General features: G+C 71.8%; 80 protein-coding genes and 2 pseudogenes. 52 read left to right on the top strand and 30 right to left on the bottom strand.

The window, feature by feature from the left end; all coding sequences use genetic code 11:
* Together CA984_RS02270 and CA984_RS02265 are read right to left on the bottom strand one after the other, a co-directional pair.
* A partial coding sequence (locus CA984_RS02270) for a metallophosphoesterase family protein (RefSeq protein WP_086567404.1) occupies positions 1-818 on the bottom strand: 818 nt, incomplete at its 3' end.
* 316 nt (positions 819-1134) lie between these two features.
* On the bottom strand, positions 1135-2154 hold the full coding sequence (locus CA984_RS02265) for a LacI family DNA-binding transcriptional regulator (protein WP_278248974.1): 1020 nt from the start codon (positions 2152-2154) through the stop codon (positions 1135-1137).
* 64 nt (positions 2155-2218) lie between these two features.
* Between CA984_RS02265 and CA984_RS02260 the strand changes: the two genes are divergently transcribed.
* Positions 2219-3535 (top strand): MFS transporter, encoded by a 1317-nt coding sequence (locus CA984_RS02260; RefSeq protein WP_086567399.1) that lies wholly within the window; start codon positions 2219-2221, stop codon positions 3533-3535.
* On the opposite strand, the gene hypF is transcribed toward CA984_RS02260, so the two are convergent.
* The gene (gene hypF, locus CA984_RS02255) at positions 3428-5743 is read right to left on the bottom strand and encodes a carbamoyltransferase HypF (protein WP_086567396.1); all 2316 of its coding nucleotides are present in this window, start codon (positions 5741-5743) and stop codon (positions 3428-3430) included. The two genes, CA984_RS02260 and hypF, sit on opposite strands and share 108 nt — an antisense overlap.
* Positions 5744-5911: 168 nt before the next feature.
* On the opposite strand from hypF, the gene CA984_RS02250 reads away from it, so the two are divergent.
* The 19 genes from CA984_RS02250 to plsX all read left to right on the top strand — a co-directional run bounded on the left by CA984_RS02250 (position 5912) and on the right by plsX (position 21567).
* Entirely contained in the window at positions 5912-6556 is a 645-nt protein-coding gene (locus CA984_RS02250; RefSeq protein ID WP_086567394.1) for a D-sedoheptulose-7-phosphate isomerase, read from the top strand.
* Positions 6553-6786 (top strand): HypC/HybG/HupF family hydrogenase formation chaperone, encoded by a 234-nt coding sequence (locus CA984_RS02245; protein ID WP_086567392.1) that lies wholly within the window; start codon positions 6553-6555, stop codon positions 6784-6786. The genes CA984_RS02250 and CA984_RS02245 overlap by 4 nt, the downstream gene beginning before the upstream one ends.
* A complete protein-coding gene (locus CA984_RS02240) occupies positions 6773-7450 on the top strand; it encodes a D-sedoheptulose-7-phosphate isomerase (protein ID WP_086567390.1) in 678 nt (225 codons plus the stop codon). The genes CA984_RS02245 and CA984_RS02240 overlap by 14 nt, the downstream gene beginning before the upstream one ends.
* 156 nt (positions 7451-7606) lie before the next feature.
* Positions 7607-8683: an NADH-quinone oxidoreductase subunit B family protein gene (locus tag CA984_RS02235; RefSeq protein WP_086567388.1), complete on the top strand. Its 1077-nt coding sequence runs from the start codon at positions 7607-7609 to the stop codon at positions 8681-8683.
* Positions 8684-8690: 7 nt separating this feature from the next.
* The gene (locus CA984_RS02230; protein ID WP_086567386.1) at positions 8691-10499 is read left to right on the top strand and encodes a nickel-dependent hydrogenase large subunit; all 1809 of its coding nucleotides are present in this window, start codon (positions 8691-8693) and stop codon (positions 10497-10499) included.
* Positions 10500-10566: 67 nt separating this feature from the next.
* A complete protein-coding gene (locus CA984_RS02225) occupies positions 10567-11127 on the top strand; it encodes a NifU family protein (RefSeq protein WP_086567384.1) in 561 nt (186 codons plus the stop codon).
* Positions 11124-11789: a DUF5947 family protein gene (locus CA984_RS02220; RefSeq protein ID WP_086567381.1), complete on the top strand. Its 666-nt coding sequence runs from the start codon at positions 11124-11126 to the stop codon at positions 11787-11789. The genes CA984_RS02225 and CA984_RS02220 overlap by 4 nt, the downstream gene beginning before the upstream one ends.
* Positions 11779-12414: a DUF6084 family protein gene (locus CA984_RS02215; protein ID WP_086567378.1), complete on the top strand. Its 636-nt coding sequence runs from the start codon at positions 11779-11781 to the stop codon at positions 12412-12414. Before CA984_RS02220 ends, CA984_RS02215 begins: the two co-directional genes overlap by 11 nt.
* Before the next feature lie 2 nt (positions 12415-12416).
* Complete coding sequence (locus CA984_RS02210) at positions 12417-13757, top strand: hypothetical protein (RefSeq protein ID WP_242675689.1); 1341 nt, start codon at positions 12417-12419, stop codon at positions 13755-13757.
* Positions 13754-14257, top strand: coding sequence for a hydrogenase maturation protease (locus tag CA984_RS02205; RefSeq protein ID WP_086567373.1), 504 nt, complete (start codon positions 13754-13756; stop codon positions 14255-14257). The genes CA984_RS02210 and CA984_RS02205 overlap by 4 nt, the downstream gene beginning before the upstream one ends.
* A complete protein-coding gene (locus CA984_RS49155) occupies positions 14251-14355 on the top strand; it encodes a DUF6893 family small protein (protein WP_386496864.1) in 105 nt (34 codons plus the stop codon). The genes CA984_RS02205 and CA984_RS49155 overlap by 7 nt, the downstream gene beginning before the upstream one ends.
* A 92-nt stretch (positions 14356-14447) precedes the next feature.
* Positions 14448-14840 (top strand): hydrogenase maturation nickel metallochaperone HypA/HybF, encoded by a 393-nt coding sequence (locus CA984_RS02200; RefSeq protein ID WP_086567370.1) that lies wholly within the window; start codon positions 14448-14450, stop codon positions 14838-14840.
* Positions 14815-15066 (top strand): HypC/HybG/HupF family hydrogenase formation chaperone, encoded by a 252-nt coding sequence (locus CA984_RS02195; RefSeq protein ID WP_341351694.1) that lies wholly within the window; start codon positions 14815-14817, stop codon positions 15064-15066. Before CA984_RS02200 ends, CA984_RS02195 begins: the two co-directional genes overlap by 26 nt.
* Positions 15067-15072: 6 nt before the next feature.
* Positions 15073-16200 carry a hydrogenase formation protein HypD gene (hypD, locus tag CA984_RS02190; RefSeq protein ID WP_086567363.1) on the top strand — a complete coding sequence of 376 codons (1128 nt, stop codon included), beginning with the start codon at positions 15073-15075 and terminating at the stop codon, positions 16198-16200.
* Positions 16197-17459, top strand: coding sequence for a hydrogenase expression/formation protein HypE (gene hypE, locus CA984_RS02185; protein WP_086567361.1), 1263 nt, complete (start codon positions 16197-16199; stop codon positions 17457-17459). Before hypD ends, hypE begins: the two co-directional genes overlap by 4 nt.
* 28 nt (positions 17460-17487) lie before the next feature.
* On the top strand, positions 17488-17898 hold the full coding sequence (locus CA984_RS02180) for a hypothetical protein (RefSeq protein ID WP_086567358.1): 411 nt from the start codon (positions 17488-17490) through the stop codon (positions 17896-17898).
* A 287-nt stretch (positions 17899-18185) separates the two neighbouring features.
* The gene (gene crtI / locus CA984_RS02175; RefSeq protein ID WP_086567436.1) at positions 18186-19655 is read left to right on the top strand and encodes a phytoene desaturase family protein; all 1470 of its coding nucleotides are present in this window, start codon (positions 18186-18188) and stop codon (positions 19653-19655) included.
* The gene (locus CA984_RS02170; protein ID WP_086567354.1) at positions 19652-20551 is read left to right on the top strand and encodes a phytoene/squalene synthase family protein; all 900 of its coding nucleotides are present in this window, start codon (positions 19652-19654) and stop codon (positions 20549-20551) included. Before crtI ends, CA984_RS02170 begins: the two co-directional genes overlap by 4 nt.
* Positions 20552-20595: 44 nt before the next feature.
* Positions 20596-21567: a phosphate acyltransferase PlsX gene (plsX, locus tag CA984_RS02165; protein ID WP_086567352.1), complete on the top strand. Its 972-nt coding sequence runs from the start codon at positions 20596-20598 to the stop codon at positions 21565-21567.
* Between the two features lie 175 nt (positions 21568-21742).
* Here the strand turns inward: plsX and CA984_RS02160 are convergent, their stop codons facing one another.
* Positions 21743-22405, bottom strand: a complete 663-nt coding sequence (locus CA984_RS02160) for a spheroidene monooxygenase (RefSeq protein WP_242675687.1) — start codon at positions 22403-22405, stop codon at positions 21743-21745.
* Positions 22406-22445: 40 nt separating this feature from the next.
* On the opposite strand from CA984_RS02160, the gene CA984_RS02155 reads away from it, so the two are divergent.
* Positions 22446-23069, top strand: a complete 624-nt coding sequence (locus CA984_RS02155) for a glycerol-3-phosphate acyltransferase (protein ID WP_086567348.1) — start codon at positions 22446-22448, stop codon at positions 23067-23069.
* Here CA984_RS02155 and CA984_RS02150 read toward each other — a convergent pair.
* From CA984_RS02150 to CA984_RS02135, 4 genes are all read right to left on the bottom strand, one after another.
* Positions 22993-24237, bottom strand: a complete 1245-nt coding sequence (locus CA984_RS02150; RefSeq protein WP_242675686.1) for a glycosyltransferase family 2 protein — start codon at positions 24235-24237, stop codon at positions 22993-22995. The genes CA984_RS02155 and CA984_RS02150 overlap by 77 nt on opposite strands.
* A gap of 164 nt (positions 24238-24401) precedes the next feature.
* Positions 24402-25832 (bottom strand): phytoene desaturase family protein, encoded by a 1431-nt coding sequence (locus CA984_RS02145; protein ID WP_165781070.1) that lies wholly within the window; start codon positions 25830-25832, stop codon positions 24402-24404.
* Positions 25820-26581: a carotenoid biosynthesis protein gene (locus CA984_RS02140; RefSeq protein ID WP_242675685.1), complete on the bottom strand. Its 762-nt coding sequence runs from the start codon at positions 26579-26581 to the stop codon at positions 25820-25822. The genes CA984_RS02145 and CA984_RS02140 overlap by 13 nt, the downstream gene beginning before the upstream one ends.
* A 211-nt stretch (positions 26582-26792) precedes the next feature.
* Positions 26793-27320 carry a shikimate kinase gene (locus CA984_RS02135; protein WP_086567343.1) on the bottom strand — a complete coding sequence of 176 codons (528 nt, stop codon included), beginning with the start codon at positions 27318-27320 and terminating at the stop codon, positions 26793-26795.
* A 262-nt stretch (positions 27321-27582) separates the two neighbouring features.
* Between CA984_RS02135 and CA984_RS02130 the strand changes: the two genes are divergently transcribed.
* From CA984_RS02130 to CA984_RS02105, 6 genes are all read left to right on the top strand, one after another.
* Positions 27583-28215, top strand: a complete 633-nt coding sequence (locus CA984_RS02130; protein ID WP_242675684.1) for a TetR/AcrR family transcriptional regulator — start codon at positions 27583-27585, stop codon at positions 28213-28215.
* 64 nt (positions 28216-28279) lie between these two features.
* Positions 28280-28879 carry a DUF1707 SHOCT-like domain-containing protein gene (locus CA984_RS02125; RefSeq protein ID WP_086567341.1) on the top strand — a complete coding sequence of 200 codons (600 nt, stop codon included), beginning with the start codon at positions 28280-28282 and terminating at the stop codon, positions 28877-28879.
* Positions 28880-29235: 356 nt separating this feature from the next.
* Positions 29236-30528: an MFS transporter gene (locus CA984_RS02120; RefSeq protein ID WP_242675683.1), complete on the top strand. Its 1293-nt coding sequence runs from the start codon at positions 29236-29238 to the stop codon at positions 30526-30528.
* A 24-nt stretch (positions 30529-30552) separates the two neighbouring features.
* The gene (locus CA984_RS02115) at positions 30553-30780 is read left to right on the top strand and encodes a response regulator transcription factor (RefSeq protein WP_086567338.1); all 228 of its coding nucleotides are present in this window, start codon (positions 30553-30555) and stop codon (positions 30778-30780) included.
* A 340-nt stretch (positions 30781-31120) separates the two neighbouring features.
* Positions 31121-32242 carry an aromatic ring-hydroxylating oxygenase subunit alpha gene (locus tag CA984_RS02110; protein WP_086567335.1) on the top strand — a complete coding sequence of 374 codons (1122 nt, stop codon included), beginning with the start codon at positions 31121-31123 and terminating at the stop codon, positions 32240-32242.
* 189 nt (positions 32243-32431) lie between these two features.
* On the top strand, positions 32432-34720 hold the full coding sequence (locus tag CA984_RS02105; protein ID WP_086567333.1) for an FdhF/YdeP family oxidoreductase: 2289 nt from the start codon (positions 32432-32434) through the stop codon (positions 34718-34720).
* On the opposite strand, the gene CA984_RS02100 is transcribed toward CA984_RS02105, so the two are convergent.
* Positions 34692-35483 carry an IclR family transcriptional regulator gene (locus CA984_RS02100; RefSeq protein ID WP_207620672.1) on the bottom strand — a complete coding sequence of 264 codons (792 nt, stop codon included), beginning with the start codon at positions 35481-35483 and terminating at the stop codon, positions 34692-34694. The genes CA984_RS02105 and CA984_RS02100 overlap by 29 nt on opposite strands.
* Before the next feature lie 134 nt (positions 35484-35617).
* Between CA984_RS02100 and betA the strand changes: the two genes are divergently transcribed.
* From betA to CA984_RS02050, 10 genes and pseudogenes are all read left to right on the top strand, one after another.
* On the top strand, positions 35618-37258 hold the full coding sequence (betA, locus tag CA984_RS02095) for a choline dehydrogenase (RefSeq protein ID WP_086567330.1): 1641 nt from the start codon (positions 35618-35620) through the stop codon (positions 37256-37258).
* 215 nt (positions 37259-37473) lie between these two features.
* Positions 37474-39900, top strand: a complete 2427-nt coding sequence (locus CA984_RS02090) for a GcvT family protein (protein WP_086567327.1) — start codon at positions 37474-37476, stop codon at positions 39898-39900.
* 44 nt (positions 39901-39944) lie between these two features.
* Complete coding sequence (locus CA984_RS02085) at positions 39945-41171, top strand: sarcosine oxidase subunit beta family protein (protein ID WP_086567324.1); 1227 nt, start codon at positions 39945-39947, stop codon at positions 41169-41171.
* Between the two features lie 32 nt (positions 41172-41203).
* On the top strand, positions 41204-41482 hold the full coding sequence (locus CA984_RS47000) for a sarcosine oxidase subunit delta (protein WP_012890518.1): 279 nt from the start codon (positions 41204-41206) through the stop codon (positions 41480-41482).
* Complete coding sequence (locus CA984_RS02080; protein WP_207620670.1) at positions 41479-44268, top strand: 2Fe-2S iron-sulfur cluster-binding protein; 2790 nt, start codon at positions 41479-41481, stop codon at positions 44266-44268. The genes CA984_RS47000 and CA984_RS02080 overlap by 4 nt, the downstream gene beginning before the upstream one ends.
* A gap of 153 nt (positions 44269-44421) precedes the next feature.
* Complete coding sequence (locus CA984_RS02075) at positions 44422-44994, top strand: sarcosine oxidase subunit gamma (RefSeq protein ID WP_086567321.1); 573 nt, start codon at positions 44422-44424, stop codon at positions 44992-44994.
* A 519-nt stretch (positions 44995-45513) separates the two neighbouring features.
* Positions 45514-47577 carry a family 43 glycosylhydrolase gene (locus CA984_RS02070; protein WP_207620668.1) on the top strand — a complete coding sequence of 688 codons (2064 nt, stop codon included), beginning with the start codon at positions 45514-45516 and terminating at the stop codon, positions 47575-47577.
* A 15-nt stretch (positions 47578-47592) separates the two neighbouring features.
* Positions 47593-50025 (top strand): non-reducing end alpha-L-arabinofuranosidase family hydrolase, encoded by a 2433-nt coding sequence (locus CA984_RS02065; protein ID WP_207620666.1) that lies wholly within the window; start codon positions 47593-47595, stop codon positions 50023-50025.
* 205 nt (positions 50026-50230) lie between these two features.
* Positions 50231-51990, top strand: a pseudogene (locus tag CA984_RS02060) (family 43 glycosylhydrolase).
* A 264-nt stretch (positions 51991-52254) separates the two neighbouring features.
* The gene (locus CA984_RS02050; protein WP_086567314.1) at positions 52255-54993 is read left to right on the top strand and encodes a beta-L-arabinofuranosidase domain-containing protein; all 2739 of its coding nucleotides are present in this window, start codon (positions 52255-52257) and stop codon (positions 54991-54993) included.
* 296 nt (positions 54994-55289) lie between these two features.
* On the opposite strand, the gene CA984_RS02045 is transcribed toward CA984_RS02050, so the two are convergent.
* The 5 genes from CA984_RS02045 to sigJ form a co-directional block, all read right to left on the bottom strand.
* Entirely contained in the window at positions 55290-56525 is a 1236-nt protein-coding gene (locus CA984_RS02045) for a PP2C family protein-serine/threonine phosphatase (protein ID WP_207620664.1), read from the bottom strand.
* A gap of 182 nt (positions 56526-56707) precedes the next feature.
* On the bottom strand, positions 56708-57163 hold the full coding sequence (locus CA984_RS02040) for an STAS domain-containing protein (RefSeq protein WP_165781068.1): 456 nt from the start codon (positions 57161-57163) through the stop codon (positions 56708-56710).
* 285 nt (positions 57164-57448) lie between these two features.
* Positions 57449-57769, bottom strand: coding sequence for an STAS domain-containing protein (locus CA984_RS02035; RefSeq protein ID WP_086567306.1), 321 nt, complete (start codon positions 57767-57769; stop codon positions 57449-57451).
* Positions 57770-57996: 227 nt separating this feature from the next.
* On the bottom strand, positions 57997-59235 hold the full coding sequence (locus CA984_RS02030) for a cytochrome P450 (RefSeq protein WP_086567304.1): 1239 nt from the start codon (positions 59233-59235) through the stop codon (positions 57997-57999).
* Positions 59236-59371: 136 nt separating this feature from the next.
* Positions 59372-60310 carry an RNA polymerase sigma factor SigJ gene (sigJ, locus tag CA984_RS02025; RefSeq protein ID WP_086567301.1) on the bottom strand — a complete coding sequence of 313 codons (939 nt, stop codon included), beginning with the start codon at positions 60308-60310 and terminating at the stop codon, positions 59372-59374.
* 101 nt (positions 60311-60411) lie between these two features.
* On the opposite strand from sigJ, the gene CA984_RS02020 reads away from it, so the two are divergent.
* The 5 genes from CA984_RS02020 (at position 60412) to CA984_RS02005 (ending at position 64101) form a co-directional block, all read left to right on the top strand.
* Positions 60412-60774 carry a hypothetical protein gene (locus tag CA984_RS02020; protein ID WP_086567298.1) on the top strand — a complete coding sequence of 121 codons (363 nt, stop codon included), beginning with the start codon at positions 60412-60414 and terminating at the stop codon, positions 60772-60774.
* A 420-nt stretch (positions 60775-61194) separates the two neighbouring features.
* Positions 61195-61761: a DUF1062 domain-containing protein gene (locus tag CA984_RS02015; RefSeq protein ID WP_207620662.1), complete on the top strand. Its 567-nt coding sequence runs from the start codon at positions 61195-61197 to the stop codon at positions 61759-61761.
* A 20-nt stretch (positions 61762-61781) separates the two neighbouring features.
* A complete protein-coding gene (locus CA984_RS47635; protein WP_108724519.1) occupies positions 61782-62189 on the top strand; it encodes a Tn3 family transposase in 408 nt (135 codons plus the stop codon).
* Entirely contained in the window at positions 62186-63124 is a 939-nt protein-coding gene (locus CA984_RS02010; RefSeq protein ID WP_207620660.1) for an aminoglycoside phosphotransferase family protein, read from the top strand. Before CA984_RS47635 ends, CA984_RS02010 begins: the two co-directional genes overlap by 4 nt.
* Positions 63125-63216: 92 nt before the next feature.
* Positions 63217-64101: a phosphotransferase enzyme family protein gene (locus tag CA984_RS02005; RefSeq protein WP_086567294.1), complete on the top strand. Its 885-nt coding sequence runs from the start codon at positions 63217-63219 to the stop codon at positions 64099-64101.
* A 114-nt stretch (positions 64102-64215) separates the two neighbouring features.
* Here CA984_RS02005 and CA984_RS49150 read toward each other — a convergent pair.
* The 8 genes and pseudogenes from CA984_RS49150 to CA984_RS01970 form a co-directional block, all read right to left on the bottom strand.
* Positions 64216-64305 (bottom strand): annotated as a pseudogene (locus CA984_RS49150) (phosphotransferase); the annotation flags it as partial.
* A gap of 85 nt (positions 64306-64390) precedes the next feature.
* Positions 64391-65068, bottom strand: a complete 678-nt coding sequence (locus CA984_RS02000) for a DUF3618 domain-containing protein (protein ID WP_086567291.1) — start codon at positions 65066-65068, stop codon at positions 64391-64393.
* A complete protein-coding gene (locus CA984_RS01995) occupies positions 65044-65445 on the bottom strand; it encodes a phage holin family protein (protein ID WP_086567416.1) in 402 nt (133 codons plus the stop codon). Before CA984_RS01995 ends, CA984_RS02000 begins: the two co-directional genes overlap by 25 nt.
* Positions 65442-66179 carry a hypothetical protein gene (locus tag CA984_RS01990; RefSeq protein ID WP_133061511.1) on the bottom strand — a complete coding sequence of 246 codons (738 nt, stop codon included), beginning with the start codon at positions 66177-66179 and terminating at the stop codon, positions 65442-65444. Before CA984_RS01990 ends, CA984_RS01995 begins: the two co-directional genes overlap by 4 nt.
* Positions 66180-66852: 673 nt before the next feature.
* Positions 66853-68079 (bottom strand): exonuclease domain-containing protein, encoded by a 1227-nt coding sequence (locus CA984_RS01985; RefSeq protein ID WP_086567287.1) that lies wholly within the window; start codon positions 68077-68079, stop codon positions 66853-66855.
* Positions 68080-68294: 215 nt separating this feature from the next.
* Positions 68295-68489, bottom strand: coding sequence for a DUF5302 domain-containing protein (locus CA984_RS01980; RefSeq protein ID WP_012890522.1), 195 nt, complete (start codon positions 68487-68489; stop codon positions 68295-68297).
* 439 nt (positions 68490-68928) lie between these two features.
* On the bottom strand, positions 68929-70101 hold the full coding sequence (locus CA984_RS01975) for a Gfo/Idh/MocA family protein (RefSeq protein ID WP_086567284.1): 1173 nt from the start codon (positions 70099-70101) through the stop codon (positions 68929-68931).
* A 242-nt stretch (positions 70102-70343) separates the two neighbouring features.
* Positions 70344-70526, bottom strand: a complete 183-nt coding sequence (locus tag CA984_RS01970) for a hypothetical protein (RefSeq protein WP_086567282.1) — start codon at positions 70524-70526, stop codon at positions 70344-70346.
* A 90-nt stretch (positions 70527-70616) separates the two neighbouring features.
* Between CA984_RS01970 and CA984_RS01965 the strand changes: the two genes are divergently transcribed.
* Together CA984_RS01965 and CA984_RS01960 are read left to right on the top strand one after the other, a co-directional pair.
* Positions 70617-71054 carry a MarR family winged helix-turn-helix transcriptional regulator gene (locus tag CA984_RS01965; RefSeq protein WP_086567413.1) on the top strand — a complete coding sequence of 146 codons (438 nt, stop codon included), beginning with the start codon at positions 70617-70619 and terminating at the stop codon, positions 71052-71054.
* 27 nt (positions 71055-71081) lie between these two features.
* A complete protein-coding gene (locus CA984_RS01960; protein WP_086567280.1) occupies positions 71082-71306 on the top strand; it encodes an HGxxPAAW family protein in 225 nt (74 codons plus the stop codon).
* Here the strand turns inward: CA984_RS01960 and CA984_RS01955 are convergent, their stop codons facing one another.
* From CA984_RS01955 to CA984_RS01945, 3 genes are all read right to left on the bottom strand, one after another.
* Positions 71307-71651: an anti-sigma factor antagonist gene (locus CA984_RS01955; protein WP_086567278.1), complete on the bottom strand. Its 345-nt coding sequence runs from the start codon at positions 71649-71651 to the stop codon at positions 71307-71309.
* 80 nt (positions 71652-71731) lie between these two features.
* Positions 71732-72403 carry a response regulator gene (locus CA984_RS01950; RefSeq protein WP_086567276.1) on the bottom strand — a complete coding sequence of 224 codons (672 nt, stop codon included), beginning with the start codon at positions 72401-72403 and terminating at the stop codon, positions 71732-71734.
* Complete coding sequence (locus tag CA984_RS01945) at positions 72400-73983, bottom strand: sensor histidine kinase (protein ID WP_086567273.1); 1584 nt, start codon at positions 73981-73983, stop codon at positions 72400-72402. Before CA984_RS01945 ends, CA984_RS01950 begins: the two co-directional genes overlap by 4 nt.
* Before the next feature lie 138 nt (positions 73984-74121).
* On the opposite strand from CA984_RS01945, the gene CA984_RS01940 reads away from it, so the two are divergent.
* Both CA984_RS01940 and CA984_RS01935 read left to right on the top strand, forming a co-directional pair.
* The gene (locus CA984_RS01940) at positions 74122-75420 is read left to right on the top strand and encodes a cation:dicarboxylate symporter family transporter (RefSeq protein ID WP_242675678.1); all 1299 of its coding nucleotides are present in this window, start codon (positions 74122-74124) and stop codon (positions 75418-75420) included.
* 187 nt (positions 75421-75607) lie between these two features.
* Positions 75608-75976 carry a DUF2203 domain-containing protein gene (locus tag CA984_RS01935; RefSeq protein WP_086567267.1) on the top strand — a complete coding sequence of 123 codons (369 nt, stop codon included), beginning with the start codon at positions 75608-75610 and terminating at the stop codon, positions 75974-75976.
* A 3-nt stretch (positions 75977-75979) separates the two neighbouring features.
* Here the strand turns inward: CA984_RS01935 and CA984_RS01930 are convergent, their stop codons facing one another.
* Positions 75980-76390: an organic hydroperoxide resistance protein gene (locus CA984_RS01930; RefSeq protein WP_086567265.1), complete on the bottom strand. Its 411-nt coding sequence runs from the start codon at positions 76388-76390 to the stop codon at positions 75980-75982.
* Positions 76391-76474: 84 nt separating this feature from the next.
* Here CA984_RS01930 and CA984_RS01925 point away from each other — a divergent pair, with 84 nt between their 5' ends.
* Both CA984_RS01925 and CA984_RS01920 read left to right on the top strand, forming a co-directional pair.
* Entirely contained in the window at positions 76475-76900 is a 426-nt protein-coding gene (locus tag CA984_RS01925) for a MarR family winged helix-turn-helix transcriptional regulator (protein WP_086567411.1), read from the top strand.
* Complete coding sequence (locus tag CA984_RS01920) at positions 76897-77244, top strand: MmcQ/YjbR family DNA-binding protein (RefSeq protein ID WP_086567263.1); 348 nt, start codon at positions 76897-76899, stop codon at positions 77242-77244. Before CA984_RS01925 ends, CA984_RS01920 begins: the two co-directional genes overlap by 4 nt.
* Positions 77245-77333: 89 nt before the next feature.
* Here CA984_RS01920 and CA984_RS01915 read toward each other — a convergent pair whose 3' ends face one another.
* Together CA984_RS01915 and CA984_RS01910 are read right to left on the bottom strand one after the other, a co-directional pair.
* Positions 77334-78275 carry a serine hydrolase gene (locus CA984_RS01915; protein WP_086567261.1) on the bottom strand — a complete coding sequence of 314 codons (942 nt, stop codon included), beginning with the start codon at positions 78273-78275 and terminating at the stop codon, positions 77334-77336.
* Between the two features lie 61 nt (positions 78276-78336).
* On the bottom strand, positions 78337-78891 hold the full coding sequence (locus tag CA984_RS01910) for a carboxymuconolactone decarboxylase family protein (protein WP_086567259.1): 555 nt from the start codon (positions 78889-78891) through the stop codon (positions 78337-78339).
* Positions 78892-79009: 118 nt separating this feature from the next.
* Between CA984_RS01910 and CA984_RS01905 the strand changes: the two genes are divergently transcribed.
* Both CA984_RS01905 and CA984_RS01900 read left to right on the top strand, forming a co-directional pair.
* Positions 79010-80188, top strand: coding sequence for an LLM class flavin-dependent oxidoreductase (locus CA984_RS01905; protein ID WP_086567256.1), 1179 nt, complete (start codon positions 79010-79012; stop codon positions 80186-80188).
* On the top strand, positions 80185-81510 hold the full coding sequence (locus CA984_RS01900) for an NtaA/DmoA family FMN-dependent monooxygenase (protein WP_086567254.1): 1326 nt from the start codon (positions 80185-80187) through the stop codon (positions 81508-81510). The genes CA984_RS01905 and CA984_RS01900 overlap by 4 nt, the downstream gene beginning before the upstream one ends.
* A 142-nt stretch (positions 81511-81652) precedes the next feature.
* Here CA984_RS01900 and CA984_RS01895 read toward each other — a convergent pair whose 3' ends face one another.
* Together CA984_RS01895 and CA984_RS01890 are read right to left on the bottom strand one after the other, a co-directional pair.
* Complete coding sequence (locus CA984_RS01895) at positions 81653-82813, bottom strand: cation:proton antiporter (RefSeq protein ID WP_086567251.1); 1161 nt, start codon at positions 82811-82813, stop codon at positions 81653-81655.
* An 8-nt stretch (positions 82814-82821) separates the two neighbouring features.
* Positions 82822-83328 (bottom strand): cation:proton antiporter regulatory subunit, encoded by a 507-nt coding sequence (locus CA984_RS01890; protein ID WP_479725525.1) that lies wholly within the window; start codon positions 83326-83328, stop codon positions 82822-82824.
* A 303-nt stretch (positions 83329-83631) separates the two neighbouring features.
* Between CA984_RS01890 and CA984_RS01885 the strand changes: the two genes are divergently transcribed.
* Together CA984_RS01885 and CA984_RS01880 are read left to right on the top strand one after the other, a co-directional pair.
* Positions 83632-84513: a DUF4132 domain-containing protein gene (locus CA984_RS01885; RefSeq protein ID WP_086567406.1), complete on the top strand. Its 882-nt coding sequence runs from the start codon at positions 83632-83634 to the stop codon at positions 84511-84513.
* Positions 84510-88403 (top strand): DNA-binding protein (locus tag CA984_RS01880; RefSeq protein WP_207620657.1); only part of this gene is annotated, 3894 nt, incomplete at its 3' end. The genes CA984_RS01885 and CA984_RS01880, both read left to right, overlap by 4 nt.

Below are 88403 nucleotides of genomic sequence, written 5' to 3'. Positions count from 1 at the left end.
GGTAGGATCTGGCGCGGACGGCCGGGCGGGGTGGCACGGGGCTGCCATTCGCGGGGGTAGCCCAGCGAGACCTCCTCGAAGCGCACGCCGTCGTGCCAGGTGGTGCGGGGGATGTGCAGGTGACCGTAGACGACCGCCTGGGCGTCGAAGCGCACGTGCCAGTCGGCGGTCTGCTCGGTGCCGCACCAGATCGCGAACTCCTGGTGCCGCATGACCAGGGTCGGCTGGCGGACCAGCGGGTAGTGGTTGACGAGCACGGTGGGCATACCCGGGGTGCGGGCGGCCAGGCGGCGTTCGGTCTCGGCGACCCTGGCGGAGCACCAGGCGGGGCGGGAGGGGTGGGGGTCGGGATGCAGGAACATCTCGTCGGTGCAGACCACGCCCTTCTCGTAGGCGAGGGCGAGCGCCTCCTCCGCCGACGCGACGCCGGGCACGCGGAAGGTGTAGTCGTACAGCACGAACAGCGGGGCGACGGTGACCGGCCCGCCGGGTCCGTCCCATACCGGGTAGGGATCCTCGGGGGTCACCACCCCGAGGTCGCCGCAGACCTTCACCAGGTGGCGGTAGCGTTCCTCGCCGCGTAACCGGACCGGATCGCTGGGGTGGGTCCACAGCTCGTGGTTGCCCGGCACCCACACCACCTTGGCGAAGCGCCCGGCGAGCAGGCGCAGCGCCCACTCGACGTCGGCCACCTTCTCGGAGACGTCTCCCGCCACCAGCAGCCAGTCGGAGGCGGAGGCGGGCCGCAACTCCTCGACGATGCGCCGGTTCTCCCGGTAGCCGATGTGCAGATCACTGATGGCCAGCAGCGACGTCATGCGCGGACCGCCCGCGGCGATCCGGTGGCCGCCCCGGCCGGTGGGGCCTTCGGGCCGTGTACGGCGGGCATCCCGGGACGAGGGGACGGGATCCCGGACGGCGTGGCCCCTACTGCCGGGGGCAGACGGACCGCCCGGACGTCGTTCCGTGGTGATGCGGGCAGTCGCCGGATCCAGGAACGGGCTGCCGTCAAGGTCGTTCTCCTTCGATCAGGCCAGAGGGGATGCCGCCGTGCCGTCCCGGCTTCGGGGGGCGGGGCCAGTTTCTTGCCATGGGGGGACGTTTGTCCAGGATCTGATGGATCGATGGCGGTACTCACGCCTGCCGGGTGGAGTCACGCAGGATCAGCCGCCAGTCGACCGGCTCATCGCCCGCGTCCTCGCCGAGGGCCAGCCGGGCGCATCGGGCGCCCTGGTCGCGCAGGGACTGTGCGATGGTCGTCAGGCCGGCGGCGGCGGCCGCGTCGGTGTCGTCCCAGCCGGTGACGGCGAGGTCGCCGGGCACGGCCAGGCCCAGGCGGCCGGCCGCCCGCATCAGGCCCAGCGCGAGCTCGTCGCTCATCGCGGCGACGGCGTCCGGGACGTGCGGGCCGGTGAGCAGTCCGGCGGCGAGGCGTTCGGCCTCGCGGGCGGTGTTCCTGGAGCACACGGCCACGCGTACCTGCGACCACCGGCCGCCGCTCTCCGTCCACGCGTCGCGGAATCCCCGCAGGCGCTGGCGGGTCACCCGGAAGCTCGCCCCGGCCGGATCCAGTGCCCGGTGCACGCCGGTGGCCCGAGCGCGATCGAGGGGGAAGCTGAGCACCATCGGCCGGCGGGCACCGGCGAAGGCCGCCGCAGCCACCGCGCGGGCCGCCGCGCGGTCGTCGACCGCCACGAACGACAGGTCGTCGCGGCGCGGGCCGCCGTGCACGACGGAGGGAAGGCCGGTGGCGGCGACCGCGTCCACCACGGGGTCGTCATCGGAGGTGGTCCACACCACGAAGCCGTCCACGGCCGCCTCGGCCACCCGGCCGACGTCCCCCGCGGAGCCGGTGACGGGCACGATCGTGAGCCCCAGGCCGTGGTCGGCGCACACTTCGGCGATCCCGGCCAGGAAGCGGGCGGCCTGGGGGTCCTCGAAGGCGTAGGTCAGGTGCTCGCCGAGGATCACTCCGAGGCTGCCGGCGCGGCCGCGCCGCAGCGAGCGCGCCCCCGGATGGGGGCCGGGATATCCCAGCCGCTCGGCGGCCTCGCGGACCCTGGCCCGTGTCTGCTCCGAGACGCGCTCCGGCTGGGCGTAGGTATAGGAGACGGTCATCACCGACACCTCTGCCGCCCGGGCGACCTCCGCCATCGTCGGACGCCGGCGCGACGTAGCTCTTGTCATCCCTCACCTTAGCCTGTGTATCGTTACACATATGTCTCTCCAGCCGGGTGGAACGCGGGTCAGGACGGCGTACTGCGGCTTCGCCGTCTTCGGAGCCTTCTGGGGGGTGTGGGGCGCGTCCGTCCCCGCGATCCGGGAACAGGCCGGTCTCACCGACGGGGAGCTGGGCACGGCGCTGCTGTTCGTCGGCGCCGGGGCGCTGCCGGCGATGCTGACCGCCGGACGGGCCGTCGACCGGTGGGGCCACCGCCTGACCGCGTTCCTGCTCGTCCTGCTCGGCGCCGTCGGCGTCACGGTGGCCGTCGCCGCCCGGGACCTTCCGAGCCTGTCCGCCGGCCTGGCGCTGCTCGGTGCGGCGTCGGGCGCCGCGGACGTGGCTGTCAACGCCGCCGCGGGCTCGGCCGAGCGCGCCGTCGGCCGGCCGGTCATCACCAGGGCGCACGGCTTCTTCTCCGCCGCCGTGGTGGTGTCCAGCCTCGCCACCGGCCTGCTCGGCGGCGTCGCGGCGCCCGTCGTGGTGCCGTTCGCGCTGGTCGCGGCAGCCGCCGCGGGAGCGGGCCTGCTCATCGCCGCCGACGCCCGCGGCCATTCGGCACCCTTCGGCCGGCGCGGCGCGGCGCCGGGTCACGGTCCCCGCGGCCGGTCGGTCCTGCGGGCGTACCTGCCGCTCCTGCTGGTCGCCGGAGTGCTGGGCGCGCTCGCCTTCGCCGTGGAGAACGCCCACCAGAGCTGGAGCGCGGTCTACATGGCCGACACGCTGCGCGCCGATCCCATGCTCGCCGCCGCGGGGCCCGCGGTCTTCGCCGCGGTCGTCGCGCTCACCCGGTTCACCGCCGGCTCCCTGGGATCCGGCCACGCCATGGCCGTCCTGATCCTCGGCGCTGCCACGGCGGCCGGTGGGACGGTCCTGCTCGCCTCCGCCTCGTCCGCCCCGCCGGCGCTGGCCGGGCTCGCCCTGGCCGCCGCCGGCACCGCCGTGCTGTTCCCGACCCTGCTCGGCGTGGTCACCGCCGACGTCCCGGACTCCGTCCGAGGCGCCGCCACCTCGGTCGTGACCACGGTGTCCTACCTGGGCTTCCTCGCCGGGCCGGTGTACGTGGGGTACTGGGCCCAGGCCGCCGGGCTGCCGGGCGCCATGCTGGCCGTGTCCGTGCTCGCGGGAGCGCTGGCCCTGCTGACCTGGCCGGCCCTCCGCGCCGCCCTCCCGTCCACGCGCCCCTCTCCGGGGGGACGGGCGTCCTCAGAGGAGATCGCGCGCGGCGGCCACGGCGGCCTGGCCGAAACTGACGCCCCCGTCGTTGGGCGGGACGCGATGGTGGGTCAGCACCCGGAAGTCCCGGAGCCGTAGCGCCTGGACGAGCCTGCCGAGCAGTAACCGGTTCTGGAAGACGCCGCCGGACAGGGCGACCGTGCCGATGCCGGTGGACGAGCGGAGCCGCGCGCAGCTCGCGGCGGTGGCGGCGGCGAGCCCGTTGTGGAAGCGGGCGGAGACGACCGCGGGGCCGGTCCCGTCGCGCAGGTCCTCGACGACGGCCCGGACGAGGTCGCCGGTCCGGATCGTCAGCAGCTCGCCCTCGCCGCCCTCGTCGCCGCCGAGCCGGACCGGATAGGCGGACTCCTCGGCGGGATCGGCCCGCTGTTCGAGCGCGATCGCGGCCTGCCCCTCGTAGGTGACGGTGTCGCGGAGTCCGAGGATCGCCGCGACGGCGTCGAACAGCCGCCCGGCGCTGGAGGTGAGGGGGGAGTTCACGCCGGATCTGGCCACGGCCACCACGTCGTCCCAGTCCCGGTGGCGGGAGCGCACCCGGAGATCGCCGGGCGGCGTGCCGCCGTAGGCCGCGTCCAGATGCGCGGCGGCCATCCGCCAGGGCTGCCGGATCGCCGCCGTGCCGCCGGGCAGCGGCACCGGGGTCAGGCATCCGGCCCGGGTGAAGCCGGTGAGGTCGGCCACGAGGAGCTCGCCGCCCCACAGGGTGCCGTCGGCGCCGTAGCCGAGGCCGTCGAAGGCCACTCCGATGACGGGGCCGGCCTCCTGGTTGTCGGCCAGGCAGGAGGCGATGTGCGCGTGGTGGTGCTGGACCCCGACCAGGTCGACTCCGTCCAGGTCGCAGGCGTATTTGGTGGACAGGTACTCCGGGTGCAGGTCGTGCGCGACGACGCGGGGCGTGATGCCGAACAGCCGCCGGAAGTGGTCGATCCCCTCGCTGAAGGAGCGCAGCGTCTCGTAGTTCTCCAGGTCGCCGATGTGGTGGGAGACGAAGGCGCGCCCTCCCTCGGCGAGGCAGAAGGTGTTCTTCAGCTCCGCGCCGCACGCCAGCACCGCCCGCCGTACGGGACGGGGGAGCAGGAGGGGCTCGGGGGCGTATCCCCGCGATCTCCGCAGCGGGAGCGCGCGTCCCTCTGCCGCGAGGACCACCGAGTCGTCGGTGCGGACGTGGATCGGGCGGTCGTGGGTGAGGAAGCGGTCGGCGACGCCGGCGAGCCGGGTGAACGCGTCGCGGTCCCGGTAGGCGATGGGCTCGTCGGAGAGGTTCCCGCTGGTCAGGACGTACGGCCGGGCGATCTCGCGGGCGAGCAGGTGGTGCATGGGCGTGTAGGGCAGCATGACGCCGAGGCGGCGGTCGTCCGGTGCCACGGCCTCGGCCAGCGGAGCGCCGGGGCGGCGGGGCAGCAGCACGATCGGCCGCCGGGGGCCGGTGAGCAGCCGCTCGGCCACGGGGTCCAGCTCGCACAGCGTGCGCGCGGCGTCGAGGTCGGCGACCATGACGGCGAACGGCCTGTCCTCGCGGTGCTTGCGCGTACGCAGGGTTCGCACGGCGGCCTCGTCGGTGGCGTCGGCCGCCAGGTGGTAGCCGCCGAGGCCCTTGACGGCCAGCACGCCGCCCGACCGCACCACCTCGGCCGCGAGCCCGATCGGATCGCGACCGGCGCCGGGGTGGTGGGTACGGCCGTCGGCACCGAGCAGCCGCAGCGCCGGACCGCAGGCCGGGCAGCAGATCGGCTGGGCGTGGAACCTGCGGTCGTGCGGATCGAGGTACTCGGCCCTGCACTCCTCGCACATGGCGAACCCGGCCATCGTCGTGGCCGGCCGGTCGTAGGGGACGTCCCGGATGACGGTGAACCTCGGCCCGCAGTTGGTGCAGTTGATGAAGGGGTGGCGGTAACGGCGGTCGGCGGGGTCGGACAGCTCGGCCAGGCAGTCCGCGCACGTCGCGACATCGGGCGAGATCAGCGCCGCCCGCGCGTCCCCCTCCCTGCTGCCGGCGATGACGAAACCGCGGTCACCCAGGGCGGGCACGGCGGTGACGGTGACGCGGTGGATCACCGCCAGCGGCGGCGCGTGACCCCGTAGCTCCTCCTGGAAGCGGGTGAGGCTCTCCCGGGTCCCCTCGGCCTCGATGAACACGCCCTCGCTGTCGTTGCCCACCCACCCCGACAGGGCCAGCCGCCGGGCCAGGGAGTGGACGTGGGGACGGAAACCCACCCCCTGCACGATCCCTTCGACCCGGATGCTGACCCGTGTCCGGGGCTCGGCCCGCGCCGCTCCGGTGCTCATGCGGCCATCCTGCCCGCGCCCCCGGCCGTCGGCGGCGGGCGCGCGCGGTCCCGGGGGAGAAGGTTGCGCCCATGATCAGACCTTTACTCCGGTTTGTAGCGGCGAAGGTGTCGAGTATATGAACACTCCCCGTAATCTGACGACTACCGTAAATAACGGAGCGTCCACATGTCAGTGACATCGACCATGCAAGTAGCCGTCAGCGAGGCCTTCGCCCGGCGTGACCGCGCCGCCCGCGCCCTCGCGGAGGACTCCGGGCGCATCGCGCGGGCATGCCAGGACATGGCGGTCCGGTTCCGCCACGGCGGAAAGCTGATCGTCTTCGGCAACGGCGGCGGCGGCACGGACGCGGCCCACATCGCGGTCGAGTTCATGCACCCGGTCATCGTGGGCAAGAGGGCCCTTCCGGCGATCGCGCTGAGCAACGACGCCGCGACGGTCAGCGGGGTGGGCAACCGCGACGGCCTCGCCGAGACCTTCGCCCACCAGGTCCACCGCTGGGCGGACCCTGCCGACATGGCGCTGGGGATCTCCCGCGACGGCCGCTGCGAGAACGTCCTGCGGGGCCTGGAGATGGCCAAGACCCTGGGCCTGTTCACCTTCGCCCTGGCGGGCGGCGACGGAGGCCCCCTCGCGCGGAGCCCGGCGGCCGACCACGTGCTGACCGTCGCCTCGGACGATCCCGCCGTGGTCAAGGAGATCCACGTCACCGCCTACCACGTGCTGTGGGAGCTGGTGCATGTCTTCTACGAGCAGCCCGGCCCGCCCGGTGACGCGACGCCCGGAGGGACGAGCGGGGAGGCGGCCCGATGAGCGGGCCCGCGGACTGCCCGGCCGGCGTGTGCGTCACCTGCTCGGACCAGGCCGTGCCGATGACGGTGCTCCGGCTGGTCGAGCCGGACCTGGCGATGGCCGGCGCCGGGGACGTCGCCGAGGAGGTGAGCGTGGCACTGGTCGACGCGGCGGTGGGCGACACCGTCCTCGTGCACGCCAAGGAGGCCATCGCCGTGATCGCGAAGGGAGGCGGCGATGGGCAGGCTTGAGGGACCGCCGGCCGAGGGGGTGCGGGAGCTGTACCCCTTCCTCTACGAGGGCCGGGCCGACCTTGAGGCGGTGCTGGCGGAGGCGTGCCGCTCCACCGAGGAGAAGGCCGCCGAGATCGTACGGCTGCGCTGGCAGGTGGCCGAGGCGTCCGCCGACGCGCTCATGGAGTGCGCGGGGGAGATGGCCCTGCGGTTCGCCTCGGGCGGGCGGCTGTTCGCCTTCGGCAACGGTGGCAGCAGCACCGACGCCCAGGAGGTGGCGACCGCCTTCCTCCATCCGCCCTGCGGCCTGTCCCTGCCCGCCCTGTCCCTGACCAGCGACGTCGCCGTGGTCACCGCGCTCTCCAACGACGTGGGGTTCGACGTCGTCTTCGCGCGTCAGCTCGCGGCGCTGGGACGGCACGGTGACATCGCCGTCGGCCTGTCGACGAGCGGGGGCTCCGCCAACGTCGTGCGCGCCTTCGAGGAGGCGACGCGCAGGGGCATGCTCACCATCGGCCTGGCCGGGGACGAGGGAGGCAGGCTGGCCGAACTCGACCTGCTCGACTACCTGTTCGTCATCCCGTCGTCGTCGGTGCACCGGATCCAGGAGGCCCAGACGACGGTCTACCACGTGCTGTGGGAGCTCACCCAGCACGCGCTCGGAGCGGTGCCCGCCCCGTAGGCCGCGGAGCCGGGCGACCGGCCGCGGCCCTCCCCCGGAGACCAGGAGACCAGGAGACCAGGAGACCCCGGAGAAGGGACGCGTCATGACCCGTACCGCACATGCCCCCCGCACCGATCACGACCTATCGCCATCGACGAGGAGCGGGGAGGCGGCATGACAGCGCCGACGGAGTCCGCGGGCAGCAGGCCGCAGGAGCAGGAGGAGCCGGTCGTCCACATTCTCTGGATCAACGCGGGGCTGAGCTGCGACGGGGACTCCGTCGCGCTGACCGCGGCGACGCAGCCGAGCATCGAGGAGATCGTGCTGGGGGCGCTGCCGGGGCTGCCCAAGGTGGCGGTGCACTGGCCGCTGATCGACTTCGAGTCCGGGCCGATGCAGGGCGCGGACGTGTTCATCGAGTGGTTCTTCAAGGCCGACCGGGGGGAGCTGGACCCGTTCGTGCTGGTGGTGGAGGGCTCGATCCCGAACGAGTCGATCAAGCAGGAGGGCTACTGGTGCGGGTTCGGCAACAACCCGGCGACCGGTCAGCCGATGACCACCAGCGAGTGGCTGGATCGCCTGGCGCCCAAGGCGACGGCGGTGCTGGCGGCCGGCACGTGCGCGACCTACGGCGGGATCCACGCGATGGCGGGCAACCCGACCGGGGCGATGGGGGTGGCCGACTACCTGGGCTGGGACTGGCGCTCGAAGGCGGGGCTGCCGATCGTGAACGTGCCGGGCTGCCCGATCCAGCCGGACAACCTGTCGGAGACGATCCTGTACCTGCTGTACCAGGTGGCCGGGCAGGCGCCGATGATCCCGCTGGACGAGGCGTTGCGGCCGACGTGGCTGTTCGGGCAGACGGTGCACGAGGGCTGTGACCGGGCCGGCTACTACGAGCAGGGGCAGTTCGCGACCGAGTACGGCTCGCCGAAGTGCCTGGTGAAGATCGGCTGCTGGGGCCCGGTGGTCAAGTGCAACGTGCCCAAGCGGGGCTGGATGAACGGGATCGGCGGCTGTCCGAACGTGGGCGGCATCTGCATCGCGTGCACGATGCCCGGATTCCCGGACAAGTTCATGCCGTTCATGGACGAGCCGCCGGGGGCGCGGGTGTCCTCGACCGTCAGCGGCGCCTACGGCAGCGTGATCCGCACCCTGCGCAGCATCACCCTCAAAACGGTTGATAAAGAGCCGAAGTGGCGCAAGAAGGGCCGCGAGCTGCTCACCGGTTACAAGGCGTCCTGGAGCTGAGCTGAAAATGAAGACCTCACCGAGACCGGGGCAGAGCGGCCCGCAGGACCAGCCACGCGAGCTGGTCGAGATGTCGTGGGACCCCATCACGCGCATCGTGGGAAGCCTGGGCATCTACTGCAAGGTCGACTTCAAGAACCGGGAGGTGGCCGAGTGCTACAGCACCTCGTCGATCTTCCGCGGCTACAGCATCTTCATGAAGGGCAAGGACCCGCGCGACGCGCACTTCATCACCAGCCGGATCTGCGGGATCTGCGGTGACAACCACGCCACCTGCTCGGTCTACGCCCAGAACATGGCCTACGGCGCCCGCCCGCCTGCCCTGGGGGAGTGGATCCTCAACTGCGGCGAGGCCGCCGAGTACATGTTCGACCACAACATCTACCAGGAGAACCTGGTCGGGGTCGACTACTGCGAGAAGATGGTGCGCGAGACCAACCCCGGCGTGCTGGCCAGGGCCGAGCGGACCGAGGCCCCGCACGCGGCCGACCACGGCTACAAGACCATCGCCGACATCATGCGCTCCCTCAACCCGCTCGAAGGCGAGTTCTACCGCGAGGCGCTGGCGGTGAGCCGTACCACCAGGGAGATGTTCTGCCTGATGGAGGGGCGGCACGTGCACCCCTCCACCCTCTACCCCGGCGGGGTGGGCACGGTCGCGACGGTGCAGCTCTTCACCGACTACCTCAGCCGGCTGATGCGCTACGTGGAGTTCATGAAGCGGGTCGTGCCCATGCACGACGACCTGTTCGACTTCTTCTACGACGCGCTGCCCGGCTACGAGGAGGTCGGCCGCAGGCGCGTGCTGCTGGGCTGCTGGGGCAGCTTCCAGGACCCGGAGCACTGCGACTTCACCTACGAGAACATGGCCTCCTGGGGCAAGCGGATGTTCGTCAGCCCAGGGGTGATCGTCGACGGCAGGCTCGTCACCGACGACCTGGTCGACATCAACCTCGGCATCCGGATCCTGCTGGGCAGCTCCTACTACGACGACTGGCAGGGGCAGGAGCCGTTCGTCACCCATGACCCGCTGGGCAACCCGGTCGACATGCGCCACCCGTGGAACCAGCACACCATCCCGCGCCCGCAGAAGCGCGACTTCACCGACAAGTACAGCTGGGTGATGTCGCCGCGCTGGTTCGACGGCAAGGACATGTTGGCGCTGGACACCGGCGGCGGCCCGATCGCGCGCCTGTGGTCGACCGCGCTGTCGGGGAAGGTCGACATCGGCTACGTCAGGGCGACCGGGCACAGCGTGCAGATCAACCTGCCGAAGACGGCCACCAAGCCGGAGAAGACGTTCGAGTGGAAGATCCCCGAGCGTAACGGCGAGCTGATGTCCAACGCGCTGGAACGCAACCGGGCCCGCACCTACTTCCAGGCCTACGCGGCGGCGTGCGCGCTGCACTTCGCCGAACAGGGCCTGGCCGAGGTGCGCGCGGGACGGACCCAGACCTGGACGCCGTTCACGGTGCCGGAGGAGGCGATCAGCTGCGGGTTCACCGAGGCGGTGCGGGGCGTGCTGTCGCACCACATGGTGATCAGGAACGGCAAGATCGCCAACTACCATCCGTACCCGCCCACGCCCTGGAACGCCAGCGTCCGCGACGTCAACGGGGTGCCGGGGCCGTACGAGGACGCGGTGCAGAACACCCCGATCTTCGAGGAGAACCCCCCGGAGAACTTCAAGGGCATCGACATCATGCGCGCCGTGCGCAGCTTCGACCCCTGCCTGCCGTGCGGGGTCCACATGTATCTCGGTGACGGCAAGGAACTACGCAAGCTGCACACCCCCCATGCCGCCGGCACCCTGTGATCAATCGGCCGCCGGGGAGCCGTCCGCTCCCCGGCGGGAGGACGTGAGGAAAGGTGGCGCGGGCGCGATGCCGCAAGCCCATGACGTTCAGGCGGCCGGAGGCCGCGTCGAGGCGCTGATCGCCGAACTCGCCACGCTCAGCGACCCCGTGACACGTGCCAAGGCCGAGGAGCTCGTCCGCGTGCTGGTCGAGCTGTACGGCGCCGGCCTGGAACGCGTCGTCGAGATCGTCACCGACGCAGAAGCGGCGGAGGTGCTCCACCGCCTGGCCACCGACGAGCTCGTCTCGGGCCTGCTCGTGCTGCACGACCTGCATCCCCTGAGCACGGCCGAGCGCGTCCGCGCCGCCCTCGACGCCGTCCGGCCCCACCTCGGGCCGCACGAGGGCGGCGTCGAGCTGCTCGGCGTGGACGAGGCCGGGGTCGTACGGCTGCGCCTGCGGGGCACCTTCCCGGGCTGCCCCTCCTCGCAGCTCGCCGTCACCTCCGCCGTCGAACGCGCCGTCCTCCAGGCCGCGCCGGAGGTGGCCGGGGTGGACATCGAGAGGCCGGCCGGCGACCGGGCGCCGCTGCTGCAGATCCAGCGCCGCCCGCCCGGCCCGTGCCCGGTGCCGGAGAAGGTCCCGTGACGGCCGCCACCGGGCTGCGCCGGTTCCGCGAGCCCCGCGAGGCCGGCGTGGCGCGGTGCGAGATGTGCGCGGAGCCGGCCGGCGAGGAGCACGGCCACGTGGTCAACATCGAAAGCCGGGCGCTGCTCTGCGCCTGCCGTGCCTGCCACCTGCTGTTCACCCATGACGCGGGCACCAAGAGGCGCTACCGCGCGGTGCCGGAGCGCTACCTCTACGCCCCCTCGTTCAAGCTGGCCGCGGCCGACTGGGAGGAGCTGCAGATCCCGGTCCGCACGGCGTTCTTCTTCCGCAACTCCGCGCTCGACCAGGTCGTCGCCTTCTACCCGAGTCCCGCGGGGGCGACCGAGTCCCTTCTCCCCCCGGAGACCTGGGAGCGCGTCATGGCGGACAACCCGATGCCGGCCGACATCCGGCCGGACGTCGAGGCGCTCCTGGTGGACCGCCGCCCGGAGGGCGGCTCGGTGTGTCATCTGGTGCCGATCACCGCCTGCTACGAGCTCGTCGGCCTGGTACGGCTGCACTGGAAGGGCTTCGACGGCGGCCGGGAGGCGTGGGAGGCCATCGACGGCTTCTTCGCCGAGCTGCGCCGGCGCAGCCACGCCGTACCGTCCGCGGAGCCCGCAGGGCTCGCAGGACCCGGAGGAGAAGACGATGCTCGATGAGCTCCAGTTCGCCTGCCTGGGCGCGCGGGCGGAACCATATGCGGCCTTCCCGACGCTGGTCTTCCGGCTGCGGGTCACCGAGCCGTCCTCCGACGGGGTGCACGCCATCGCGCTGCGGTGCCAGATCCGGGTGGAGCCGCACCTCAGACGGTACCTGCCGGCCGAGGTGGAACTGCTCGACGATCTCTTCGGCTCCCCCTCCCGGTGGGGCGACACGCTCAAGCCCCTGCAGTTCGCCAACGTCTCGATCACGGTCCCCGCGTTCAGGGGGACCACCGAGATCGACCTGCCCGTGCCCTGCAGCTACGACCTGGAGGTGGCCGCGGGCAAATACTTCGCCGCCCTCGACGAGGGCGAGGTCCCGCTGCTCATGCTCTTCAGCGGCACCGTGTTCGCCAGGGCGGACAACGGTTTCACCGTGGGACAGGTGCCCTGGCACTGCGAGGCGCGCCACCGGCTGCCGGTGGCCGTCTGGCAGGAGCTGATGAACCGCTACTTCCCGGAGACCGGATGGCTGCGGCTGCGCCGCGACACCCTGCGGGCCCTGCACCGCTTCAAGGCCGAACGCGCCCTGGCGACATGGGACGAGGCCGTGGAACTACTACTCAAGGAGACGCTGGGTTGAGCGTGCCGATGGAGATCGCCCGGAGGGTGGCCGACGCGGTGCTGTACGAGGGCTACCTGCTCTACCCCTACCGAGCCTCGGCGGCCAAGAACCGGCTGCGCTGGCAGTTCGGTGTGCTCGTGCCCCCCGGATTCACCGCCACCGCCGAGCCCTCCGCCAGCGTGACCGAATGTCTCCTCGAACGGGCCGACGACGCCGTGGTGCGCCTGCGCCTGCGATTCCTGCACGTCAGGACCCGAAGCGTGGAGCAGGCCGAGGACGGCGGTTACCGGCCGGTGGCCGAGCTGACGAGCGGCGAGCGGACCTACCTCACCTTCGAGGAGGCGACCGAACGCGAGGTGGAGGCCGTACTGCCCATCTCCGCCCTCCTGGACGCCGAGCAGACGGTCGAGGTGCGCGTCCCCGGAGACCGCTCGGCCGAGCTGATCCTCGCGCCGACCGGCGAGCGGGAGGGCCGCGTCGTCTCCGAGCACCTGCCGCTGCACGCCGCGCTCAGAGCCGGGGCCGAACGGTTGCCGGGGCCGTACGGCCTCGTCAGGCTGCGCGTCCGGGTGGAGAACACCGCCGGCTGGGCCGGGCCGGAAGCGGCGCGCGAGCAGGCGCTGCGGCGCTCGCTGATCTCGGCGCACCTGCTCATCGGGGTGACCGGAGGCGCCTTCGTCTCCCTGCTCGACCCGCCGGAGTGGGCCCGGCCGATGGCGCAGGGCTGCCGCAACGAGCACACCTGGCCGGTGCTCGTCGGCGAGCCCGGACACCGCGACGTGGTGCTGTCGTCGCCGATCATCCTGTACGACTATCCGGACATCGCCCCGGAGAGCCCGGGTGACCTGTTCGACTCGACCGAGATCGACGAGATACTCCACCTGCGCACGCTCACCCTCACCGACGAGGAGACGCGGCAGGCGCGGGCGACCGATCCCCGGGCGGCGCAGCTCATCGACATGGTCGGTGACATGCCGCCCGAACTGGTGGAGCGGCTGCACGGGGTGATCCGCTACCTCGACGCGCCCGCGCGGGAGGCCGGCACGCCCTGGTGGGACCCGGCGGCCGACTCCCGCGTGTCCCCGGAGACCGACAGCGTGACCGTCTCCGGCGTGGAGATCGCCAAGGGCAGCCGGGTCCGGCTGGTCCCCGGCAGGCGCCGCGCCGACGCCCACGACATGTTCCTGGCCGGCAGGACCGCCCGGGTGGAGGCCGTTCTCCTCGACCTCGACGGGGCGCGGCATCTGGCCGTCACCCTGGACGACGACCTGGGCGCCGACCTGCACCGCTCCCACGGGCGTTTCCTCTACTTCGCCCCGGACGAGGTCGAGCCGCTCGGCGACGGGGAGGCCACCGCATGAGGATTCTCCTCGCGGGGGTCGGGAACGTCTTCCTCGGCGACGACGGTTTCGGCGTCACGGTGGCCAGGCGCCTGGCGGAGACGGACCTCCCCGACGGGGTCGGGGTCACCGACTTCGGCATCCGCGGCGTCCACCTCGCCTACGAGCTCACCGGCGGCGGCTACGACGCCGCGATCCTGATCGACGCCGCCTCGCGCGACGGCCCCCCCGGCACGCTGTACGTGCTGGAGCCGTCGCCGGGCGAGTGCCCGGGGTCCTTCGTCGACGCCCACGCCATGACGCCCGAATCGGTGCTGTCACTGGCGGGCACACTCGGCGGCGTGACCGGACGGGTCCTGCTCGTCGGCTGCGAACCCGCCGACCTCTCACCCGGCATGGAGCTGAGCCCCCAGGTGGCGGACGCCGTCGGCAGGGCGGTGGAACTGGTCCTGGAGCTGGTCGGGCAACAGATCGCGATGGCGTGCGCCAGCGCGGGTCATCAGGAGGAACGGACATGCTGAAACGTCTGGTCGCCGGAGCGCTCCTCGTCGGGGTGGCGGTGATCGTCTACCAGTCGATCCCCGACATCAAGCGCTACCTGCGGATCAGGAAGATGTGACGGCCCGGAGGCCGGACATCTCGTCGCGGGCCGTGGCGCGCGTCCCGGTGGAAGCCAAGGAGGAAACCCAGTGGAAGAGGTGAAGTTCAGCCATGCATGAATTCGGGATCGCGGAGGCGATCCTCGACGCGGTGGAGAGACGCGCGGACGGCCGGCGGGTGGAACGGGCGCGCGTACACGCGGGAGCCCTGCTCCGCATCACCGAACCCGTGATCAACCAGGCGTTCGCCATGGTCGCCGACGGATCGCTGGCCGAGGGCGCGCGGGTGGACCTGGTCATCGTCCCCGTGCAGCTCATCTGCCGGTCCTGCGGGCAGACGGCCGCGTCCGTCGACCCCTTCGCCACCTGCCCCGAATGCGGCGGCACCGATATCGACACCGAGGGCGGCGACGATCTCGTCCTCGAATCCATCCAGATGGCGGAGGCCGCTCATGTGCCTGGGAATTCCCGGCGAGATCGTGGAAATCCTGTCAGACCGTCCTGACCTGGCCATGGTCGACGTCAGCGGCGTACAGCGCGCGATCAACATCGGCCTGCTGGAGGAGGAGTCCCTCGCACCCGGCGACTGGATCCTCATCCATGTCGGGTTCGCGCTGTCGAAGATCGACGAGGTGGAGGCCAGGGCCGCGCTCGACTTCCTCGAAAGCATCGGCGAGGCGTACGAGGACGAGATCGCGGCCCTCCGAGAATCCATGATCGAACAAGGGTGAGATCCGATGCGCTTCGTCGATGAGTACCGGGACGCGGGGAAGGCCCGGACGCTGGCCGCGCAGATCGCCGCGCTGTGCGAGCCCGGCCGCGCCTACAAGTTCATGGAGGTGTGCGGCGGGCACACCCACACGATCTACAAGCACGGGCTGGAGGACTACCTGCCCGAGGCCGTCACGCTCGTGCACGGCCCGGGCTGCCCCGTCTGCGTCATCCCCATGGGGCGGGTGGACGATGCCGTCCACATCGCCGAGCAGCCCGACGTGATCATGACGTCGTTCGGCGACATGATGCGCGTGCCCGGGGGCAACGGCTCCTTCCTCGACGCCAAAGCGCGGGGCGCCGACATCCGGATGGTCTACTCCCCGCTGGACGCCCTGAAGATCGCGCGGGAGAATCCCGCCAGACGCGTGGTGTTCATGGCGATCGGGTTCGAGACCACCGCCCCCTCGACGGCGATGACCGTCCTGCGCGCGGCCGCCGAGGGGATCGGGAACTTCTCGGTCTTCTGCAACCACGTGACGATCATCCCCGCGATCAAGGCCATCCTGGACTCTCCCGACCTGCGCCTGGACGGCTTCGTCGGGCCGGGCCACGTCTCGGCCGTCATCGGCTGCCGGCCGTACGGGTTCATCGCGCGTGACTACGGCAAGCCCCTGGTGGTGGCCGGGTTCGAGCCGCTCGACGTGCTGCACACGGTCTACCGGATCCTGCTGCAGCTGGCCGGGGGCCGGGCCGAGGTGGAGAACCAGTACGCCCGGGTGGTGCCGTGGGAGGGCAACCCGAAGGCGCTCGGCGTCATCAACCAGGTGATGGAGCCGCGGCCGTACTTCGAATGGCGGGGGCTGGGGTTCATCTCCCACTCGGCGCTCAGGATGGGGGAGCGGTACGCCGCCTTCGACGCCGAACGGATCTTCCAGATCCCCGGCGGGCGGGTGGCCGATCCCAAGGCGTGCCAGTGCGGCGAGGTGCTCAAGGGCGTGCTCAAGCCGTGGGAGTGCAAGGTGTTCGGCACCGCCTGCACGCCGGAGACCCCGATCGGCACCTGCATGGTGTCGTCGGAGGGCGCGTGCGCGGCCTACTACAACTTCGGCCGGTTCTCCCGCGAACGGGTCAAGGAGGCGACCCACCGGTGAACGACGAGGAGGACTCCTCCCTCCGGGAGGGGACCACGACACGCGAGTCCCTCCGGGAGGGGACCACGACACGCGAGACCGGCCCCGGGACGCGGGATCCGGGAGTGACCGCGCTCCCTGGCCGGGAGGGAACGGATTCCGGGGTGACCGCGCTTCCTGGCCGGACGGAGCGCGGCCCCCGGGGGAGCGCGGCGCCGGGGCGCGAGCAGGAGGTGCTGGAGCGGATCGAGCGGGTGCGCCGCCGCAAGGCCCGGGTCCGGGAGGACCGGATCACCCTCGCGCACGGCGCCGGCGGCAAGGCCACGCACACCCTGATCGAAGCGGTGTTCCTGGAGGCCTTCCGCAACCCGCTGCTGGAGCCGCTGGAGGACGGCGCGGTCGTCGACGGGCTGGCCTTCACCACCGACTCCTACGTGGTGACGCCGCTGTTCTTCCCGGGCGGGGACATCGGCGACCTGGCCGTCAACGGCACGGTCAACGACCTGGCGATGTGCGGGGCGCGGCCCAGATACCTGTCGGCCGCCTTCATCGTCGAGGAGGGATTCCCCGTCGCCGACCTGCGACGCATCACCGCCTCGATGGCGGCGGCGGCCCGGGCGGCGGAGGTGTGGATCGTCACCGGCGACACCAAGGTCGTGGAGAACGGCAAGGCCGACGGCTGCTACATCACCACCTCGGGCGTCGGGACGGTGGAACGGCCGATCCGGCTGAGCGCCGCCGCCGCCCGGCCCGGCGACGTGGTCATCGTGTCCGGCCCGATCGGCGAGCACGGCGTCACCGTCATGCTCGCCCGGGGCGAGCTCGACATCCAGGCCGACCTCGCCTCCGACACCGCGCCGCTCAACACGCTGACCGGCCGGTTGCTGGACGCCTGCGGCGACGGGCAGGTGCGGTGCCTGCGCGACGCCACCCGCGGCGGGGTGGCGACGGTCGTCAACGAGATCGCCGTGGCCTCCAAGGTCGCGGTCGTGCTCGAAGAGGACGCGATCCCGGTATGCCCGGCCGTACGCGGGGCATGTGAACTACTGGGGATCGATCCGCTCTACGTGGCCTGTGAGGGACGGATGGTCGCGGTGGTGGCCCAGCGGTCCGCCGAGGCCGCGCTGGCCGCCCTGCGCTCCCATCCGCTCGGGTCCGAGGCGGCCGTCATCGGGCGGATCGGCGACGACCCGCCCGGGCTGGTCCTGCTGAAGACCTCCTTCGGCGGCACCCGCATCGTCGACCTGCTGGTCGGCGACCCCCTGCCGAGAATCTGCTGAGAACCCGAAAACCCATGGGGGGCTGGACATGAACGAGCCACGTGAGCCAGAGGACGCGGGCCGGTTCGAGGGAGACGAGCACGGCTACTCTCCCGACGTGAGGCACGCGAGCGAAGAGGTGGTGCAGGCCGGCAACCGGGCCTGGGGACCTCCGCCGGAGGACAAGGGGCCGGGGCGCGAGGTGTCCGAGGAGGAGCGGGAGGGCATCTCCGCCACCGACACCGAGCCCGAGGGGCCCCTCGGCGTCGGCGCCAGCACGTCCCGGCGGCCCGAGGACATCGCGGCCCGGGAGCAGGAGGAGGGCCGCGGGACGGCCGGCGTCGACGAGAGGACCGGCCGCCCTTACGGCACCTCCGGTGCGGAGGACGCCACCGGCGTCGGGTCCCAGGAGACCGTCGACGAGGAGAGCCCGCACCTCCCGCCGGGGGACACCGCCTGAGCCCGCCGCGCGGGCCGACCCGGCCGTGAACCTGTTCCGTGCGGCCGCGAATCGGTTCCCGCGGCCGCGGGCCGACCCGCCTGTGAACCGGCTCCGTGCGCCGTGGGCCGGCTCCATACGACCGTGAGCCGGCCCGCCCGTGGCGGGAACGCCGGTGAGCCCCGCCCTTCCCCGCCTTTACGTCTTCTTGTTCGACGAGTTGATTTACCGGCAGGCAGGGCCGGGGATGGACCGCGCGGAAGATGTCGATCATCGACATGCGTGGTTCTGGCGGCGAGGAGGGGCTCATGAGCCCGATCGTGGTGATCGGTGCCGGGCTCGGCGGTCTGGCCGCGGCGGTCCGGCTCGCCGCCGCCGGGCGGGACGTCACACTCGTGGAGGCACGCGAGACGCCGGGCGGCTGCTGCGGGACGGCGAGCGTGGGGGACTACCGCTTCGACACCGGGCCGTCGGTGCTGACGATGCCGGACGTGCTGGCCGACGTCTTCGCCGCCGCCGGGGAGGACATGGAGAGCCTGCTTCCGCTGCGGCGCCTGGACCCGTACTACCGGCTGCGCTACCACGACGGCTCCCACCTGGACATCGTGCCCGGTGAGGAGGCCATGACCGAGCAGGTGCGCCGGCTGTGCGGCGCCGCGGAGGCGGACAGGTACCGGCGCTTCCGGGCCAGGCTCGGTGAGCTGTTCGCCTGCGAGTGGCCCTCCTTCGTCGACCGCGACATGACACGGCTGCGGAGCCTGGCCCAGCCGGGCGTCCTGGCCAGGCTGGCCGCCCTGGGAGGTTTCCGGCGGCTCGACCGCCTCGTGAAGGGGCACCTCACCGACGCGCGGCTGATCAAGGCGCACACCTTCCAGGCACTGTACGTGGGCCTCTCCCCCCAGCGGGCGCTCGGCATCTACGCGGTGATCGCCCACATGGACACGGTCGGCGGGGTCTTCTTCCCCCGCCACGGCGGCATGCACGCCATCCCGAGGGCCATGGCCGCCGTGGCGGAGAAGGCGGGGGCGCGGATCAGGTACGGCGCGCGGGCCGTCGAGATCGAGACCGGGTCCTCCGGGGTCTCCGCGGTCCGGCTCGACACCGGCGAGCGTCTCGCCGCCGGGCACGCCGTGGTCGCCTGCGACCTGCCCCGCGCCCACGCCGGACTGCTTCCCGGCGGGGCGCGCGACTGGCGGCTGCGCCGCCCCCGCTACTCGCCCTCCTGCCTGGTCCTCCACTTCGGCCTGGAACGGCGGCTCGCCGGCCAGGCACACCACACCCTGCACTTCGGCCGTGGGTGGAGCTCCACCTTCTCGGCCCTGAACGCCGGCAGGCCACAGCCCGACCCGAGCCTGCTGGTCACCTACCCCGAGTCCGACGCCGGCGCCGCGCCCACCGGCCACGCCACGCTCACCGTGCTGGAGCCGACCGCCAACCTCGACGGCGTGGACGGCGTGAACGGCTGGGACGGCCTCACCGCGCGGCTGGAGGACCGCCTGCTGAGCAGGCTGGCCGACCTCGGCTACGGTGACCTGACGGCCGCCCTCCGCCTCACCGTCGACCCGCCCGCCTGGGCGCGGCTCGGCCACTCCGCGGGCACCCCCTTCGCCATGGACCACCGCTTCACCCAGACGGCCTGGTTCAGACCCGCGGGCATGGCCCGGCGCGTCCCCGGACTCCACTTCGCGGGCATGTACACCGCGCCGGGAGTGGGAGTGCCACCGGTGCTGATCTCGGGCAAGCTCGCGGCCGAACGCATCCTGGAGACATCTCGATGACCCTGACCAGCAGTTACGAACTCTGTCGCAGGCTCAACGCCCGTCACGGCCGCTCCTACTACCTGGCGACCCTGCTGCTGCCGGCCTGGAAGCGCCCGCACGTGCACGCCCTGTACGGCTTCGCCCGCTACGCCGACGAGGTCGTCGACTCCTTCACGATGCGGGACGATCGGGCGGAGGCGCTCGACAGGCTGGCCGACCGGCTGGCGGAGGCGCTGGCGGGCGGCTCCGTCGACGATCCGGTGCTCCCCGCGTTCGCGCACACCGTGCGCTCGTTCGGCATCGACCGGGCCGACATCGAGCACTTCCTCCGGTCGATGCGGAACGACCTGACCGTCAGCCGCTACACCACCTACGACGACCTGCTCCGCTACATGGAGGGCTCGGCGGCGGTCATCGGCACGATGATGCTGCCCGTCCTCGAACCGCTGCCGGGCATGGCGGACCGGGCCCGCGGACCCGCCCGCGAGCTCGGGCTGGCCTTCCAGCTCACCAACTTCCTGCGTGACGTGGCCGAGGACCTGGCACGCGGCCGGGTGTACCTGCCGCTCGCCGACCTGGACAGGTTCGAGGTGAGCGTGGCCGACCTGGGAGACCCCCACCCCTCTCCCGCCCTGCGCAGGCTGCTGGCCTTCGAGATCGAGCGGGCACGCGGCCACTACCGGCTGGCGCTGGAGGGCGTCGAGCTGCTGACCCCCTCCTCGCGCCCGTGCGTTCTCGCGGCCTACGAGCTGTACGGCGGCATCCTCGACCGGATCGAGGCCGCCCGCCACGACGTCCTGGGGACCCGTGCCACCGTGCCCCGGCGCCGCCGGCTGGCCGTCTTCGCGCGGCATCTGCTCGCGGCGTCCGTGGCCGACCGGGCCGAACGCAGGGTCGTCGTCCAGGTGCCCTGAACCGCGCCAGCGGAGTCGTCTGTCACTGTCGCCAGGAGGATGCGATGTCGGAGCCGGTGGTCGTCGACGCGATGGGCGGAGATCACGGGCCGGCCGAGACGGTCGGCGGGGCCGTCGTGGCCCGGCGGGAGCACGGGGTCCCCGTCGTGCTCGTCGGCAGGGCCGGGGAGATCCGCGCAGAGCTGGCACGCCACGGCGCGGTCGGCGAGATCGACGTGGTGCACGCCGATGAGGTCGTCCCGATGGGGGAGAGGGGCGCGGGAGCCGTCGCCTCCGGAAGCTCCAGCCTGAAGGTGGGCTGCGAGCTCCTGCGGCAGGGCGCGGGCTCGGCGTTCGTGTCGGCCGGATCCACCGGCGCGGTCGTCGCGTGCGCCATCCGCGGCGTCGGCCGCGCGCCGGCCGTGCTCCGGCCGGCGCTGGCGATCGCCCTGCCCTCGGTCACCGGCGGCGCCACCGTGCTGATCGACGCCGGGGCGACCTCCGACCCCACGCCCGAGATGATCGCCCAGTTCGCGCTGCTCGGCGCGTCCTACGCGCAGCTCGTGCTCGGCGTGGCCGACCCGTCGGTCGGCCTGCTGTCGATCGGCTCGGAACCGGGCAAGGGCAACCGGCTGACCCGCAGGGTCGAGGAGCTGCTGCCGGGACTGCCGCTGCGCTTCCACGGCAACGTCGAGGGCCACGACGTGCTGGCCGGCACCGTCGATGTGATCGTCACCGACGGGTTCACCGGGAACATCGTGCTGAAGAACGTCGAGGGCTCCGTCCGGGCGGTGCTGACCCTGGTGGCCCGGTCGGGGGCCGCCGGGCCCGAGGCGCTGCGGGGGGTGGCCCGCCGCTACGACCCCGAGACCCACGGCGGGGCGGCGCTGCTCGGCCTGAGCGGCACCGTCGTCGTCGCGCACGGCTCCTCCCGGGCCGCGACGATCACCCGGGCCTGCGTGGTCGCGCACGACCTCGCCGGCGGCGGGATCGTCGCCCGCGTCCGGGACCATCTCGCGGCCGAGCCGGTCACCTGAACCGGCCGCCGCGGTGACCACCCACCTTTTCCGCGACCGGACCCGCGACCTGTTCCGCGACCGGACCCGCGACCGCGACCGGACCCGCGACCGGGCCCGGGGCTGTGACCCGGGTCCGGGGCGGTGGCTCGCGGGTGGGGAGCCGGACCCGGCAGGGGCGGCCGCCGGGGACCGGTCACCCTCCTCGCCCGCCGTACCGGGCGAGGGGGTCGGCCCCGTTCCAGGTCCCCTCGCTGCCGTACGGAACGAACCGGGCKAACAACTCCTCCGAGTACCAGCCCTCCGCCCGGGTCTGCCCGATCGCCTCCCGGTGCGCCTGCCCCCGGTAGGCGAAGTCCCGCACCGCGTGGGAGTCGCGCCACAGGGAGAACGTGGCCTGCCGGGCCAGCGGCCATTCCCCCACGCCGACCGAGGCCAGGCAGCCGGCCTGCTCGCTCAGGAGACGCTCCACCTGCGGTACCGACCGGTAGAACGGCACCAGCCGGGAGGGCCGGATCGACGCCCGGGTCAGCACGGCGACCGGCCCGCCCGTGTTCCGCCGGGGGACCTCCTCGATCGGCCCGAACGGCTCCACCCCGCCCCACCGGCCGCGCGAGGCCAGCGGCGCCAGCCGTACCTGCCAGGACTCCCGGGCCTGATCCCGCCAGCGCGCCGCCACGGGCGAGGTCTCCATGAAGGCCTCCAGCGCCGGCTCCTCGCTCCAGACCGCCAGCAGCGCCCAGCGGCGCAGGTCCGCGCCCAGGCTCATCGAGGCTCCGCGGCCGGAACCCAGCAGCCGCCAGAACAGCAGTCCCGCGGTGTCCGCCAGCACCGGCCGGTCGAACGCCATGTATCGCATGGATCCCAGATCCACATACCTCGTGAGGTGGAACGAAGCGATGATTCTCCTGCTCGGCGCGGTCATCGGCGGCTACCTTCTCGGGTCCGTGCCGGTCGCGGTGGCGATCTCCCGGGCGTACGGCTTCGACCCCCGCGAGGTCGGCGACGGCAACCCCGGCTTCTGGAACGTCAAGGAGCGGCTCGGCCGGCGGGCCGCCCTGCCCGTCTTCGCGGGGGACACGCTCAAGGGCACGCTCGCCGCGCTGCTCGCCCTCGCGGTCACCGGCCCGCACACCATGGGGTTCGCGGGGGTCGCCGGCGCCGGCGCCGTGCCGGTGTACCTGGCGGTGGCCGCCGCGATGATCGGGCACGCCTGGCCGGTGTTCGCCGGGTTCCGGGGCGGCCGGTCGATCCTCGCCTTCGTGGGCGGCTCCGCCGTCATCTGCCCGCCCGGGTTCCTGCTCGGCGTCGCCGTCCTGATCGCGGCCGGCCTGGTGACACGGTCCTTCGCCATCGGCGCGCGGGCGGGCGTGTTCGGCCTCCCGCTGTTCCAGCTCCTCTTCGCGCCGGTCGGGCACGTGGCCGGGACGGGGGTGCTGATGTGCCTCATCGGGCTGCGCTTCGGGCAGGCGGCGCGGGCCGCCCGGCCCGGCCCGGCCGATCGGGCCGGGCACCGGTCGTGACCCCCGCAGCCGTGCCCTCCGGAGCCGTGCCCTCCGGAACCGCGTCCCTGGGAACCGCGTCCTTGGGAACCGCCTCTCTGGGAGCCGCGCCTCTATGCGCGTCCCTGGGATAGGTACGGCCCCGCCAGTTGCGCACCGGGCGCAGCGTCGCCTGCGTCAGCCGTACCGCGGTCAGCGGATCCAGCAGGGGGGACAGCAGCACGCCGGGGCCGGGCCGGGTGTAGCTGCCGCGCAGCGCGCCGGTCAGCAGCAGCCGTACGGCCAGCAGCCCCAGGTCGAGCCGGGTGGGCCGGCCGGCCGCCAGCCGCAGGACGGGCAGGGCGGCGGTGAGCCAGATCGCGGCCAGGTCGGCGGCCTGCCGGCCGGGGCCGGTGACGTCGCGCAGCGGCAGCGACCTCCCCCACTCCCGCCACACCTCGGCCGCCGACTCGTGCATGTCGACCTCCAGCAGGCCCCCCGCGTCCAGGAAGCCCACCGCCCAGCCGTCGGCGGCCAGGGTCCGAGCCAGCGCCACGTCGTCGGTCATGTGCCCGCGGACCCGCCGGAACCCGCCGGCGGACAGCATCGCCGTACGGCGGAAGGCCATGCACTGGCCGTTGGCCATGACACGGTGCGGAGCGGGGGCGGAGGACGGCCCGATCGGGCCGGACCGGTAGACCAGCGTCGCCAGGAACGAGGCGTGCAGCGCCTGCTCGGCGATCCCGCCGCAGACGAACCGGGGACCGGCGCTGACCAGGTCGTAGCCGTCCAGGGCCGCGGCCAGCGCGCCGAACAGGCCCGGCGCGGGCCGGGCGTCCGCGTCGAGGGTCACCACGATGTCGCCGCCGGCCGCCTCGACCCCCTGCAGCAGCGCCCACTGCTTGCCCACCCAGCCCTCCGGAAGGGGCGCGCCCACGACGACCTTCGCGCCGAGCTCGGCGGCCAGCCGCGCCGTGCCATCGCCCGACTCGTCGTCGACGACGAGGACCTCCATGACGGCCGGGTCGGCGAGCACCGCCGACAGGCAGGGGCCGATGCGGCCCTCCTCGTCGCGGGCCGGGATCACCACCGAGATCCGCGCGGCCGTCGCCCCGACGGGGGCCAGCGGGGGCAGCCGGTCGCGTCCGCGGGCCAGCCGTACCCCGACGGCGAGCGCGGCGACGGCCTGGAACACGGTGAGCGGTCTCATCGGGACGGGCTCCCTTACGCGGTGAAGGGCGGCCAGGAGCCCCGGACGGCGAGCGGCGGTGCGGAGTCCCGCGTGGTGAAGGGCGGTCAGGAGCCTCGGGCGGTGAGCGGCGGCGAGGAGTCCCGCGTGGTGAGCGGTGGTGCGGAGCGTGGTGAGCGGTGGTCTCATCGCCGCAGGTCCTCCTGGACGAGCGAGGCGACGATGCGGCCGCCCATCGCGACCAGCGGCAGCCCGCCGCCGGGATGCACCGAGCCTCCCACCAGGTACAGGCCGCGCCGGGGACCCCTGTTCCCGGGGCGCCGGAAGGGCGCGAGCGGGCCGGCGTAGGCGCCACCGTAGATCGCCCCGCCCCACGCGCCGTACCGCTCGCGCAGGTCGGCGGGGGTCAGCAGATCGACGAAGCGGAGCCGTCCCGACAGGTCGTGGCCCCGTGCGGCCAGACGGTCCAGCACCAGGTCCCGGTAGGCCTCGGGGGACATCGGCCACCGGCTCGGGTCGCGGGCCGGGACGTTGACCAGCATGACCCAGTTCTCGGCGCCCTTCGGAGCCTGTGACGGGTCGTCCACCGCCGAGCAGCCGATGTAGACGGTCGGATCCTCCGGCGGCCGGCGGCGGTCGAAGATGTCGGCGAACTCCCGTCCGTAGTCGGCGGAGAAGACGACGGAGTGGTGCGCGAGCCCCTCGGTCCGCCCCTCCACCCCGGCCAGCAGCAGGAACGCCGAGGAGGAGGTGCCGAGCGCGGCGATGCGCCGCAGCCGCCGCCGGTCCGGCAGCAGCCGCCCGTAGAGCGCCGCCGCGTCGGTGTTGGCGATCACGACGTCGGCGCGTTCGCGCTGCCCGGAGGCCAGCCGTACTCCCCGGACCCGGCGGCCGTCGGTGAGCACGTCCGTCACCTCGGCGCCGAGGGCGACCTCCACCCCCGCCTCGTCCAGCAGCAGGGCCAGGGCGTCGGCGACGCGGGGCAGCCCGCCCGGCACGTACCAGCCGCCCTGCCCGTGCTCGATGGCGGGGATGCAGGCCAGAGCCGCCGGCGCCCGGTACGGGCTGGAGCCCGCGTAGGTCGCGTAACGGCCGGCGTACTGCAGCAGGCGCGGATCGGTGAAGAAGCGGCGGGCCAGGCCGTGGAGGGTACGGCCGGGCGCGACCGCCATCAGGTCGGACAGGCGTGCCCGTGACGGCGGCCGGGTGAGCGGCCCGGCGAAGAACGTGTGACGCGACGCCTCGAAGCAGGTCCGTGCCCACTCGTGAAAGGCCAGCCAGTTGCGGCCCTCTCCCGGCGAGAGCCGGTCCACCTCGCCGGCCATCCTCGCCGGGTCGCGGTGCGCCGCCAGCTCCGAGCCGTCGGCGAAGCGGTAGCGGCACAGCTCCCGCGGCTCGACGAGGTCGAGTTTCAGGCCGAGGTCGGCGAAGACGCCGGGCAGGGTCAGCAGCGACGGCCCGATGGAGAAGGTGAAGCCGTCGCGCGTGTGCTCGGCGAGCTTGCCCCCCAGCCGGGACCGCTGCTCGTACAGCCGCACCCGATGCCCCTGCCCGGCCAGCAGCAGGGCGGCGACCATGCCGCCCACGCCGCCGCCGATCACGATCACCTCCGCCACATGCGCCTCCACGCGAGCACGGCGAACAGGCCCATGCAGACTCCCCCCACCGCGGCGACCACCGGATCCGGTGGATCGAAGACCACCGCGAAACCCAGGGTCTCCATGAACGCCATCACCGTGTAGACCGCGACCAGCCCGGCGCTCCTCGCGGCCGGGTCGGCCACGATGACCTCGATCAAGACCATGACCAGCAGGGACACCACCAGCCAGCCGGCGAAGTTACTGATCGGCACCCCCCGGTAGAGGCCGGGGTCGTGCCAGGTCCACAGGCCCAGCCGGATCATCTGCGGATCGAGGAACAGGTCCCACGCGGTCAGCGCCAGGGCTCCCAGGACGACCCGCGCCGCGCGGCTGCCGGGGGCCGCGGCCGCGGCCGTCGCGTGGGCCGCCAGTCCCATGCCGCCCCATGCCAGTGCCACGATCACCGGCACCCCGCCGAGCTGCGGCCGGAGCAGCCCGGTGTAGCCGTAGTCCCCGAAGGGCAGCCCCGTCCTGGTGCCGATCCACTCCGCGGCGTACCCGGCCACCATCGCGGCGGTGAGAGCCGCGACCGCTCGGGGGAAGGTGTGGATCGCGCCGGCGAAGGCCAGGGCGCTCGCCACCAGGAGCAGCACGACCACGCTGGTGAGCGGGATCGGCCGGGGCTGCACCCCCGATGCGACCTGCGCGACGATCACGCCGAGGAGCAGCGCCACCCCCAGCACGCCGAGAACCCCCGGGCCGCCCGCGGGCGACCTCCGCCTCACCGTGTCCCTCACCGGGCCGGGAGCCGGGCGTCCGCTGTTCACCTAATGGCTGTGCCCCGCCGATGGTCATCGGAGCGGTGGGCCCCGGTCAGATTCACTTTGATCTCCCGCTGTCACCGCCGTTTCTGCCACCGCTCCCATTACGGGTCCGACCTGGTCCGGCCTGGTCCGGCCGGGTCCGGTGCGGGAAGGCGCGCGCCGGCGCGGGAGATCAGCCCTCCGCCTCCGTGGCCTCCAGATGGTCGAGTACGGCCCGCGCCACCTCGTGTTTGGACATCTCGGGCCTCTGGAAGCGCAGGTCGGCCACCTCGGCGAAGGAGGCCGCCCGGCGCTCGTGCAGTTCGGACGCCAGCTCCAGCGGCTCCTTGCCGAACCGCGGCCGATGGGACTTGGCCATGATCTTCTTTGCGAGGAACTCCGGCGTGGCGTCCAGCCACACGACCAGGGCCGGTTTCAGCTCGGCCCGGCACCTCGGGTCGTCGAGCACGCTGGCCGCGGCGGCGATGACCGGAGCGGGCCGTTCGGCGAGAGAGTCCAGCAGGTGGGCGGCCTCCCTGGCATGGAGCACCTCGGCGCCCTCACCGGCGGCGATCTCGGCGGCCGTGGCGCCGTAGCGTTCTTCCAGATATTCGTCGCTGTCGCGCATGGGCCTGCCGAGGGCTTCGCTGAGCAGCCGTGACACGCTGGTCTTCCCCGCGCCCATCAATCCGATCACGACGATCGGGACCTCGGCCGTCATGCACGCCACCTCCTGCTTTTCATGGAACGAAGTGCCCGTCCCCTGCCCAGGAGCAGCGGCTCTAGCCGCAACGCCGTTCAGTCAGGGCGGGATCGGGGGCGTCAAGGGCGGCTCGTGAGCATGTCGATGCCGATCTGAATCTCTCCGGCCCCCGAGTCGATGAGCCGGGCGAGACGATCGGTATCGCGCGTAGGAGCGGGCCCTCGGCGGGCAGCGGAACGATCTCCACTCCTGTTGTCCAGTGGACAATAAACTGCCGTTCATGACACCCAGACGCAGGCGCAGCCCCGCGGAATCACGCGCCGAGCTGCTGGCGGCGGCAGCCGAGCTGATCGTAGAACGGGGTCCGGACAACGTCAGCCTGCGGCAGATCGCCGAGGCCGCCGGCGTCGCCCACGGGCTCGTGTCCCACTATTTCGGCACCTATGCCGCCCTGGTCAAGGAGGTACTGCGAGTCGAGAACGACCGTATCGAGGCGCGGGTCCGCGAGCGCATCCGCACCGAGGACGGCGTGCCACTCGCGGCGGGGATCATGGACGTGGTGTTCGACACCCTGGCGGACAAGCGCTACCTGCGCCTGTTCGTCTGGGCCGAGATCCACGGCGACTACCGGGGCGCCGCACGACCGGAGCTGGTGGAGCTGGTCGACACGATCGAGGCCGGGATCCGCGCCGCACTCGCGGGGCGGCCCGTTCCGAGCCGGTCGCGCATCGAGGCGGTCGCGCTGATCGGGCTCTCGGCCGCCTACGGGTTCGCCATCGGCGGCCGGTCGTGGCTGGCGGGCATGGGCCACGATCCCGATGACCCGGCGCACGAAGCGGAGTTCCGTGTCCAGCTCGCGCGGATGATGGGTGCTCACATGACGGAGGAGTCCGGTCGGGAGGCTGCCGGCTGAATTATTCTCCAATTGGAGAATAAGATGGTCCGGTCACGCTGATCGCATGGACAGGACTGGAAACATGGTTGAGCATCATCCCGACCTCACCCCGGGCCGGCAGGTGCGCCCCTCCGACGGAGACCGTGACCGGGCGACCCGGCGGCTCCAGGAGGCCGCCGCCGCGGGCCGGATCGAGCTGGACGAGCTGGATCAGCGGCTGACCGAGATTTACGAGGCCAAGACCCGGGGCGAGCTCGCGCACGCGGGACGCGGCCTCCCCGAGCCGACCCGCGCGGACCTGCTGGTGGTGCGGGACGAGCCCAGCTCCCATTTCGCGATGAGCGTGTTCGGCTGGTTCAGCCGCAAGGGCCGCTGGGTCGCCCCGCGCGCGTTCACGTCGCTGTCGGTGTTCGGCGGCGGTGAGATCGATCTGCGCGATGCCCGCTTCGCCGACCGGGAGATCCGGGTGCGCGCCTTCGCCCTGTGGGGATACACGGAGGTCATCGTGCCCGACGACGTGGAAGTCGAGATCAAGGGCTTCGGCTTGTTCGGCGCATTCGACAGGAGTGCGGTCCGCAGGGAGCGGGGAGCGCCACGGATCGTCATCAGCGGTCTCGCCTTGTTCGGCGGCGTCGGCACGAAGGTCAAGGAGGCCCCCAAGGTGTCTTTCGACCGCGACTAAGGGCGCCCGTGAGCTCCGACGCCTCTCCTGCGAAGAGACGTCGGCGAAGGCGACCGCCGCCGAGGCCGCACTGCGCGCCACCGGATTCCGCCGGACATGCGGACGTGCCCTGGGGCGGTATCTCGGCGGAGGCTCGCCCGGGACCGCTGCTAGCGTGTGCTCGTGTCGAAAACGGACAAGGTGCGCCGTCGCTGAGAGCGACGGCGCAAAACCCCAGTTCTCGCCGTCGCTCCTGACCCTTGGCCAGGAGCGCCTTCGTGGCGCTCGGACTCCCCTTGTTCCGGAGCGCACTCATGTTCGCCTTGTCTCCCCGTCAACGTCGGCGTGTCCTTTGGGCCGCCCTCATCTCTGATGCGGTGTTCCCGCTCGCGATCACCGGTGCGACAGCGGTCGTCCCCGATGTGACCGCGCGGCTCCCCGGTGCGGATGCCCTGGGTCCGTGGATCGTCCTCGCCTACAACGGGCTCTTCGCCGCGGTCCTGCTACTGGCGGGGACGACAGCGGATCGCACCGCCCGCACCCGGTTCTTCGCCGCCGGCAACATCGTCGTCGCAGCCACCGGGGTCCTGTCCGCCCTCGCCCCGGACCTGTTGTCCCTTGTAGCCCTTCGCGTGGTCGCCGGCGTCGGGGCGGCCATGTGCGCCGCCGGTGGATCGTCGATGATCCTGGCCGTGTACCCGCCGGAGGAGCGGCGTCGGGTGTACGGCTACGCGGGCGCCGTGCTGGGCAGCAGTCTGGCGCTGGGTCCGGTCGTCGCCCAGGCCCTCATGGCCATCGGAGGTTGGCCCCTCGTCTTCGTCGCGCCGGGGGCCGTCGCCGCCCTGGCGGCCCTGGCCACGCTCGGGCTTCCGGGTCTTCGCAGCCCCGAGGTGCCCGAGGAGTTCGACCTCGCCGGCGCCGTCCTCTTCGGGGTGACCATCGCCGCCGCGGTGACCGCGCTCGGGCTGGGCCTTGGGGCCGGCGTCCCGTGGTGGGGGCCGGGGGTACTCGTCCTCGTCGCGGCGGCCGGCGCCACATGGCTCGTCCGCGTGGAACGGCGTGCGTCCGATCCCGCGATCCCCGTGGACCTGTTGCGGATCCCCGCCTATCGCGCGTACGCCGTGTCCACGGGGGCCCTCATGGGGATGCTCGTGGTGGGGTTGACCGTGCTCCCTCAGCTCGGCTCCGCCCGGAACATGGGGCCGGGCGAGTCAGCGGTCATGCTCAGCCTGCTGACCGTGCCGTCAACGGTCTTTCCGCTTCTCGCCGCGCGGCTCGCGCGCCGATGGGCACGGCCGCTGGTGACGACCGCCCTGTCCGCCTGCACCGTCACCGCGGTCGTCCTCCAGGTGACCGGCCATCCTGCCGCCCTTCTCGTCGCGGCCGGGGTCCTCGGGCTGTGTCTCGGGCTGACCGAGGGCGTCCCGGACGGGCAAGCGCTCAGGTACGTGCCCTCCCATCGCGGAGGGGCGGGCGCCGCGCTGTTCAGCACGGCGCGGATGAGCTTGGAGACACTCACCCTGGCGACTGCCACCGGGGTGATGGCGGCTCTCGGTCCCTCATCCGGAATGGCAGTCGCCGGAGCCGTGTGCCTCACCGCCGCCGTCATCGTCCATCGGGCCGTCCCCTCCCGCGACACACAGCCCCGGACCGCACTCTCCTGCCGCTGACACGCCGCGCGTCCCCGTCGGCGGATGCCGTTCCCTGACGCGGCCGCACAGAGCCGTCTGACGCCGCGTGAGGAACAGGTCCTCGAGCTCATCGCGGCCGGACTCACCCGCCAGGTCGCGGCGCGGCGACTGCGGATCTCGATCAGAACGCTGGACAAGCACCTCGAAGCGGTCTACCGCAAGCTGGGGGTGAACAGCCACATTCAGGCGGCCCTCTGGCTGAACGCCTCCCGGGTAAGCGACACCCGGTGAGACCTCCCGGGTAAGAGGGGACCGGTGAGATGGGGGGAGGACGTCACCACAGCAGGTGACGGGACGCGTAGCCGTTCACCGGAGATGCGGGGCTCTCCCGAAGATTCCGTCCGAAGGAAGGCACAGGGATTATGGGGGATTCGGTGCTGCGTGTCGACTCTTGACAGGGGAATTCCGCGAGCTCACGCTGTTGCGTATAGCGCTTTGCGTTTCTTCTTGTAAAACCAGAGGTGGGTGCGATGATCCCCGCGCGCCCCCTTGCCGCCCTTCCGCGAGGCGAGGCCCACCGGCTGGTGGCTGAGGACGGCATCCTCTATGTCGTCCCGCCGGAGGAGGCGCCGTGACCCCCCTGCCGCCCAGCCTGATCTCCACCCTGCCCGGTGGCTACTACGCCGACGAGGGCGTCTTCGCCCTGGAGCAGGCGAAGATCTTCGAGTCGATGTGGTTCTGCGCCGTCCGGGCCTCCGACCTGGGCAGGCCCGGCGCTTTCAGGACGGTTCAGGTGGGGCGGGAGAGCGTCCTCGTCACCCGGGCCCGGGACGGATCGATCCGCGCCTTCCTCAACGTGTGCCGCCACCGGGGCGCCCGGCTCCGCACCGAGGAGTCCGGCGAGGTGAGGCATGCCTTCTCGTGCCCCTACCACGCCTGGACCTACGATCTCGAAGGCAGGCTGATCGCCGCTCCGAACCTCGCCAGGATGCCCGACGTGGACCGGGTCGCGTTCGGGCTGGTGGACGTCCACGTGCGGGAGTGGCTCGGCTACGTGTGGGTGTGCCTGGCCGGCGACCCGCCGTCGTTCGAGGCCGACGTGGTCGGCGAGGTGGTGACCCGGCTGGGCGCCGAGGAGCCGATCGGGAACTACGGCATCGACGACCTCGCCGTGGGCCGCAGGATCGTCTACGACGTGAAGGCCAACTGGAAGCTCCTCGTCGAGAACTTCATGGAGTGCTATCACTGCGCCACCATCCACCCCGAGCTCACCGAGGTGCTCCCGGAGTTCGCCGACGGGTACGCGGCGCAGTCCTTCGTGGGGCACGGGGCGGAGTTCGGTGAGAACATCCAGGGGTTCACGGTCGACGGATCGGAGGGCGTGGACCGGATCCCGGGGGTGGGGGAGGACCAGGACCGCCGTTACTACGCGATCACGATCAAGCCGCAGGTCTTCGTCAACCTGGTGCCCGACCACGTGATCATCCATCGGATGTTCCCCCTGGCGGCCGGCCGGACGATCATCGAGTGCGACTGGCTGTTCCGCGAGGACGTCGTCGGGCGGGACGCGGACCTCGGCCCGTCGGTCGAGCTCTTCCACCGGGTCAACGTGCAGGACTTCGAGGCCTGCGAGAGATGCCAGCCGGCGATGAGCTCCCGGGCGTACGCCCGGGGCGGTGTCCTGGTGCCGAGCGAGCACCACATCGGGGCGTTCCACGACTGGGTGCTCGGCAGGCTGGGGGCGGTGTCGTAGACGGGACGCTCGGCCGGAGGGGGCGGCGCCGCGCATCGGGCGCCGGGCAGAGGGACGGCGTCGCCGCGGATCGGCGCTCGGCCGACGGGCGGCGTCGGCGTAGATTGGGTGCTCGACGGGCCGAGGGCGGCGTCCGCGTGGCCGGCGATCCGGCGGAGAACCGGGATTCGGAAGAGAAGAGGTGCCGGGATGGCGAGGAAGGCTCCGCGCGAGGACGTCACCGAGGATGATCTCAAGGTCGGCCCGCCCAAGGAGTGGGCGGCGGGCATGCCGGGAGTGACCCGCTCGCTGCTGGCCTCCCACGCCCAGATGGGCGTCGGCCGTACCCTCCTGACCCTGGTCCGCGTCAACCAGAAGGAGGGCTTCGACTGCCCGGGCTGCGCCTGGCCGGAGGGGGAGCACCGCAGCCCGGCGGAGTTCTGCGAGAACGGCGCCAAGGCGGTCGCCGAGGAGGCCACCACCCGCCGGGTCACCCGTGACTTCTTCGCCGGGCACACCGTGGAAGAGCTGGCGGGGCGCACCGACTACTGGCTGGGCCAGCAGGGACGGCTCACCGAGCCGATGCACAAGCCGGCCGGGTCCGACCACTACGTGCCGGTGACGTGGGACGAGGCGTTCGCGATCGTCGGCCGGGAGCTGCGCGCGCTCGGCGGCCCGGACGAGGCGGTGTTCTACACCTCCGGCCGCACCTCGAACGAGGCCGCGTTCGCCTACCAGCTCATGGTGCGCCGGTTCGGCACCAACAACCTGCCGGACTGCTCCAACATGTGTCACGAGTCCAGCGGTTCGGCGCTCAACCAGACGCTGGGCGTCGGCAAGGGCACGGTGTCGCTGGAGGATCTGCACCGCGCCGACCTCGTCTTCGTCGTCGGCCAGAACCCCGGCACCAACCATCCGCGCATGCTGTCGGCGCTGGAGAAGGCCAAGCGGAACGGGGCGCGGATCGTCGCGGTCAACCCGCTGCCCGAGGCGGGGCTGCTGCGCTTCAAGAACCCGCAGCGGCCGTCCGGCGTGGTGGGGCGCGGCACGACGCTGGCCGACCGGTTCCTGCAGATCCGGCTCAACGGCGACCTCGCGCTCTTCCAGGCCCTGTCGCGGCTGCTGCTGGAGGCCGAGGACGCGGCCCCCGGCTCGGTGGTCGACCACGAGTTCGTCCGGTCCCACACCCACGGCTTCGAGGAGTGGGCCAAGAGCGTCCGCGACCTCGACTGGGCGGACGTCGAGGAGGCGACCGGGCTGGAGCGGCCCGCCATCGAGGAGACGGTCCGCGACGTGCTCGGGGCGCGCTCGGTGATCGTGTGCTGGGCGATGGGCCTCACCCAGCACAAGAACTCCGTCGCCACCATCCGCGAGGTGGTCAACTTCCTGCTGCTGCGCGGCAACGTGGGACGGCCGGGCGCGGGGGTCTGCCCGGTGCGCGGGCACTCCAACGTCCAGGGCGACCGCACGATGGGCATCTTCGAGAGGCCCGCCGAGGGCTTCCTCGACGCCCTGCGCGAGGAGTTCGGCTTCGAGCCGCCCCGGCGCCACGGGCTGGACACCGTGGCGGCGATCAGGGCGCTGCGCTCGGGAGAGGCGAAGGTGTTCTTCGCGATGGGCGGCAACTTCGTGGCCGCGACCCCGGACACGGCGGTGACGGAGGCGGCGATGCGCCGGGCCCGGCTGACGGTGCAGGTGTCGACCAAGCTGAACCGCTCCCACACCGTCTGCGGCGAGCAGGCGCTCATCCTCCCGACGCTGGGGCGTACCGAGCGCGACGGCGACCGGTTCGTCACGGTCGAGGACTCCATGGGCCTGGTCCACGCCTCCCGGGGCCGGCTCCGCCCCGCCTCGCCGGACCTGCTCCCGGAGGTGGCGATCGTCTGCCGGCTGGCGCGGGAGGTCTTCGGCGCCGACCCCCACGTGCCCTGGGAGGAGTTCGAGGCCGACTACGACGCGATCCGCGACCGCATCGCCCGGGTGGTGCCCGGGTTCGGCGACTTCAACGCCCGCGTCCGGGAACCCGGCGGCTTCGCCCTGCCCAACGCGCCCCGCGACGAGCGGCGGTTCCCGACCGCGACGGGGAAGGCAAACTTCACCGTCAACGCCCTGGAGGTGCTGCGCGTCCCCGCCGGGCGGCTCCTGCTCCAGACGGTCCGCAGCCACGACCAGTACAACACCACGATCTACGGCATGGACGACCGCTACCGGGGGGTGAGCGGTGGCCGCCGCGTCGTCTTCGTCCACCCCGGCGACCTGGCCGAGCGGGATCTGGCCGACGGCGACATGGTGGACCTGGTCAGCGAGTGGCCCGACGGGGAGCGCAGGGCCGAGGCCTTCCGCGTCGTCGCCTACCCGACGGCGCGCGGGTGCTGCGCGGCGTACTTCCCCGAGACCAACGTGCTCGTGCCGCTGGACTCGGTCGCGGAGACCTCCAACACCCCCACCTCCAAGAGCGTCGTGGTGCGGCTCAGCCGGTGTGCCCCAGGCGGTGGCTGATGTCCCGCGCCCCGGCGACGAGGACCGGGGCGAGGGCGTGCAGCCGCTCCTCGCCGAGGCGGTAGGCCGGACCCGAGGCGCTGACCGCGGCGACGACCTCGCCGTCGTGGGAGCGGACGGGGGCCGCGACGGCGTTCAGCCCGGCCTCGTACTCCTCGACGGTGACCGCGTAGCCCCTGCGCCGGGCCTCGTCCAGCTGCTCTTCGAGAGCGGGGAGCGAGGTGATCGTGCCGGGTGTGTACCGCTCGAAGCCGGCGGCGTCGAGCAGCCGCGCCCGGTGGCGGTCGTCGAGGTGGGCCAGCAGCACCTTCCCGCTCGACGTGGCGTGCAGCGGGGTGAGCTGGCCGATCCAGTTCTGGGTGGTGACCGCCGAGGGTCCGCGCACCTGGTCCAGGTTCACCGCGTAGTGGGAGCGCAGGACGGCGATGTTGACCGTCTCGCCGATCTCCTCGGCGAGACGCCGGCATACGGGGCGGCTCTGCTGGGTGAGGTCCAGCCGGGCGGCCACGCCGCCCGCGAGACGGACCATTCCGAAGCTGAGCCGGTATTTCCCCCGGTCCTCGGCCTGCTCGACCAGGCCCCGGGACTCCAGCGCGCCGAGCAGCCGGAAGGCGGTCGACTTGTGGACGCCGATCTCCACGGCGACCTCGCTGACACCGGCCTCCTGACGCTGGGAAAGGATCTCCAGGATGCTGATGGCCCGGTCGACCGACTGCACCCCGCCGGTGCCGTCAGCCCGGTGGCTGGAGGAGTCGTTGCCCATAGCGGGACTGTAGGCGCTGTATGGAACGCGCGTCCAACAGCGCCCGCCCGATCTCCGTTGCGGATGGTGCAATGAATTGCGGCATTCAGTACGATCGTTGATCTCACCTCTTGCTGTCGCGAGACGAGGCAGACATGTACGACTTCGTCATCGTTGGGGGTGGATCAGCCGGAAGCGCGCTGGCGAACCGGTTGTCCGCCGACCCCGCCAACCGGGTGCTGGTGCTGGAGGCCGGCCGGCCGGACTACCCCTGGGACGTCTTCATCCACATGCCCGCCGCGCTGACCTTCCCCATCGGCAGCCGGTTCTACGACTGGAAGTACGAGTCCGAGCCCGAACCGCACATGAACGGCCGCCGGATCTATCACGCCCGCGGCAAGGTCCTGGGCGGTTCCAGCAGCATCAACGGCATGATCTTCCAGCGGGGCAATCCCCTGGACTACGAGCGCTGGGCCGCCGACCCGGGCATGGAGACCTGGGACTTCGCCCACTGCCTGCCCTATTTCAAGCGGATGGAGAACTGCCTCGCCGCGGACCCGGATGATCCCCTGCGCGGGCACGACGGGCCTCTGGTGCTTGAGCGCGGGCCGGTGCGCAACCCGCTGTTCGCGGCGTTCTTCGAGGCGGCGCAGCAGGCCGGCTACCCGCTGACCGACGACGTCAACGGATACCGCCAGGAGGGCTTCGCCCGTTTCGACCGCACCATCCGCCGGGGGCGCCGGCTGTCCGCCGCGCGGGCCTACCTGCACCCCGTCAGGAGACGCCCCAACCTGGAGATCAGGACGCGGGCGTTCGTCACGAAGATCCTCTTCGAGGGGGGACGCGCCGTCGGCGTCGAGTGCAACGGCCGGACGGTCCGCGCGGGCGAGGTCGTCCTCTGCGGCGGCGCGATCAACTCCCCGCAGCTGCTCCAGCTCTCCGGCGTGGGCCACGCCGCGGAACTGGGCGCCCTCGGCGTCGACGTCGTGCACGACCTGCCGGGGGTGGGGGAGAACCTGCAGGACCATCTGGAGGTCTACATCCAGTACGCCTGCGGGCGGCCGGTGTCGATGCAGCCCGCGATGAAGTGGCGCAACCGGCCGTGGATAGGCGCGCGGTGGCTGTTCCTGCGCAGCGGGCCCGGGGCGACCAACCACTTCGAGGCGGGCGGTTTCGTCCGCGGCAACGACGACGTCGACTACCCCAACCTGATGTTCCACTTCCTGCCCGTCGCCGTCCGCTACGACGGGTCCGCGCCCGCCGGCGGGCACGGCTACCAGGTGCACATCGGGCCGATGTACTCCGACGCGCGCGGCTCGGTGAAGATCAGAAGCACCGATCCCCGGGTCCACCCGGCGCTGCGGTTCAACTACCTGTCCACCGCGCGGGACCGGCGGGAGTGGGTGGAGGCGGTCCGGGTCGCCCGCGACCTCCTCACCCAGCGCGCGATGGACGAGTTCAACGCGGGGGAGCTGTCGCCCGGACCGGAGGTCCGGACCGACCAGGAGATCCTGGACTGGGTGGCCAGGGACGGCGAGACCGCGCTGCACCCCTCCTGCACCGCCCGGATGGGCGTCGACGGCCTCGCCGTCGTCGATCCGCTCTCCATGAGGGTCCACGGCCTCGACGGGCTCCGTGTCGTGGACGCCTCGGTCATGCCGTACGTGACCAACGGCAACATCTACGCGCCGGTCATGATGGTCGCGGAGAAGGCGGCGGACCTGATCCTGGGCAACACGCCGATGGCGGCCGAACCCGCCGGTTTCCACCGGCACCGCCGGGGCACGGACGGCTGACCGTACGGCCCGCCCCGTCACCCGCCGGCTTCCACCGGCGCCGCGAGGGCAAGGCCGGCTGACCGTACGGCCCGCCCCTCCGGCGACCTCCGCCGGAGAGGCGGACGGCCGCTCCTCCGGCGGCCCCCGATCCATCCTTGACCGAGTGGTCCGCAAGAGAGAACCTGTTGCGGGAAGCGCACTACGTTTTGAAGTGCGCAACGGCGGAGGTGGGTATGGCAGGCCGTCGCGTCGTCGTCATCGGAGCCGGAGTCGTCGGCGCGGCCCTCGCGGACGAGCTCTCCGCGAGGGGCTGGGACGACGTCACCGTCGTCGACCAGGGCGCCGTGCCGTCCACGGGGGGATCGTCCTCTCACGCCCCCGGGCTGGTGTTCCAGACGAACCCGTCCAAGACCATGACGGCGCTGGCCCGCTACACCGTCGAGAAGTTCACGTCACTCGGCTGCTTCCTCCAGGTGGGCGGCCTGGAGGTGGCCACCACGCCCGAGCGGCTCCTCGAACTGCGCCGCCGCCACGGCTGGGCCGTGGCCTGGGGGCTCCAGGCGCACCTGCTCACGCCCGCGGAGTGCCTGGAGCGGCACTCCCTGCTGGACCCCGGCCGGGTGCTGGGCGGCCTCTTCCTCCCCGGTGACGGCCTGGCGCAGGCGGTGCGCGCCGTCGAGGTCCAGCTCCGCCGCGCCGGGGAACGCGGCGTGCGCGTGCTGGACCGGCACGAGGTGCTGGACATCCGCGTCGAGGACGGCCGGGTCGCCGCCGTCGTCACCGATCGGGGCGAGATCCCGGCCGACCTGGTGGTCTGCTGCGCGGGCATCTGGGGCCCGAAGATCGCGGGCATGGTGGGGATGTCCCTCCCGCTGACCCCGATGGCGCACCAGTTCGCCTGGACCGGGCCCGTCCCCGCGCTGAGCGGGCAGACCGAGGAGGCCGTCCGGCCGATACTGCGCCACCAGGACGCCGACCTGTACTACCGGGAGCACTTCGAGCGGATCGGCATCGGCTACTACGGGCACCGCCCGATGCCGATCCGCCCCGACGAGATCCTCCCGATCGGCGCGGCGGAGACGATGCCGTCAGTGATGCCGTTCACCGGGGACGACTTCGCCCCGGCGTGGGCCGAGACCCGGTCCCTGCTGCCCGCGACGCGGGAGACCGAGCCGGCGGAGGGCGTCAACGGCCTCTTCTCCTTCACCACCGACAACATGCCGCTGCTCGGCGAGTCGCCCGAGGTCGGGGGCTTCTGGGTGGCCGAGGCCGTATGGGTGACACATTCGGCGGGCGTGGGCCGGGCGATGGCCGAATGGCTGGCCGACGGCCACTGCTCGTCCTTCGACCTGCACGAGTGCGACGTCAACCGGTTCGAGCCCCACCAGCTCGCCCCGGAGTACGTCCTGACCCGCGGCTGCCAGAACTTCGCCGAGGTCTACGACATCATCCACCCGCTGCAACCGCCGGAGAACCTGCGCCCGATCCGCACCAGCCCCTTCCACCCCCGGCAGCGCGAGCTCGGCGCGTTCTTCCTGGAGGCCGGCGGCTGGGAGCGACCCCAGTGGTACGGCGCCAACGCCGCGCTGGCCGAAGGCCGGGCCGTCCCCCGGCCGGACGAGTGGGCCGCCCGCTACTGGTCGCCGATCGTCGCCGCCGAGGCCCGGGCCTCCCGGGAGTCCGTCGCGCTGTACGACATGAGCGCGCTCAAGCGGATCGAGGTCGGCGGCCGGGGGGCCGCCGCCTTCCTGCAGCGGGTCTCGACCGGAGACGTCGGCAAGCCCGTCGGCTCGGTGACCTACTGCCTGCTGCTGAACGCCGACGGCGGCATCCGCGGCGACATCACCGTCGCCCGGCTCGGCCCGGAGCTGTTCCAGATCGGCGCCAACGGCAACCTCGACCTCGACTGGCTCCACCGCCACCTCCCGGCCGACGGCTCGGTCGTGATCCGCGACATCACGGCGGGCACCTGCTGCGTCGGCGTCTGGGGCCCCCGCGCCCGTGACCTGATGGTCCCGTTGGGCGGCCCGGACTTCTCCCGGGACGGCTTCCGCTACTTCCGGGGCAAGCGCGGCCACGTCGGCACGGTGCCCGTCACCGCGCTCCGCCTCTCCTACGTCGGCGAGCTCGGCTGGGAGCTCTACACGACGGCCGACCTGGGCGCCAAGCTGTGGGACACCCTCTGGGAGGAGGGCCTGCGGCACGGGGTCGTCGCCGGCGGCCGGGGCGCCTTCGACAGCCTCCGGCTGGAGAAGGGCTACCGCTCCTTCGGCACCGACATGACCTACGAGCACGACCCCTACGAAGCAGGCCTCGGCTCCGCCGTACGGAAGGAGGGCAAGGGCGACTTCATCGGCCGCGCGGCCCTCCGGGAGCGCCACGCCTCGGTGCGGCGCCGGCTGACCTGCCTGACGATCGACGGCCCCGACGCCGTCGTCATGGGCAAGGAACCCGTCTACGACGGCGAGAAGTGCGTCGGATACGTCACCAGCGCCGCCTACGGCCACACGATCGGCAGGGGCGTCGCCTACGCCTGGCTGCCGGCCGCGCTCTCCGTCCCCGGACAGGCCCTCCACATCGGCTACTTTGACCGGCGGATCGCCGCCGCCGTCGCCGGGGAACCGCTCTACGACCCGGCGATGGACCGGCTGCGCGGCTAGGACGCGGCAGGGCATCCCATGACCGCCTCACCGAAGGGACCGCGATGAGCGTCCACGACGCCGGCCCGCCCGAGCACCCCGACCGGCTGTGGAACAGCCCCGAGCCGGCGGCCTCCTACGACGTGGTGATCGTCGGAGGGGGCGGTCACGGCCTGGCGACGGCCTACTACCTGGCCAGAGACCACGGGATCACCAACGTGGCCGTGCTGGAGAGGGGCTGGCTGGCGGGCGGCAACATGGCCCGCAACACCACCATCATCCGCTCCAACTACCTCCTGGAGGAGAGCGCGGGCATCTACGAGCACGCGCTGAAACTGTGGGAGGGGCTGGAGGAGGATCTCGGTTACCCGATCCTGTTCAGTCAGCGCGGCGTGCTCAACCTCGCCCACAGCCTGCAGGACGTCCGGGAGAGCGTGCGCCGGGTCAACGCCAACCGGCTCAACGGCGTCGACGCCGAGTGGCTCGACCCAGAGGAGGTCAGGCGGGTCTGTCCGATCGTCGACGTCTCGCCCGGCGTGCGCTACCCGGTGCTGGGCGCGACCTACCAGCCCCGGGCCGGGATCGCCAGGCACGACAACGTCGCGTGGGGGTTCGCCCGCGCGGCCGCCGCGATGGGCGTCGACCTGATCGAGCACTGCGAGGTCACCGGGATCGAGGTCACCGGCGGGCGGGTGCGGGCCGTACGGACCACCAGGGGCCGCATCGCGGCGGGCAGGGTCGCGATGTGCGCGGCCGGTCACTCCTCGGTCGTGGCCCGGATGGCGGGGCTGGACCTGCCGGTGCAGAGCCACCCCCTCCAGGCGCTGGTCTCGGAGCTGCTGGAACCCGTGCACCCGACGGTGGTCATGTCCAACGCCGTGCACGTCTACGTCAGCCAGGCGCACAAGGGCGAGCTGGTCATGGGGGCGGGCATCGACGCCTGCAACTCCTACCGGCAGCGCGGCGCCTTCCACGTCATCGAGCGGCAGATGGCGGCGGCGCTGGAGCTGTTCCCCGTCTTCGCGCGGGCGCACGTGCTGCGGACCTGGGGCGGGGTGGTGGACGTCACCCCCGACGCCTCCCCGGTCGTGGGGCTCACCCCGGTCGAGGACCTCTACGTCAACTGCGGCTGGGGCACCGGCGGGTTCAAGGCCACGCCGGGGGTCGGATGGTGCTACGCGCACACGATCGCCCACGGCGAGCCGCACCCGCTCAACGCCCCCTTCTCCCTCGAGCGATTCACCACCGGCGCGCTCGTGGACGAGCACGGCGCCGCCGCGGTGGCCCACTGAGGCCGTGGCAGCCCACTGAAGGAGACCGACAGATGATGCTCATCCCCTGTCCGTGGTGCGGGCCGCGCGACGAGGCCGAGTTCCACTACGGCGGGCAGGCGCACGTCGCCTACCCCGCGGACCCGGCCGCCCTCTCCGACGCCGAATGGGCCCGCTACCTGTTCTTCCGCGACAACCCCAAGGGGCCCTTCGCCGAACGGTGGAGCCACGCGGCCGGCTGCCGCCGCTGGTTCAACGTCGTCCGGGACACCGCGACCAACGAGATCCACGCCGTCTACCGCGCGGGCGGGCAGAGGCCGGTGAGCCCGTGACCCGCCAGCCGTTCCGCAGGGACGGCCACCGGGGCGAGACGCTGCGGTTCCGGTTCGACGGCCGCGACTACGAGGGGTACCGGGGCGACACGCTCGCCTCCGCCCTGCTCGCCAACGGGGTGCGCGCGGTCGCGACGAGCGTCCGGCTGGGCCGTCCCCGGGGCGTCTTCGCAGCCTGGACCGAGGAGCCCAACGCGCTCGTCCAGATCGAACACCCCTTCCCCGAACCGATGCTGCAGGCCACCACCGTCGAGCTGTACGACGGGCTGGTGGCCAGGGGCCTGCCGGGGAAGGGGCGGCTGAGCGGCGAGGCCGACCCGGCGCGCCACGACGGCGTGTACGCCCACTGCGACGTCCTGGTGGTCGGGGCCGGACCCGCCGGGCTCTCGGCGGCGCTGTCGGCCGCCGGCTCCGGCGCCCGGGTCGTCCTCGCCGACGACCGGCCCGTGCCCGGCGGCAGCCTGCCGGACACCGCCGAGACGGTCGACGGCCTCCCCGGCGCCGAGTGGGCCGCCGCCGCGCTGGCCGAGCTGGACGGCCACCCCGAGGTGCGGGTGCTCGCCCGGACCGGCGTCCTCGGCTACTACGACGACAACTACCTGGTCGCGGTGGAGCGCCGGGGGGAGCGGGCGTCCTCCCGCGAGCGGCTCTGGCGCATCCGCGCCCGCCGCGTCGTGCTGGCGACCGGCGCGCACGAGCGGTCCGTCGCCTTCGCCGGCAACGACCGGCCGGGCGTCATGCTCGCCTCCGCCGCCCGCGCCTACGTCAACCGGTACGGAGTCCTGCCGGGCCGTCGCGCGGTGGTGTTCACCGCCAACGACAGCGCCTACGCCGCGGCCCGCGACCTGACGGCCGCCGGCGTCGAGGTCGCGGCCGTCGTCGACGTACGGCGGGGCGGCGGCCGGTCATGGGACGGGAGCGAGGTGCTCGCCGGGCACCTCGTCACCGGAGTGGACGGGCAGGACGGCGTCTCCTCGGTGACCGTCTCCCCGGACCCCAGGGGAGGTCTCGCCGGGGACCGGGAGATCGAGGCGGACCTGCTGCTCGTGTCGGGCGGCTGGAACCCCGTGGTCCACCTGTTCGGCCAGGCGGGAGGACGGCTCCGCTACGACGAGCGGCTCGGCGCCCTCCTGCCCGCCGCCACCCGCCAGGCGGTGGAGGTCGCGGGCGCCGCGCGGGGGCTGTCCACTTTGGGCCGCTGCCTCGCCGACGGAGCCGCGGCCGGGGCGCGGGCGGCGGAGGCGGCAGGGTTCCGCGCCGGCCGCCGGTCCGCCGCCCGCGCCGAGGACGTCGCGGCGGCGCTCGCCGAGCACGTGTGGCTCGTCCCCGCCGCCGACTACCGCGGCCACTTCGTCGACCTGCAGCGGGACGTGACCGTCGCCGACGTCATGCGGGCGACCAGGGCAGGGCTCCGCTCGGTCGAGCACGTCAAGCGCTACACCACCGCCGGGACCGCCCACGACCAGGGCAAGACCTCCGGGCTGCTGACCAGCGGGGTCGTCGCCCACCTCCTGGAAGTGGACGTCGCGGAGCTCGGCACCACCACTTTCCGCGCGCCGTACGTGCCGGTGAGCTTCGCCACCCTCGCCGGGCGCGACAGGGGAGCGCTGCACGATCCCGTCCGGGTCACCCCGCTGCACGGGTGGCACGTGGCCCGCGGCGCGCTGTTCGAGAACGTCGGCCAGTGGAAGCGACCCCGGTACTACCCCCGCGCGGGCGAGGACATGCGGGCCGCGGTCCTGCGGGAGTGCGCGGCCGTACGGCGGGGCGCGGGGGCGATGGACGTCTCCACGCTGGGCAAGATCGATCTTCAGGGGCCGGACGCCGCCGAGCTGCTCGACCGGCTCTACACCGCCATGATGAGCACCCTCCCCGTGGGCGCGATCCGCTACGGCGTGATGTGCCAGCCCGACGGGACGGTCTTCGACGACGGAACGGTGACCCGCCTGGCGGAGGACCGCTTCCTGGCCACCACGACCACGGGTAACGCCGCCGCCGTCCTGGACTGGATGGAGGAGTGGCTGCAGACCGAGTGGCCGTCGCTGAGGGTGTACTGCACCTCCGTCACCGAGCAGTGGGCGACGGTGGCGCTCGCCGGGCCCGGCTCCCGGGCCGTGCTGGCCGGGCTCGCCCCCGGCCTGGCCGTGGACGGGGAGAGCTTCCCGTTCATGACGTGGCGGGAGGCCCGGGTGGCGGGCATCGAGGCGAGGGTGTGCCGGATCAGCTTCTCCGGCGAGCTGGCCTACGAGATCAACGTCAGCGCCTGGGACGGGCTCGCACTGTGGGAGGCGGTGCAGGGGAGCGGGGCGGTCACGCCGTACGGGACCGAGACCATGCACGTGCTCCGGGCCGAGAAGGGCTATCCCATCGTCGGCCAGGACACCGACGGCACGGTCACCCCCGCCGACCTCGGCTTGGGCTGGGTGCTCTCCGGGAAGAAGGCCGACTACGTCGGCAAGCGCTCACACGCCCGCCCCGGCGACCTCAGGCCCGACCGCAAGCACCTGGTCGGCCTGCTGCCGGACGACCCGGACCGGCTGCTGCCCGAAGGAGCCCACCTGGTGGCCACCGCCCGGCTGCCCGAGCCACCGGTCCCCGCACTCGGCCACGTCACCTCCAGCTACCGCAGCGCGGCACTCGGGCGGACCTTCGCGCTCGCCCTCGTCAGCGGCGGGCGCGAGCGGGTCGGCGACCGGCTCTACGTGCCCGTCGGGGCCGAGCAGGTCCCCGTCACCGTCACCCGCCATGTCCTCTACGACCCCGAGGGGGCGCGCCGTGACGGGTGAGCGACCGGTACGACCTGGAGGGGGCGCGCTGTGACGGATGTGCGACCGGTACGACCCGGAGGGGGCACGCTGTGACGGGTGAGCGACCGATACGACCTGGAGAGGGTGCGCTGTGACGGATGTGCGACCGGTACGACCCGGAGGGGGCGCGCCATGATGGGTGAGCGACCGAGTCCGCCGGCACGGTTCGAGCCGGTGGCGGACGGTGACCTGCGCATCGCGGAAGTGTCGTTCCTCACCCAGGTCAACCTGCGGCTGGACCCCGGTGACCCCGCGGCCGGCGACATCGGGCGCGCCCTGGGCGTGCCGCTCCCCACCGAACCCGGCACGTACGGGAGCGCGGACGTCGACGTGCTGTGGCTCGGTCCCGACGAGTGGCTGATCGTCGGGGAGCCCGGACGGGAACGTGATCTGGAGACCCGGCTGCGGACCGCGGCCGGGACCGGGCACGTCGCGGTCACCGACGTCTCGGCGCAGCGGACCACGCTGCTGGTGGCCGGGCCGAAGGCACGTGACCTGCTGGCCCACGGCTGTGCCCTCGACCTGCACCCCCGGGTCTTCGGCCCGGGCCGGTGCGCCCAGACCATGCTGGCCCGCGCGCAGGTCCTGCTCGTCGCCCGCGACGGCGACGAGTTCCTGGTGCTCGTCCGCCCGTCGTTCGCCGGCTACCTCGTCGCGTGGCTGCTGGACGCCGCCGCCGAACACCTCTCCGGGCAGCCGGGATGACCGCCGCGGGGCCGGGACCCCTACGGAGCCGGCTCGTTCGAGGAGGTCGGCATCCTCATGCCGTTGCCCAAGTCGTGACTTCTATGAAACTTTCACTTGCGCAGGCGCCATCAGGTGATCTCCTCCGGACGAATGTCCAGGCAGGGAGGCGCGCCGAAGGCAGGGCCCAGGTCAGCGAGCGCCGCAGCTCCTTGACGCCGATCGACCAGTCGGATGTAATTCGCGGCATCACCCCCCAGGAGCAGGCCATGGATATCTGGAATCCCAAATGTTAGCGATAACAGTCTTTGGTGGCCGACGCCTGATCTCTGACCGGCCAGGAACATCGGATGCATCTCCTTCCCCGGGCACCCGCCCGTAACGGAGTCGGACGACGGGACCGGACAGCGGCACCAGGGCTACGTGCTGCGCATCGACCCGATCAGGGCCTCGCCGAGCGTCGCGGATCGGCAGGACGCCACCTTCCGGGTAACTTCCGGCCCGTCATGTTAGCGCTAACAAATGCTTGAAGGGAGAACTATGCGCCTCACCAGACAGAAACGCCTCCGCGTGCTGATCGCCGTCATCACGTCAGTCGTGCTCACCAGCGCCCTGCTCACCCTCACCACCCCCTCTGTGAACGCGGCGACGGTCGACACCAACGCCTGGTACGTCCTGGTCAACCGGACCAGCGGCAAGGCTCTGGACGTCTACAACCTGGCCACCGGCGACGGTGCCCGCATCACCCAGTGGGCCCGTAACAACGGCAACCAGCAGCAGTGGCAGTTCGTCGATTCGGGTGGCGGCTACTACCGCGTCAAGTCCCGCCATTCCGGCAAGGTCTTGGACGTCCACAACTTCTCCACCGCCAACGGCGGGGCGATCGTGCAGTGGGCCGATCTCAACGGCGCCAACCAGCAGTGGCGCCTGGCCGACTCCGACGGCGGCTACGTCCGCCTCATCAACCGCAACAGCGCCAAGGCCCTGGAGGTACAGGGCGCCTCCACCGCCGACGGCGCCAACATCGTCCAGTACGACGACTGGGGCGGCGGCAACCAGCAGTGGCAACTCGTCCGGGTCGGCAGCGGACCGACCCCGACCCCCACGACGCAGTACACCAACCCGGTCGTCTGGCAGGACTTCGCCGACGGCGACATCATCCGGGTCGGCGACGCCTACTACTACTCGGCCTCGACGATGCACTACTCACCCGGCGCGCCGATCCTGCGCTCGTACAACCTGGTCGACTGGGAGTACGCGGGCCATTCGGTGCCCCGGCTGGACTTCAACTCGAACGCCTACGACCTCAACGGCGGCCGGGCGTACGTGAAGGGCATCTGGGCGTCGGCCCTCAACTACCGGCCGAGCAACAGCACGTACTACTGGATGGGCTGCGTCGAGTACAACCGCACCTACGTCTACACCGCCTCGGCGGTGGACGGCACCTGGACCAAGCGCTCCCAGATCAACAACTGCTACTACGACGCCGGCCTGCTCGTCGACGACAACGACACGATGTACGTCGCCTACGGCAACGGCACGATCAGCGTCGCCCAGCTCTCGGCCGACGGGCTCAGCCAGGTGCGCGCCCAGCAGGTGTTCCAGACCCCCTCCAGCGTCGGCACCCTGGAGGGCGCCCGCTTCTACAAGCGCAACGGCTACTACTACATCTGGCTGACCCGCCCCGCCAACGGCCAGTACGTGCTGCGCTCCAGCAGCCCGTTCGGCCCGTACGAGATGCGCCAGGTCCTGCTGAACATGCCTGGCCCGATCTCCGGTGGCGGCGTGCCGCACCAGGGCGGCCTGGTCCAGACGCAGAACGGCGCCTGGTACTACATGTCGTTCGTCGACGCCTACCCCGGCGGCCGGGTACCGGCCCTGGCGCCGATCACCTGGAGCGCCGACGGCTGGCCGACCGTCCAGACGGTCAACGGCGGCTGGAGCAGCACGTACCCGCGGCCGAACATCCAGACCTCCAAGACCGTGCGGTCGATGATCGGCCCGGAGACGTTCACGTCGGGCACGCTCGGCCACCGGTGGGAGTGGAACCACAACCCCGACAACACCAAGTGGTCGGCGGGCAACGGGCTGCGGCTGCAGACCGCGACCGTCACAGGCGACCTGTACAACGCCCGCAACACCCTGACCCACCGCATCCAGGGCCCGTCGTCCACCGCGACGATCGAACTCGACTACTCGACGATGAGCAACGGCGACCGGTCCGGGCTGGCGATGCTGCGCGACTCGTCGGCGTGGATCGGCGTCAAACGCGACAACGGCACGGACCGGGTGGTGATGACCAACGGCCTCACCATGAACAGCAGCTGGCAGACCACCGGAACCGGCACCGAAGCCGCGAGCGCCAACATCTCCGGCGGCCGGATCTGGCTGCGCGTCAACGCCGACATCCGTCCGGGCTCCGGACGCCAGGCCCGGTTCTCCTACAGCACCGACGGCGTCACATTCACCCCCCTCGGCCCGGCCCTCACGTTGAACAACGCCTGGCAGTTCTTCATGGGCTACCGCTTCGCGATGTTCAACTACGCCACCCAGTCCCTCGGGGGCGCGGTGACAGTGCGCCGGTTCGACCTCACCACACCGTGAACCGAAGGGCATCCCATGATGAACCCCCCAAACCGCTCGGCCCAGCCTTCCGGGCGCACACGACTGCGGAAACTCCTGTCCCTGCTGAGCGTCGGCGCGGTCGCCATCGGCGTGTCGGCGGCGATCTCCGCTCCGGCGGACGCCGCCTCCACGCTGGGCGCGTCGGCGGCCGAGAGAGGCGGTCGCTACTTCGGCGCCGCCGTCGCCGCCGGCAGGCTCGGCGACTCCACCTACGTCAACATCCTGAACCGCGAGTTCAACTCGGTGACCGCCGAGAACGAGATGAAGTGGGACGCCACCGAACCGTCGCGTGGCTCGTTCACCTACACCAACGGCGACCGGATCGTGAACCACGCGACCAGCCGGGGCATGAAGGTGCGCGGGCACACCCTGGCCTGGCACTCGCAGATGCCCGGCTGGGCGCAGAGCCTGTCGGGCTCGGCACTGCGCGGCGCCATGCTCAACCACGTCACCCAGGTCGCCACCCACTACCGAGGAAAGATCCACTCCTGGGACGTGGTGAACGAGGCGTTCGCCGACGGCGGCTCCGGCGCCCGCCGGGATTCCAGCCTCCAGCGGACCGGCAACGACTGGATCGAGGCCGCGTTCCGGGCCGCTCGGACCGCCGACCCGGGTGCCAAGCTCTGCTACAACGACTACAACACCGACGGCGTCAACGCCAAGAGCACCGCGATCTACAACATGGTGCGCGACTTCAAGTCACGCGGCGTGCCGATCGACTGCGTCGGCTTCCAGTCCCATCTGGGCAACTCCGTCTCCGGTGACTACCAGGCCAATCTCCAGCGCTTCGCCGATCTCGGCGTCGACGTGCAGATCACCGAGCTCGACATCGCCGGCTCCAACCAGGCCGCCAACTACGCCACCGTCACCCGGGCATGCCTGGCGGTGTCCCGGTGCACCGGCATCACCGTCTGGGGCATCCGCGACAGCGACTCCTGGCGCACCGGGGAGAACCCGCTGCTGTTCGACGCCTCCGGCAACAAGAAGGCCTCCTACACCAGCACGCTCAACGCCCTCAACGCCGGCAACAACCCCACCCCGACCTCCGGCCCGGTCGACACCAACGCCTGGTACGTCCTGGTCAACCGGACCAGCGGCAAGGCTCTGGACGTCTACAACCTGGCCACCGGCGACGGTGCCCGCATCACCCAGTGGGCCCGTAACAACGGCAACCAGCAGCAGTGGCAGTTCGTCGACTCGGGTGGCGGCTACTACCGCGTCAAGTCCCGCCATTCCGGCAAGGTCTTGGACGTCCACAACTTCTCCACCGCCAACGGCGGGGCGATCGTGCAGTGGGCCGATCTCAACGGCGCCAACCAGCAGTGGCGCCTGGCGGATTCCGACGGTGGTCACGTCCGCCTCATCAACCGCAACAGCGCCAAGGCCCTGGAGGTACAGGGCGCCTCCACCGCCGACGGCGCCAACATCGTCCAGTACGACGACTGGGGCGGCGGCAACCAGCAGTGGCAACTCGTCCGGGTCGGCAGCGGACCGACCCCGACCCCGACGCCGACCGGTACGTGCGCTCTTCCGTCGACGTACCGCTGGACATCGACGGGCCCGCTGGCGACCCCGAAGCCGGGGTGGGTCTCGCTCAAGGACTTCACCACCGTCCCCTACAACGGCGGGCATCTCGTCTACGCGACGACGCACGACACGGGCACGAGGTGGGGTTCGATGAACTTCGGCCTCTTCACCAACTGGTCCGACATGGCCTCGGCCGGCCAGAACACGATGTCCGTCTCCACTGTCGCGCCCACGCTCTTCTACTTCGCCCCAAGGAACATCTGGGTGCTCGCCTACCAGTGGGGTGGGACCGCGTTCTCCTACCGGACCTCCAGCGACCCCACCGATCCGAATGGCTGGTCATCCCAGCAGGTGCTCTTCTCCGGAAGCATCACCGGCTCCGGAACAGGGCCTATCGACCAGACGCTCATCGGTGACAGCACGAACATGTACCTGTTCTTCGCCGGCGACAACGGCAAGATCTACCGGGCCGGCATGCCCATCGGGAACTTCCCGGGCAGTTTCGGCACGACCTCGACGGTGATCATGAGCGACACGACGAACAACCTGTTCGAAGCCGTTCAGGTCTACAAGCTCCAGGGCCAGAACCGATACCTCATGATCGTCGAGGCGATCGGCTCGCAGGGCCGCTACTTCCGCTCCTTCACGGCCACCAGTCTGAACGGTACATGGACACCACAGGCCGCGACCGAGAGCAACCCCTTCGCCGGCAAGGCCAACAGCGGCGCCACCTGGACCAATGACATCAGCCACGGCGAACTGATCCGCACCAGCCCCGATCAGACCATGACCGTCGACCCCTGCAATCTGCAGCTGCTCTACCAAGGACGCAACCCCGGCTCCGGCGGAGACTACGGCCTCCTGCCCTACCGGCCGGGCCTGCTGACCCTACAGCGCTGACGGCGTGACACAGGTCCGGCTCGAGCGTTCCTGACGTTCACCGCAAAGGCGTACGCCCCATGAACCGGTCCTGGGTGCGGGGGAGGGAGCGCCACCGCACCCGGGACCACCGGCATCCCCCCGCCAAACACGTGTCCGAGGGAGACGACAGGTGAGACCTGCTCCGCGCACGGTCCTGTGCACCGTGGGCCTGCTTCTTGCGACCATGCTGTTCCCGTCCTTGGCCAGGGCGGACAACCCGATCGTGCAGACGATCCACACCGCCGACCCGGCGCCGCTCGTCCACAACGGCCGGGTGTACCTCTACACCGGACACGACGAGGACGGCTCGACGTACTTCACCATGAAGGAGTGGCGGGTCTGGTCGTCCGCCGACATGGTGAACTGGACCGACCACGGCTCGCCGATGAACGTCGCCACCTTCAGCTGGGCGAGCGCGGACGCCTGGGCGGGCCAGACCGTCTACAGGAACGGCAAGTTCTACTGGTACGTACCGGTGAAAGACCGGGCGAGCGGCCAGATGGCCATCGGCGTCGGGGTCTCTGCCAGTCCCACCGGACCTTTCACCGACGCCATCGGCCGCCCGCTGGTCAGGAACGGCGAGATCGACCCCACGGTCTTCATCGACGACAACGGGCAGGCCTACCTGTACTGGGGCAACCCCAACCTGTGGTACGTCAGGCTCAACCCCGACATGATCTCCTACTCCGGCAGCCCTGCGCAGATCCCGCTCACCACCGCGGGGTTCGGCACCCGCACCGGCAACACGGGCCGCCCGACGCTGTACGAAGAGGGGCCGTGGGTCTACAAGCGCAACGGCCTCTACTACAACGTCTTCGCGGCGAAATGCTGCTCCGAGTTCATCGGCTACTCGACGGCCCCCGGCCCCACCGGGCCGTGGACCTACCGCGGGACGGTCATGCCCACGCAGGGCAGCAGCTTCACCAATCACGCCGGCGTCATCGACTTCAACGGCGGATCCTACTTCTTCTACCACAACGGCGCCCTCCCCGGCGGAGGCGGTTTCACCCGCTCGGTGGCCGTGGAGAAGTTCACCTACAACGCCGACGGAACCATCCCCACGATCACCATGACCACGGACGGGGCGCCGCAGGTGGGCACGTTGAACCCCTATGTCCGCCAGGAGGCCGAGACGATCGCCTGGGAGTCCGGCGTGGAGACCGAACCCTCCAGCGAAGGCGGGATGAACGTCGGTTTCATCGAGAACGGCGACTACGTCAAGGTCAAGGGCGTCGCCTTCGGCACCGGATCCTCCTCCTTCACCGCCCGCGTGGCCTCGGGCACCAGCGGCGGCCGGATCGAAGTCCGCCTGGGCAGTGCCACCGGCACCCTCGTGGGCACCTGCACCGTCCCCGGCACCGGCGGCTGGCAGAACTGGACCTCGGTCACCTGCCCGGTGTCGGGCGCGACCGGCACGCGAGACGTCTTCCTGCGCTTCGCCGGGGGCAGCGGCTATCTGCTCAACCTCAACTGGTGGCAGTTCACCCCGAGCGGTGGCGGCAGCGGCGGGAACCTGCTGACCAACGGCACGATGGAGGACGGCACGGCGGGCTGGACCAGCTCCGGCGGCACCCTGTCCTCCGCTACCGATGTGACTCACGGTGGCAGCCGGTCCCTGCTCAGCTCCGGCCGTACGGCCGCCTGGCAGGGCCCCACCAGAACGTGACCGCGCAGCTCACCAACGGCAGGAGCTACACCACGAGCGTCTGGGTCCGCTCGCAGAGCGGCGCTCCCAGCGCGAAGGCGACCCTGGCGCTCACCGCGAACGGCACGACGGACTACGTCCAGCTCACCCCGGCAGGGGCGGTGAACACCGGCGGCTGGACCCGGCTCACCGGCACCACGACCGTCTCCTGGACCGGCACGCTGACCAACGCCTCCTTCTACGTCGAGACGGTGGCGGGCACCGACGGCCTCTACATCGACGACGCCGCCTTCCAGTGACAGGAGTTACGCGCCGACGGCGCAGATGGCCACCCCGGCGGTCATCTGCGCCGGCCCGTGATCCCGGCACGTCTTCCGGCCGGGTAACCGTCGGGGACACGGTGTGGTGAACGCCATCCCGCCCCGTGGGCCCGATCCCCATCCGCTGAGGAGCACGGTCCGACTCACTCACGTCTCACCAGCCGACAACGCTCCAGCCCTGCCCTCGTCGGCAGGACCGGCAGCACGGTCTGACCACCCGACCCACCACCCTCAGGAGTTCACATGTCGCCCCTCAGCCGACGCCGACTGCTTCAGGCGGCGGGCATCACCGTCGCCGCCACCGCCGCCGGTCAATTCACCGGCACCGCACCTGCCTTCGCCGAGGTCGCCCCCGTCCGCGCCGACATCGGCGTGTCCGCCTACGCGTTCGAGTTCGGGCAGGTGCGCCTGACCTCCGGCCGCTGGCTGGACAACCAGAACCGCACCCTGTCCTATCTGCGGTTCGTCGACGTCAACCGACTGCTGTACGTCTTCCGCGCCAACCACCGGCTGTCCACCCAGGGCGCGGCGGCCAATGGTGGCTGGGACGCCCCCGGATTCCCTTTCCGCAGCCACATGCAGGGGCATTTCCTGACCGCCTGGGCTCAGGCGTACGCGGTGACCGGTGACACCACCTGCCGGGACAAGGCCAACACCATGGTCGCCGAAATGGCCAAATGCCAGGCCAACAACGGCGCCGCCGGCTTCAACGCCGGCTACCTCTCGGGCTTTCCCGAGTCCGACTTCACCGCGCTCGAAGCCCGCACGCTGAGCAACGGCAACGTGCCGTACTACTGCGTGCACAAGACCCTGGCCGGGCTGCTCGACGTGTGGCGTCACATCGGCAACGTCCAGGCTCGCGACGTGCTGCTGGCACTCGCCGGCTGGGTCGACCGGCGGACAGGCCGGCTTACCGGCAGCCAGATGCAGGCCATGCTGGGCACCGAGTTCGGCGGCATGAACGCCGTCCTGACCGACCTCTACCAGCAGACCGGCGACGCGCGCTGGCTGACCGCCGCCCAGCGGTTCGACCACGCCGCCGTGTTCAACCCCCTCGCGGCGAATCAGGACCAGCTCAACGGCCTGCACGCCAACACCCAGGTGCCCAAGTGGATCGGGGCCGCCCGGGAGTTCAAGGCCACCGGCACGACCCGCTACCGCGACATCGCCGCCAACGCCTGGCGTATCACCGTCAACGCGCACACGTACGTGATCGGAGGCAACAGCCAGGCCGAGCACTTCCGGGCGTCCAACGCCATCGCCGCGCACCTGACGCGGGATACCGCCGAGGCCTGCAACACCTACAACATGCTGAAACTGACGCGGGAGCTGTGGCTGCTGGATCCGGACCGGGCGGAGTACTTCGACTACTACGAGGGGGCGCTGCTCAACCACCTCATCGGCCAGCAGAACCCCGCTGACGCCCATGGGCACATCACCTATTTCACCCCGCTCAACCCCGGCGGTCGCCGGGGCGTCGGCCCCGCTTGGGGCGGCGGCACCTGGAGCACTGACTACGACTCCTTCTGGTGCTGCCAGGGGACCGGTATCGAGACGAACACCAAGCTGATGGACTCCATCTACTTCCACAACGGCACGACGCTGACGGTGAACCTGTTCACCCCGTCGGTGCTGAACTGGAGCCGGCGCGGCATCACGGTCACCCAGACGACCTCCTTCCCGGCGAGCGACACGGTCTCGCTCCAGGTCACCGGCAATGTCAGCGGCTCATGGTCGATGCGTGTCCGCGTCCCGGCCTGGACGAGCGGCGCCACGATCAGCGTCAACGGCGTCCAGCAGAGCATCGCCACCACGCCCGGCTCGTACGCGGTGATCACCCGGTCGTGGACCTCGGGCGACACCGTGACCGTGCGCCTGCCGATGCGCGTGGTCATGAAAGCCGCCAACGACAACCCGGGCGTCCAGGCGATCACCTACGGGCCGCTGGTGCTGTCGGGCGTCTACGGCGACACCGCGCTGCCGTCGCTGCCGTCGTTGAACCCCACATCGGTCACCCGGACGAGCACGTCGGCGCTCACGTTCACGGCGACCGCCGACTCCGCGACCGTCGACCTCATCCCGTTCCACGACGCCCACGGCCACAACTACACCGTCTACTGGAACGCCAACGGTCAGGGCGGTGGCACGGGGACGGCGAGTTTCCGGCTGCAGAACGCGGCCACCGGGCTCGTCCTCGGTGTCCAGAACATGTCCACGGCCGACGGCGGTCTGGCCGTGCAGTGGGCGGACAACGGCACCGCCGACCATGACTGGGCACCGGTCGTGGACGGCGGTGCCGTCAAACTCCGCAACGTCAACAGCGGCAAGGTTCTGGGCGTGGAGAACATGGCCACCACGGACGACGCCCGCGTGCTGCAGTGGGGCGACACGGGCACCGCCGACCACCGATGGACGGTCATGGACGCCGGAGACGGGACCCACAAGCTCCGCAACGTCAACAGCGGCAAGCTGCTCGCCGTCCTGAACGGCTCCACGAGCCAGGGTGCGCAGGCCGTCCAGGACGCCGACAACGGCAGCGGCGACAACCAGTGGCGCTTCCTGCCCAATGGCACGCGCCGCATCCAGAACCTCGCCAGCGGCATGGTGCTGGGCGTGACGAACATGTCCACCACCGATGGCGGCCTGGTGATCCAATGGGGCGACTCCGGCACCGCCGACCACCTGTGGACGGCCGTGACCGACACGGGCGGCTACTTCAAACTGCGCAACTCCAACAGCGGCAAGGTCCTCGGCGTCGAGAACGCTTCGACGAGCGCAGGCGCCCGAGTGCTCCAGTGGGCCGACAACGGCACCAACGACCACCGCTGGCGGCTCCGGTACGGCGCCAACGGCTACTTCCGTATCCAATGCGCCAACGGCGGCCGCGTCCTGGGCGTCAGCGGCGGTTCCACCGCGCAGGGCGCCCAGGTCGTGCTGGCCGACGACACCGGCGCCAACGACCACCTGTGGCGATTTCTGTGAGCGATTCACCGAGGAGGCGTGGTCGACAGGCCGTCAGCCGGCCGCTCCACGGGGAGGTCCCGCTTCCGCGGGCATCGCTGTCCGATCGGCTGCGCGCCAGGAGACAGGGAGCCGAAGTCCTCCTCGGCGTTCGAGTCCCGGAGGAGGGCTTCATCCACATCGAAGAGCTCCGCGATCAATGGGACTCGGGTCTCGACGGCGTTCCTGGTCGCGACCCGAGTGCCTGGGGCGATCGGCGTGCGTCGACCGCTTTCCGCAGACACTTTCCACAGGCGCGGCATCGGCCTTCTGCCGGATCACGTCATGGTCAGCTGGTGGTGGGCGGTGCCGTGCCACTCCGTCAGCAGCACGGTGGCGTCGTCCTGCAGGCGGCCGTCGTGGTAGTCGAGCACGCTGTGGATCAGGCGGCGCAGCGTTTCGGGCACCGGCAGGCCGTCGGCGGTGTGGCGGATGATGAAGTCGACGAACCGGTTCAGGCCGAACTCCCTGCCCTGGGCGCTGCGGGCCTCGGTGATGCCGTCGGTGTACAGCAGCACCCGATCGCCCGGCTGCAGCTGTTCGCGGCACAGCGTGACCGGCAGTCCCAGGGCTAGGCCCATCGGGTGAGCGGGCGGGCAGGCCAGGGAGGTGGTCCAGCGGCCGCCGCGGATCACCACCGGCGGATGATGGCCCCGGTTGACCCAGGTCAGCACGCCGGTGGTGGTATCCAGGTCGGCCAGGATCGCGGTGACGTAGCGGGTGGAGCGGCCGAACTCGCCGATCAGGGTCTCTTCGATCTTCTCGGTGTTGGTGGCCAGGTCGACGCCCTGGCGGCGGTTGTTGCGGCAGGCGGCCAGCGCCAGGCTGGCGGTCAGCCCGGCCGAGACATCGTGGCCCATCGCGTCGAAGATTCCCAGATGCGCCACATCGCCGGCGATGGCGTAGTCGAAGGCGTCGCCGCCGACCTCGTAGGCCGGCTCCATGGCGGCGCTGATGACCATCCCGGTGTTGGCGAAGGTCAGCGGCGGCATCAGTGTCCACTGCATCTCGGCGGCCACGTGCATCGGCCGGGTGCGTGTCAGCCGGGCGTAGGAGTCGCTGTGGGAGCGTTTGCTGACCATCAGCAGCGCCACCAGCGACGCCAGCGCCCGCATGTCCTCCACCTGCGCCTCACCGGCGTCCGCCGGGGCGTTGACGCGCAGCATCCCCATCCGTTCGGTGCCGTCCAGTATCGGCACCCACCAATGCGCGGCCCGTCCCGGCGAGGCGGCCCGCACGAGCACCCGTGTCTCCTGAAAGCCGCGCCCGGCCAGCGTCGTGTCGATCCGCAACTCCGCGGGCTCGCCACCGGCGTCCTCACCGGCGTCCTTGCCGTGGCCGGTCAGCAGCCGCAGCACCTGCTGCTGCAGATCGGCCACATAGATCAGCACCTCACCCAGACCGGCGTGCGCGGCGTGCTCACCGACCAGGGCGGGCACCTGCTCCAGGGCGGCGAGGTGGCTGGCGGCCAGCAGCCCGGCCAGCATTCGTGTCGTACCACACTGGGCGCTCATCGCGGCGTTTTTCCCTGCATGTGACCACCTGTATCCCTCCGCCGCCTTTCAGCGCCGACCATCAGTCTTCACCCCAGCCCAGAGCCCAAACGAAAATCCCCCGTACTTCGCGAACTCCTTTACCCGTCCACAGGGCGCGGGTGAGCCGCTCCGGCATGGCCCGGCGAGTCTTCCATCTTTTTTCAGCCGGGGGACCCGCTGCGGTCGGGATCACCGTCCGCGGGCGGGTCGTCCACCTCCGTCAGCACCTGGTGCAGGCTGTCGCGGATCTGCAGCACCCGGTCCAAGCCGGTCAACGCCAGGATGCGGCGTAGTGAGGGCGGCGGGGCGGCCAGCAGCAAGTTCACGCCCCGCTCCCGGCACTGGTGAAAGACGGTGATGATCCGGCTCAGGCCCGAGGAGTCGCAGAACGTCATCGGGCTCAGATCCAGCACCAGGTGACCACCGGCCAGGAAGTCCCACAGCCGCGCGACCGTGGCGTCCAGCACCGATGCGGTGTGGTAGTCCAGCGGGCCGTGCACATGCACCACCGCCCACCGGCCGGGTTCACCGTACTCGACCGGAAAGACCACCTCGTCGGTCCCCTCCGCCCGCCTGGACCGCCCCGCCTGGCCGGCTTGATCCCCATGCTGCGTCATGAGTTCCTTCCCCCGGAACGCTGTCACCGACACTGTCTGTGGCGCTGTGACCACGCTAGGACAATTAGCTATGAAATACGCATTTCCCTCGCTGATCTGGCAAGGCGGGCGGTCCGGCATGGTCACCGGAGGGCCGCATCCCCTCCCGTGTGCGCGCAAGGGTGTCGCGAAAGTCGCACGACCCCGCGCATCGAGAGATCGTTGCGAACACGGGAAGGCCTCCTGGAGCGGCTGTCACCGGGCCCGCACGGAGATCGGCGCGTCAGGGTGGCCAGCCCGCGACGGTCAGGGAAGCGGTGATGTGGTGAAGGACCGGGCCAGTCCGGTCAGGTCCAGGACACGGTGCAGAAGGCCGCGGACGCCCGACAGTTCCATGGTGGCGCCCGCGAGGGTGAGACTGTCTTGAGCACCCAGCAGCGCTCTGAGTCCGCTGGAGTCGCAGAAGGTCAAGTCGGTGGTGTCGATGACGAGGTGGCGGCGGCCGGTGTCGAGCACGGTGTCGACGGGCAGCCGCAGCAGCGGGGCGGAGATGCCGTCGAGCTCACCGCCCAGGACCAGGACACTGTGGCAGGAATGGTGGACCAGGCGTATGGAAAGTGCGGTCATGTGAAGACCCGATCCGCGGTGCGAAGAAGTCGCCGCAGGCACGCAAGCCGCATGACAGGCGAGTCACCGCTCTTCCCACCCTACGCGCGATCACGACTCGAGCCCCCACTCGGGGCGGGCGCTTCCGGACCCGCCCCGGTCGCGACCTGGCCGGCACCGGCCGCAGGCGGCCGGAAGACCACCGATCAGGGGAATCGCGTCGTGGCGTATCGGCGAGACCGGTGCGGTCATCTCCCGGAGGGACGGGTGAGGGTGAGGACGAACCCGCTCGCCGGGCGGGCTGGGATTCGACGCAGGGAGATGCCGAGGTCCTGGTCGGGGACGTCGTAGCGCAACCGGGCCAGCCGGGTGGTCAGGGCCTGCAGGAGGGCGACGGTGATGGGCTCGCCGGGGCAGCGGTGGCCGGTGCGCGGATCGCCGCCACCTTGGGGGATGAGGTCGAAGGCGCCGATCTGCCGGCCGTCGAACCGCTGCGGGTCGAAGGCGTAGGGCTTCTTCCACAGCAGCGGGTCGTGGTTCTGGCCGTAGATGTCGAGCAACACCAGCGAACCGGCGCCGATCCGCTGTCCTTGCCAGGACAGGTCCCTGACGGCCCTGCCGCCGACGAAGGGGGCGAACGGGTAGAAGCGGCGGACCTCCTGGGCGAACATCTCGGCGAAGGACCCCTCACCGTCACCATCGCGCAGGGGAGCCCGGTACTCGGGCCAGCGGTGCAGGGCGTGGGCCGCGAACGTCACGTACCAGGACACCGCCACGGTCGGGCGTATGACGTTGAGCAGCTCCACCGCCGCCACGCGAGGGTCGAGCAGCTCGCCGTCGGAGCCACGGTGGTGGGCGACCACGTCGGCCGCTGAGCCTGCCGGTACCGAGAGGGCGCCGTGGCGCACGTTCCGTACGACAGCGGCCAGCCATGCCTCGCGGCGCCTTCTGGCCGCGCGGGCCCGCCAGTGCCGTGGCCCGGCGGTGGCGAAGCCGTCGACCAGGGCGAGGAGGTCGGTGGCCGCGGTCTCCACGTCGGTGTCGTCCAGCGGGACGCCGGTCCATCGGCAGACGCCGCGGGTCAACACCTTGGCGACCTCGTCGAAGAGCACGACGCGGCGCCCGTCGGCCCACGAGGCCACCGTCTCGTCCCAGGCGGTCATGGTGTGGCCGGTCAGGGCGGCGATGCCCTCGTCGGTCATCAGCGTCATGAACATCGCCTTGCGCAGGCGGTGTTCGGCGCTGTCGAGGGTGTGCACGGCACCGTGGCCGACCAGGGTGCTCTTGACCATCTCCGGCAGCGCGGTGCCGCGCCGGAGGTGGTCCTCATCGTAGAAGAACCGCGCGGCCTCCGGCCCGCACAGGCCCACCGCGCGCCGGCCCATCAGCCGGGTGCGGACCACGCCACCGGGCGTGCGGCGCCGCAGGTTCGGCAACCAGCCATAGCCTTCGAGCAGCAAGGACAGCGTGTCATCGAATTCAGGCATACGACTGCGCCTGCCCTTCCTCCCCGCGAGAAAACGCGGGTGCGACCATGGGCGCCGGTGGCCCTGAACAGTGCTGTGCCGCTCCGGCAAGCCGGGATCGCCGGCCCATGTCCACCACGACCAGGGCACGGACCAGTCACATGATCGGCCGGACGAGTCCGGCGTCCCGCACCCACGGCCGCAGCTTCTCCGGATTGCGGACCGCCCAGATCCGGGTGACGCGGCCGTCGGCGACGTCGAACGAGGCTACGGTCATGACGACGCCGGTGTGCCGGGCCACCAGGCCCGGCACACCGTTGACCGACCGCTCCAGGAGTTCGAGCCCCGGAGCCATGTCGGCGATGGCGACCATGTACCGGGCGATGCGCGCACCGCCTTCGATCGGGCGCAGGACGGTACCGACCATGCCGCCGCCGTCGGCGGTCATCACGGCGGCCGGGTCGAGGAGGTCGACGAGGGCCGCGATGTCCTTGCTCTCCCATGCCTCTTTGACATGCCGCACCGCTTCGACATGCCGCACCGCGTCGGCCTGCTCGGCCGCCGCCACCGGGGCCCGCGCGACGCGCACCCGCCGCCGGGCGGAGGCCGCGAGCTGCTTGCAGGCCGCGGGGGTCCGGCCGAGGATGCCGGCGATCTCGGCAAAGGGGTACCGGAAGACGTCGTGCAGGACGAACGCCACCCGCTCGGCGGGTGTCATCGACTCCAGGACGACGAGGAAGGCCATGGTCACCGATTCGTCCAGGACCATCTGGTCGGCGGGGTCGGTGCCATGGCCGTGGTCCCACTCGGTGTGGTCGGGCAGCGGATCGGGCAACCACGCGCCGACATAGCGTTCGCGCCGGGCCCGCGCCGAGCCGAGCACGTCCAGGCAGATGCGGCCGGTCACCGTCGTCAGCCAGGCGCCGGGGGACACGATCTCGTCCTGCCGACTCCGTGGCAGCGCGTACCAGCGCGCGTAGGCCTCCTGTACGGCGTCCTCGGACTCGGCCAGTGAACCGAGCAACCGGTAGGCGACATTGATCAGTTGGCGTCGCTCACCGGCCATCGCGTCGGCGCTCGTCCCAGCCGCCCCCATGCTCCCGACCGCCTCCTCGCCTTACCTTTCGCAGGCCCGCGTCGTCGGGCTGGTGAGACCTTATCGACCTACTGCCCCCGGGCGGGAAAGGGGACCATGGCATGGCGACCCACGCGACGGCACAGCGCCGCTTCTCGTTTCTGCAGATCGCGATCACCCTGCAGACCCTGACCATCTTCCTTCAAGCGGTCTCCGCCGGACTGCTGCTGACCTCGTCCTACGGAGAGACGCTGCACAGCGTCGGAGCCCGCGTGATGTACGGGGCGGCGGTGCTGTATGTGCTCGCGGCGGTGCTGGCGTGGAAGCCGGGCGGCGGCTCGCCCCGGCCCGTCTGGCACGCGTCCGGCTTCCTTGTCCTCGCCTCGGTCCAGGTCGTGCTCGGCATCGCGCACATACCGTTGGTCCATCTCCCCCTGGGCGTCCTGATGTTCGGACTGAGCGTGCTGGCGCTGGCGCGGCGCTGAAGTCCGGTACGGGGGCATACAGGGATCAGCTGGGGCCTGCCCGGCGGATCAGGCCGCGACCGCGGCGGTCTCCGCCTGGCGGCTCCGCGGTTCCCTCTGCCCGGCTGCCGCCAATCGCCGGCCTGCCATCGGGTGAATAAAACGGTTGCGGCTCGACAAGTGATCACATAGCTTGCGTTCGGCACCGTCGAATCCGTCGTGAGGACACCCGCGTGACCCCGCCCGCTATCTCCGCCTGACACCTTTCCACAGCGCTCCGTCACCGACTCCGTCGGTACTACCGGGCTGTCCCGTTCCTGCGTGCCGCAACTGACGGCTCTGCCGGGACACCCCGGCTCTTCAGCGTTTCAGGCCGTGTGACCACGGCCTTCGTCAGGTTCGAGAGAGATCGTGTCCTCACAACCCCATAGAGATCATTCCGTGCTGTCCTGGACCGTACGGCGGACCCGCCTGCCCCTGCTGCACTTGCACTGCCTGGAGTGCCGCGCGGCGGTGGCCACCACCGCGGAGGGCAAGTTCCGGGTGAACGCCAACGGCAAGCTTCTCGACGTGTGGCTTCTCGTCCGCTGCGTCTCCTGCGATCAGAGCTCGAAGATCACCGTACGCGAGCGAGTCCCGGTCCGCTCCATTGATCCCGGCCAGCTCCACGCGTTCGAAACCAACGATCCGGCGCTCGTCATCCAGACGCTCCTGGACCCGTTGATCGCCCGGCGCAACCGGTTCAGCCTCGACTGGAAGGACGCATGGCGTCTGCATACGTCACCACCGCATCCGCAGGCGGACCCGAGCTGGCCGATCCGGGTGGAGGTCGGGTTCGCCGACCCCGTGCCCATCCGCCCGGAGCGGCTGATCGCCCACGGCCTCGGCATCAGCCGGAGCGAAGTCGAACGCCGGATCAAGTCCGATGTCCGCCTCAACCGCACCACGACCACGGACTTCGCTTTTGTCGTCCTGCCCGCCGCTCAGGACGGGAGCAGGCCGGTGTAACCGTTCAGATCTCGCGCTGAATCCCTGTCGGCCGGTCGTGGCCGACCCGTCCGTCATCGTCCGCGATCTGTTTCCCGCGAGTCGGCGAAGCAGATCGCGGGCCGTCGGCGCGCTCGTGGTCTTGCACCGATCCGAAACTCGTACATGACGGCCGCAAGGGCGAACTGCGTCACCAGTACCAGACCGGAATGGAGGATCAGCTCGGCGCGCTCGGACCGGTCCTCAACCGCGTCATGCTGTGGAACGCCCTCTACCTGAAGTCTGCTCTACGGCAGCTGCGTGGCCAGGGCTACCCGGCGCCGGACGAGGACGATCGTGTTCGGCTAGGGTGGAGGTATGTTTTGACGCCTGCCCGGAAGTCGGGCACCCCCGTGACCTCCTTCGTATCCCGAACAATACGGAACCCACGAAGGAGATACCTGATATGAGCCCGTCGATCCCCGTCGACGTCCCCGGCGCGTTCGCCGCGTCGTACGGCGAGAACAACGCGTCCGGCCGTGCCTGGATCGCCGAGTTGCCCCGCCTGGCCGCGGACTTCCTGGACCGCTGGACGCTGCGGCCGGACGGCCCCGCGGACCACGGCATGGCCTCGCTCGTGCTGCCGGTGATCCGCGCGGATGGTGCGCCCGCGGTGCTGAAGTTCCAGCAAGCAAGCGAGGACAACGCCGGCGCCGTGCTCGGTCTGCGGGCATGGAACGGCAACGGCGTGGTGCGCCTGCTCGACCACGACCCGGACACCGGCACCATGTTGCTGGAACGGCTGGAAGCAGCCCGGCCGCTGTCATCGGTGGCCGACGACGATGCCGCCATGCGGATCCTCGCCGAGCTGATGGCGCGCCTGGTCGCGGTGCCCGCCCCACCCGGTCTGCGGCGCCTGGCCGACGTCGCCGCCGCCATGCTGGACCAGGTTCCCCGCGCTGTACCGGCGTTGCGCGACCCGGCGGAGCAGCGGCTGGTAGGCACCTGCGCGTCCGCCGTGGCCGAATTGATCAGCGAATCCGGGGACCGGCTGCTCCACTGGGACCTGCACTACGACAACATCCTCGCCGGGCAACGGGAACCCTGGCTGGCCATCGACCCCGAACCGCTGGCCGGCGACCCCGGGTTCGACCTGTGGCCGGCGCTGGACAGCCGGTGGGAGGAGGCGGTGGTGGCGACCGGCGACGTGCCCCGCACGGTCCTCCGCCGCTTCGACCTCCTTACCGAGGTGCTCGGCCTGGACCGGCAGCGGGCGGCCGGGTGGACGCTCGGCCGCATCCTGCAGAACGCATTGTGGGACGTCGAGGACGGCAAGACCACGCTGGAACCGGCCCAGGTCGCCCTTGGCGTCACTCTGCTCCGCCGCTACGCATCCACTCGGTAGCGCGCCTGGTCACCGGTGCCCCCTCCCTCGCGGGATAAGTCGCCCCGACATCGGCGCGTCCGCCGCCGAACGGAAGCACGTAGGCTGGCGGGATGATCTACGTCAAGACGCCCCTCACCCGTGAGATCCGCGAAGCCGTGGCACTGACCTGGGGTGTCACGGGAGAGGGGGAGCGGTTGCACGGCGGAGAGGAATCCGCCGCCTACCGCCTCGACGGGCACGTCATCCGCGTCGGCCCGGCGTGGCGCGCCGCCGCCGAGTCGGAGTGGTGCCACGCGATCGCCCGCCACGCCGCCGCCGGTCTCCCCGAGGCCGTCGCCCCGCTGCCGGCGGCCGAAGGGACGACGGTCATCGTCGTGGGCGGCCGCCCGATCTCCTGCTGGCCGTATGTCGAGGGCGCCTGGCCGGACTCCGACATCCCGGCCCAGCGCGAGGCCGGGGCCCGTCTGCTGGCCAGGCTTCACAGGGCCCTGGCCGACTTCCGCCCCGGCCCGCGCCCGGTGCCCGCCTTCCAGGAGTCCGGCCTGTACGGCGATCCGCCCCAGGACGCCGCCGAGCTGGACGACCCCGACCTGGACCGCTGGCTGGCCGCCTTCCACGCCGAGTACCCCACGCGTCACCCCCTGCACGGCGACTACTACACCGGCAACACACTGGCCAGGGACGGCCGGATAGTGGCGGTTCTCGATTGGGACGAGACCTTCGTCGGCGCCCCTGAGCTGGAGCTGGCCGCCGCCGCCCTGGAATGGGGCGACGACCTGGCCGGGCCGAGCGAGGAGTTCGTGGCTGCCTACCACGAGGCGGGCGGCACGGCAGCCCGCCTGGACGAGGAGTCGCTCGCCCAGCTCGTCAGGCACAAGCTCCGCAGGGAGCACGCCTACTTTCACAAGGCCGTCCGCTCGGGGGTGACGCACGACGAGGCGGACGTCGAGTACCACCGCTCCCGGATGGAGCTGTTCCACCGGCTGCGCCCCTGACAGCGGCCGGCAGAGAACCGGGAGCCCTCAGGGATCGTCATCGGCATGACGAACGTACTGATCGTCGGCTCCGGGCTGACAAGGACTGCCGTCGGCCGGCGCGCCGGCCTGTATTCAGCGGTAGCCGGTCAGGCCGTCCGCCAGTTCTTCTTCGCCGCCGTCCCGGCGCGCGGACAGAGCCTGCTGCGAGGCGAAGGCGGCTCGGGTGTCATGGCGTGCCATGGGACCACCCACCTCCGTCGGGGCACCGCCGCCCCCGGAGGCCGGAGGCGGCGGTGGTTGGATCCGTCTACTGGTGGCCGGTGGTGGAACGGGCGTGCTCACCCACCTGCTGAGCCTGCTCCCGGGCGTGGTCGCCCGTTCTGTGTGCGGCCTCCGTGGCTGTCTCCTTGACCTGCTGGGCGGCCTGTTGAGCCGCCTCCTTGGCCTCCTGGCCGAGGGCTTGGACCGACTCCTGCACCACCTGCTTGACCGGCTGGATCACGCCGTCGGCCTGCTCCATGAGCTGCCCCGCGGCGCGCTCCTCGGCCTCCGTCCGGGGAATGAGGGCGGCCGCCAGCAATCCGGCGCCGAAAGCGATCACCCCGGCCGCCAGCGGGTTGCCCTGCGCGCTGCGCATCGCCTGCTGCGGCGCGTTCTGGACCGCCTCGGCGGCCTGCTGGGCGCCGTGCTTGACGGTGTCGGCGGTGTCGGAGGCGACCCCGCGGACGGTGTCGGCGGTGCCGGAGGCCGTGTCACGCACGCTGTCCACGGCGTATGACGCCTGCCGGCCGACCGTGTGGGCGGCGTGGGACGGAGTCCCCATCACCCGCTCGCGTACCGACCGCAGGCGCCGGCGCACGCTGTCGGTACGGCGCTGTGCGATCCGCACCGGGCTGGTGCGGTCGGCGAGACGCTCCACGTCCGCGGCCAGCTCGGCCCGGGTGGCGTTGATCTCGGCCCTTATTTCGTCAGGTCCCGCGCCCATCGCGCATCCTCCTTGAGCGTTTCAACGGTACGTTCCGGCTTGGGGGAGACCTGGCGCAGCCGGGCACGCCCGGTCACGTACAGGACCGCGCCGGCCACCGCCCAGATGACGGCGACGATGAGCGCGGCCCAGCCCAGGTCCATGACGTTTCCCAGGCCGAACATGACGGCCAGCGTCACCAGGACGGCGACCATGTATCCGGCGAATCCCGCGCCGCCGAGCAGGCCGGCGGCCTTGCCCGCCCTGCCCGCCTCCTCGCGGATCTCGGCCTTGGCCAGCAGCAGTTCCTGGCGGACCAGTTTGGACAGGTCTTCGCCGACCTCTCCGACCAGCTCTCCCAGCGACGGCTCCCGTGCCCCTGGGACGGGGTGGGTCATCGGATCTCACCACCCGGGTTCCTCGGCGTGGGCGTCGTGGTGCCCAGGCCTCCGAATCCCTCCTGCGGTGTGATCGGCTCGGTGCGGTACGGCTCGACCGGCGGCTGCGTCGGCGGCTGGGCCGCCGGGACCGGTGCGGGCCGTGCCGAGACCGGCGGCTGGACCGGAGCCGGCGGCATGGCGGCGGCCGGAGCGGTGCTGTGGGCGCCCGAGCCGTACGGGCCGGCGGCCCCCGTGCCGGGAGAGCTCGCCGAGCCGCTGTTCCCCGACACCTTGGCGATCCTGCCGATGAGGAAGCCCGCCGCGGCCGCCCCGACGAGGAACGCTCCAGGACGACGGCGCGCGAAGCTCTGGACCTCCTGGGCGACCCCGGTCAGGCCGTGCTGGTCCAGGTAGTCGGCCGCTCGCCGTCCTTGGTCGGCGACCTGCTGCACCACCCCGGAGACCGGCGAGTCGGGCTTGGCGACCTCGGTCATCGAGGCCAGGTCGTCGGCCCACTGGCGGATTCCCTGAGCCGCGCGCCGGCTCTGGTGCTGCGCCTGGTCACCGACCCGGTCCCGTAGCTGATCGACCACCTGGCGAGCCTGCTGCCTGGCCTCCCCGGCCACTACCTGCGTCTGTCCCTTGGCGGTATCGGCCACTTCCCCGACGGCGGATCTGGCGTGCTGAGCCGTGCTCTGGAATTCCTGGCTCCGGCCTGCGCGCTCCCCCGCCTCGGTGGAATACTCACTCATCGATGCCCTCCAAAGGTTGTGCATCTTCGACTGATGCGGCGGATTACCCTCACACCACTGCCTCATTCCGCGAAACCCCCGCGAGCTTTTTGAAAGACCCGCAGGTTCCACGGCTTTTTGGTCACTGAGCTGCGCTTGGACGGTTCGATAATTTTCTTCACCTCGGCCTGTCCGGAGAGGGCGCGCCCGGGCGCGGAGCGAGGGCCTCCGGTACCTCGCACGGAGGCCACGCGGGAACCCGCCCGAGCCCGGGCCCACCGGGATACCGGCAGGTCAGCCTGTCTCACGGGTGGTCCGGGGCCTGCTCGGACCGCGAGGCCGCTCCCCGCGGCGCGGACCGGAAGCGCCGTGCCGGTGGCGGCCGGCCTCGCTCCGGACGGCGCGCGCTTGTCTCCGCTTCCGGAACGCGCCCGTTCTCTCGGCGCGGCAGGACACCGCTGTGTGCGGCACGAGGGCGGGGTGGCCGTTTGCGCGCCGTTCGTCAGGGCACACACCCGGCCATGACCGTGCAGTCCCATTGAACGGAATCCGCACCCGGGGTTTCCCGTCCGGTTCTCGAACGACCGGGCCGGAGCCGTCAGTCCGACCCGCACGCCACGACGGACGTCGACACAGGCCCTCCCTCATTTCAAGGACTCCGAAGATCGTGTCACCGCGTACTCGACCTCTGTGGTCAGTACGCCTGGCCGAGCATGCGGGCGAAGGCGTCGGGGGTGACGATCGGGATGCCGTAGTCACGGGCTTTGCGCGCCTTGGCGGACAGGCTGTCCGGGTCGGCCGCGACCAGGAGCCTGACCTTCCTGGTGACGTAGCCGTGCGGGACGTAGCCCGCCTGGCGGGCGCGCCACTCCCAGTCGTCGCGGGGACCGTCCATCTCGCCGGTGAAGACGACCAGGTCGCCGGGGGAGAGGCGGAACCGCGTGAAATCCGGTGGCGGGCTCGCCGGGCCGCCCGCCAGCGCGCGGTCGGCCGCCTCCGGCGGCAGGCCGAGGAGGGCCGCGACGAGGGCCAGCTCGTGCCGGTCGTCCTCGGTGGCGGGGCCGCCGGCCAGGACGGTCCTCGCCAGGGCCGCGAGGTAACCGAGGTGCAGCCGTTCCGCCTCGGCCCGCCCGAGGGCGGAGGCGAGCCGGACCAGGGCGTCGGACTCGGCGACCGAGATGTGGTGGTCGAGGAGTGCCTGGTCGAGCAGGGCGAGGTAGGAGGTCGCGGCCTCGGGCCGGGGCGGCGCCGGCGGCCGGTCCGCGATCCTGGTCAGGAAGTGCGGGTCGCGCTCGGCCGCGACGCCACGCCGCACCCCGGCGGTCCCCGGGTCACCGGCCGTCGGCCAGGCGGCGTCGCGGACGGCCTCGATCAGCGGTTCCCAGGGGGCCGGCGGGCCGGCGAGCGCCAGGTAGTGGCGGAGCAGCCCGGCCGCGGCGCGGGCGTCGGCCAGGGCCTCGTGGTGGCCGTTGAGGGAGACCCCGGCCCTGGCGCAGCAGGCGGCCAGGCTCCTCGGGGCCCCGGGCAGGAACTGCGCCGACCAGGCCATCGTGCAGACCCCGGCCGTGTGGTCGAGCGGGGTGTCGAGGCCCAGGCGGCCGAACTCGTGGGAGAGGAAGCCCGCGTCGAAGGGGAGGTTGTGGGCGGCCAGCACCCTGCCGTCGAGCCGCTCGGCGACCGCGCCCGCGATCTCCCCGAAGGCCGGGGCGTGCCGGATGTCGGCCGCGGTGATGCCGTGGATGTGCTGGGGGCCGAGATCGCGCCCGGGGTTGACCAGGGTCGCCCACTCCCCGGTGACCTCGCCCGCGGGATCCAGGTGCACGATCCCGATCTCGATCACCCGGTCGTTCCACGACGGCCGCAGACCGGTCGTCTCGAGGTCGATGACCGCGTATCCGCGCGGCCGGCCCCTCCCGGGCATCGCCCTCCTTCGGAATGGAGCCGCCCCGGGACGGAGGTCGTGTCACGGCGCGCGCCGGCGCTCCGCTGTCCAGGGTGGCCGGCGAAGGTCCGGGCGAGAGTTCTCTCCCGGGCGTGAGCGTACCCGGGCGAACGGGGAGTGCGCCGCCCGCTGGTCGGTGCCCAGCCGGGCGGCGACGTGGTCCGGATCAGGCGGGACGCCCGAACCGGACGCGCTCAGCCGCCGCTCTTGCGGCGGAAGGAACGCTTGCCCCCGACCGGGCCGTGGGCGCCGTGGATCTTCGAGGCGTTCTTCCCCTTGCCCCCGGTGCTCGCCTCCGTCTGCGCGACCTTCTTGCGCTCCAGGGCCTCGCGGAACTTGCGCTTCAGCTCGTCCTCGGAACTCTCGGGTTCCGGCGTGACGTCAGACATACGGACCTCCTGATCTGGGCGGGCAGTCCAACTCCGGCCAACCGGATCATCATCCTCTCACGTCCTAAATAGAGAGGCGGTTGGCGGCAAATACGCAAGACTCTTATCTAAGCAGAATAGCCCTTCGGGAGCGGTTCCGAGCGAGGTCGGGAGGGGCGGTGAGACGGGAGAGCGGTGACGCGTCCCTGCTCCGCCGGCTGGACTCGGCGGCGATCCTGCGGCTCCTGCGCGGCGGGGAGGTCGTGACCCTCACCTCCTGCGCGGCGAGGAGGTTCGTGACCCTCACCGGGCTCGCCCGCGCCGCACGCGTGCCCCGGCCCGCCGCCGAGGGGACCCCGGACGTTGTCCGCCGCGCACCCCTGAGACTCCACGGGCGCGGCCCCCGCGTCCGCGGCCGGACACGGGGGCCTATTTATCCAAAGGGTTTACATAAACCCGGTCAGACCTGCCCGGCGGCGAAGTACGCGGCCAGCTCGGGGGAGACGGGAGGGACCTGCCGGGGCGTCGAGCCGTCCCGCAGGGACTCGGTGGCGTGGACCCCGGCCGCGATGCTGTCACGCGCGGCCACGGGGGAGGTGTCGGTCATGCCTCCCTCGACGGCGAACCGGACGAACTCGCTGACCAGCCCCTCGTCCGCGCCGCCGTGGCCGCTCACGCCCGCCGTGATCGGCACCTGGAGGTCGCCCTCGGGGTCGTAGCCGCGCCGCCCGCCGTTCCAGACCCGGATGACGGCCTTCTCCCCGTGGTCGCCGAAGTTCTCCAGGCGGCCGGCCGTACCGATGACGGTGTAGTTGCGCCAGTAGTCGGGGGTGAAGTGGCACTGCTCGTAGCTGGCGTAGACGCCGTTCTCCAGGCGCATCTGCATCATGGAGAGGTCCTCGACGTCCACCACCGGGTTGAGGCCGCGCTGGGCGAGGGGCGGCCAGTTGGCCTCCGGGCTGAACCAGTCCTGTGGGAGCCCCTCGGAACGGTCGGTGACCTGCCCGTAGACCGTCAGGCCGCCCATGCCGGTGACCAGGGCGGTCCTGGACCCGGCCAGCCAGTGGATGACGTCGATGTCGTGGGCGCCCTTCTGTAGCAGCAGGCCGGTGGTGTTACGCCGGTCGGCGTGCCAGTCCTTGAAGTAGTAGTCGCCGCCGTGCCCGACGAAGTGGCGGCACCACACGGCTCTGACCTCGCCGATCGCGCCATCGGTGATCAGCTGCCGCATGGCGCGGACGACCGGCATGTGCCGCATGTTGTGTCCCACGTACAGCCGGGCGCGGTGCTCGTGGGCGGTGCGCAGGATCAGGTCGCAGTCCTCGACCGTGATCGCCAGCGGCTTCTCCACCAGGGTCGCCCTACCCGCCCTCAGCGCCGCGACGGCCAGATCCACATGGGTGTGGTCGGGTGTGAGGATCATCACCGCGTCCACGTCGCCGTTCAGCAGCGTGTCGAAATCGGCGGCCAACCGCAGCTCGGGGCCTATTTCGGCGCGGGCCTGCCGCTGCGCCGCGGGGTCGGGGTCGTACAGCGCCACCACCCGGCTGCCGTTCCCGGGCCGGTGCGCCTCACGAGCCAGTGACCTCCTCAGGCCGTATCCCGCCACTCCGATGCGGAGGTCGTTCCTCACTGTCGCTCCTGTTCGCCATGGGGCTGCTCGCTCACGCTCCAATTATCCTAGTTATTTTCATAAATAAGCGCCAGTCTCCGTGCGTACTCGTACAGGTTCGCCGGACAAGGGGTGAGTTGACCGGGAGGTGGCGGGCGCCTGCCTGTGCCGGCGCGCTCGTGACGGGGGCCGCGGGATGATCCGCCTCCGGCGGCGGCGACGAGTGATCCAGGGGATCGTCGTCGCCGGATCCGGGTGACGTCTCAGTGCAGGCCCAGGGCCATCAGCAGGAGTAGTCCGGCGATGTGGCCGATCACCACGAACACGATGACGAAGATGAAGATGAACTTCGCCGGTCCGTGCTCGAAGTGCTTGCCCTCCGCGAGTGCCGGACGCCGGGCCTCTCGCTCGGCGATCCGCTCCTCGATCGGCTTGCGGTTGAACATGGGCCTCCTTTTGGCCGACCTATGCTTGGGGTCACAATAGTTTGTGCACCAATTATCGTACTATGTCGGTAGGAGGTGTGCGTGAGCGAGATGACCGATGCGCTTCATCTGGAGCGGCAAGTGTGCTTTGCCCTGGCAGTCGCCTCGCGCAGCGTCATCGGGGTCTACCGGCCGCTGCTGCAACCCATGGGGCTCACCCACCCGCAGTATCTGGTGATGCTCGCGCTCTGGCAGCACGCGCCCCTGTCTGTGAAGGAGCTGAGCAAGCTACTGCAACTCGACCCCGGTACGCTGTCCCCGCTCCTCAAACGTCTTGAGGCGATCGGCTACGTCCGGCGGCGGCGCGGCAGCCGGGACGAACGCGTCCTGGAGGTCACGCTCACTCCGGAGGGCCGGGAGCTGAGGAGCGAAGCTGAGAGGATTCCGCCGTCCGTCGTCGAACGCCTGGGTATGGGACTGGAAGAGCTGCAGGAGCTCCACGAGTCGCTGACCAGGGTGATCGCCGCGGCGAACGGCGCGCATCCCTGACCCACACGGAGAGGACAGGAAAGGCTCATGGCTGGAAGCCACGGAGGAAGCCCCAAGTCTTGGCTTGCGGTGATCATCATTCTGATCGGGTTCACCGTCGGCGGTGTGGCCCTGTGCCTCGGTCCCAACTGGATGCTGTTCTGGGTGGGGGCCGGGATCGTCGCCGTCGGCGGTGTGGTCGCCCTGCTGGTCGACATCTTCTCCGACGTGATCATCGACGCGCCCCGGGCGCCGCTGGACCACACCAGCTGATCACATCTCCCGCAGGGCTTCCTCGACGGAGGGGGAGAGCTCGAAGGCGGAGCGCAGACCGGTGATGGTCAGGATCCGCTCCAGGGTGCCGTGAACGCCGACGAGGACCAGGCGGGTGCCCAGGGTGCGGCTCTGCCGGAGGCTCACGATCAGTTCCGCGACGCCGGTGGAGTCGCAGAAGGTGAGCGCCGTGACGTCGATGACGACTGTGGGAGGGGCCTCGGCCTCCCAGACCTTGGTCATCTCGTCGCGGAAGACGGGCGCGTTGCCGTAGTCGAGCTCCCCGCTTGCCTGGACGACGCACGCCGTCTCGTGCAGGCTCGTCGAAACCGTGAAAAAGACCATGCCTCACTCCTCCGCCCGCGGGTCGCAGGGCGGGCTGCCTCTGTCCTACCAGGTCTGCGGCCCCGCTGACGCATCGGAACTCAAACGATTCGATAGAGCAGCTCGGGCCGCCCGACCCCGCCGTACTGCGGGACCCGGCGCACGACGCCGCTGTCTGTCAAGTGTTCCAGGTAGCGGCGGGCGGTCACCCGCGAGATGCCGATCGCGGTGCCGGCCGCCTGCGCCGACACGCCTTGGGGAGCCTTGCGCAGCTCGGCCAGTACGGCGTCGAGGGTGACCGAGGCCATCCCCTTCGGCAGCGGGCTGTGCCCCGGGCCCCGCAGGGCGGCCAGCGCGCGGTCCACCTCGTTCTGGCCGCCTACCTCGCCCGCGCCCTCCACCGACGACCGGAACCGCGCGTAGCGCGTGAGCTTCTCGCTGAGCGAGGCGAACGTGAAGGGCTTGAGCAGGTACTGCGCCACGCCGACGGAGACCGCGGACCGGACCACCGACAGGTCGCGCGCCGAGGTGACCGCGATGACGTCGGACAGGACGCCCGCCGCCCGCAGGGCCCGGCACACCTCCAGCCCGTGCATGTCGGGCAGGTAGAGGTCGAGCAGGATCAGGTCCACCGGGCGCCGCCGTACGAAACGCAGCGCCTCCCCGCCGGACCTGGCCACCCCCTCCACCCGGAAACCGGGCACCCGTTCCACATAGAGGCGGTTCGCCTCGGCGGTGATCTCCTCGTCCTCCACGACCAGTACCGAGATCATGGGACCTCCCTCCCCAGCAGCGGCAGCCGTACGGTGAACACCGCTCCCTGGCCGCCGCCGACATCGATCGTGCCGCCCAGGCGGCGCACCGCCTGCCCCACCATGGCCAGCCCGAGCCCGCGGCCGTCACCCTTGGTGGTCCAGCCCGGCCGGAAGGCCTCCCGCGCGGTGACGGCGTCCATCCCCGGGCCGCTGTCGGCCACGCCGAGCAGGAAGGTCGTCTCGTCGGCGCGCAGGCGGACGTCCACCCGCGCGGGCGGGACGCCCGACATGGCCGCCTCGACCGCGTTGTCTATCAGGTTGCCGAGGATCGTCACCAGGTCCCGCTCGTCCAGGCCGATGTCGTCGAGCTCGGTGTCGGGGCTGATCACCAGCTCCACGCCGCGCTCGGCCGCCTCCGCGCTCTTGCCCAGCAGCAGCGCCGCGAGCACCGGCTCACGCACCGCGCCCACCACCCGGTCGGTGAGCTGCTGCGCCGCCCTCAGCTCGGCGGTCGCGAAGGCCACCGCCTGCTCGGCGCGGCCCAGCTCGACCAGGGTGACGACGGTGTGCAGCCGGTTGGCCGACTCGTGCGCGGCGGCGCGCAGGGAGTCGGCGAAGCCGCGTTCGGCGTCGAGCTGCCCGGTCAGGGACTGCAGCTCGGTATGGTCGCGCAGGGTGACCACCGTGCCGAGCGAGCGGTTGCCGGAGCGGACCACGGCGACGTTCACCACGAGCGTCCGCTCGCCGGTCAGGTGGATCTCGTCGGTCCGGTTCTCCCCGGCCACCAGCAGCTCGGTGAGGGAGGCGGGCAGGCCCAGCTCGGTGACGTGCCGCCCGTCCGCCTCGCCACGCAGGCCGAGGAGCTCCCGGGCGCCGTCGTTGCACAGCGTCAGCCCGCCCGCGTCGTCGACCAGCAGCAGCCCCTCCCGTACGGCGTGCAGGATCGCGTCGTGGTACCCGTACATCCGGCTGAGCTCGGCGGGGCCCATCCCGCGGGTCTGGCGGCGCAGCCGGCTGCCGACCAGACAGGTGCCCGCGCCGCCGGTGGACAGGCCGAGCAGGCCGATGAACACCGCGCCGGTGATCTGCCCGCGGAGCCTGACGCCGATCCTCTCGACCGTGATGCCCGCGCTGACCAGGGCCCGGACCTTCCCGTCGGCGTCGCGCACCGGGGCGACGGCGCGCACCGAGGAGCCGAGGGTGCCGGTGTAGGTCTCGGTGAAGGTCCGGCCCTCCAGGGCGGGCGCGGTGGTGCCGAGGAACCGGCGGCCGATCTGGGCCGGGTTGGGATGGGTGTAGCGGAGCCCGCCGGTGCTCATGATCGTGACGAAGTCCACCCCGGTCTCCCGCCGGACCCGTTCGGCGTACGGCTGGAGCGCGGCGGAGTCGCCGAGGGAGGCCAGGACCGAGGGGGAGTCGGCCACGCTGACGGTCACCGCCCTGGCCTTCCCTGCCGCCTCCTCCACGAGCAGGTCGCGGGCCTGGAGGAAGGCCAGGGCCGCGCCTCCCGTCACGGTGACCCCGACGACGACGATCTGCAACGCCAGCATCTGCCGGGCCAGGCTCCAGCGGCGCACCCGTCCCGGCAGCTCCCTCATGTCCACGACCAAAATGTACGCAATGGTGACTTGGGTCACACCGTGGACGCATAGTCGCTCGACCAGAGTTTTCCTCTAGATCGAGAAGATCGCGAGTCCACTATGTCCCGAGATCGTACTCATTATCTTTATATAGCGGTGATCGTTGCGGTGATCGCCGGGATCACCGTCGGGCTCGTGGCCCCCGATCTCGGCAAGGAGCTGAAACCGCTGGGCACGGCCTTCGTCGCACTGATCAAGATGATGATCAGCCCGATCATCTTCTGCACCATCGTGCTCGGCGTCGGATCGGTCACCCAGGCCGCCAAGGTCGGCCGGGTCGGCGGCCTGGCGCTCGGCTACTTCCTCGTCATGTCGACCGTCGCGCTGGGCATCGGCCTGGCCGTGGGCAACCTGATCGACCCCGGCCACGGCCTCCAGCTCACCGACGAGCTCCGCAGGAGCGCCGAGGCCGAGGCGGCCAAGGGCGGCGAGAGCGACACGGTGACGTTCCTGCTCGGGATGATCCCGACCACGCTGGTGTCGGCCTTCACCGAGGGCCAGGTGCTGCAGACCCTGCTGGTGGCCCTGCTCGCCGGATTCGCCCTGCAGGCCATGGGGGCGCGGGGAGCGCCCGTCCTCGCCGGCATCGGGCACATCCAGCGGCTCGTCTTCCGCATCCTCGCCATGATCATGTGGGCCGCACCGGTCGGCGCCTTCGGTGCGATGGCGGCGGTCGTCGGCGCCACCGGCGTGGACGCGCTCACGAGCCTCGGCGTCATCATGCTCGCCTTCTACGTGACCTGCCTGGTGTTCGTGCTGGGCGTGCTGGGGCCGATGCTCTGGCTGGTCGCCCGGGTCAACCTGCTGTCCCTGCTGCGCTACCTCAGCCGGGAGTTCCTGCTCATCCTGGGAACCTCGTCCTCGGAGTCGGCCCTGCCGCGACTGATCGCCAAGATGGAGCATCTCGGCGTGAGCCGTCCCGTCGTCGGCATCACCGTGCCGACCGGCTACTCCTTCAACCTCGACGGCAGCGCCATCTACCTGACGATGGCCACCCTGTTCGTCGCGAGCGCCACCGGCGCCCCGCTCTCGCTCGGCGAGCAGGTCTCCCTGCTGGTCTTCATGATCATCGCTTCCAAGGGCGCCGCCGGGGTCACCGGGGCGGGCCTGGCCACCCTAGCCGGGGGCCTGCAGTCCCACCGTCCCGACCTGGTCGACGGCGTCGGCCTGATCGTCGGCATCGACCGCTTCATGTCCGAGGCGCGGGCGCTGACCAACTTCGCCGGCAACGCGGTCGCCACCGTCCTGGTCGGCACCTGGACCGGCGAGTTCGACCGGGAACGCGCGGCCGAGGTGCTGGCCGGCCGCGTCCCGTTCGACGAGACCACCCTGCTGGACGAGGACCCGCCCGCCCCGCCGGCCGAACGCGCCGATCCGGAGATGTCACCGGTGTAGCCGGTGCGGCCGTTCCCGCCGTGCCTGCGGGGGCGGATCCCGTGCGCACCCGGCTCGTCTCCCGCCGTCGATGAGCCGGTGCGCGTGCTTCTTGCGCGCCGTCTGCCGTTTCCCGCCGAGGGCGCCGGTGAGCGTCTTCCGCGATGCGCCCCGGGCGCGGGCGCCGGTGAGGCGCTAACGTTCAGGAGTGGACAGGATCTTCACCGTCGAGGAGGCGCGGGCACTGATGCCGGCGCTGCTGGAGCGGGCCGACGAATTCGTGAGCCTCCGCGGGGACCTCGCCGAGCTCGCGCGGGACCTCCGCGAGCACGGGGTCTCGGAGTCCGGCGGCCTGCCGGAGGCGAAGGCCTTCGAGGCGCGGCTGGGAGAGATCCTCGGCTGGTTCGAGGCGCACGGCATCGAGATCAAGGGAGTCGCGCCCCTGCTGGTGGACTTCCCCTCGGTGCTCGACGGGGTGCCCGTCCGGCTGTGCTGGCTCGAAGGGGATCGCGACCTGGCCTGGTATCACCGCGAGGACCTCGGCTTCGCCGGTCGCCGTCCCCTCCGCCGGGCGTGAGCCCTACTCGATCACCAGGGTGACCGGGACGTTGCCCCTGGTGGCGTTGGAGTAGGGGCAGACCTGGTGGGTGGCTTCCACCAGGGCGGTGCCGCTCTCGCCCCGCAACTCCTCGGGGAGCTCGACCCGCAGCGTCACGGTCAGCCCGAAGGCCTGGCCGTCGGGCACGAGGCCGACCTCGGCGGTCACCGCGACGTCGGAGACGTCGAGCTTCCTCCGCCTGCCGACGAGCTGGAGCGCGCTGGCGAAACAGGCCGCGTAGCCCGCCGCGAACAGCTGCTCGGGGTTGGTGCCCTCGCCGGAGCCGCCGAGCTCCTCCGGCGGCGCGAGCGTCACGTCGAGGCGGTTGTCCGAGGTCACCGCCCGCCCTTCGCGTCCGGAGGCGGTGGCGACGGCCGTGTACAGCGTGCTCATGGAGTCTCCTTTTTGGTTGCTGGCAACTTGATTGTGCACAACTAAATTGGTGACAGTCAAATTGGTATACTGGCCGTCGTGAAGATGCTGCTGGAGAACCAGGTCTGCTTCGACGTGCACGCCGCGTCGCGGGCGCTGGACGGTGTCTACCGCAAGGAGCTGCGCGAGCTCGGCCTGACCTACCCGCAGTACCTGGCGATGATGGTGCTCTGGGAGCGCCAGCCGGTCACGGTCAAGGAGCTCGGCGTGGCCCTGCGCCTCGACTCGGGCACGCTGTCGCCGCTGCTCAAGAGGCTGGAGGCGGCGGGGCTGGTGCGCAGGGAGCGCAGCGCCGCCGACGAGCGTTCCGTGCTGGTACGGCTCACGTCCGAGGGCGCCGGGCTGAGGCGGCGGGCCCTGGAGGTGCCGGGCAGGATCTTCGAGGCCACCGGCCTCGACCTCGCCGAGGTGATCGAGCTGCAGGGCACCCTGCGCCGCCTCACCGCCGCCCTCGACGAGGCGTCCCGGTGATCACAGGCGACGACGTCCGCCGCGTGGCCATGGCGCTGCCCCGCACGGAGGAGAGGATCGTCAGGGACCGGGTGACGTTCCGGGTGGGCAGGATCGTCTACGTCGCGCTCTCGCCCGACGAGACCTCCATGGGCTTCGCCTTCCCCAAGGAGGAGAGGGCGGCGCTCATCGCGGCCGAACCGGGGAAGTTCCACCTGCCCCGGCCCTCCGACGAGCGTTACAACTGGGTGCAGGTGTGGCTGGGCGCGATCGACGGGCCCGAGACGCGGGAGCTCGTCGAGGAGGCATGGCGGATGGTCGCGCCGAAGCGCCTGCATTCACTCCCCGGCCGACAGGCCACCTGACCGTATGACACCTGTCCGGCACCTGTGACGACCTCCGGGCCGTACCGAACGTCTCGCTGCCGCAGCAGCCGGCCGCGAAGAGCCCGGGGTCATGACGTCCCGCTGAGATATACCTCCCTTGCCAGCTTGGTCACCTGGGCGGTGGAGCGCTGCCAGGTGGTCCCGGCGGGGTGGGCGGTGAGCAGCACCATGATCCACCGCTCCTTCGGGCCGACGAGCCCGGTGGTGTGCAGCACCGGGCGCCCCAGATCGGGGACCGGGCCGGCGGCCGTGGCAGCCGCGACCTGCCCCGGAGTGGCGGCCGGCGCCGCCGCGTGCCGGGCCGGGGCGCCCGCCGCCGCGTTCGGCGTCTTCGCCGGTGCGGCCGTCACCGGGGCCGACGCGGGCGTGGGCGTCCGATCGCACCGGACCGGGGGTGTCGAGCCGTACCCCGACCAGCCCTGTTTGACCGCCCAGGGGCCGGCGACCCCGCGAGGGATGCCGAAGTACTGGTCGAAGCCGTCGGAACCGCACTGCCCGGCCTTGCGCAGGTGGCCGAGGATGAGGCCGCTGACCTTCGGATCGGCGTCGTCGAGCAGGTAGCGGTAGGTCCGGGCGATGTCCAGCGCGCTGATCGAGGTGTATCCCCAGAATCCCGGCAGGTCGGCGGGCGGGGGAGAGGTGTCGGTCAGCCGCAGCCTGCGCGCCGTGCGCTCGATGATCCTCCCTCGGCCGCCCCGGGTCCAGAAGGAGGTCGCCGCGTCGTCGTCGCTGACCCGCAGCATGACCCCGAGCAGGGCGAGGTCGCTCCTGGAGACGCTCCTGCGCGTCTCCAGGAAGTCGATGGCGATCAGGATCTTCACCACGGAGGCGGACCGGAACCTCCGGTGCGCGTTGCGGTGGGAGGCGACCCCGCCCGCCTGCCGGTCGAAGACCACGTATCCGGCGGTGACCCCGGCCGGGACGTGGGGCGCGCCGGGGACTGCGGCGGCCGCCGGGCCGGTGGCCGCCAGGAGGGGGAGGCTGGTCGCGAGGAGTGCCAGGAAACGCATCACGCGCAAATGCCTACCAGATCCCGGCGGCGGAGGCGGGCGGATCCCCGGCGGCCGGTCCTCAGCCGCCGGGGGCGGCCGCGGCGGGCAGATACCCTCCGATCACCATGCGTTCGGCGATCGACTCGTAGACGGCGGGGTCTTCCGGGGTCAGCGCGGCCAGGCCGTCGACATAGCGGTTGAACATGCAGAACGCGGCCGCGATCAGCACGGTGTCGTGGATCTCCACGTCCGTGGCCCCGGCCTTCCTCGCGGCCGTGATGTGGTCGGGGGTGACTTCGAGGCCGCCGCGCTGGACGGCTCCGGCGATGTCCAGCAGCGTCTTCATCTTCTCCGTGACGGGGGCGCCGTCCGGGTCGTCGGTGACCTGGCGGACCAGGTCCATGCCGCCGGGGAGCTGCGCGGCGGCGAACGCGGCGTGCGAGCGGGTGCAGAACCCGCAGTCGTTCAGCGAGGACACATAGGTCGCGATCAGCTCGCGTTCGCCCCGGGACAGGGAGTGCTCGCCACACAGCAGTACTTCGGCGAGCTGCGCCATGGGCAGGGCGGTCTGCGGCCGGTAGTGGAACAGCCCTCCGATTCCAGGTGCGTCGGTGGGCAGATCGATGTGCGGCATGGGCCCTCCTGTTGATCGGCTCAAACGCAGCGTGGGGGAGAGGGCCCCGTCCGGTCAATCCCCCCATAAATCCAACTAAACATGTAGGAATTTTTGGTTTTGGTGTTATCGTCGGGACATGTCGGCAGCTCCTCTCCATCTCGCCGTCGCTCTCGACGGCGCCGGATGGCATCCGGCGGCCTGGCGCGACCCCGCCGCCACTCCGAAGATCCTGTTCACCGCCGCCTATTGGGCCGGTCTCGCGGCCGAAGCCGAGCACGGCCTGCTCGACTTCGTCACCATCGAGGACACCCTGGCCCTGCAGACCACCCGCCTGGACGGCCCCGACGGCCGCACCGACCAGGTGCGCGGCCGTCTCGACGCCGTCCTCGTGGCGTCCCGGATCGCCCCGCTGACCGGACGGATCGGGCTGGTGCCCACGGCGACCACCACCCACACCGAGCCGTTCCACCTCGCCGGCGCCCTGTCCACCCTCGACTACGTCAGCGGCGGCCGGGCCGGATGGCGAGTGCAGGTCTCCGGGCGGCGCGCCGAGGCCGCCCACTTCGGCCGCCGTGACATCCCCGAACTCCGGCCGGAGCACGCCGGCGACCTGGAGACGTTCCCGGTGTTCCAGGAGCTGTTCGACGAGGCCGCCGACGCCGTCGAGGTGGTCCGCCGCCTCTGGGACAGCTGGGAGGACGACGCCGAGATCCGCGACGTGGCCACCGGCCGCTTCGTCGACCGCGACCGGCTGCACTACATCGACTTCGAAGGCCCCCGCTTCAGCGTCAGGGGCCCCTCGATCGTCCCGCGCCCGCCGCAGGGACAGCCGCTGGTCACCGCGCTGGCCCACTCCCGACTGCCGTACGAGTTCGCCGCCCGCAGCGCCGACGTCGTCTACATCACGCCGCACGACGCCGAGCAGGCGCGTGCCGTCGCGGCGGAGGTCCGCGGCCTCGGCGGCGGCGAGCTGAAGATCTTCGCCGATCTGGTCGTCTTCGTGGGAGAGGACGCCCGGGACCGCAGGGCCCGGCTCGACGAGCTCGACGGCGCCGCGTACGCCTCCGACGCCGCGATCTTCACCGGGACGCCCGGCGAGCTCGCCGACCTGCTCCTGGAATGGCGCCAGGCGGGCCTGGACGGCTTCCGGCTCCGCCCCGCCGTACTGCCGGCCGACCTGACCGCGATCACCCGGGGCCTGGTCCCGGAGCTGCAGCGGCGCGACGCCTTCCGCCGCGCCTACGGGGCAGCCACGCTCCGCGGTCACCTCGGACTGCCCCGCCCCGCCAGCCGCTACGCGGGGAGCAGACGATGAAGCAGGTCATCCTCGCCGCCCACTTCCCGGGCGTGAACAACCACACGGTCTGGAGCGATCCGGCCTCGGGCAGCCAGATCGACTTCGCCTCCTTCGCCCACCTCGCGCGGACGGCCGAGCGGGGCAGGTTCGACTTCTTCTTCCTCGCCGACGGCCAGCGGCTGCGCGAGCAGCGCGGCAGGATCCACGACCTCGACGTGGTCGGCCGCCCCGACTCGCTCACCGTGCTCTCCGCCCTCGCCGCGGTCACCACCCACCTCGGGCTGGCCGGGACGATCAACGCCACCTTCAACGAGCCCTACGAGCTCGCGCGCAAGCTCGCCAGCCTCGACCACCTGTCCGGCGGCCGGGCCGGATGGAACGTCGTCACCTCCTCCGACGCCTTCACCGGGGAGAACTTCCGCCGGGGCGGCTATCTGGACCACTCCCAGCGCTACGAGCGCGCGGAGGAGTTCGTGCGGACGGTCCGCGAGCTCTGGGACTCCTGGGCCGCCGAGGACCTCGTGGCCGACCCCGCGACCGGCGTCTTCGCCACGGCGAACGCCGGGGCGTTCGCCCACCGGGGCGCCCACTTCGACATCGGCGGCCACTTCACCGTGCCCCGCGGTCCGCAGCGCCATCCGCTGACCATCCAGGCCGGCGACTCCGAGGAAGGCAGGGATTTCGCGGCGGCCACCGCCGACGCCATCTTCTCCCGACACAGCAGGCCGGCGGACGGGCAGGCCTTCTACCGCGACATCCAGTCCAGGGGCGCCGCGCACGGCAGGGCGCCCGGCTCGCTGAAGATCCTCCCCGGGGCAACGTTCGCCCTCGGCGACACCGACGCCGAAGCCCAGGAGAACGCCGACCACATCCGGCGGCAGCAGGTCAGCCCGCAGACCGCGATCCTGCTGCTGGAGCAGCTCTGGAACCGCGACCTGTCGGCCTACGACCCCGAGGGCCCGCTGCCGGAGATCGACCCGGACGTCTCGGAGGACTCCATCGTCAAGGGCCGCACCCGCATGTCCCGGGACCCGCTGAAGACGGCGGCGGAGTGGCGGGCGCTGGCCGAGGCGAAGCGGCTCGGCATCCGCGACCTGATCATCGAGGTCACCGGCCGGCAGTCCTTCATCGGCTCGCCCGCGCGGGTCGCCGAGGAGATCAACGAGTCCGTGCAGACCGACGCGGCGGACGGCTTCATCCTGGTGCCGCACCTCACGCCCACCGGCCTGGACGAGTTCGTGGACAAGGTCGTTCCGCTGCTGCAGGAACGCGGCGTCTTCCGCGCCGAATACGGGACGACCACGCTCCGCGGCCATCTCGGACTGGAGGGCGACGTATGAAGTCCGCTGTTCCGCCGGCTGCGGCGCGAGGACGAGGTCGTCTGGTCCGCTCCTACGAGCTGCTCGCCGCGGAGTGGGCCGGCGGCTGAGAACGCGACCGGCGCGCGCTTCCGCTGGGGGAGACGCGCGCCGGACCCGACCGTCAGGCGCGTTTGGCGATGGCGGTGATGAGGGGCTGGACGAGCCGCGCGGCCAGCGGGCCGAACGCGGCGAGGATGAGCACGTACGCGGCGGCCAGCGGGCCGAGGTCGGGATGGACCCCGGCGGCCACCGCGAGCCCGGCGATCACGATGTTGAACTCGCCGCGGGGGATCAGCGCGATGCCCGCCCGCGCCCGTCCGGCCCTGGCGATCCCCGCCCGGCGGGCGGCGTAGGCGCCGGTGAGCAGCTTGGTGATCATGCTGACCAGGGCGAGCAGTGCGGCCAGCCCGGCGACCGGGAGGATCTTGCCGGGGTCGGTCTGCAGGCCGAAGAAGACGAAGAACACCGCGGCGAACAGATCCCGGAGCGGGCTCAGCAGCGCTTGGGCGTCCTCGGCCAGCTCCCCGGAGACCGCGATGCCGACCAGGAAGGCCCCGACGGCGGCGGAGACCTGGAGCTGCTGGGCCACTCCGGCGACCAGCATCGCGAGCCCGACCACCTTCAGCAGCAGCACCTCCGAGTTGGGGCTGGAGATGAACGCCTCGATGAAGCGGCCGTAGCGGAGCGCGACCAGCAGCACCACGCTGACGGTGCCCAGCGCGATCCCCACGGTGATCGCGCCGCCGACGAAGCTCACCCCGGCGAGCAGGGCGGTGAGGATCGGCAGGTAGACCGCCATGGTCAGGTCCTCGAAGACCAGCAGGGACAGCACCACCGGGGTCTCCCGGTTGCCGATCCAGCCCAGATCGGACAGGACCTTGGCGGTGATGCCCGAGGAGGTGGCGTAGGTGACGCCGGCCATGGCCACCGCGGCCACCGGGCCCCAGCCGAGCAGCAGCGCCGCGATCGCACCGGGCGCCGCATTGAGCACCAGGTCGACGACCCCGGCACGGGCGTTGCCCTTCAGGCTCGTCACGAGCTCGTCGGCGTTGTACTCCAGGCCGAGGGTGAGCAGCAGCAGGATGACGCCGATCTCGGCTCCGACCGAGATGAACTCCTCGCTGGTGGCCAGGGGCAGGATGCCGCCCTGGCCGAAGGCCAGGCCCGCGAGAAGGTAGAGGGGAATGGGGGAGATGCCGACGCGCATGGCGAGGGCACCGAGGATGCCGAGGCCGAGGAGGACGGCACCGAGTTCCAGGATCAGAGTTGCTGTGTCGTGCACCCGCTGCCCTAACCGTTGGTCAGGATGTCGGCGACGGCGGCGGTGCTCTCCGGGCTGCCCACCACGACGACCACGTCGTCGCCGGCGAACACGAAGTCGGGGCCGGGGCTGGCGAAGACCTGCCCGGCACGGACCACGGCCACGATGGAGGCGCCGGTGCGGGTGCGCACGCGCGCCTCTCCCATCGGCCGCCCGTCGTACGAGGTGCCGGGCAGGATGGGAAGTTGGAGGCTGACCAGACCCTCCACCTCGCGGTGCAGGGCGTTGAGACGCTGCACGATGCGCGGCGCGCCGAGCAGCTCGCAGAGCGCGTCGGCCTCCTCGTCGTTCAGCTTGACGGTCTCGCACGCGCGATCGGGGTCGGTCGGGTCGTATATCACTAAGTCGCGGCGGCCCGTCCGGTGGGAGACGATCCCGATCCGCCGGCCTGAACGAGTGGTGAACTCGTGCCGTAGTCCGATTCCGGGCAGCGCCGTCTGCTCGACCTCCACCGTGACCTTCCTCCGTTTGTGCATGTAGCGGCTGTTTACCTGAACCTACCAATCAATGACATAAGGGGACGATCTCCGGGGTGACATGCACTGCTGACCGGTTTTGCGGGTTACCCGACCGGCGGCGAGCGGAAACCCGCCTGTGGCCGGCGGCCACCGTCGTCCCTCACCTCCGATCCGGCCGCGCGGCAGGTCCCCCGGCGGCGGAGCGTCAGGCGCGTGATCGCGTTTGTCGGTCAGGGTCGCTAGCGTTCCGCCCATCACATCGGCAGATGCTGTGACTCCCTGCGGAATGTGACAGATCATGAACGGCGAAAGGTGGAACCGTTGGGTTGGCTGGCGGTGGGCGACGCGTACGAAGTCGCCCTCATAGAGGGCCGGATCACGGCGAGAGCCACCTCAGGCAGGGCGGCGGGGCGGCAGCTGAAGTCGCTGCCCAAGGCGTTGCGGGAGCATCCCGAGGTGGACCGGCTGCGCCGCTTCGCCGAATGGCTCGACCGGCACGCCGCCGCGTGCGTGGCACAGGTGGACACCTGGATGGTGTCGTCCCTGCCCGTTCCGACCGGGTTGCTGGCCCGCGTGTGGCCGGACGAGGCGTGGCAGTCGGCCCTGCGGGACCTGGCCGTGGTCGGCGACGACCCGGACGAGGTCGGTTTCCTGCGGGACGCCACCGACTCCGGAGAGCTGCGGGTGGTGAACCTGGACGGCGAGACCGTCCGGCTGTCGCCGCGGACGGTGACCCTGCCGCATCCCGTGCTGCTGCCCGAACTGGACGACCTCCGGGAGTTCGCCGCGGAGCTGGGCGTGGTCCAGAAGGTCGAGCAGATCCACCGCGCCACCTGGCGCAGGCCCGCGGACCTCGCGGAGCGCGGGGAGAAGGCGACCGACGTGACGGAGTTCGCCGGGGGCAAGTACGCCTCCCGGTTCGGCCTGGCGGCCCGGGCCACCTCGCTCGGCTACCGGGTGTCCGGAGGTTACGCCACGTGCCGGGTCCGCGATGCCGGGCGGATCGTGGAGGCGGCCGTGTGGATCGGCGAGCCGTACTGGGACGGCGAGGCGGCGACGGGCGGCCTCACCTGGAACGACCAGGACGGCCGATCGCTCCCGCTGCGCGAGGTCGGTCCGGTGGCCTGGTCGGAGGGTATGCGGATGGCCGCGGCGCTGCACGCCGGCCGGCAGGTGGAAGTGGAAGAGGGGAAGGACGCGTGAGCGGGGACATGTCGCCGGCGGAGGCCACGGCCACGGAACTGCTGAAGGCCGGAGCGGTGCTGCCCCCGGACACCGAGGGGGCCGGTGACCGGGCGGTGCCGCTGACCGCCCGGCGCTACCGTCACCCCGGGCTGGACGGCCGGGTGGTCGTACGGCTGGTCGCCGGGGAGCTCGGCGCGGCCGAGGACCTGGCGGCGGGCTTCCTGGGCCTGGAGCCGGACGGGGAGCCCGCCGTCGTCGGGCTGGGGGCGCGACGCTCGCTCGGCTTCCCGGAATGGGTGCTGGCGAACCACCCCGAGGACGGACACCACGCGCTCGCCGTCGTGCCCGAGCTGGAGCGTACGGCCCGGCAGGCGAAGTCCAAGCCGAAGGCCGCGCTGGACGCCTACCAGCAGCTCGCCGGTCAGCTGGCCGCGTCCGTCCCGTACTTCCTGCCCACGTTCTACGAGCAGGCCGGTCGGGTGTTCCTGGGCGTGGAGAACACCACCTACGCCGCCCAGATGTTCGCCCACGCGCGCAAGGCCGAGGCGGAGCACGGCCTCGCGGTGGACGAGGACCGGCTCGACGCGGTGTTCCTGGAGTTCGCGCTCGCGGGGGCGCTGCCGGTCAAGGTGCTCTCCGGATACGCCAGGGAGCTGGCCGGCCGGCTGCCCGCGGACGAGGCGCTGCGCCGGTTCACACGGCTGTGCGTGCGGCGTACCGCGGGAGGGCTGCCGCCGTCGGCGCAGATGGCGAACGACCTGCGGAGGCTCGCCAGAGCCGCCGGCGCCGACGCGGAGGGGGAGGAGCAGGCGTACCTGGCCGAGCTGCTCGGCCTGCCGGCCACCCAGCGGGCCGCGGTGGGCTGGTGGAAGGCACACCGCCYGGCGATCGCGTCGCTGGGCCGGCGGGAGCCCGAGGTCCGCGGGACGCTGCTGAACAGCATGCCGCAGGTTCTGGACGGCGAGCTGGCGGGCCTGTGGCTGGAGGTCCTCGAGGAGTCCGGCGCCGCCGCCGGCCTAGCCGGCGGCGAGGTGCCGGAGCGGGAGCGGCCCGCCGACGGCACCGCGGGCTGGTTCGAGAGGTTCCTGCGGGCACGGAACCGCGCCTGGGGGGTTCCGCCGCGCCTGCCCGGTCTGTACGCGCTGGTGGAGCGGGTGGCCGACCGGCTGCGGGCCGAGCTCGCCGAGCCGGACCGGAAAGCGCCGACGGCCGAATACGACGTCGACCTGCTGGACCTGCTGCTCGCCCTGGACATCCCGGTGGCCGACCCCGACGAGCGCCGGTCGCTGCACCTGGTGGAGTGGGCGAAGGGCGAAGACCGGCGCGACCTGCTCGCCCTGGCCGCCGACCCCCGCTTCCGGCCCGCCTTCCAGCGCGGGGCCGACGGGCTCGGCGACAACGAGTACGGGCGGCGGGCCGTCCGCGTCCTGGCGGAGTCCCCCGGCGGGCGGCCGATGCTCGCCGAGTGGATGCGGAAGGTGGCCATGCGGTCGTCGGCCGCCGGACTGCCGGAGCTGCCCGACGCCATGCGGCGGCTGTCCTGGCTGCCGGGTGAGGCGCTGGTCCTGGCCGAGGAGGAGGTGCGCCGGGCGGCCGGGGCGGACGTCGCGCTGGTGCTCGCCCGCACGCTCCGGGCCGGGCTCTTCGACGAGCTGGGCTGGCCGGCCTGGGAGGAGGCGGCCGAGGCCCTCGTGCCGAGGAAGGACGTCGACGACCTCGTCGTCGCCGACGCCTGGCCGCATCTGATCGTCGCGGGCTCCTCACAGGCCCGGGTGCTCGGCGCCGAGGGCGCCGTGCTCACCCACGACCTGCGCGTCCCGGCCGGGGACACCTGGGGCGGCGACCACGGCTTCCACTACGTGGACGGCGAGCTGCTCGTCTACTGGCACTCCCGGCAGCTCGGCAGCGAGCTGCGCGGATACTGGCACACCTCCGCCGACCGGATCCACCGGCTGGAGGGGGACGGCAGCACCCGCGGCACGCGCCTGGACTGGTACCGGGGCGACGACCCGGTCACCCTGCCGCTGCCCGGCGGCGGGCGGACGACCGGCCGGGGGGTGCTGCACGCCGGAGACACGACCGTGCCCGCCGAGCGGTCGGTGATCACCGACGGCACCTCGTTCTGGGTGTGGACCTGGGACGGCTCGGACCACGAGAGCACCGGATGGTACGAATACCACCCGCTCAGCGGGGAGCAGGGCAGGAAGGGCATGCCCGGCTTCCTCGCCGACGCGCTCCGCACCGCCCCGGAGGGCAGCGCGTTCCAGAAGGGCTGGCTGCTGCCCGCCCCTTCGGACGATGCCACCCCCGTCGGCACCCCGGTGGACGGCCTGTTCGGCTGGCGGGTGGTGCGGCTGCCCGACGGATCGATGCGCGGTGAGGACCTCTCCGGCCGTGCCGTCACCGTGGGGGCCGACTCCGGAGCCCCGTTGCGCGCCCTGACGTTCCCCGGGGACGACCGGCCCCGGGCCGTCGTGAAGAACGGCGGCTACCGGGTCGACCTGGTCGACCCGGACGGCGTCGTCACGGCCGTGGCCAAGACGGACGACACCCCCGGCCCCTTCGCCGCGGGCACGCTCATCCTGCCGCCGCTGCGCTACTGGCACTGCCTCCAGCCGAGGGATCCGGAGGGCTCCGCGCTGCTGCGCCGCATGGACCGGGACACCTCGGCGGCCCTGCTGGAAGCGGTCGACGCCAGGGGCGAGATCGGAGAGGAGGAGCTGCGGGCGCGGATCCGGGCCCTGCTGCCGCAGGTGAGCCATGACGCGCTGGTGGCCGGCATCACCGGGGTCGTGCGCTTCGCCGCCGCCCGGAAGGCCGAGCTCCACGCCGTCGCGGCCCGGCTCGCCGAGGCGCTCGCCGGCGGACACCGGGAGGAGTCGCCCACCGGCCCCGTGGACCGGCTGCTCGGTCAGGCGCTCAGCGGCCTCGGCGATTCCGCCACCCACTCCTGGCACAGCCAGGACCGGGACGGCGCCTTCCGGCAGATCCAGTCGATCGGCCAGGCGCTGGCGGCGGACCCCCCGGAGGCGGCCCCGGCCCGCCTCCACCTCGACCTGCCGGAGTCGCCGCCCGCGGCCCTGCGCTGGGACCCCCTGCTCGACCACTCCGCCGCCCTGGCGTTCCGGGCCGCGGCGGCGACGATCGAGGAGGAACACCGCACCGCACTGCGGGGACTCCTGCGCGAACTGCGCGATCTCGGGCTGCCCACCGCGGCCGACCCCTCCCGATGGCGCCGGATGTCACTGCACCTCGACAGAGACCACCTGCCCATGGCCGACGGCAGCCTGCGCCCCGGCACGTGGCTCGGGGTGCTGCCGCTGGGCGGCGGCGCGCTCCTCGCCTTCGTGAACCGGTCGTCCCCGGACGACTCCGGCTGCGTGTGGACGGCGCTGTTCCACGACCCGGCCGGCCGGTTCGACGTCCCCCGCCCCTACACCGTCCGGTCCTCGTCCCCCGTCGGCGAGGACCGGCGGGAGGGCTGGCTCGACGCGTTCCTCACCGAGCTGGCCGAGCGGGGCCCGGCGCCCTGGCGACCCGAGGCCGCGGAGGAGTTCGCTCAGCTCACCGGCGTCTCCCCGACGACCGCCCGGCTGGTCGTGGCGGGCCTGCCGTACGTGGACGCCTACGAGCGGAGCTTCCTCCCCAAGGAGGCGCGGGCCACGCTCGGGGTGAAGGTCGCCGACGCCGCCGTCGCGAAGGACGAGCTGCGCAAGCTGAGCGACCACGCCCGGCGCGCGGTCGTCGCGGCGCTCCTGCCCGAGGACCCCGCCCGGCTCTGGACGGACGGCCCGGACGCGGCCGGCGCGGCGCAGGTGTGGAACAGCGAGGTGGGCCGGCAGGTGGCGGTCCCCGAATGGCTGCTCGGCGAGGCGGCCCGCGCGGTGGGGACGGGAGGGGGCGCGGGC

The organism is Streptosporangium minutum (assembly GCF_002149035.1).
Lineage (GTDB): Bacteria > Actinomycetota > Actinomycetes > Streptosporangiales > Streptosporangiaceae > Streptosporangium > Streptosporangium minutum.
This window is presented reverse-complemented; position numbering and strand designations above follow the sequence as displayed.

Excerpts from the sequence above, each read along its gene's own strand:
- CA984_RS02235 (WP_086567388.1), top strand. The coding sequence starts at position 7,607 with ATGACAGCGCCGACGGAGTCCGCGGGCAGCAGGCCGCAGGAGCAGGAG.
- CA984_RS01995 (WP_086567416.1), bottom strand. The coding sequence starts at position 65,445 with ATGACCCACCCCGTCCCAGGGGCACGGGAGCCGTCGCTGGGAGAGCTG.
- CA984_RS02125 (WP_086567341.1), top strand. The coding sequence starts at position 28,280 with ATGGTTGAGCATCATCCCGACCTCACCCCGGGCCGGCAGGTGCGCCCC.
- hypF (WP_086567396.1), bottom strand. The coding sequence starts at position 5,743 with ATGAGCACCGGAGCGGCGCGGGCCGAGCCCCGGACACGGGTCAGCATC.
- CA984_RS01905 (WP_086567256.1), top strand. The coding sequence starts at position 79,010 with ATGTCGGCAGCTCCTCTCCATCTCGCCGTCGCTCTCGACGGCGCCGGA.
- CA984_RS02075 (WP_086567321.1), top strand. The coding sequence starts at position 44,422 with ATGATGGGTGAGCGACCGAGTCCGCCGGCACGGTTCGAGCCGGTGGCG.
- CA984_RS02065 (WP_207620666.1), top strand. The coding sequence starts at position 47,593 with ATGATGAACCCCCCAAACCGCTCGGCCCAGCCTTCCGGGCGCACACGA.
- CA984_RS02050 (WP_086567314.1), top strand. The coding sequence starts at position 52,255 with ATGTCGCCCCTCAGCCGACGCCGACTGCTTCAGGCGGCGGGCATCACC.
- crtI (WP_086567436.1), top strand. The coding sequence starts at position 18,186 with ATGAGCCCGATCGTGGTGATCGGTGCCGGGCTCGGCGGTCTGGCCGCG.
- CA984_RS02100 (WP_207620672.1), bottom strand. The coding sequence starts at position 35,483 with ATGGGCAACGACTCCTCCAGCCACCGGGCTGACGGCACCGGCGGGGTG.
- CA984_RS01890 (WP_479725525.1), bottom strand. The coding sequence starts at position 83,328 with ATGCACAAACGGAGGAAGGTCACGGTGGAGGTCGAGCAGACGGCGCTG.
- CA984_RS02070 (WP_207620668.1), top strand. The coding sequence starts at position 45,514 with ATGCGCCTCACCAGACAGAAACGCCTCCGCGTGCTGATCGCCGTCATC.
- CA984_RS02020 (WP_086567298.1), top strand. The coding sequence starts at position 60,412 with ATGGCGACCCACGCGACGGCACAGCGCCGCTTCTCGTTTCTGCAGATC.
- CA984_RS02085 (WP_086567324.1), top strand. The coding sequence starts at position 39,945 with ATGAGCGTCCACGACGCCGGCCCGCCCGAGCACCCCGACCGGCTGTGG.
- CA984_RS49155 (WP_386496864.1), top strand. The coding sequence starts at position 14,251 with ATGCTGAAACGTCTGGTCGCCGGAGCGCTCCTCGTCGGGGTGGCGGTG.
- CA984_RS01930 (WP_086567265.1), bottom strand. The coding sequence starts at position 76,390 with ATGAGCACGCTGTACACGGCCGTCGCCACCGCCTCCGGACGCGAAGGG.
- CA984_RS02105 (WP_086567333.1), top strand. The coding sequence starts at position 32,432 with ATGGCGAGGAAGGCTCCGCGCGAGGACGTCACCGAGGATGATCTCAAG.
- CA984_RS02005 (WP_086567294.1), top strand. The coding sequence starts at position 63,217 with ATGATCTACGTCAAGACGCCCCTCACCCGTGAGATCCGCGAAGCCGTG.
- CA984_RS02250 (WP_086567394.1), top strand. The coding sequence starts at position 5,912 with ATGTCAGTGACATCGACCATGCAAGTAGCCGTCAGCGAGGCCTTCGCC.
- CA984_RS02090 (WP_086567327.1), top strand. The coding sequence starts at position 37,474 with ATGGCAGGCCGTCGCGTCGTCGTCATCGGAGCCGGAGTCGTCGGCGCG.
- CA984_RS02135 (WP_086567343.1), bottom strand. The coding sequence starts at position 27,320 with ATGACGGCCGAGGTCCCGATCGTCGTGATCGGATTGATGGGCGCGGGG.
- CA984_RS01990 (WP_133061511.1), bottom strand. The coding sequence starts at position 66,179 with ATGAGTGAGTATTCCACCGAGGCGGGGGAGCGCGCAGGCCGGAGCCAG.
- CA984_RS01980 (WP_012890522.1), bottom strand. The coding sequence starts at position 68,489 with ATGTCTGACGTCACGCCGGAACCCGAGAGTTCCGAGGACGAGCTGAAG.
- CA984_RS02030 (WP_086567304.1), bottom strand. The coding sequence starts at position 59,235 with ATGCCTGAATTCGATGACACGCTGTCCTTGCTGCTCGAAGGCTATGGC.
- CA984_RS01925 (WP_086567411.1), top strand. The coding sequence starts at position 76,475 with ATGCTGCTGGAGAACCAGGTCTGCTTCGACGTGCACGCCGCGTCGCGG.
- CA984_RS02040 (WP_165781068.1), bottom strand. The coding sequence starts at position 57,163 with ATGACGCAGCATGGGGATCAAGCCGGCCAGGCGGGGCGGTCCAGGCGG.
- hypD (WP_086567363.1), top strand. The coding sequence starts at position 15,073 with ATGCGCTTCGTCGATGAGTACCGGGACGCGGGGAAGGCCCGGACGCTG.
- CA984_RS01985 (WP_086567287.1), bottom strand. The coding sequence starts at position 68,079 with ATGCCCGGGAGGGGCCGGCCGCGCGGATACGCGGTCATCGACCTCGAG.
- CA984_RS02130 (WP_242675684.1), top strand. The coding sequence starts at position 27,583 with ATGACACCCAGACGCAGGCGCAGCCCCGCGGAATCACGCGCCGAGCTG.
- CA984_RS02205 (WP_086567373.1), top strand. The coding sequence starts at position 13,754 with ATGAGGATTCTCCTCGCGGGGGTCGGGAACGTCTTCCTCGGCGACGAC.
- CA984_RS01970 (WP_086567282.1), bottom strand. The coding sequence starts at position 70,526 with ATGTTCAACCGCAAGCCGATCGAGGAGCGGATCGCCGAGCGAGAGGCC.
- CA984_RS02155 (WP_086567348.1), top strand. The coding sequence starts at position 22,446 with ATGATTCTCCTGCTCGGCGCGGTCATCGGCGGCTACCTTCTCGGGTCC.
- CA984_RS02200 (WP_086567370.1), top strand. The coding sequence starts at position 14,448 with ATGCATGAATTCGGGATCGCGGAGGCGATCCTCGACGCGGTGGAGAGA.
- CA984_RS02265 (WP_278248974.1), bottom strand. The coding sequence starts at position 2,154 with ATGGCGGAGGTCGCCCGGGCGGCAGAGGTGTCGGTGATGACCGTCTCC.
- CA984_RS02215 (WP_086567378.1), top strand. The coding sequence starts at position 11,779 with ATGCTCGATGAGCTCCAGTTCGCCTGCCTGGGCGCGCGGGCGGAACCA.
- CA984_RS01960 (WP_086567280.1), top strand. The coding sequence starts at position 71,082 with ATGGCTGGAAGCCACGGAGGAAGCCCCAAGTCTTGGCTTGCGGTGATC.
- CA984_RS02000 (WP_086567291.1), bottom strand. The coding sequence starts at position 65,068 with ATGGGCGCGGGACCTGACGAAATAAGGGCCGAGATCAACGCCACCCGG.
- CA984_RS02035 (WP_086567306.1), bottom strand. The coding sequence starts at position 57,769 with ATGACCGCACTTTCCATACGCCTGGTCCACCATTCCTGCCACAGTGTC.
- CA984_RS01950 (WP_086567276.1), bottom strand. The coding sequence starts at position 72,403 with ATGATCTCGGTACTGGTCGTGGAGGACGAGGAGATCACCGCCGAGGCG.
- CA984_RS02045 (WP_207620664.1), bottom strand. The coding sequence starts at position 56,525 with ATGAGCGCCCAGTGTGGTACGACACGAATGCTGGCCGGGCTGCTGGCC.
- CA984_RS02115 (WP_086567338.1), top strand. The coding sequence starts at position 30,553 with ATGCCGTTCCCTGACGCGGCCGCACAGAGCCGTCTGACGCCGCGTGAG.
- sigJ (WP_086567301.1), bottom strand. The coding sequence starts at position 60,310 with ATGGGGGCGGCTGGGACGAGCGCCGACGCGATGGCCGGTGAGCGACGC.
- CA984_RS02010 (WP_207620660.1), top strand. The coding sequence starts at position 62,186 with ATGAGCCCGTCGATCCCCGTCGACGTCCCCGGCGCGTTCGCCGCGTCG.
- CA984_RS02225 (WP_086567384.1), top strand. The coding sequence starts at position 10,567 with ATGCCGCAAGCCCATGACGTTCAGGCGGCCGGAGGCCGCGTCGAGGCG.
- CA984_RS47000 (WP_012890518.1), top strand. The coding sequence starts at position 41,204 with ATGATGCTCATCCCCTGTCCGTGGTGCGGGCCGCGCGACGAGGCCGAG.
- CA984_RS01900 (WP_086567254.1), top strand. The coding sequence starts at position 80,185 with ATGAAGCAGGTCATCCTCGCCGCCCACTTCCCGGGCGTGAACAACCAC.
- CA984_RS01915 (WP_086567261.1), bottom strand. The coding sequence starts at position 78,275 with ATGCGTTTCCTGGCACTCCTCGCGACCAGCCTCCCCCTCCTGGCGGCC.
- CA984_RS01955 (WP_086567278.1), bottom strand. The coding sequence starts at position 71,651 with ATGGTCTTTTTCACGGTTTCGACGAGCCTGCACGAGACGGCGTGCGTC.
- plsX (WP_086567352.1), top strand. The coding sequence starts at position 20,596 with ATGTCGGAGCCGGTGGTCGTCGACGCGATGGGCGGAGATCACGGGCCG.
- CA984_RS02240 (WP_086567390.1), top strand. The coding sequence starts at position 6,773 with ATGGGCAGGCTTGAGGGACCGCCGGCCGAGGGGGTGCGGGAGCTGTAC.
- betA (WP_086567330.1), top strand. The coding sequence starts at position 35,618 with ATGTACGACTTCGTCATCGTTGGGGGTGGATCAGCCGGAAGCGCGCTG.
- CA984_RS02150 (WP_242675686.1), bottom strand. The coding sequence starts at position 24,237 with ATGAGACCGCTCACCGTGTTCCAGGCCGTCGCCGCGCTCGCCGTCGGG.
- CA984_RS02170 (WP_086567354.1), top strand. The coding sequence starts at position 19,652 with ATGACCCTGACCAGCAGTTACGAACTCTGTCGCAGGCTCAACGCCCGT.
- CA984_RS01965 (WP_086567413.1), top strand. The coding sequence starts at position 70,617 with ATGACCGATGCGCTTCATCTGGAGCGGCAAGTGTGCTTTGCCCTGGCA.
- CA984_RS01910 (WP_086567259.1), bottom strand. The coding sequence starts at position 78,891 with ATGCCGCACATCGATCTGCCCACCGACGCACCTGGAATCGGAGGGCTG.
- CA984_RS02245 (WP_086567392.1), top strand. The coding sequence starts at position 6,553 with ATGAGCGGGCCCGCGGACTGCCCGGCCGGCGTGTGCGTCACCTGCTCG.
- CA984_RS02260 (WP_086567399.1), top strand. The coding sequence starts at position 2,219 with ATGTCTCTCCAGCCGGGTGGAACGCGGGTCAGGACGGCGTACTGCGGC.
- CA984_RS02230 (WP_086567386.1), top strand. The coding sequence starts at position 8,691 with ATGAAGACCTCACCGAGACCGGGGCAGAGCGGCCCGCAGGACCAGCCA.
- CA984_RS02180 (WP_086567358.1), top strand. The coding sequence starts at position 17,488 with ATGAACGAGCCACGTGAGCCAGAGGACGCGGGCCGGTTCGAGGGAGAC.
- CA984_RS01945 (WP_086567273.1), bottom strand. The coding sequence starts at position 73,983 with ATGAGGGAGCTGCCGGGACGGGTGCGCCGCTGGAGCCTGGCCCGGCAG.